This is a genomic window from Enterobacter sp. 200527-13, from assembly GCF_027924865.1.
In the GTDB taxonomy this organism is placed as follows: domain Bacteria; phylum Pseudomonadota; class Gammaproteobacteria; order Enterobacterales; family Enterobacteriaceae; genus Enterobacter; species Enterobacter ludwigii.
In genome coordinates this window covers 1,204,487-1,319,829 of the sequence record NZ_BSCM01000001.1, presented here as the reverse complement: position 1 = coordinate 1,319,829, position 115,343 = coordinate 1,204,487, and the positions used below count along the sequence as shown (strand labels likewise).

General features: G+C 55.3%; 110 protein-coding genes and 1 riboswitch (2 of these 111 running past the window's edge). Of the genes, 68 read left to right on the top strand and 42 right to left on the bottom strand.

Annotated elements, in window-relative coordinates; all coding sequences use genetic code 11:
• The 6 genes from catA to dmsD form a co-directional block, all read left to right on the top strand.
• Positions 1-516: the 3' portion of a type A chloramphenicol O-acetyltransferase gene (gene catA / locus QMG44_RS06280; protein ID WP_044857833.1), read on the top strand. The gene continues 183 nt to the left of window position 1, outside the view; only the last 516 of its 699 coding nucleotides appear in the window; its start codon lies beyond the left edge, outside the window; it ends in the stop codon at positions 514-516.
• Positions 517-689: 173 nt separating this feature from the next.
• Entirely contained in the window at positions 690-983 is a 294-nt protein-coding gene (locus tag QMG44_RS06275) for a DUF1161 domain-containing protein (RefSeq protein WP_014169881.1), read from the top strand.
• A gap of 145 nt (positions 984-1,128) precedes the next feature.
• Positions 1,129-3,567, top strand: coding sequence for a selenate/tellurate reductase subunit YnfE (ynfE, locus tag QMG44_RS06270; RefSeq protein ID WP_232937343.1), 2,439 nt, complete (start codon positions 1,129-1,131; stop codon positions 3,565-3,567).
• Between the two features lie 10 nt (positions 3,568-3,577).
• A complete protein-coding gene (locus QMG44_RS06265) occupies positions 3,578-4,195 on the top strand; it encodes a DMSO/selenate family reductase complex B subunit (protein ID WP_014169373.1) in 618 nt (205 codons plus the stop codon).
• Position 4,196: 1 nt separating this feature from the next.
• On the top strand, positions 4,197-5,051 hold the full coding sequence (locus QMG44_RS06260; protein ID WP_063214499.1) for a dimethyl sulfoxide reductase anchor subunit family protein: 855 nt from the start codon (positions 4,197-4,199) through the stop codon (positions 5,049-5,051).
• Between the two features lie 42 nt (positions 5,052-5,093).
• The gene (gene dmsD, locus QMG44_RS06255; protein ID WP_086532600.1) at positions 5,094-5,708 is read left to right on the top strand and encodes a Tat proofreading chaperone DmsD; all 615 of its coding nucleotides are present in this window, start codon (positions 5,094-5,096) and stop codon (positions 5,706-5,708) included.
• Positions 5,709-5,726: 18 nt separating this feature from the next.
• On the opposite strand, the gene atzF is transcribed toward dmsD, so the two are convergent.
• From atzF to QMG44_RS06215, 8 genes are all read right to left on the bottom strand, one after another.
• Positions 5,727-7,526: an allophanate hydrolase gene (atzF, locus tag QMG44_RS06250; protein WP_086532601.1), complete on the bottom strand. Its 1,800-nt coding sequence runs from the start codon at positions 7,524-7,526 to the stop codon at positions 5,727-5,729.
• A complete protein-coding gene (gene uca / locus QMG44_RS06245; protein ID WP_086532602.1) occupies positions 7,523-11,125 on the bottom strand; it encodes an urea carboxylase in 3,603 nt (1,200 codons plus the stop codon). The genes atzF and uca overlap by 4 nt, the downstream gene beginning before the upstream one ends.
• Positions 11,126-11,277: 152 nt before the next feature.
• Positions 11,278-11,910: an urea amidolyase associated protein UAAP2 gene (locus QMG44_RS06240; RefSeq protein WP_025204312.1), complete on the bottom strand. Its 633-nt coding sequence runs from the start codon at positions 11,908-11,910 to the stop codon at positions 11,278-11,280.
• A gap of 11 nt (positions 11,911-11,921) precedes the next feature.
• The gene (locus tag QMG44_RS06235; RefSeq protein WP_044858486.1) at positions 11,922-12,629 is read right to left on the bottom strand and encodes an urea amidolyase associated protein UAAP1; all 708 of its coding nucleotides are present in this window, start codon (positions 12,627-12,629) and stop codon (positions 11,922-11,924) included.
• Positions 12,630-12,642: 13 nt separating this feature from the next.
• Positions 12,643-13,419, bottom strand: a complete 777-nt coding sequence (locus QMG44_RS06230) for an ABC transporter ATP-binding protein (RefSeq protein ID WP_086532603.1) — start codon at positions 13,417-13,419, stop codon at positions 12,643-12,645.
• A complete protein-coding gene (locus tag QMG44_RS06225) occupies positions 13,416-14,231 on the bottom strand; it encodes an ABC transporter permease (protein ID WP_086532604.1) in 816 nt (271 codons plus the stop codon). The genes QMG44_RS06230 and QMG44_RS06225 overlap by 4 nt, the downstream gene beginning before the upstream one ends.
• 17 nt (positions 14,232-14,248) lie before the next feature.
• Positions 14,249-15,307 carry a putative urea ABC transporter substrate-binding protein gene (locus tag QMG44_RS06220; protein ID WP_032681129.1) on the bottom strand — a complete coding sequence of 353 codons (1,059 nt, stop codon included), beginning with the start codon at positions 15,305-15,307 and terminating at the stop codon, positions 14,249-14,251.
• Between the two features lie 57 nt (positions 15,308-15,364).
• Positions 15,365-15,463, bottom strand: a riboswitch (guanidine-I (ykkC/yxkD leader).
• Between the two features lie 216 nt (positions 15,464-15,679).
• Entirely contained in the window at positions 15,680-16,132 is a 453-nt protein-coding gene (locus tag QMG44_RS06215) for a MarR family winged helix-turn-helix transcriptional regulator (protein WP_086532605.1), read from the bottom strand.
• A gap of 71 nt (positions 16,133-16,203) precedes the next feature.
• On the opposite strand from QMG44_RS06215, the gene QMG44_RS06210 reads away from it, so the two are divergent.
• The 8 genes from QMG44_RS06210 (at position 16,204) to clcB (ending at position 23,309) form a co-directional block, all read left to right on the top strand.
• Positions 16,204-16,494, top strand: a complete 291-nt coding sequence (locus tag QMG44_RS06210) for a DUF1330 domain-containing protein (protein WP_086532606.1) — start codon at positions 16,204-16,206, stop codon at positions 16,492-16,494.
• A 106-nt stretch (positions 16,495-16,600) separates the two neighbouring features.
• On the top strand, positions 16,601-17,224 hold the full coding sequence (locus tag QMG44_RS06205; RefSeq protein ID WP_086532607.1) for a glutathione S-transferase family protein: 624 nt from the start codon (positions 16,601-16,603) through the stop codon (positions 17,222-17,224).
• Between the two features lie 156 nt (positions 17,225-17,380).
• Positions 17,381-18,124, top strand: a complete 744-nt coding sequence (locus tag QMG44_RS06200; protein WP_049022289.1) for a YoaK family protein — start codon at positions 17,381-17,383, stop codon at positions 18,122-18,124.
• A 273-nt stretch (positions 18,125-18,397) separates the two neighbouring features.
• Complete coding sequence (gene osmY / locus QMG44_RS06195) at positions 18,398-19,108, top strand: osmoprotectant ABC transporter permease OsmY (RefSeq protein ID WP_068794563.1); 711 nt, start codon at positions 18,398-18,400, stop codon at positions 19,106-19,108.
• An 18-nt stretch (positions 19,109-19,126) separates the two neighbouring features.
• Positions 19,127-20,026, top strand: coding sequence for an osmoprotectant ABC transporter substrate-binding protein OsmX (gene osmX / locus QMG44_RS06190; RefSeq protein WP_014169861.1), 900 nt, complete (start codon positions 19,127-19,129; stop codon positions 20,024-20,026).
• Positions 20,027-20,034: 8 nt separating this feature from the next.
• Positions 20,035-20,682 carry an osmoprotectant ABC transporter permease OsmW gene (osmW, locus tag QMG44_RS06185; protein ID WP_014169860.1) on the top strand — a complete coding sequence of 216 codons (648 nt, stop codon included), beginning with the start codon at positions 20,035-20,037 and terminating at the stop codon, positions 20,680-20,682.
• Positions 20,682-21,830 carry an osmoprotectant ABC transporter ATP-binding protein OsmV gene (gene osmV, locus QMG44_RS06180; RefSeq protein ID WP_086532608.1) on the top strand — a complete coding sequence of 383 codons (1,149 nt, stop codon included), beginning with the start codon at positions 20,682-20,684 and terminating at the stop codon, positions 21,828-21,830. The genes osmW and osmV overlap by 1 nt, the downstream gene beginning before the upstream one ends.
• Before the next feature lie 168 nt (positions 21,831-21,998).
• Positions 21,999-23,309 (top strand): voltage-gated ClC-type chloride channel ClcB, encoded by a 1,311-nt coding sequence (clcB, locus tag QMG44_RS06175; protein ID WP_086532609.1) that lies wholly within the window; start codon positions 21,999-22,001, stop codon positions 23,307-23,309.
• Here the strand turns inward: clcB and bioD are convergent.
• From bioD to QMG44_RS06160, 3 genes are all read right to left on the bottom strand, one after another.
• Positions 23,244-23,939: a dethiobiotin synthase gene (bioD, locus tag QMG44_RS06170; protein WP_014169857.1), complete on the bottom strand. Its 696-nt coding sequence runs from the start codon at positions 23,937-23,939 to the stop codon at positions 23,244-23,246. The two genes, clcB and bioD, sit on opposite strands and share 66 nt — an antisense overlap.
• A 130-nt stretch (positions 23,940-24,069) precedes the next feature.
• On the bottom strand, positions 24,070-25,290 hold the full coding sequence (mlc, locus tag QMG44_RS06165; RefSeq protein ID WP_020884286.1) for a sugar metabolism global transcriptional regulator Mlc: 1,221 nt from the start codon (positions 25,288-25,290) through the stop codon (positions 24,070-24,072).
• Positions 25,291-25,384: 94 nt separating this feature from the next.
• Positions 25,385-26,317, bottom strand: coding sequence for a LysR family transcriptional regulator (locus QMG44_RS06160; protein WP_086532610.1), 933 nt, complete (start codon positions 26,315-26,317; stop codon positions 25,385-25,387).
• 121 nt (positions 26,318-26,438) lie between these two features.
• On the opposite strand from QMG44_RS06160, the gene QMG44_RS06155 reads away from it, so the two are divergent.
• The gene (locus QMG44_RS06155; RefSeq protein ID WP_086532611.1) at positions 26,439-27,692 is read left to right on the top strand and encodes an MFS transporter; all 1,254 of its coding nucleotides are present in this window, start codon (positions 26,439-26,441) and stop codon (positions 27,690-27,692) included.
• Position 27,693: 1 nt separating this feature from the next.
• On the opposite strand, the gene QMG44_RS06150 is transcribed toward QMG44_RS06155, so the two are convergent.
• Positions 27,694-28,056 (bottom strand): cell envelope integrity protein TolA, encoded by a 363-nt coding sequence (locus QMG44_RS06150; RefSeq protein ID WP_025204320.1) that lies wholly within the window; start codon positions 28,054-28,056, stop codon positions 27,694-27,696.
• Positions 28,057-28,210: 154 nt separating this feature from the next.
• Here QMG44_RS06150 and QMG44_RS06145 point away from each other — a divergent pair, with 154 nt between their 5' ends.
• From QMG44_RS06145 to QMG44_RS06135, 3 genes are all read left to right on the top strand, one after another.
• The gene (locus QMG44_RS06145) at positions 28,211-29,698 is read left to right on the top strand and encodes a carboxypeptidase M32 (protein ID WP_086532612.1); all 1,488 of its coding nucleotides are present in this window, start codon (positions 28,211-28,213) and stop codon (positions 29,696-29,698) included.
• Positions 29,699-29,875: 177 nt separating this feature from the next.
• Positions 29,876-30,262, top strand: coding sequence for an acid resistance repetitive basic protein Asr (asr, locus tag QMG44_RS06140; protein WP_025204322.1), 387 nt, complete (start codon positions 29,876-29,878; stop codon positions 30,260-30,262).
• Positions 30,263-30,540: 278 nt separating this feature from the next.
• Positions 30,541-31,362 (top strand): serine protease, encoded by an 822-nt coding sequence (locus QMG44_RS06135; RefSeq protein WP_020884292.1) that lies wholly within the window; start codon positions 30,541-30,543, stop codon positions 31,360-31,362.
• Between the two features lies 1 nt (position 31,363).
• On the opposite strand, the gene QMG44_RS06130 is transcribed toward QMG44_RS06135, so the two are convergent.
• Both QMG44_RS06130 and mdtJ read right to left on the bottom strand, forming a co-directional pair.
• Positions 31,364-33,526 carry a bifunctional diguanylate cyclase/phosphodiesterase gene (locus QMG44_RS06130; protein WP_020884293.1) on the bottom strand — a complete coding sequence of 721 codons (2,163 nt, stop codon included), beginning with the start codon at positions 33,524-33,526 and terminating at the stop codon, positions 31,364-31,366.
• Between the two features lie 85 nt (positions 33,527-33,611).
• Positions 33,612-33,926: a multidrug/spermidine efflux SMR transporter subunit MdtJ gene (gene mdtJ, locus QMG44_RS06125; RefSeq protein WP_281853006.1), complete on the bottom strand. Its 315-nt coding sequence runs from the start codon at positions 33,924-33,926 to the stop codon at positions 33,612-33,614.
• A 421-nt stretch (positions 33,927-34,347) separates the two neighbouring features.
• On the opposite strand from mdtJ, the gene QMG44_RS06120 reads away from it, so the two are divergent.
• Positions 34,348-35,391 carry an AI-2E family transporter gene (locus QMG44_RS06120; RefSeq protein ID WP_014169847.1) on the top strand — a complete coding sequence of 348 codons (1,044 nt, stop codon included), beginning with the start codon at positions 34,348-34,350 and terminating at the stop codon, positions 35,389-35,391.
• 96 nt (positions 35,392-35,487) lie between these two features.
• On the opposite strand, the gene QMG44_RS06115 is transcribed toward QMG44_RS06120, so the two are convergent.
• The gene (locus QMG44_RS06115) at positions 35,488-36,513 is read right to left on the bottom strand and encodes an LLM class flavin-dependent oxidoreductase (protein ID WP_047744568.1); all 1,026 of its coding nucleotides are present in this window, start codon (positions 36,511-36,513) and stop codon (positions 35,488-35,490) included.
• Positions 36,514-36,691: 178 nt separating this feature from the next.
• Between QMG44_RS06115 and yajD the strand changes: the two genes are divergently transcribed.
• Positions 36,692-37,039, top strand: coding sequence for an HNH nuclease YajD (yajD, locus tag QMG44_RS06110; RefSeq protein ID WP_014169845.1), 348 nt, complete (start codon positions 36,692-36,694; stop codon positions 37,037-37,039).
• Positions 37,040-37,095: 56 nt separating this feature from the next.
• The gene (locus tag QMG44_RS06105; protein ID WP_014169844.1) at positions 37,096-37,365 is read left to right on the top strand and encodes a hypothetical protein; all 270 of its coding nucleotides are present in this window, start codon (positions 37,096-37,098) and stop codon (positions 37,363-37,365) included.
• 120 nt (positions 37,366-37,485) lie between these two features.
• Here QMG44_RS06105 and QMG44_RS06100 read toward each other — a convergent pair whose 3' ends face one another.
• A complete protein-coding gene (locus tag QMG44_RS06100; protein WP_020884297.1) occupies positions 37,486-38,253 on the bottom strand; it encodes an arylamine N-acetyltransferase in 768 nt (255 codons plus the stop codon).
• 36 nt (positions 38,254-38,289) lie between these two features.
• Between QMG44_RS06100 and QMG44_RS06095 the strand changes: the two genes are divergently transcribed.
• A complete protein-coding gene (locus tag QMG44_RS06095; protein WP_086532613.1) occupies positions 38,290-39,798 on the top strand; it encodes a PLP-dependent aminotransferase family protein in 1,509 nt (502 codons plus the stop codon).
• Between the two features lie 66 nt (positions 39,799-39,864).
• Here the strand turns inward: QMG44_RS06095 and QMG44_RS06090 are convergent, their stop codons facing one another.
• A complete protein-coding gene (locus QMG44_RS06090) occupies positions 39,865-40,920 on the bottom strand; it encodes an SDR family oxidoreductase (RefSeq protein WP_047744566.1) in 1,056 nt (351 codons plus the stop codon).
• A 97-nt stretch (positions 40,921-41,017) separates the two neighbouring features.
• Here QMG44_RS06090 and QMG44_RS06085 point away from each other — a divergent pair, with 97 nt between their 5' ends.
• On the top strand, positions 41,018-41,899 hold the full coding sequence (locus QMG44_RS06085) for a LysR family transcriptional regulator (RefSeq protein WP_044858837.1): 882 nt from the start codon (positions 41,018-41,020) through the stop codon (positions 41,897-41,899).
• A 7-nt stretch (positions 41,900-41,906) separates the two neighbouring features.
• Here the strand turns inward: QMG44_RS06085 and umuC are convergent, their stop codons facing one another.
• From umuC to QMG44_RS06070, 3 genes are all read right to left on the bottom strand, one after another.
• Positions 41,907-43,169, bottom strand: a complete 1,263-nt coding sequence (gene umuC / locus QMG44_RS06080; RefSeq protein ID WP_014169839.1) for a translesion error-prone DNA polymerase V subunit UmuC — start codon at positions 43,167-43,169, stop codon at positions 41,907-41,909.
• Positions 43,153-43,587: a translesion error-prone DNA polymerase V autoproteolytic subunit gene (gene umuD / locus QMG44_RS06075; protein ID WP_014169838.1), complete on the bottom strand. Its 435-nt coding sequence runs from the start codon at positions 43,585-43,587 to the stop codon at positions 43,153-43,155. Before umuD ends, umuC begins: the two co-directional genes overlap by 17 nt.
• A 233-nt stretch (positions 43,588-43,820) precedes the next feature.
• A complete protein-coding gene (locus QMG44_RS06070; RefSeq protein WP_068794557.1) occupies positions 43,821-44,687 on the bottom strand; it encodes an aldo/keto reductase family oxidoreductase in 867 nt (288 codons plus the stop codon).
• A gap of 144 nt (positions 44,688-44,831) precedes the next feature.
• On the opposite strand from QMG44_RS06070, the gene QMG44_RS06065 reads away from it, so the two are divergent.
• Complete coding sequence (locus QMG44_RS06065) at positions 44,832-46,493, top strand: methyl-accepting chemotaxis citrate transducer (protein ID WP_014169836.1); 1,662 nt, start codon at positions 44,832-44,834, stop codon at positions 46,491-46,493.
• 37 nt (positions 46,494-46,530) lie between these two features.
• Here QMG44_RS06065 and smrA read toward each other — a convergent pair whose 3' ends face one another.
• Positions 46,531-47,094 carry a DNA endonuclease SmrA gene (gene smrA, locus QMG44_RS06060; RefSeq protein WP_020884302.1) on the bottom strand — a complete coding sequence of 188 codons (564 nt, stop codon included), beginning with the start codon at positions 47,092-47,094 and terminating at the stop codon, positions 46,531-46,533.
• A gap of 356 nt (positions 47,095-47,450) precedes the next feature.
• Entirely contained in the window at positions 47,451-48,362 is a 912-nt protein-coding gene (locus tag QMG44_RS06055; RefSeq protein ID WP_014169834.1) for a LysR family transcriptional regulator, read from the bottom strand.
• A 175-nt stretch (positions 48,363-48,537) separates the two neighbouring features.
• Between QMG44_RS06055 and QMG44_RS06050 the strand changes: the two genes are divergently transcribed.
• The 6 genes from QMG44_RS06050 (at position 48,538) to uspE (ending at position 55,716) form a co-directional block, all read left to right on the top strand.
• Positions 48,538-49,848 carry a M20 family metallo-hydrolase gene (locus tag QMG44_RS06050; protein ID WP_047955516.1) on the top strand — a complete coding sequence of 437 codons (1,311 nt, stop codon included), beginning with the start codon at positions 48,538-48,540 and terminating at the stop codon, positions 49,846-49,848.
• Complete coding sequence (locus QMG44_RS06045; protein WP_044857276.1) at positions 49,848-51,293, top strand: M20 family metallopeptidase; 1,446 nt, start codon at positions 49,848-49,850, stop codon at positions 51,291-51,293. Before QMG44_RS06050 ends, QMG44_RS06045 begins: the two co-directional genes overlap by 1 nt.
• A gap of 44 nt (positions 51,294-51,337) precedes the next feature.
• Positions 51,338-52,864, top strand: a complete 1,527-nt coding sequence (gene abgT / locus QMG44_RS06040) for a p-aminobenzoyl-glutamate transporter (RefSeq protein ID WP_086532614.1) — start codon at positions 51,338-51,340, stop codon at positions 52,862-52,864.
• A gap of 10 nt (positions 52,865-52,874) precedes the next feature.
• A complete protein-coding gene (gene ogt / locus QMG44_RS06035) occupies positions 52,875-53,390 on the top strand; it encodes a methylated-DNA--[protein]-cysteine S-methyltransferase (RefSeq protein ID WP_020884306.1) in 516 nt (171 codons plus the stop codon).
• Between the two features lie 183 nt (positions 53,391-53,573).
• A complete protein-coding gene (fnr, locus tag QMG44_RS06030; RefSeq protein WP_014070017.1) occupies positions 53,574-54,326 on the top strand; it encodes a fumarate/nitrate reduction transcriptional regulator Fnr in 753 nt (250 codons plus the stop codon).
• Positions 54,327-54,765: 439 nt separating this feature from the next.
• Entirely contained in the window at positions 54,766-55,716 is a 951-nt protein-coding gene (gene uspE / locus QMG44_RS06025; protein WP_014169827.1) for a universal stress protein UspE, read from the top strand.
• Positions 55,717-55,766: 50 nt separating this feature from the next.
• On the opposite strand, the gene pntB is transcribed toward uspE, so the two are convergent.
• Positions 55,767-57,155 carry a Re/Si-specific NAD(P)(+) transhydrogenase subunit beta gene (gene pntB / locus QMG44_RS06020; protein ID WP_025204333.1) on the bottom strand — a complete coding sequence of 463 codons (1,389 nt, stop codon included), beginning with the start codon at positions 57,153-57,155 and terminating at the stop codon, positions 55,767-55,769.
• 10 nt (positions 57,156-57,165) lie between these two features.
• The gene (gene pntA, locus QMG44_RS06015) at positions 57,166-58,695 is read right to left on the bottom strand and encodes a Re/Si-specific NAD(P)(+) transhydrogenase subunit alpha (protein WP_281853005.1); all 1,530 of its coding nucleotides are present in this window, start codon (positions 58,693-58,695) and stop codon (positions 57,166-57,168) included.
• A 535-nt stretch (positions 58,696-59,230) separates the two neighbouring features.
• On the opposite strand from pntA, the gene ydgH reads away from it, so the two are divergent.
• From ydgH to folM, 3 genes are all read left to right on the top strand, one after another.
• A complete protein-coding gene (gene ydgH / locus QMG44_RS06010; RefSeq protein WP_020884309.1) occupies positions 59,231-60,175 on the top strand; it encodes a DUF1471 family protein YdgH in 945 nt (314 codons plus the stop codon).
• Between the two features lie 185 nt (positions 60,176-60,360).
• The gene (locus tag QMG44_RS06005; RefSeq protein ID WP_086532616.1) at positions 60,361-61,743 is read left to right on the top strand and encodes an amino acid permease; all 1,383 of its coding nucleotides are present in this window, start codon (positions 60,361-60,363) and stop codon (positions 61,741-61,743) included.
• Positions 61,744-61,782: 39 nt separating this feature from the next.
• Positions 61,783-62,505: a dihydromonapterin reductase gene (gene folM / locus QMG44_RS06000; protein ID WP_020884311.1), complete on the top strand. Its 723-nt coding sequence runs from the start codon at positions 61,783-61,785 to the stop codon at positions 62,503-62,505.
• On the opposite strand, the gene QMG44_RS05995 is transcribed toward folM, so the two are convergent.
• A complete protein-coding gene (locus QMG44_RS05995) occupies positions 62,502-62,837 on the bottom strand; it encodes a GlpM family protein (RefSeq protein WP_025204336.1) in 336 nt (111 codons plus the stop codon). The genes folM and QMG44_RS05995 overlap by 4 nt on opposite strands.
• Before the next feature lie 128 nt (positions 62,838-62,965).
• Between QMG44_RS05995 and rstA the strand changes: the two genes are divergently transcribed.
• From rstA to tus, 3 genes are all read left to right on the top strand, one after another.
• Entirely contained in the window at positions 62,966-63,682 is a 717-nt protein-coding gene (gene rstA / locus QMG44_RS05990) for a two-component system response regulator RstA (protein ID WP_025204337.1), read from the top strand.
• Positions 63,683-64,165: 483 nt separating this feature from the next.
• Positions 64,166-65,464 (top strand): two-component system sensor histidine kinase RstB, encoded by a 1,299-nt coding sequence (rstB, locus tag QMG44_RS05985; RefSeq protein ID WP_086532617.1) that lies wholly within the window; start codon positions 64,166-64,168, stop codon positions 65,462-65,464.
• Positions 65,465-65,538: 74 nt separating this feature from the next.
• On the top strand, positions 65,539-66,468 hold the full coding sequence (tus, locus tag QMG44_RS05980) for a DNA replication terminus site-binding protein (RefSeq protein WP_014169815.1): 930 nt from the start codon (positions 65,539-65,541) through the stop codon (positions 66,466-66,468).
• On the opposite strand, the gene fumC is transcribed toward tus, so the two are convergent.
• The gene (gene fumC / locus QMG44_RS05975; RefSeq protein ID WP_078773958.1) at positions 66,469-67,863 is read right to left on the bottom strand and encodes a class II fumarate hydratase; all 1,395 of its coding nucleotides are present in this window, start codon (positions 67,861-67,863) and stop codon (positions 66,469-66,471) included.
• A 137-nt stretch (positions 67,864-68,000) separates the two neighbouring features.
• A complete protein-coding gene (gene fumA / locus QMG44_RS05970; RefSeq protein WP_025204339.1) occupies positions 68,001-69,647 on the bottom strand; it encodes a class I fumarate hydratase FumA in 1,647 nt (548 codons plus the stop codon).
• Positions 69,648-69,844: 197 nt separating this feature from the next.
• Between fumA and manA the strand changes: the two genes are divergently transcribed.
• Positions 69,845-71,020: a mannose-6-phosphate isomerase gene (gene manA, locus QMG44_RS05965; protein WP_086532618.1), complete on the top strand. Its 1,176-nt coding sequence runs from the start codon at positions 69,845-69,847 to the stop codon at positions 71,018-71,020.
• 99 nt (positions 71,021-71,119) lie between these two features.
• Entirely contained in the window at positions 71,120-72,679 is a 1,560-nt protein-coding gene (locus QMG44_RS05960; RefSeq protein WP_086532619.1) for a YdgA family protein, read from the top strand.
• A gap of 71 nt (positions 72,680-72,750) precedes the next feature.
• Here the strand turns inward: QMG44_RS05960 and QMG44_RS05955 are convergent, their stop codons facing one another.
• Positions 72,751-73,779 carry a Mal regulon transcriptional regulator MalI gene (locus QMG44_RS05955; protein WP_086532620.1) on the bottom strand — a complete coding sequence of 343 codons (1,029 nt, stop codon included), beginning with the start codon at positions 73,777-73,779 and terminating at the stop codon, positions 72,751-72,753.
• A gap of 177 nt (positions 73,780-73,956) precedes the next feature.
• Between QMG44_RS05955 and malX the strand changes: the two genes are divergently transcribed.
• From malX to add, 3 genes are all read left to right on the top strand, one after another.
• Positions 73,957-75,549: a maltose/glucose-specific PTS transporter subunit IIBC gene (malX, locus tag QMG44_RS05950; RefSeq protein ID WP_086532621.1), complete on the top strand. Its 1,593-nt coding sequence runs from the start codon at positions 73,957-73,959 to the stop codon at positions 75,547-75,549.
• A 48-nt stretch (positions 75,550-75,597) separates the two neighbouring features.
• Positions 75,598-76,770 (top strand): MalY/PatB family protein, encoded by a 1,173-nt coding sequence (locus QMG44_RS05945; RefSeq protein ID WP_086532622.1) that lies wholly within the window; start codon positions 75,598-75,600, stop codon positions 76,768-76,770.
• 96 nt (positions 76,771-76,866) lie between these two features.
• The gene (gene add, locus QMG44_RS05940) at positions 76,867-77,868 is read left to right on the top strand and encodes an adenosine deaminase (protein ID WP_014169807.1); all 1,002 of its coding nucleotides are present in this window, start codon (positions 76,867-76,869) and stop codon (positions 77,866-77,868) included.
• A gap of 45 nt (positions 77,869-77,913) precedes the next feature.
• Here the strand turns inward: add and QMG44_RS05935 are convergent, their stop codons facing one another.
• Positions 77,914-78,954: an oxidoreductase gene (locus QMG44_RS05935; RefSeq protein WP_014169806.1), complete on the bottom strand. Its 1,041-nt coding sequence runs from the start codon at positions 78,952-78,954 to the stop codon at positions 77,914-77,916.
• 243 nt (positions 78,955-79,197) lie between these two features.
• Between QMG44_RS05935 and blr the strand changes: the two genes are divergently transcribed.
• The 12 genes from blr to gstA all read left to right on the top strand — a co-directional run bounded on the left by blr (position 79,198) and on the right by gstA (position 89,591).
• Complete coding sequence (blr, locus tag QMG44_RS05930; protein WP_168112406.1) at positions 79,198-79,323, top strand: division septum protein Blr; 126 nt, start codon at positions 79,198-79,200, stop codon at positions 79,321-79,323.
• Between the two features lie 232 nt (positions 79,324-79,555).
• On the top strand, positions 79,556-79,771 hold the full coding sequence (ydgT, locus tag QMG44_RS05925) for a transcription modulator YdgT (RefSeq protein WP_006174966.1): 216 nt from the start codon (positions 79,556-79,558) through the stop codon (positions 79,769-79,771).
• Between the two features lie 86 nt (positions 79,772-79,857).
• Entirely contained in the window at positions 79,858-80,298 is a 441-nt protein-coding gene (locus QMG44_RS05920) for a DUF2569 domain-containing protein (RefSeq protein ID WP_020884321.1), read from the top strand.
• A gap of 76 nt (positions 80,299-80,374) precedes the next feature.
• Positions 80,375-80,956, top strand: a complete 582-nt coding sequence (rsxA, locus tag QMG44_RS05915) for an electron transport complex subunit RsxA (RefSeq protein WP_014169803.1) — start codon at positions 80,375-80,377, stop codon at positions 80,954-80,956.
• Entirely contained in the window at positions 80,956-81,534 is a 579-nt protein-coding gene (gene rsxB, locus QMG44_RS05910) for an electron transport complex subunit RsxB (RefSeq protein WP_049022026.1), read from the top strand. The genes rsxA and rsxB overlap by 1 nt, the downstream gene beginning before the upstream one ends.
• Positions 81,527-83,749 carry an electron transport complex subunit RsxC gene (gene rsxC, locus QMG44_RS05905; protein ID WP_086532624.1) on the top strand — a complete coding sequence of 741 codons (2,223 nt, stop codon included), beginning with the start codon at positions 81,527-81,529 and terminating at the stop codon, positions 83,747-83,749. The genes rsxB and rsxC overlap by 8 nt, the downstream gene beginning before the upstream one ends.
• Entirely contained in the window at positions 83,750-84,802 is a 1,053-nt protein-coding gene (gene rsxD / locus QMG44_RS05900; RefSeq protein ID WP_014169800.1) for an electron transport complex subunit RsxD, read from the top strand.
• Between the two features lie 10 nt (positions 84,803-84,812).
• On the top strand, positions 84,813-85,433 hold the full coding sequence (gene rsxG, locus QMG44_RS05895) for an electron transport complex subunit RsxG (protein ID WP_020884325.1): 621 nt from the start codon (positions 84,813-84,815) through the stop codon (positions 85,431-85,433).
• Between the two features lie 2 nt (positions 85,434-85,435).
• Positions 85,436-86,122: an electron transport complex subunit E gene (locus tag QMG44_RS05890; RefSeq protein ID WP_020884326.1), complete on the top strand. Its 687-nt coding sequence runs from the start codon at positions 85,436-85,438 to the stop codon at positions 86,120-86,122.
• Positions 86,119-86,754 (top strand): endonuclease III, encoded by a 636-nt coding sequence (nth, locus tag QMG44_RS05885; RefSeq protein ID WP_014169797.1) that lies wholly within the window; start codon positions 86,119-86,121, stop codon positions 86,752-86,754. Before QMG44_RS05890 ends, nth begins: the two co-directional genes overlap by 4 nt.
• Before the next feature lie 617 nt (positions 86,755-87,371).
• Positions 87,372-88,880 carry a dipeptide/tripeptide permease DtpA gene (gene dtpA, locus QMG44_RS05880; protein WP_014169796.1) on the top strand — a complete coding sequence of 503 codons (1,509 nt, stop codon included), beginning with the start codon at positions 87,372-87,374 and terminating at the stop codon, positions 88,878-88,880.
• 105 nt (positions 88,881-88,985) lie between these two features.
• Positions 88,986-89,591: a glutathione transferase GstA gene (gene gstA, locus QMG44_RS05875; protein WP_014169795.1), complete on the top strand. Its 606-nt coding sequence runs from the start codon at positions 88,986-88,988 to the stop codon at positions 89,589-89,591.
• A 59-nt stretch (positions 89,592-89,650) separates the two neighbouring features.
• On the opposite strand, the gene pdxY is transcribed toward gstA, so the two are convergent.
• The 5 genes from pdxY to anmK all read right to left on the bottom strand — a co-directional run bounded on the left by pdxY (position 89,651) and on the right by anmK (position 94,232).
• Entirely contained in the window at positions 89,651-90,511 is an 861-nt protein-coding gene (pdxY, locus tag QMG44_RS05870) for a pyridoxal kinase PdxY (RefSeq protein ID WP_086532625.1), read from the bottom strand.
• A 65-nt stretch (positions 90,512-90,576) separates the two neighbouring features.
• The gene (gene tyrS, locus QMG44_RS05865) at positions 90,577-91,851 is read right to left on the bottom strand and encodes a tyrosine--tRNA ligase (RefSeq protein ID WP_025204348.1); all 1,275 of its coding nucleotides are present in this window, start codon (positions 91,849-91,851) and stop codon (positions 90,577-90,579) included.
• Positions 91,852-91,976: 125 nt separating this feature from the next.
• Positions 91,977-92,633 (bottom strand): pyridoxamine 5'-phosphate oxidase, encoded by a 657-nt coding sequence (gene pdxH / locus QMG44_RS05860; RefSeq protein WP_025204349.1) that lies wholly within the window; start codon positions 92,631-92,633, stop codon positions 91,977-91,979.
• A gap of 57 nt (positions 92,634-92,690) precedes the next feature.
• Positions 92,691-93,014, bottom strand: a complete 324-nt coding sequence (mliC, locus tag QMG44_RS05855) for a C-type lysozyme inhibitor (protein WP_020884329.1) — start codon at positions 93,012-93,014, stop codon at positions 92,691-92,693.
• Between the two features lie 93 nt (positions 93,015-93,107).
• Positions 93,108-94,232 (bottom strand): anhydro-N-acetylmuramic acid kinase, encoded by a 1,125-nt coding sequence (gene anmK / locus QMG44_RS05850; protein ID WP_020884330.1) that lies wholly within the window; start codon positions 94,230-94,232, stop codon positions 93,108-93,110.
• Positions 94,233-94,487: 255 nt separating this feature from the next.
• On the opposite strand from anmK, the gene slyB reads away from it, so the two are divergent.
• Positions 94,488-94,955 (top strand): outer membrane lipoprotein SlyB, encoded by a 468-nt coding sequence (slyB, locus tag QMG44_RS05845; protein WP_014169789.1) that lies wholly within the window; start codon positions 94,488-94,490, stop codon positions 94,953-94,955.
• Between the two features lie 235 nt (positions 94,956-95,190).
• A complete protein-coding gene (locus QMG44_RS05840; protein WP_020884331.1) occupies positions 95,191-96,552 on the top strand; it encodes a GGDEF domain-containing protein in 1,362 nt (453 codons plus the stop codon).
• A 35-nt stretch (positions 96,553-96,587) separates the two neighbouring features.
• On the opposite strand, the gene slyA is transcribed toward QMG44_RS05840, so the two are convergent.
• Positions 96,588-97,028 (bottom strand): transcriptional regulator SlyA, encoded by a 441-nt coding sequence (slyA, locus tag QMG44_RS05835; protein WP_014169785.1) that lies wholly within the window; start codon positions 97,026-97,028, stop codon positions 96,588-96,590.
• Between the two features lie 186 nt (positions 97,029-97,214).
• Between slyA and QMG44_RS05830 the strand changes: the two genes are divergently transcribed.
• From QMG44_RS05830 to QMG44_RS05820, 3 genes are read left to right on the top strand one after another with little or no spacing between them, the layout of a single operon-like run.
• Positions 97,215-97,451 (top strand): DUF1656 domain-containing protein, encoded by a 237-nt coding sequence (locus QMG44_RS05830; RefSeq protein WP_020884333.1) that lies wholly within the window; start codon positions 97,215-97,217, stop codon positions 97,449-97,451.
• A gap of 2 nt (positions 97,452-97,453) precedes the next feature.
• Positions 97,454-98,314 (top strand): HlyD family secretion protein, encoded by an 861-nt coding sequence (locus QMG44_RS05825; RefSeq protein WP_040017309.1) that lies wholly within the window; start codon positions 97,454-97,456, stop codon positions 98,312-98,314.
• A complete protein-coding gene (locus tag QMG44_RS05820; protein ID WP_086532626.1) occupies positions 98,314-100,347 on the top strand; it encodes an FUSC family protein in 2,034 nt (677 codons plus the stop codon). The genes QMG44_RS05825 and QMG44_RS05820 overlap by 1 nt, the downstream gene beginning before the upstream one ends.
• On the opposite strand, the gene sodC is transcribed toward QMG44_RS05820, so the two are convergent.
• The 3 genes from sodC to QMG44_RS05805 all read right to left on the bottom strand — a co-directional run bounded on the left by sodC (position 100,326) and on the right by QMG44_RS05805 (position 102,108).
• Entirely contained in the window at positions 100,326-100,844 is a 519-nt protein-coding gene (gene sodC, locus QMG44_RS05815; protein ID WP_020884336.1) for a superoxide dismutase [Cu-Zn] SodC, read from the bottom strand. The two genes, QMG44_RS05820 and sodC, sit on opposite strands and share 22 nt — an antisense overlap.
• A gap of 79 nt (positions 100,845-100,923) precedes the next feature.
• A complete protein-coding gene (locus tag QMG44_RS05810; protein WP_014169781.1) occupies positions 100,924-101,820 on the bottom strand; it encodes an aldo/keto reductase family oxidoreductase in 897 nt (298 codons plus the stop codon).
• Between the two features lie 48 nt (positions 101,821-101,868).
• Entirely contained in the window at positions 101,869-102,108 is a 240-nt protein-coding gene (locus QMG44_RS05805; RefSeq protein ID WP_020884337.1) for a DUF1289 domain-containing protein, read from the bottom strand.
• 149 nt (positions 102,109-102,257) lie between these two features.
• Here QMG44_RS05805 and eptA point away from each other — a divergent pair, with 149 nt between their 5' ends.
• The 5 genes from eptA to rnt all read left to right on the top strand — a co-directional run bounded on the left by eptA (position 102,258) and on the right by rnt (position 106,930).
• On the top strand, positions 102,258-103,883 hold the full coding sequence (eptA, locus tag QMG44_RS05800) for a phosphoethanolamine transferase EptA (RefSeq protein WP_049022035.1): 1,626 nt from the start codon (positions 102,258-102,260) through the stop codon (positions 103,881-103,883).
• 41 nt (positions 103,884-103,924) lie between these two features.
• On the top strand, positions 103,925-104,524 hold the full coding sequence (locus QMG44_RS05795; protein WP_014169778.1) for a TetR/AcrR family transcriptional regulator: 600 nt from the start codon (positions 103,925-103,927) through the stop codon (positions 104,522-104,524).
• 53 nt (positions 104,525-104,577) lie between these two features.
• Positions 104,578-105,675, top strand: a complete 1,098-nt coding sequence (locus QMG44_RS05790) for an alkene reductase (protein ID WP_086532627.1) — start codon at positions 104,578-104,580, stop codon at positions 105,673-105,675.
• A 100-nt stretch (positions 105,676-105,775) separates the two neighbouring features.
• Complete coding sequence (gene gloA, locus QMG44_RS05785; RefSeq protein ID WP_020884340.1) at positions 105,776-106,183, top strand: lactoylglutathione lyase; 408 nt, start codon at positions 105,776-105,778, stop codon at positions 106,181-106,183.
• A 96-nt stretch (positions 106,184-106,279) separates the two neighbouring features.
• Positions 106,280-106,930 (top strand): ribonuclease T, encoded by a 651-nt coding sequence (rnt, locus tag QMG44_RS05780; protein WP_014169774.1) that lies wholly within the window; start codon positions 106,280-106,282, stop codon positions 106,928-106,930.
• A 45-nt stretch (positions 106,931-106,975) separates the two neighbouring features.
• Here the strand turns inward: rnt and grxD are convergent, their stop codons facing one another.
• Positions 106,976-107,323 carry a monothiol glutaredoxin 4 gene (grxD, locus tag QMG44_RS05775; protein WP_003832760.1) on the bottom strand — a complete coding sequence of 116 codons (348 nt, stop codon included), beginning with the start codon at positions 107,321-107,323 and terminating at the stop codon, positions 106,976-106,978.
• A 339-nt stretch (positions 107,324-107,662) separates the two neighbouring features.
• On the opposite strand from grxD, the gene QMG44_RS05770 reads away from it, so the two are divergent.
• Together QMG44_RS05770 and sodB are read left to right on the top strand one after the other, a co-directional pair.
• Entirely contained in the window at positions 107,663-108,436 is a 774-nt protein-coding gene (locus tag QMG44_RS05770) for a C40 family peptidase (protein WP_086532628.1), read from the top strand.
• Positions 108,437-108,558: 122 nt separating this feature from the next.
• On the top strand, positions 108,559-109,140 hold the full coding sequence (gene sodB, locus QMG44_RS05765; protein WP_020884341.1) for a superoxide dismutase [Fe]: 582 nt from the start codon (positions 108,559-108,561) through the stop codon (positions 109,138-109,140).
• A gap of 38 nt (positions 109,141-109,178) precedes the next feature.
• Here the strand turns inward: sodB and QMG44_RS05760 are convergent, their stop codons facing one another.
• On the bottom strand, positions 109,179-110,345 hold the full coding sequence (locus tag QMG44_RS05760; RefSeq protein WP_014169771.1) for an MFS transporter: 1,167 nt from the start codon (positions 110,343-110,345) through the stop codon (positions 109,179-109,181).
• A 163-nt stretch (positions 110,346-110,508) separates the two neighbouring features.
• Positions 110,509-110,598, bottom strand: a complete 90-nt coding sequence (locus QMG44_RS05755) for a YnhF family membrane protein (RefSeq protein ID WP_032670423.1) — start codon at positions 110,596-110,598, stop codon at positions 110,509-110,511.
• A gap of 297 nt (positions 110,599-110,895) precedes the next feature.
• On the opposite strand from QMG44_RS05755, the gene purR reads away from it, so the two are divergent.
• The gene (purR, locus tag QMG44_RS05750; protein WP_014169769.1) at positions 110,896-111,921 is read left to right on the top strand and encodes an HTH-type transcriptional repressor PurR; all 1,026 of its coding nucleotides are present in this window, start codon (positions 110,896-110,898) and stop codon (positions 111,919-111,921) included.
• 16 nt (positions 111,922-111,937) lie between these two features.
• On the opposite strand, the gene punR is transcribed toward purR, so the two are convergent.
• Positions 111,938-112,849 (bottom strand): DNA-binding transcriptional activator PunR, encoded by a 912-nt coding sequence (gene punR, locus QMG44_RS05745; RefSeq protein ID WP_086532629.1) that lies wholly within the window; start codon positions 112,847-112,849, stop codon positions 111,938-111,940.
• Between the two features lie 115 nt (positions 112,850-112,964).
• Here punR and punC point away from each other — a divergent pair, with 115 nt between their 5' ends.
• Together punC and cfa are read left to right on the top strand one after the other, a co-directional pair.
• Positions 112,965-114,164: a purine nucleoside transporter PunC gene (gene punC, locus QMG44_RS05740; protein WP_086532630.1), complete on the top strand. Its 1,200-nt coding sequence runs from the start codon at positions 112,965-112,967 to the stop codon at positions 114,162-114,164.
• 299 nt (positions 114,165-114,463) lie between these two features.
• Positions 114,464-115,343, top strand: partial view of a cyclopropane fatty acyl phospholipid synthase gene (cfa, locus tag QMG44_RS05735; protein WP_281853004.1) — the 5' portion only. 269 nt of this gene lie beyond the right edge of the window; only the first 880 of its 1,149 coding nucleotides appear in the window; the start codon lies at positions 114,464-114,466; its stop codon lies off the right edge, out of view.

The window sequence follows — 115,343 nt, the reverse complement described above, 5'->3', positions numbered from 1 at the left end:
CTCCTTTCTAAAATCGTCAACAACCATTCGGAATTCCGTATGGCCATGAAGAACAATGAACTTGTCATATGGAATGAAATTCATCCAAGCTATACCATTTTCCATAATGAAACGGAGACCTTTTCTTCTTTATGGAGTCACTTCGATGGCAATATTGATCATTTCCAGAACGTTTATTCGGAAGATGTTGCTCGCTATGGTAATAGCCTTTCTTATTGGCCGAAGGAAGAGTCACGGGAAAATGTATTTTTCGTGTCGGCGATCCCCTGGTCAAGTTTTACCAGTTTTAATATCAACGTAGCCAATATGCAGAACTTTTTTGCCCCCATGTTCACGATGGGGAAATACGTCAACCAGGGTGGAAAAGTATTGTTGCCCCTCGCCGTGCAGGTCCATCATTCCGTGTGCGATGGTTTCCATGTGGCAAGATTGTTCAATGAGCTACAGGCGATGTGTGATGACTTACGGCATCACTCCGGCGAACGACAGGTGCAGAGCAAAACGCAACGCGCTTAGCGTCGCGATGCCGGGCGGGTATAACCGCCCGCAGGACGTGTTGATGGAAATTGAAATTGGGGAAAATGAGCGCAGGAAACCTGTATAAGATTGTTCAGAAAGTTATCCCCAATAACAAAAGCTTACACGAACCCTGCTAAGCTTAACCGACACACAGAGAAAAGGAGCTACAGATGAAACGGTTACCCTGGATTACCGCCCTGCTGTTAATGAGCGCTTCTACAGCGGCTCTGGCTGCCCCGGATTCCTGCGAGCGCGTAAAAAGCGATATTCAGCAGAAAATCATCAATAACGGCGTGCCCGAGTCCGGCTTTACGTTGAATATTGTGCCAAACGATCAGGCTGACCAGCCGGATGCACAGGTAGTCGGTCATTGTGCGAACGATACCTTTAAAATTCTCTATACCCGCACCGGTAGCGGTGCCGCATCAGGGATGCAGGATAATGGTCAGGGCGAACCTCAGTGATTTTAATCACTTTCTCGCGGCCAATTCCCTTTGACTTGATGAGGATTAATATTTAATACCTCCAAATAAGTAACATTCACCCCATCATTAGCCCGGTTGTAATCACGGGCGAAAATAATACGCAATTAAAATGATGGGGTGAGTTATGTCCGATGTCGAAAATCACGGCGGGATCAGCCGTCGAACGTTGGTTAAATCCACTGCAATAGGCTCTCTGGCACTTGCCGCCGGGGGGATTTCACTGCCTTTTGGCCTCAAACGCGCCGCTGCCGCGGTACAAAACGCCGTAAAGCCCGCTGAAGACAAAGTGGTCTGGGGTGCCTGCTCGGTCAACTGCGGGAGCCGTTGTGCGCTGCGTCTTCACGTCCGTGATGAAGAGGTTTACTGGGTCGAAACGGATAACACCGGTGAGGATATTTATGGCAATCATCAGGTTCGCGCCTGCCTGCGCGGGCGTTCTATTCGCCGTCGGATCAACCACCCCGATCGTCTGAACTACCCCATGAAGCGCGTAGGGAAACGCGGTGAAGGAAAATTTGAGCGTATCTCATGGGATGAAGCCCTGGACACCCTTACCCGCAGCCTGAAAGATGTCGTCGAAAAATACGGCAACGAAGCGGTCTACATTAACTACTCCTCCGGCATTGTGGGCGGCAATATCACCCGCTCCTCCCCTTATGCTTCGCTGGTCGCGCGTCTGATGAACTGCTACGGCGGCTTTTTAAGCCACTATGGCACCTACAGCACCGCGCAAATAGCCTGTGCAATGCCCTACACCTACGGCAGCAACGATGGCAACAGCACCTCGGATATTGAAAACACGAAGCTGGTGGTGATGTTCGGCAATAACCCGGCAGAGACGCGAATGAGCGGCGGCGGGATAACCTATTATCTCGAGCAGGCCCGCGAGCGCTCTCACGCGCGCATGATCGTCATCGATCCGCGGTATACCGACACCGCCGCCGGGCGCGAAGACGAGTGGATCCCGATTCGCCCGGGGACGGACGCCGCGCTGGTCGCAGGTATCGCCTGGGTACTGATCGACGAAAACCTTGTCGATCAGCCGTTCCTCGACACGTACTGCGTCGGCTATGACGAAAAAACGCTGCCGGAAGGTGCGCCTGCTAACGGGCATTACAAAGCGTATATTCTCGGTCAGGGGGACGATGGCATCGCCAAAACGCCGGAATGGGCCTCGCGCATCACAGGCATACCGGCCGATCGCATCATCAAGCTTGCACGGGAAATTGGCAGTACCAAACCGGCTTACATCTGTCAGGGCTGGGGCCCCCAGCGCCAGGCCAACGGCGAGCTGACCTCCCGCGCCATTGCCATGTTGCCGATTTTGACCGGAAACGTCGGTATTAACGGCGGTAACAGCGGCGCGCGTGAATCGACCTACACGATCACCATTGAGCGTATGCCACTGCCGGATAACCCGGTGAAAACGCAAATCTCATGCTTTAGCTGGACCGACGCCATCGCGCGCGGACCCGAAATGACCGCCCTGCGCGACGGCGTGCGGGGAAAAGAGAAGCTGGATGTGCCGATCAAATTCATCTGGAACTACGCCGGCAACACCATCATCAACCAGCATTCCGACATCAACAAAACCCACGATATTCTGCAGGACGAGAGTAAATGCGAAACCATCGTGGTGATCGACAACTTTATGACCTCGTCGGCGAAATATGCTGACATCCTGCTACCCGATTTAATGACCGTTGAGCAGGAAGACATTATTCCTAACGATTATGCAGGCAACATGGGCTATCTGATTTTCCTTCAGCCCGTGACCGCACCGAAGTTTGAGCGCAAACCGATCTACTGGATCATGAGTGAAGTGGCGAAACGCCTCGGCCCGGATATTCATCAGCGATTTACCGAAGGACGTACCCAGGCGCAGTGGCTGCAGTATCTGTATGCCAAAATGCTCGAAAAAGATCCGCAGTTGCCGTCCTATAACGAACTGAAAGAGAGGGGTATTTATAAGCGTAAAGATCCGGCCGGGCACTTCGTGGCCTATAAAAAATTCCGCGATGATCCGCAGGCTCATCCGCTCAACACCCCCTCGGGCAAGATTGAAATTTACTCCAGCAAGCTGGCAGAGATTGCGGCTACCTGGGAGCTCGCCGACGACGAAACCATCAGCCCGCTGCCGGTCTACGCCTCGACCTTCGACGGCTGGGACGCCCCGGAACGTCATAAATTCCCGCTGCAGCTCTTCGGCTTCCACTTCAAAGCCCGCACCCACTCCAGCTACGGCAATGTCGACGTGCTGAAAGCCGCCTGCCGTCAGGAGGTCTGGCTTAACCCCGTGGACGCGGCGCAACGCGGCATCAAAAATGGCGATACGGTGCGCGTGTTTAACGATCGCGGCGAGGTGCGCATCGAAGCGAAAGTCACACCACGCATCATGCCCGGCGTGAGCGCGATGGGCCAGGGAGCCTGGCATGACGCCAATATGAACGGCGATCGTGTCGACCACGGTTCATGCATCAACACCCTGACCACGCACCGCCCGTCACCGCTGGCCAAAGGTAACCCGCAGCACACCAATCTGGTGCAGATCGAGAAGGCGTAAGGAGTAAGTGATGACCACTCAGTATGGATTTTTTATTGATTCCAGCCGCTGCACCGGGTGCAAAACCTGCGAGCTCGCCTGCAAGGATTACAAAGATTTAACCCCGGACGTCAGCTTCCGTCGTATTTACGAATACGCGGGCGGTGACTGGCAGGAAGACAACGGTGTCTGGCACCAGAACGTGTTTGCCTACTACCTGTCGATTGCCTGCAACCACTGCGAAGACCCGGCCTGCACCAAGGTCTGCCCGAGCGGGGCGATGCACAAGCGTGACGACGGGTTCGTGGTAGTGGATGAAGATGTCTGCATCGGCTGTCGCTACTGCCACATGGCCTGTCCGTACGGTGCCCCGCAGTACAATGCCGCCAAAGGGCATATGACCAAGTGCGACGGCTGCCACACCCGCGTGGCAGACGGCAAAAAGCCGATCTGCGTGGAGTCCTGCCCGCTGCGTGCGCTGGACTTCGGTCCTATCGACGAACTGCGTAAAAAACATGGTCAGCTGGCGGCCGTCGCGCCGCTGCCGTCCGCGCACTTCACGAAGCCAAGCATCGTGATTAAACCTAACGCCAACAGCCGCCCGACAGGGGATACCACCGGCTACCTGGCAAACCCGAAAGAGGTGTGAGATGGGAAGTGGATGGCATGAATGGCCGCTGGTGATCTTCACCGTCTTCGGACAGTGCGTCGCCGGGGCATTGATCGTTATGGGGCTCGTCTGGCTTACTGAAAAAGACGACGCGGTGAAAACACGCCTTGTCCGCAGTATGTTCTTTCTGTGGCTGGTGATGGGCATCGGATTTTTGGCGTCCGTGCTGCACCTTGGCTCCCCGCTCCGGGCCTTTAACTCGCTCAACCGCGTGGGTGCTTCGGCGCTCAGTAACGAAATTGCCGCGGGATCCGTTTTCTTTGCCGTGGGCGGTTTCTGGTGGCTGGTATCCGTTATCGGTAAAATGCCCCCGGCACTGGGTAAAATCTGGCTGGTCGTTAGCCAGATCCTGGGCGTTGTCTTTGTCTGGGCGATGACCCGGGTTTATCAAATTGATACCGTACCGACCTGGTACACGGGTTACACCACGCTGGGCTTTTTCCTGACGCTGGTATTGGGGGGGCCGCTGTTTGCAGCCCTGTTGCTGCGCGTGGCAAACACGACATATAAAAGCACATTCGCGGCCTCTGTCAGCGTGCTGGCACTCCTGGCCTGCGTGGCGGTCATCGTGCTGCAGAGTAATGACCTGGCGACAATCCACAGTTCCGTTCAACAGGCGAGTGCCCTGCTGCCTGACTATGGCGCACTGCAAATCTGGCGTATCGTACTGCTTGCCGCCGGACTCGGCTGCTGGTTGTGCCCGCTGATGCGTCGGCAGGAGCCTAAAGCCCTCGCTCTTTTTGCCGGCGTGATACTGGTCGTCGTGGGTGAACTGATTGGCCGTGGTCTTTTCTATGGTCTGCACATGACCGCAGGTATGGCGATTGCGGGTTAACACAGTCGCGCGGGCTACTCCGCGCGAGCAAGGAAGGTAGTCATGAAAGAAGTCTCACAGCGTGATTCGTTCGCGTTCAGCGCCCGGGTACTGGGCGCGCTGTTTTATTTTGCTCCGGATAGCGAGCAGACTGCGCCACTGGTGCAGGCACTCACCGCAGGCGACTGGATTCAGGACTGGCCGCTGGCGCCGGAAACGCTGCAGCCTGTTGCAGATGCGTTCAAAACGCCATCCGATGAAGCGTTGAAAGATGCCTGGCAACGTCTGTTTATTGGCCCTTACGCCCTGCCGTCACCGCCATGGGGTTCCGTCTGGCTGGATCGGGAATCCGTGCTCTTCGGCGACTCCACCCTCGTGCTGCGCCAGTGGATGCGTGAAAACAACATTGCCTTCGAGATGAAGCAAAACGAACCGGAAGATCACATCGGTACCCTGCTGTTACTGGCCGCGTGGCTGGCAGAAAATGGCCGCGACGCTGAACGCGACCAGCTTCTGGCGTTGCACCTGCTGCCGTGGAGTACCCGCTTCCTGTCCGTGTTTGTTGAAAACGCCGGGCATCCGTTCTACACCGCACTGGGCAAACTCGCACAGCTGACGCTCGCGGACTGGCAGGACACGTTAATTATTCCGGTCGCGGAAAAAACGCTCTACCGCTAACGCCAGCACCTGGCTTGCTCACCGTTTCCGGGCAAGCCAGGCTCTCCAGCCACCAAATTCGGTGATATCCCGTGCCCCCTCCAGGCCATACGCCTCGCAGATAAACCCGGTCAACCACCGTCCGTCCTGCAGCTCGATTTTTCCCAGCCCCAGAGGTGCGGGGATCCCGGCGAGAAACGACCCCACTTCGCTGTGCGGTAGCTCCCAGACTTCGACCGCAATCCCGGCCCCCTGGTCTGCCACCCGAACCATTCCGGGACGTTTACCGTCCGCCAGCGCATACAGACGGTAATAAGGTGCGCTGGTGGTCGCGTCTACCAGGCGTGCTCCGCGCTCACGTACCTGAACATTGAGCGCCAGACCGTCCATATGCGCACCGCAGACCACTATCCGCAGGCGGTCATGGGTTGCGGTGCAGGTCGGCGCGTCGTCCAGCATGGCGCGGTTGCCCGGTAACGTTAATTTTGTGTGACGTTGTAACGCATCGGCCAAACTGAGCAGATACTGATCGGTAAACGCGCGGCCAAACAGCGTGACGCCGGATGGCAGCCCATTGTTCATTTCACCGACCGGGACCGCTACGGCAGCATAGTCGAGCAGGTTCATAAAGTTGGTATAGATGCCCAGCGCCGAGTTGCTTTTAACCGGTTCATCGGCCAGCTCAGCCAGACTCACCGGGCGGGGATACGTCGGAATTAATACGCAATCCAGGTCGGCCATCATGGCATCGCACTCGGCTTTATACCGCTGGAGTTTGTACTGCGCGTCAAACGCCGCCACCGCAGTGGCTGCAGGCGCGTTTTGCAGGACATCACGGATAACCGGTAACACCGCGTCGGGCTGGCGTTCAATCAGCGCACCCGCGAGGTGATAACGCTCGGCGACCCACGGGCCGTCATAGAGCAGTTTCGCGGCCGCCAGAAACGGTGCAAAGTCGAGAGTCACGGGCACGCCACCCAGCGCGATAAGCCCCGTCTTTGCGCGGTGATACAGCGCCTCGCTTTCTGCACAACCGAGAAACTCCAGCGTCTCCGGCACGCCAAAGCGAAAGCCCGCAGCAGGAACACCAAAAGCCTGCGGGCCGTTCCACGTCGGGTTGGACCGGCTGTATTCGTCATGCGGATCCTGTCGCGCCGTGAGTGCCAGCAGCTGGCTGGCCTCTGCAGCCGTCGCGGTGAAAAACGTGACGCAGTCCAGCGTGCGGCAGGCAGGCACAACCCCTGCCGTGGAGATGAGTCCTTTGGTTGCTTTGAGGCCGACCAGATTATTCAGCGAGGCCGGTACGCGCCCGCTGCCGGCCGTGTCCGTTCCCAGCGCGAAGCTCGCCAGACCCAGGGCGACCGCCAGCGACGACCCCGCGCTGGAGCCACCGGACGGGTAATCCGGATGAACGCTGTTACGACATGGGCCATACGGCGAGCGCGTACCGTTTAAGCCGGTTGCGAACTGATCGAGGTTAGTTTTCCCCAGAGGAATCGCCCCCAGCGCAATCAGCTGCGAAACTATCGTTGCATCCTGCTCTGCCCGATACGCAAATGCCGGACAGGCGGCGGTGGTGTCGATACCTGCCAGATCGATATTGTCTTTGATGGCAAAGGGCACGCCGAACAGCGGCAGCGCGTCCGGCGCTACGCCATCCAGCGCGGCAAGGTACGGTTCCAGCTCTTCAGGGGTGAGCAGATAAATAAAAGCGTTAAATGACGGGTTCAGCGCCAGCGCGCGCTCGCGTAATGCCGTTATCACCTCACGCGGGGCGATCTGGCCTTCACGGTATGCCTCTGCCAGCACAGAGAGACGTAAATCATAAAGAGGCTTCATGCTGTTTTCTCCAGAACGACCACACACTGGCCCGCCCGCACCGACGACCCCGGCTGGACACGGACCTGACTGACCACACCGTCCTGAGTGGCAACTAACGGGATTTCCATTTTCATCGACTCCAGCACCACCAGCACATCGCCTTCGCGCACGGTGTTGCCGACCTCAACGTTCACCTGCCACAGGTTGCCGGCAACCGGGCTTTCAACACCGGATTCTCCCGACCGTAACGGCACGTCGTCACCGTCATCCGTCGTTTCGTCGCTGCTGTCAAAATGCGCCTGTCCGCCCGCTATCCAGCGCTCACGCTCGGCGTTAAACGCCGCCTGCTGATGCGTACGGAATGCCTCAATCTCAGGTGCTTCGTCAGCCAGAAACTGCTGATACTCCGCCAGTTTCAGCGTGGTGTGTTCAATACGCAGCGGATAACGCCCCAGCGGGAAATCCCGGCGGATGGTTTGCAACTCCCCGGCTGAGACCGGATAAAAACGAATTTGATCGAAGAAACGCAGCAGCCAGGGCTTGCCGCCGAAATCCTCTACCGTGCGATAGCGATTCCACATCTGCAGGGTTCGCCCCACAAACTGATACCCGCCCGGCCCTTCCATACCGTAGATGCAGAGGTATGCCCCGCCAATGCCCACCGAGTTCTCCGCCGTCCAGGTGCGCGCCGGATTGTATTTGGTGGTCACCAGACGGTGTCGCGGGTCGAGCGGCGTGGCCACCGGCGCGCCGAGGTAGACATCCCCCAGCCCCATCACCAGATATCGGGCGTCGAACACCGTTTTATACACTTCATCAATGTTAGCCAGATCGTTTATGCGACGGATAAACTCCAGGTTACTCGGGCACCACGGTGCATCGCGGCGCACGGTGGTCATGTATTTGTCGATGGCTTTCTGACACGCCGGATCGTCCCAGGAGAGCGGCAGCCAGACGATGCGCGACGGCACGTCCAGCGAGTCCTGGTCACAAACGCCCTGCCACAGCCCGGCGATCACCTCCAGCAGGCTATCCAGGCGCAACGTTTCCGGCTGATAATGAATTTGCAAGGAGCGGATCCCCGGCGTGAGATCGATAACGCCTTTCAGCGCCCGGTCCTCCAGCGCCTGCATCAGCGCGTGGCCGCGAAAACGCAGCACCAGATCCAGCTCAGGCTCGCCAATCTCCAGCAGCAGATGGGTATCACCCGACACTCTCGCCACCAGACGTTTATCGTCCGTCCCCTGCGTCAGCACAATCGGTGAGTCCAGAACGGCAGGTTGCCACATGACAGGTTGCGGGGTCAGACTGGCGATTTGGCGCTCCTGCGCCTGCGCCAGCCGTCGCGCGGTGGCAATATCCACCGGCACAAAGCGAACGTAATCTCCCGCCTTCAGTTGCCCTACCGCGTGCAGATCGGCCTCGATGATGGTGACCGGACAGACAAACCCGCCCAGGCTTGGACCATCCGGGCCGAGGATCACCGGCATATCGCCGGTAAAATCCACCGCGCCGATGGCATACGGATTGTCATGAATGTTCGACGGATGCAGGCCCGCCTCGCCGCCGCTGTCGCGAACCCATTCCGGTTTCGGGCCAATCAGGCGTACCCCCGTCCGGCTGGAGTTGAAATGCACTTCCCATTCGGTGGCGAAAAACGTCGCAATGTAATCCGGCGTGAAATACTCCGGCGCACCGTGCGGGCCGTAAATCACCCGCAGTTCGCGCACCGCGTCCAGCCTCGTGTGCAGCGCCTGCGGCAGCGGCGCATCCGCAACCGGCTCGGTTAACGGAGCCAGGTGCAAAATGTCACCTGTGCGGAGCGCCCGTCCGGCGTGCCCCCCGAACTGCCCCAGCGTGAAGGTGCTTTTACTGCCCAGATATTCCGGCACGTTAAACCCGCCGCGCAGGCAAAGATAGCTTCGCACGCCCTCACCGCGGATCTCTCCCATACGCAGCGTCATGCCCGCACGGACGCGAAAAACGTGATTATTGGCCAGCGGTTCACCGTCCAGCGTGAGCGCAATTTCAGCGCCCGTCACCACCAGCTGCGCATCGCAGTTGAATTTCAGCGTCGGGCCGCTGAGGGTGATCTCAAGCGCGGCGGCATCGTCTTTATTGCCCAGCAGACGGTTACCCAGACGCAGCGCCAGGCTGTCCATTGGCCCGGATGGCGGAACGCCAACCGCCCAGTAGCCTGTGCGTCCCGGGTAATCCTGTACCGTGGTCTGCGTACCGGCGCTGAGCACCTCCAGCGTGGACGCCTGGTACATCAGATGCTCAAGACAGCGGGTCCAGGGCTCACCTGCGGCAAACGGCGCGAAGGTCAGGATCTGCTGCAGATAACTGCGGTTGGTTTCAACGCCATAAAGACGGGTCTCCCCCAGCGCGGAATGCAGCACGCCGATGGCGGCTTCGCGTGTCGGTTGCCAGGCGATCATTTTGGCTAACATGGGGTCAAAAAACGGCGGGACTTCGCATCCGGCCTCAACCCAGCTGTCGATGCGTAGCGTAACGCGGTCATCGGGCGGGAAAGCCACGTCGGTGAGCAGTCCCGGTGAAGGCTGGAACTGGCGGCCCGGGTTCTCGGCATAGATCCTGGCCTGAATGGCATGCCCCTTCGGTTTCAGGGTGTCACGCAGTGTCGCCAGTGGCGGCAACGTTCCGGCGGCAAGTTCGATCATCCAGCGCACCAGATCCACACCCCACACCTGTTCGGTCACGCCGTGCTCCACCTGCAAACGGGTATTCACCTCAAGGAAGTAAAAGCGGGTGGCGTCGCTGTCATAGACGAATTCAACGGTGCCCGCGCTGCGGTAGTTGACCGCTTTACCCAGCGTTATCGCCGCCTCGCACAGTGCCTGCGCCATGCCCGCCGGCAGGTTTGGCGCGGGCGTCTCCTCCAGCACTTTCTGGTTACGCCGCTGCACAGAGCAGTCGCGCACGCCGAGGGCAATCACCTCGCCCTTGCCGTCGCCAAACAGCTGTACTTCCAGATGACGCGCCCGCTCAATGTACTTTTCGATAAATACACCCGCGTCGTTGAAGTTATTTTTCCCCAGACGCACTACCGCATCGAACGCGTCACGCAGCTCTTCTGCGTCATAGCAGACGCGCATACCGATACCGCCGCCTCCCGCCGTGCTTTTCAGCATCACCGGATATCCCACTTCGGCGGCAGCGTTGACGGCCTGGTTAACATCGGCCAGCAGGTCGGTGCCCTCCAGCATCGGAACCCCGTGCGTTTTCGCCAGCGCGCGAGCGGTATGCTTTAGCCCAAACAGACGCAGCTGTTCCGGCGTGGGGCCCACAAAGGCAATCCCCGCGGCGTCACACGCTTCGGCGAACGCGGCGTTTTCCGAGAGAAAACCGTAGCCCGGATGAATGGCCTGTGCACCGCTGGCTTTCGCGGCGGCGATGATCTTCGAGCTATCCAGATAGGTATTCGCCGCCGGGCCATCGCCCAGACTCAGCGCTTCATCGGCCTCGCGAATATGCAGGCTGCTGATATCCGCCTCGGAATAGACTGCCACACCACGGATTTTCATGGTGCGCAGGGTGCGTAAAATGCGGCAGGCTATCGCCCCGCGGTTCGCAATCAGGAGTGTCGTCAACATAGGTCAGACTCAATCGTGGCGGGTCGTCCCGCCGAAAATCGGCTCACCCATGGTCGTCCATGGGGGAAAAAGCGGTTACGGCAGAATGCGTCCGGCACGGACTTCAAACAGGCGGTACAGCGCCTGGCGCAGTCGCTGCCAGCGGGTGGGCGTCAGTTCCATACCAGCACCTCAGCAGGCGTTGGGTTCCAGCCGTTGCAGGGGTTATTCAGCTGTGGACAGTTGGAGATCAAGACAATGACGTTACACTCGGCGCGCAGGTCGACGTATTTCCCCGGCGCGGAGATACCATCTTCAAACGTCAGCCCGCCCTCTGGCGTCACCGGCACGTTCATAAAGAAATTGATGTTGGCCGTGATGTCGCGTTTTTGCAGACGGCCATCGTGCAGACAGGCGCAGAGGAAGTTATCGCGACAGCTGTGCATATGGCGTTTATCGAGGGCGTATCGCACGGTGTTGCTCTCCTGGGCGCAGGCCCCGCCGAGGGTATCGTGACGCCCGCAGGTATCGTCGATAATGGTCAGCAGGGGGTTACCGAGGCTGGAGTACAGGACGCTGCCACGCGTGAGATAGGCGTTGTTCTGACGGCGCAATGTGCGCTGTGCATCGTAACGTTCACGCGGGTTATCGGCATTGTAGAACAGCGTGTCGACCGCCTGGTTACCTTCCAGGTCGAGCAGGCGCAACGTCTGCCCTTGTTTCACCTCGAACAGGTACGGTTCACCTGCCGGGATCACGTGGCGAAATACCGCGTCTTGCACATGCTTTTCAGAGATCATGGTCATTTTACTGCTCCTTACAGGGCGAAAAACCGGGTATTGGTCATGGCGCGTTCGTTTTCCGGGCGCGTCAGAAGCGCGTTAACGGCCCCCTCTTCATCCTCAGCCTGTCGCCAGCTCAGCGCGACCGGTCGTGGGGCATATTCCCGGGACGGATCCATCGGATGCTGCAGCGCGGTCATCACCACAAGCGTGTCCATGGGGGCGTACAGCTCCACGTAACTGCCCGGCTGCGAATAGCCGCCGTGGAAGGTGAACTGACCACGGTCATCGACGGTGACTTTGCTGAAGAAGTTGACCACCATCAGCAGATCTTCGAGATTGAGATCCCACTTACCCATCTCCACCAGCAGGTTGTCCGTTCCGTTTCGGTAAAACCCGTTGCGCAGTTCCTGATAGCGTCCCTGGCCATACTTTTCAGTCACCTCGGCAGCGTTCAGTACGCCGCCAAACGGGTCATGCCAGCCGCAGGTATCTGCGGTTATGCCTGCCAGCACGCGTCCCATGTCGGAGTAAAAGCAGTGCCCGGCGGTCAGACGCGCGGTGTGCTGGCCTTTCAGGGTGTCGGGCAGGTTAAGACGTTCACTTTTCTCGTGCGGATTCAGCATCAGCAGGCTGACGTTTGCTCCACCTTCAATGTCGGTCATACGCAGGATCTGCCCGCGCTTAAGCACAAACGAGAGGTGACCGCCGCCGGGCAGGATCTCTTCACGTAACATGGTCATGGTATTCACGGTGTTAACCCCTTAATGCATAAACGTTATCGGGAGCCGTTCCACTCAGCGCGGAGAGCCGCGTCTCGTTGAGCGGAATGTCGTAGGTAATACGGGCGCCAAAGGCGTTGGGCGCCTGCGGGTCGAGGCGTACTTTGTCGAACACCAGTAAGCGGGTGCCGAGGTTAAAGCCTTCCGAAAGATCGTGGGTAACCATAAAGACAGTCATGCGGGTCTCCCCCCACAGCTGAAGCAACAAGGCGTGCATATCTTTACGGATACCCGGGTCCAGGGCGCCAAACGGCTCATCCAGCAGCAACACGCGCGGCTGCATGATGAAGGCCTGCGCAATGGCTAAACGTTGCTGCATACCGCCGGAAAGCTGGGCCGGGTATTTGTGCATCGCATGCCCGAGACCGACTTTTTCCAGCATCCCGGTGGCCCGCTCACGCGCCGCGCGTTTCTTTGCCCCAAACAGTCGCCCGAACAGCGGCGCTTGCGGCAGTTCGAGCCCTAGTGTGACGTTATCCAGCACGCTGAGATGCGGGAAAACGGAGTAGCGCTGAAACACCACGCCCCGGCTGCTGTCCGGCTCGGCGCGCAGCGGTTTACCATCCAGCGTAATGGACCCTCGGCTGGGCGCTTCCTGACCGAGCAGCAGGCGCAAAAACGTGGATTTTCCGCAGCCAGAGGCCCCCACCATTGAGCAGAACTCGCCCTCTTTCACCTGCAGATTGAGGCGCTCCAGCACCACGTGGTCGCCGTACTCCTGCCAGATATTGTTGATGGTGATAAAGCTCATGCCTTCCCTCCTTCCGCCCAGGGAAACCAGGTTTTATGTAACTGGCGCAGGGCCAGATCCATCAGCCAGGCCAGCAGCGTGATCCACAGGACGTACGGAATGATCACATCCATCGCCATATAGCGGCGCACGAGGAAAATGCGATAGCCCAGCCCGGCGGTTGAGGAGATGGCCTCCGCCGAAATGAGAAACAACCATGCCGACCCCAGCAGCAGACGCAGCGAGGTCAGAAGCCGCGATAGCAGCTGCGGAAGTACCACGCGCAACACCAGCGTCCAGCTGTTGGCACCCAGCGTCTGGGCTTTGATCAGAATCTCCGGTGGGATTTCGCACGCGCGATGCTCCAGATCGCGCGCCAGCATCGGAGTGATGCCGATGACAATTAGCATTACTTTCGACAGTTCATCCAGCCCGAAAACGATAAATAGCACCGGCAGGATCGCCAGCGGCGGGATCATCGACAGTACCGTCATCAGCGGCGAGAGCGACGCGCGCCACAGTGGGAAAACACCGGCGGTGACGCCAACACAGAGGCCGATGATCGAGGCGATGACCAGCCCCGTCAGCAGACGGGCAAGGCTCACCAGCGTGTCCACCCAGAACAGATAGTCACCGCTGCGTTTATCCGGGGTAAACGCCATGCGTGATAGCGCGTCCAGCATCTGCTGCAGGTCAGGCAGCAGCTTGTCCTGAGGGTTAGCCTCCAGCCTGACCGCGGAACCGAAAAAGTATGCGGCCAGCAGCAGGACGAAAGGCAGCATCACGAGCATCAGCCGCATGCCGGGCGTGGGATGGCGATTAATTTGTCGCATGGATGTTCCGTCCGTTATTACAGCGTGCCGGCAGCGGCCATTTTCACGAAGCTGTCGTCAAAGCGCAGCTTCACGTTGCTGGCATCGCCCTGGGTGACATTGCCCGGGAAGCGCATGCCGATGAAATCCGCGCTTTGCGCCCCATCGCCCAGCAGCCCTTTATCGAACGAAAACGTGGCCACGCGCTGCATGGTTTTCGCCAGCTCCGGCGAGGTTAAAAAGGCAATATTGTCCTGCGGGGTATAGAACAGGTGGGTTGTTTTCAGCTGCGCCTGATAACCGGCCAGATCGGTACCGGAGGCGGCGGCCATTGCGTTGAGCACGGTGGCATCCTGCGCTTTCATCAGCCCCATCATCTCGTACCATGCGCCGGTCAATGCTTTACCAAGCGCCGGGTTGTCTTTCAGGGTTTCGCTGTTGACCACCATCATGTCGATAAGCTCACCCGGTACCTGAGAGGAACTGAACACTTCTGTTGTTTTTGGCGTGCCTTTGATGACCGACAGCTGCGGGTTCCAGGCTACCGCCGCCTGCACATTTGCCGTGCCAAAGGCGGAGACGATATCCGCGTCAGACGTGTTTACCACGGTGACGTCTTTTTCGGCCAGGCCGGCTTTTTCCAGGCCGCGCACCAGCAGATAGTGGGAAACAGAGAGCTCCGGCAGGTAGACTTTCATCCCTTTCAGGTCGTTGAGCGTTTTGCCCTCGCCCTTCATCACCACGCCGTCGTTGCCTTCTGAATAGCTGCCGAGGATCAGCGCCGTGGTATCAACGCCGCCCGCGGCCGGTATGGTCAGCGCATCCATATTGGTCATGGTGCAGCCGTCAAACTGGCCCGCAGTGTACTGGTTGATGGATTCGATATAGTCGTTGAGCTGAACAACGTTGATTTTGATGCCGTATTTATCGGCCCATTTATCGATGATTTTGCTACTGCTGAGGGTGCCCCAGGGCATCCAGCCGGCGTAGATGGTCCAGCAGACGTTGAACTCTTTCTTCACCGCAGCAAAGGTGGGGAGACTGACCAGCATCGCCAGGGAGAGTACCAGGGTGCGGAATAATGGCGTTTTCTTCATGCTTGACCTCTGAGTGGCACAAAATTAGGGGGCAGCGCGACACCTTCAGGTGCTGCTGTCTCCCGGGCTTTTGTCCCGCCGTGTAACCTCTCAGAGGTCGCCAGCTCTTGGACCAGCCATTCACCGCAGTGAACCGGAACCCTAGCCAGCTATTTTTCAAATTGTGGTGTGCTGCCCTTCAGTGTTAAGCGTTGCAAGGGATATGCCAGAATTTTTTATGTTAATTATTAAACTGTTAAGTCTGCCTGTGCAGGCTGTTTCACCGTTTTGGTGAGACAAGGCGAGTTGAGTGCACCGTGCTGGTGCTCTTTGGGATGACGCGTGGTGCTGACGGCGTTGCCCACAGAACGTGTCTGCGACAGCAGGAAAGGCTCAAAATGATGTGCTCGTTTTTGCCAGGTCTTTCATCATCGTCGTCGTCAGGCTGAGCTGCTCACTTCCCATTTTACGTGACAATTCCTTTCTCGCGGACTGCCATACGGGGATCACGGATGTCAGAAGCGCCCACCCCTGCGCGGTCAGGCTAAGTTGTTTTCCACGGCGTCCGCGCCCCCCCGTTGATTCAATAACCCCACGGGACTCCATAATCCGTATGTTTCGGCTCAGTGTGGTTGCATCCACCCCGGCCTTTGATGCAAGCCCTGCCACCGTTTCATTTACGCCACCGCCGATCCCCACCAGCAGGCTGAACTGTTCTGCCGTCAATTCATAAGGTCTGAAGCAGGCGTTGTAATAACGCGTAATAGCCCGTGCGGTTGCACGTGCCTGATACGCCGGACAGGTTTCGGGGATGGTTTTTAGTAACGCCAGATCAACAGTGTTCATACTTTACGCTCGACAGATACGGTGAGATAAAATAGTGTATATACACTATTAACGCTATTCAAGGTATCATGATGCCCGCATTTATCCATATCAATTTACGTGTTATCGACCCTGCACGGCAGGCCAATCTTGTCCCTCGCTTCAGACTGGCACTTGAAGAGGCCGGCGGCAAAATTCTGCATTTTGGTCCTGTTGTTGAAGTCCTTGAAGGCGATGAAGAACCGCTACCCTTTGCTGGCATTTTTGAGTTCCCTTCACTGCAGCAGGCGCTGGCGTTTTACCATTCGGAAAAATATGCCCCGATCAAAGCTGAACGCCAGCTGGCACAGCAGGCAAAAATGTTCGTTGTCACCACTGACTAAGCGTTTCGTTTCCTTGCCTGCGGTATCGTTTCCAGATTTCTCCACCCGTTCGCCAGAACCGGTGTAGAGTTTTTAAACACTGCATCTCTAAAAGGACACCGGCATCATGTTAAGCATCCTGGGCAAGACAACCTCGATCAACGTACGTAAAGTGCTCTGGACCTGCGAAGAAGCGGGTATCGAGTATCACCAGGAAGACTACGGCAGCGGTTTTGCCTCCACGCAAACCGCTGCGTTCCGCGCCCTGAATCCCAACGCCATGGTTCCCGTGCTGCTCGATGACGAGTTCGTCCTCTGGGAATCTAACGCAATCTGCCGTTATCTGGCCCGTAAAGCCGGCCGTGAGGATCTCCTGCCAACGGAACCGCAGGCCTGCGCCAACGTCGAACGCTGGATGGACTGGCAGGCAAGCGAATTTAACAATACCTGGCGGTATGTCTTTCCGGCACTGGGACGCAATAACCCGGACTATAACGACCCGGAGCGTATTGCCGCCGGAATTAAAGCGTGGAACCACTGCATCGCTATTCTGGAGGAGCAGTTGCAACGCACTGTAGCCTATACGGCGGGCGAGGTGTTTACCCTTGCAGACGTGGTACTTGGTCTTTCGGTGAACCGCTGGAAAATGACGCCATTTGATAAGCCTGATGTGCCGTCAATTAACGCCTGGTTCGAACGGCTTAATCAGCGACCGGCATTTTTACGTCACGGGAATAACGGTATGGTGTAAGTTTTTCAGCCCACACACATTCAGCAAGGATATTTTATTTAATTACAAAACCCTGAATGCCGTTATCAGGAATAATAATTAAGCAATATCCTGGACAGCCCCTTGCACCGCTTTGCTAGCCTGAATAGTCAGGCAAAGCTCAACCCGGAGGTATTCTTGCTGATTAAACTCAAAAAAGAACGAACGCATCAGGAGGATCGCCTGCTCGCACTCTGGCTGGCGACCTCTGCAGGCTTGCTCAACGCCATCGCCCTCGGGGCATTTGGCTTTTTTCCCTCCCATATGACCGGCAATACCTCCCAATTATCCAGCGAAGTTTCCTCTACCGATCTGAATGATATTTTGTTCTTTGGCGCCATTATTCTGTCTTTTGTTGCCGGCGCAATCATGGCCCGTATCATCGTGTTATGGGGGATTATCCATAATATCAGGCTGGTTTTTTGCCAGATACTGTTGGTCGAGGGATTATTACTGACCGGCGTTTCCTGTTACGAGATGTATTTCCATGCCCTCACGACTAACCGTGAAATTATTATCTTTCTTTGTGGTCTGATGGGGATTCATAATTCAACATCGACCCAGCTTTCCGGCGGCCGGGTAAGATCAACCCATATTACCGGCACGCTGACGGACGCGGGAATATCTCTGGCCTCGGTCCTGGTGGCGATGCTCCGTCGGGATTATTCCAAAGATACGGCAGCGCAAAAAAGTCAGCTTAAAACCCACTTAACCACCATTTTCTCGTTTATTACCGGCGGTATCGCCGGGCTGCTCCTGTTCAGGTGGATTGGGTTTAACGCCATGCTGGCGCTTGGGGTGATGCTCGTCGTTGTCGCCGCCTTTTCCATCATCAGCACCTCAGTGCGCGTTCGCCGGGTGCGCGCCGCCTTCAGCCGATAATGAGGGTCGCAGGCGTGAGGAGACGCTCACGCCATGTGACACTGTCACATTTTAAATTACGCTTTAGGACAATTCTGTCTGCCCCACAGCCAGCCCTTGCTCCATAAGGCTTAACCTAAGGTTGTCACTAATTTCATAGGGTTACTGATTTTCCCCCTTCGCTGGAACCCATCCCAAACGCTTGCTATAGGTCAACTACCCCTGCCGAAACATGGCATAACAACAGGCAACCCGTGGTTGCTATAACGCATGCGCACAGGGAGACACATCGCAATGCACCCATTACTCAAACGTTCGCTGCTTTTTGTCGGCGCCATTATTGTGGTCGTTGCCCTCCTCACCTGGGGAATTGGGCTGGATACAATTAAGGCGCGTCAGGTTGACCTGATTTACCTCGGGCAACAGCATTTAATCCTGGTATTCTCATCCATGTTCTTTGCCCTGCTGATAGGTATTCCCAGCGGCATTTTGTTGAGCCGCCCGTCAGCACGCGGTATCGCTGAATACGTGATGCAGATCTTTAACGTCGGTAATACCCTGCCGCCGCTGGCCGTTCTGGCGCTGGCAATGGTGGTGATTGGTATCGGTGATACGCCTGCGATTATCGCCCTGTTCCTCGCCTCGCTGCTGCCGATAGTGCGAAACACCTATGCCGGACTGTGCTCGGTTCCGGCGTCGTTACTGGAAGCGGCTAATGGCATTGGGATGACGAAATGGCAGCGTCTGCGCCAGGTCGAACTTCCCAACGCCTGGCCGGTAATGCTCTCCGGGATCCGCATTGCCACCGCCATCAACGTGGGTACCGCCCCGCTGGCCTTCCTGATTGGTGCCAGCAGCTACGGCGAACTGATTTTTCCCGGTATCTACCTCAACGACTTCCCGACGCTGATCCTCGGCGCGGCGGCCACCGCCCTGTTTGCTCTGATCCTTGACACCCTGCTGGCTGCGCTGGGTCGCGTGATGAGTCCGCATCTCGCTCGATAACAATAACAAGGAGCTTTTATGAGACTGATATCCAGCCTGACGGCGCTGTGTGCCGCGGCACTGTTCACCAGCCAGGCGATAGCGGCCCCGCTGATCCTGGCGACAAAGAGCTTTACCGAGCAGCACATTCTCTCGGCCATGACCGTCCAGTATCTGCAAAAGAAGGGGTTTCAGGTCCAGCCACAGACCAATATTGCCACGGTCATTTCCCGCAACGCGATGATCAACAAACAGATTGATATGACCTGGGAGTACACCGGCACGTCGTTAATCATTTTTAACCACATCAACAAGCGCATGTCGCCACAGGAGTCTTACGAGACGGTGAAACGCCTGGACGCGAAGCACGGTCTGGTATGGCTCAACCCCGCCGATATGAACAATACCTACGCCTTCGCCATGCAGCGTAAACGCGCCGAAGCGGAACACATCAACACCATGTCTGAAATGGTCGCAAAGATTGAGCAGATCCGTAAAACCGATCCTGATAAAAACTGGCTGCTGGGTCTGGACCTCGAATTTGCCGGACGCAGCGACGGGATGAAACCGCTGCAGGCGGCATACAACATGGAACTGGATCGCCCGCAGATCCGCCAGATGGACCCGGGCCTGGTCTATAACGCGGTGCGGGACGGTTTCGTCGATGCCGGGCTTATCTATACCACCGACGGGCGGGTAAAAGGCTTCGACCTGAAGGTGCTGGAAGATGATAAAGGCTTCTTCCCGAGCTATGCGGTCACTCCCGTGGTGCGTAAAGACACCCTTGACGCCAATCCGGGTCTGAAAGAGGCGCTGAATACTCTCTCCGCCCAGCTCAATAACGACGTTATCACCGAACTGAATAAGAAGGTGGATATCGACCATCAGTCACCGCAGCAGGTCGCCCGTGATTTCCTGCGTAGCAAACAGTTGCTGTAGGAGGCGCTATGGAGACGATTCACTACATTCTGGATAACTGGGACTATCTGTTAACCCTGACGCTGCAACACCTGTGGCTGGTGGCGCTGGCGGTTGGGCTAGCCATACTCATCGGCGTCCCTCTGGGGATTTTGATTGTCCGCCACAAATGGCTGGCGACGCCGGTGCTGGGGATTGCCACCATCGTGCTGACGATACCGTCCATTGCGCTGTTTGGCCTGATGATCCCGCTCTTTTCGCTGATCGGTCAGGGCATTGGTGCCCTGCCCGCTATCACGGCGGTGTTTCTCTACTCGTTGCTGCCAATTGTGCGTAACACCCATACCGCGCTGGACAGCCTGCCGCCGGGCCTGCGTGAAGCCGGACGTGGTATCGGGATGACCTTCTGGCAGCGTTTGCGCTGGGTTGAAATCCCGATGGCACTGCCGGTGATTTTTGGCGGTATCCGCACCGCCGTCGTGATGAACATCGGCGTGATGGCCATTGCCGCAGTGATTGGCGCTGGCGGCCTTGGCCTGCTGCTGCTTAACGGCATCGGCGGTAGCGATATTCGTATGTTAATTGCGGGTGCGCTGATGATCTGTCTTTTAGCGATTGTGCTCGACTGGCTGCTGCATCGTCTGCAGGTCGTTCTGACTCCAAAGGGGATACGATAATGATAAAACTGAAAAACCTCACCAAACAATTTTCACAGAAACACGGCCAGAGCGTTAAGGCCGTCGACAACGTCAACCTCAACGTGCCTGAAGGGGAAATGTGCGTCCTCCTCGGCCCGTCAGGCTGTGGGAAAACCACCACCCTGAAGATGATTAACCGTCTGATCGCACCAAGCAGCGGCACGATCCTGATTAACGGCGAAGACACCAGCGGGATGGATACCGTGACCCTGCGCCGCAATATTGGCTACGTTATCCAGCAGATTGGTCTGTTCCCGAACATGACCATTGAGGAAAACATCACCGTGGTGCCGCGCATGCTGGGCTGGGATAAAGCCCGGTGTAAAACCCGCGCCGAAGAGCTGATGGATATGGTGGCCATGGACCCGCATAAATTTCTCAACCGCTATCCGCGTGAAATGTCCGGCGGTCAGCAGCAGCGTATCGGCGTGATCCGCGCCCTGGCGGCGGATCCTCCGGTACTGCTGATGGATGAACCGTTCGGTGCGGTGGACCCGATAAACCGCGAGGTGATCCAGAACCAGTTCCTGGAGATGCAGCGTAAACTGAAAAAGACCGTGATGCTGGTCAGCCATGACATCGACGAGGCCCTGAAGCTTGGGGATCGTATCGCCGTCTTCCGCCAGGGGCGTATTGTCCAGTGCGCCAGCCCGGACGAACTGCTGGCAAAACCGGCGAATGAGTTCGTCGGCTCGTTTGTCGGCCAGGACCGTACGCTCAAGCGTCTGCTGCTGGTATCGGCAGGCGATGTCACCGACCAGCAACCGACCCTCACCGTGCGCGGCTCTACCCTGCTTTCTGAGGCCTTTGCAACCATGGATGACAACGATATTCGCGCCATTACCGTCGTGGACGATCGGGGTAAACCGCTGGGCTTTGTGAAGCGTCGGGAAGCGCGTAATGCCAGCGGCACCTGTGCCGATATCCTGCATCCGTTCCGTATGACCGGCAAAGCGGAGGATAACCTGCGCGTGGTGCTTTCACGGTTGTATGAGAGCAACACCAGCTGGATGCCGATTGTCGACGAAGAGGGCCGCTATAACGGCGAGATCTCACAGGATTATATTGCCGAGTATCTCAGCTCCGGCCGTACGCGCCGGGCGCTGAATATTCACAGCGAGAGTTAAGCGAAAACACTCCGCCGGGCGGGCCAGACGTATGGCGCTGACCTGCCCGGCGGCACGCTCCCCTACAGCGCGTTTGCTCAGGCCGACACGGTTCATCGCACGCATACCTTTTGCTAACCCCGCGATTTCCCCTCACAATATTGTATCTCCCACGTTTAATTGCGGCCCATGCAACGTCTTCACGCTTATCCCGACATCCGCGCGATGTTTCGCAGACTTCTGATTGCCACCCTCACCGGCATACTGGCCGCGCTGGCCGTCGCGGTGTTCCGCCACAGCATGTATCTGCTGGAGTGGCTGTTTCTCAGTAACAACAGCGGCAGTCTGGTGAATGCCGCGGCGGCGTTATCCCCGTGGCGTCGCGCGCTGACGCCCGCGCTGGGAGGGCTGGCGGCGGGGTTATTGTTGTGGGAATGGCAGCGGCTTACGGCGCAACGTCCTCATGCGCCGACAGATTATATGGAAGCACTGGAGACGGGCGACGGCCAGTTTGATTATGGCTCGAGCCTCGTAAAATCCCTTGCGTCACTGCTGGTTGTCTCCAGCGGGAGCGCCATCGGCCGCGAAGGTGCCATGATCCTGCTTGCGGCGCTGGCCGCCTCCTTTTTCGCCCAACGCTTTACGCCGAAATCCGAATGGAAATTATGGATTGCCTGCGGAGCCGCGGCCGGGATGGCCAGCGCCTATCACGCGCCCCTGGCCGGCAGCCTGTTTATTGCCGAAATTCTGTTTGGCACGCTGATGCTGGCCTCGCTCGGGCCGGTGGTGATTGCGGCGGTGGTAGCCCTGCTTACCACGCGACTCTTAGCGCCCGGTGCCGGTACGCTCTATGACGTCCATCTGAGTGGCCTACTCAGTGCGGCAGATTATGGCCTGCTTGTCGCGACAGGCCTGCTGGCGGGCCTGTGCGGACCGCTGCTGATGTGGTTAATGGCGTTCTGCCATTCGTTATTTCTGCGTCTCAGGCTTTCGCCGCCCTGGCAACTGGCGCTCGGCGGAGCGATCGTCGGGCTGCTGTCGCTCCTGACGCCTGACGTGTGGGGGAATGGCTACAGCGTGGTTCAGGCTTTTCTGCTCGCCCCACCGCTGCTGTCCGTGATAGCAGGTGTATTTATCTGTAAATTGCTGGCGGTACTGGCAAGCAGCGGTTCTGGCGCGCCGGGCGGGGTTTTCACACCGACGTTGTTTGTCGGCATGGCCACAGGAATGCTGTTTGCACAACTCTTCGGGCTGTGGTTTCCGGGATCTGAAACGGTGATTTTGCTGGGGCTGGCAGGCATGGCGACGTTACTCGCCGCGACGACCCATGCGCCCATTATGTCTGCGTTGATGGTCTGTGAAATGACCGGGCAGTATTTTTTGCTGCCCGGTTTGCTGATTGCCTGCGTGATCGCGTCCGTCTTGTCGCGGACGTTACGCCACGACTCGATCTACGGACAACATGCGACCGAGGGAAGAGAGATCGATGTACTGCGCTAATTCACGCTGTTCGGCACGTGGCAGATAAGGCAGCTCGCCCACCAACGGTCCCGGCAGTTTTTTGCTGAGCACGTCGATGATTTCCGCGTAGTGCGCCAGGCCCGGGTTGATACGGTTTGCGACCCAGCCAATCAACGGCAATCCGTCATTGGCAATCGCCTGCGCCGTCAGAAGCGCATGGTTGATGCACCCTTCCTGAATACCGACCACCATGATCACCGGCAGTTGCTCCTGCACCACCCACTCAGAAAGCGGGCGCAGATCGTTCATCAGGCTGCGCCATCCGCCGGTACCTTCCACCACGACATGGTCGGCCATCTCGCTCAGGTTCGCCAGACCGTCGGACAACAGGGTGTAATTAATCAGACCGCTGTGCGCCACGCTGCTTTCATCTTCGCTTAAGGCAATGGGATTGATCGCGTGATATGGCAGTTCCAGTGACGAGACGCTTTGTAATACCAGGGCGTCTTTATTCCGCAATCCTTCGGGCGTCTCTTTACTGCCTTTTGCGACCGGTTTGTACCCTGCAACGCGTTTACCGCTTGCTGCCAGAGCCTGTAGCAACGCGCGGGATACAACTGTCTTGCCGACAGAGGTATCTGTACCCGTAACAAAGAAACGCTTAAGCATGACTCATTCCACCTCTTGGGTATGCTTCGAAAATATAAACCAGAGAAATAATTCAGTGGGGGAAGTCTACGGGATGCGTGCGCTACCCAGCTTGAGATAGCGCAATTTTTCGTACATCTGCGGAAAAGAGTTAACCCTGTAACAGGCGGATCAACAGCGAGCCGTTATACATGGCGTCCTTGACCAGGGCTGCACCAGCCATGGTGCCCTGATTGGAAAACTGGGTGCTTTCCACGGCAATATTTTTGCTGTAGGCCGGGAGCGCCTGTTGATGAATACAGGCCGAGATAGCCGGGAAGAGAATTTCCGCCGCCTGACTCAGCGGTGAGCCAATCAGGATTTTTTGCGGGTTGAAGAGATTCACCATAATGGCCAGAATGCGGCCAACGTTATTCCCCACTCCGGTAATAATATCCTTTGCCAGCAGATCCCCCTGACGCGCTGCGGCGCAGAGTGAATCGACGGTCAACGGTTGTCCGTGCAGCGAAGAGCTCATGGACTGGCTGAGCCTGACCTGCGCCAGCTCCAGCACGCTTTCCACGCTGGCGATGGTTTCCAGACAGCCATGGTTGCCGCAGTAACAGCGCTTGCCGTAGGGATCGACCTGCGTGTGGCCGATTTCGACCAGGCTACTGCTTCCGGCATGCAGAAGGCGTCCGTCGGTGATGACGCCCGCCCCGACGTTATGGTCAATCACCACCTGAATCACGTCCCTTGCGCCGCGGGATGCGCCAAACAGCGCCTCCGCCATCGTCCAGGCGCTGATGTCATGCTGAATATAGACCGGCACGCCGGTGTGATTTTTCAGCACCTCGCCCAGCGGCATCTCTTTGACATCGTCGTAGAACGGCATGCGGTGCACGATTCCATTTTCGGTATCAATAATACCCGGCATGGTGATCGCAATGGCCGTTAAGCGTTCAAGGCGTTGCTGATGGCGAATAAAGAAGTGATCGATATGGGTGACAATGGCATCGAGGAGCGATTGTTCAGCCTTGAGCGGCAGTTCCAGCCGGTCTTCTACCACCAGCTTGCTGCTTAGATCGCGCAGGGCAAGGAAGATCTCTCCCCGGCTAATGCGCAGTGACAGGTAGTGCCACGCTTCGGTCTCCACCACCAGGCCGACCGCCGGACGGCCGCGGCTGCCCGGCTCCTGAATTTCCGTCTCCTGGACCAGGTGGGCTTCCAGCATTTCACGAACAATCTTGGTAATACTGGCAGGTGCCAGTTGTGCCAGGCGCGAAAGATCGATACGCGAAACCGGGCCAAGCTGATCAATCAGGCGATAAACCGCGCCAGCGTTGGTCTGCTTAATCTGATCAATGTGCCCTGGCTGACTATCAGCAACCACCTCGTACTCCCTTATTTTCGAGCATCGAAATAAACTGTGGGCTATGGTGAAGCACTTCAATGGCCGTCGTCAAATATTTACTTAGCCATGTGATTTACTGCACATTTTTACCCACTTTTCCCTCTAAATATTGTCCTGCAGAGGCGCTTAACAGCTGTGCTTTAAACCGCTGCGCTGCATGGCTCTGCTCATGATGTTTCGACCATACCAGCCACATTTCCGAAACAGCATCGTCTTCGGCGATAGCAACCCAGCGCATTTCACGCAATTGTACCCGTTTAAACGAGGCCGGAAGAATAGAGACGCCCAGCCCCGCCGCGACCAGACCAATGATGGTCATCGCTTCCCCGACTTCCTGCGTAATGATCGGGGCAAGATCGTAGCGTCGTAACAGGCCCAGAATATCGTCGTACAGACCGGTACCTACCTGCGGGTCGAAAAAAACAAACGGCTCTTTTGCCAGCTCTGCCAGCGTGACCGCCGAACGCGAGGCGAGCGGATGATCGTGCGGGATCATTGCCATCAACGGTTCGCGCAGAATAACCTGCCACGCCAGCGTATCCGGGAGTTGGGTGTTACGCATCAGACCTAAATCAAGAGAACCTTCATTCAGCGGAGCGATTTGCTCGCGGGTATTAATTTCGCGCGTCTGAATATGCACATCCGGAAAATGCCGGCGAAACGACGACAGGGTCTGTGAAACAGCGCTGATAAACGGTGCAGACGAGGTAAACCCAATCCGCAACTCTCCGGTTTCTCCGTGATAAAGCCGCTCTGCCCGGGCTGCCGCCTCATCCACCATACTGAGAATTTGTCGGCTGTCGGCCAGAAATTGCTTCCCGGCCGCCGTCAGGCTCACGCTGCGGTTGGTCCGTGCCAGAAGGCGCGCCCCGACCTGTTGCTCAAGGATCTGAATCTGCTGGCTTAGCGGGGGTTGTGAGATATTCAGTCTTGCCGCCGCGCGGCCAAAATGAAGCTCTTCAGCGACGGCGACAAAGTAGCGCAGATGACGCAGTTCGATATTCATATTTTTAAAGTATCATTTGAGATTATTAATATATTAGACAGAATATTTACATTTTCCTACTCTGATCGTGTGGTCATACCCGTCACCCGAAACCACGGGGATGTTTAAGCAAGGACATTGTGTGAGTCGTACATCTACCATTGATATCGATCCGGCCAGAGATATTGATGATTTACCCGCAGCATCGCAGCCGGTTCAGTTCATTAAACGTGGTACCCCCCAGTTTATGCGCGTCACGCTGGCGCTTTTCTCAGCGGGTCTGGCAACCTTCGCCCTGCTCTATTGCGTTCAGCCGATCCTGCCCGTTCTTTCCCATGAATTTGGCGTATCGCCTGCCAGCAGCAGTATTTCGCTCTCCATCTCTACCGGCATGCTGGCGATTGGTCTGCTTTTCACCGGGCCACTTTCCGACGCCATTGGCCGTAAACAGGTGATGGTTACCGCCCTGATGCTGGCTTCGATTTGTACGTTACTCTCCACGATGATGACCAGCTGGCACGGTATCCTGGTGATGCGCGCGCTGATTGGGTTATCCCTGAGCGGCGTGGCGGCGGTCGGGATGACCTATCTCAGCGAAGAGATCCACCCGAGCTTTGTCGCCTTCTCTATGGGGCTGTACATCAGCGGGAACTCGATTGGCGGAATGAGTGGACGTCTGCTGAGCGGGGTGTTTACGGACTTCTTTAACTGGCGTATTGCGCTGGCGGTGATCGGCTGCTTTGCCCTTGCGTCTGCGCTGATGTTCTGGAAAATCCTTCCGGAATCACGTCATTTTCGTTCCACCTCCCTACGCCCGAAAATGCTGTTTATCAACTTCCGTCTGCACTGGCGTGACAAAGGGTTGCCACTGCTGTTCCTGACCGGCTTTCTGCTGATGGGCTCATTCGTTACGTTGTTTAACTATATCGGTTATCGCCTGATGCTCTCCCCGTGGCATCTGAGTCAGGCGGTGGTGGGTCTGCTCTCTGTGGCGTATCTCACCGGTACGTGGAGTTCACCTAAAGCCGGAGCGATGACGGCCCGCTTTGGACGCGGTCCGGTTATGCTGGTCTCTACCGCCGTCATGCTGCTCGGCCTGTTGATGACCCTTTTCGCCTCCCTGTGGCTTATCTTCGCCGGGATGCTGCTTTTCTCTGCCGGTTTCTTCGCCGCTCACTCGGTGGCCAGCAGCTGGATTGGGCCACGCGCTCGCCGGGCCAAAGGCCAGGCGTCGTCTTTGTATCTGTTCAGCTATTACCTCGGTTCCAGCTTTGCGGGGACGCTGGGTGGGGTGTTCTGGCATAACTATGGCTGGAACGGCGTGGGCGGTTTTATTGCGCTGATGCTCTGCGGGGCGCTGTTGGTAGGGACCCGTTTACACCAGCGTCTGCACTGATTCAGGGTTTGAAATCGAGCGTGTAGTTTTCCCCGATACGCTCATCAGGTACCACTGGGAGCACATGATCGTCACTGGCAGACTGTAAGGCCGCAATGGCGGCCTTACACAGCTCAGGATCGCTGCCTTTTACCACCTGAATGTGGGTCACATAGGCCGCGCCTTTGGGCTGGTGAATCTTTAACGAACAGAGCTTCCCTTCATACTGCTCTGTGGTTGTCATCCTTTGTTTCACTGTTTCCACATACGCAAACGCCCATGCGTGCGCGGAGTCTTCTTCGGTGTTGAACGGGATTACGTCATGATGATGTGTCTGGCATCCCGTCAGCAACACTGCAATCCCTACACTCACAACCTTGTTCATTTTCCATCCGGCAGTCGTTTTTTTAGGGTTATAACACAGCGTTACTGAACGAAATAGCACCAAACTCTAAGGGGTAATGGCTTGGATTCAGGCGAGAATTTTGATACTACTCACTCTTCATGTCTGAAACATCGCCTTGCAAAGAGAAAACGAAATGAGCGAAAACAGCCACTACCAACAACTCACCCGCACCTTCCAGCGCCTCTCCCGTTTCTCCCACCTCTCCTCCATCGCCAGCTGGGATATGTTTACCATGATGCCGCCGGGTGGCAGTGCTGCGCGCGGTGAAGCGCTGGCCGAAATGAGCGTTCTGCAACACCAGATCCTGACCGATAAAAAGGTGGGTGAATGGCTCACCGCCGCGGCCGGTGAGGACCTGAATGATATTGAACAAGCCAACCTGCGTGAAATGACGCGTCATTACCAGCAGGCGTCGCTGTTGCCGGAAGCGCTGGTGGAAGCCAAATCGCTGGCAGGCAGCAAATGTGAGCACGCCTGGCGTACTCAGCGCCCGGCCAATGACTGGCAGGGGTTTGCCGCCAACCTAAAAGAGGTCGTCAAACTGAGCCGCGAGGAGGCTCGCCTGCGTGCTGAAGCCAAAGGCTGCAGCCCTTACGACGCGCTGCTGGATATTTTCGAACCGGACATGACCAGCGCGCGCCTGGACGTACTGTTCGCGGATATGAAATCCTGGCTGCCGGACCTGCTGGAAAACGTTGTGGAAAAACAGGCTCAGCAGTCGTTCGTTCCGCCGCAGGGCCCCTTCCCGACGGCAACGCAGCGTGAACTTGGGCTTGAAGCCATGAAGATGCTCGGCTTTGATTTTAACGGTGGTCGCCTGGACGTCAGTGCACACCCGTTCTGCGGTGGCGTGCCGGAAGATGTGCGCATCACCACGCGTTATGATGAGGACGAACTGCTCAGCGCGCTGTTTGGCGTGATCCACGAAACCGGACACGCGCGCTACGAGCAAAACCTGCCGCGAACGTGGGCCGGTCAACCTGTCTCTCTCGCCCGTTCAACGGCGATCCACGAATCCCAGAGCCTGTTCTTTGAAATGCAGCTGGGGCGCAGCGACGCTTTTCTTAAACATTTCCTCCCTGCGGTTCACGCCCGTTTTGGCAGTCAGGCGGCGTTCAGTGAAGAGAACTTTATTGCCTGGAACCAGCGCGTGAAACCGGGCTATATCCGCGTCGATGCCGACGAAGTCAGCTACCCGGCACATGTGGTGCTGCGCTATGAAATTGAACGTGCGCTGATCAATGGCGATATCGAGGTGGATGACATTCCGGCGCTGTGGGATGAGAAAATGCAGGCCTGGCTCGGGTTATCAACCAAAGATAACTACCGCAACGGCTGTATGCAGGACATTCACTGGACCGACGGCGGTTTTGGCTACTTCCCGTCCTACACGCTCGGCGCGATGTACGCCGCGCAATTGTTCCATGCGGCCAAAACGGCGCTGCCGGGTCTGCAGTCCTCCATCGCTGAGGGCGATTTCTCCGCCCTGTTTGACTGGCTGCGTCAGAACATCTGGCAGCACGGTAGCCGCTTCACCACTTCGCAACTGATTACCCAGGCGACGGGTGAAGACCTGAATATCCGTTACTTCCGCGAGCATTTGACGTCCCGTTATCTGTAATCCAGCGGCCGGAGTACGCTCCGGCCGTTTTCCTTTTGCGCACCCTGTACCGCCCTTTGTACATTCCGTTACACGCCGATACCAATCACTCACGGAAACCCCGAATTTACAGGGATATAGTTCTTTCAACGGCCCCGCAGTGGGGTTAAATGAAAAACCAAATTCGAGGGTATGAACATGAAAAAAGTATTAGCTCTGGTTGTTGCCGCTGCTATGGGTCTGTCTTCTGCTGCGTTTGCTGCTGAAACCACTGCTGCACCGGCTGCTGCTCCAGCTGCAACAACGACTGCTGCTCCGGCAAAAACCGTACACCACAAGAAACACCATAAAGCCGCTAAACCTGCTGCAGAGCAAAAAGCCCAGGCTGCTAAAAAACACCACAAAAAAGCCGTTAAACAAGATGCCGCTAAACCGGCTGTAGAGCAGAAAGCGCAGGCCGCTAAAAAGCACCACAAAAAAGCGACCAAACCTGCTGTAGAACAGAAAGCCCAGGCCGCTAAAAAGCATCACAAAAAAGCAGTAAAACACGAAGCTGCTAAACCAGCTGCACAGCCAGCTGCGTAAGAGTACAAGCTTAACCGTGCCTTTCGGGGCACGTTGGTAAACCGGCGCTGAACCGGAAAGGTCCAGCGCCGTTTTTTTTATCCGGAGGGCGTATGCTGCGGCGCTATCGGTTTGAGCTGATTCTTATCCTGCTTATTTTATGCGCGCTCATCGCAAGCCATTTTTATCTTTCCTGATCGTAGCACGCTGATTTTACTCCCACTTTAGCGCTGTCCCGTCTATAGTATTTTTATAGGGTTCACTTTTAATAATCATAATTGCCCCCACCAGAGTGTGATATGCGTAAATCTGTTGTGTTGTTACTGGGAACGTTTGGTCTTTTTTCTGGATTCTCACATGCGGATGATGGCGGTGATGAAACCATTAGCGCGAAAGAGCTTAAAACGCTGTTTTTCGGTCATGACGATCGTACGCGCGTCGCCGATCCTACCCAGGCACCCTGGGATGCTATCGGGCAACTGGAAACCGCCAGCGGTAATTTATGTACCGCTACGCTGATTACCCCGCAACTTGCCCTGACGGCTGGCCACTGCCTGCTGACACCGCCAGACGGCAAGCCAGACAAAGCCGTTGCCCTGCGATTTGTGTCGCAAAAAGGGATGTGGCGTTATGAAATTCACGGTATTGAGGGACGGGTTGATGCTTCTCTCGGCAAACGTCTGAAGCCTGACGGTGACGGCTGGATAGTGCCTCCGTCAGCGGCATCCTGGGATTTTGGCCTGATCATTTTGCGCTACCCGCCTTCTGGCATTACCCCGCTTCCGTTATTTGACGGAGACAAAGCCGCGCTCACTGCCGCACTGAAAGCCGCCGACCGTAAGGTGACGCAATCAGGCTACCCTGTCGATCATCTGGACGCGCTTTACACCCACACGGACTGTATTGTCACAGGATGGGCGCAAAACAGCGTGCTCTCACATCAGTGCGATACGTTACCCGGTGACAGCGGCTCGCCGCTGATGTTAAAAACGGATAACGGCTGGCAGCTGATTGGTGTTCAAAGCTCTGCGCCAGCGGCAAAAGACAGATGGCGAGCAGATAACCGGGCCTTAGCCGTGACCGGTTTTCGTGACAAGCTGGAAGCACTGGCACAGCAGTAACTCAGCACTGTCTGACCTGACGTAACGCCCTGATTGATTCAATCGGCATCGGCTGGCTGAACCAGAATCCCTGCAGCTGATCGCAGCCAGCCAGCCGTAACAATTTCATCTGCTTTTCGTTTTCCACCCCTTCAGCGACCACCGCCATGCCCAGGGCATTGGCGATCCTCACCGTGCCGCTCACCAGCGCCGCCGCCTGCTCATCGTTGTCCACCAGCCCGGCCAGTGATTTATCGATCTTAATGGTGTCGAAATTAAAACGCCGCAAATAGCCAATACTCGAATAGCCCGTGCCAAAATCATCCAGCGCCACCGCGGTGCCCAGTGCTTTAAGGTTGGCAATCGCCGTGCGGGCACGCTCGGGGTTTTCCAGCACATAGGTCTCCGTGACTTCGAGCTGGAGTCGCCTGGCCGGGAAACGGGTGCTTTCCAGAACCCAGGCCACTTTTTCTTCGAATTCAGGGTCGCGAAACTGCGCCGGGGAGATATTAACGGAGAGCTTTAATTCGCTGTACGGCTCCAGATCCTGGCAGGCACGCTGCAAAACAAACTGGCCCAGTTTGTAAATCAGCCCGCTCGTTTCCGCAATGGAAATGAAGGTATCCGGACCGAGTTCACCTTCCGGACGACGCGGCCAGCGAACCAGCGCTTCCACACTGCTCATTTTCTGACTGCGGGCGTCAATAATCGGCTGGTACCAGACCTCAAACTCGTCTCGCTCCAGTCCGTTACGGATCTGGTTTTCAATCGCAAGCTTGCGTTCCCGGGCGTTATTCAGCGCCGCGTCATAGTGGGTGACACGCCCTTTCCCGCTAATTTTGGAATGGTACATGGCGATATCGGCGCGGCGAAACAGCTCGGAACTGGTGCATTCAATCAGGGTTCCGCTGGCAATCCCGATGCTGGCGCCGATATGAATAGTGCGCTCCCCCAGACGAATGGGGGTATTGAGAAAATCCAGTACCGATTCGGCAAAGGTGGTCGCCAGCGCTTCTGCCCCTTCACCGCCGATGGTCATGGCAAACTCATCGCCTCCCATGCGCGCCAGCATCCCGCCCGGTGGAACGCATTCATTCAGCGTTTTGGCGATGGTCACAATGAGATCGTCACCGACGCTGTGGCCGTAGATATCGTTGACGTCCTTGAAGCCATCCAGATCGATAAACACCACGCTTTTGACGTCAATATCGCCACGCAAACTCACGCGGTCCAGCGCTTCAATGAGTGCGCGGCGGTTCGGCAGATGGCTTAGCCAGTCCGTTCTGGCGACCAGACGCGCCTGGCTTTCTCCGCGGGCCAGTTTGTACAGGCCCACGCAGCTCACCATAATGAACAGCAGGATCAGCACCGATGCCAGCACCACTATCTGCGTGATATCAGATGATGCGGCCCGGGCCGCCTGCGCGCCAGGAAGGCGTGCCTGCCAGTTGAGGTAACCCAGTAACTCCCCAGCAGAACTGCGCAGCGGCATACTCAGACTGTTGATTTTATCCGGGGTAAAGTTGAGGTTATCAATCTGAAAGGTCTGCCCCAGATCGGATAATATGCCGCTATTCAAATGGCGGGTAATCACCAGATAGCGGCGTGTACCGTCGTTAACCTGTAATCGCCCGATCATCGGTCGGATCAGCCCTATTCCGACAAACGCGACGCCGTGACGCGTTCGGGTGATCCCGGCATAAATATTCTTCTGGCTGGGTAATTCACGTCCGTGCTGCTGAATAAGCGCTTGCAGGCCTTTGCCAAAAAAATCGAGATTCGTCTCCGCAAAAGGCTGGCTTTGAAACGATCCCCAGATGACGTTGAAATGCTCATCCAGCACGAAAGTGCCGTCATAGAGGTTATTGACTTTAAAGCCCGCTCCCCAGGTGTTGTATAACCATTCGGTATCGAGCTTTGGGCGGTAGACCTCGCGTACCGCATCGTCCCAGACGGCATTATCAATCACCAGGGTCGAGACACGGTTAACCGACGTTTGTATCGCACCCTGCACGGAAAGCGTGGTGCGGTGCTCGTCAATTTCATTGGTTTTGGTGCTGATCAGGTGCAGAGATAAATAGAGCAGCGCGACAATGGAGATGATTAAGCCGATCCCCGCCATGAAGATCATGGCGAACAATGTTCTCGCGGTGGGAATATTGCGCCAGCTTAATGTGCGATACATTAGCCATCCTCTTCAATGTTTTGCTTTTTTTAAGAGTAATACAGGCAGCGAATTTCGCTGCCTGTAAATAATGGCTTAACGTGTATCAGGCGAGTTTTATCATGATCATGCCGGCAAGCAGCAATATCAGTCCAATCCAACCTTTGTTATTTAAACGCTGACCGAACAGCACCCAGCCGGCTGCCAGGGTGGCGGCAATACCAAACCCGCCCCACAGCGCATAGGCCACACCCAGCGCAATTTTCTTCACTGCAAACGACAGGAAAATATAGGAAAGTGAAATCATCACCAGCATTAAAATAAAGCCGGTATTGCCATCGCTGACGCTTGCCCATTTCATAGACAGCGTGCCGGTAATTTCAGCGACAATAGCAAGGGCTAATAAAATCCAGTAAAACATGTTTTTCTCCTGCTTGAGAATATAATCCATCGTGGCCTGCTGCGTGCAGCAAACCAAAAAATATGAAATTAAATCAGACAGCTAAGCGCGTAGCGCCAGCTCAGGCAGAAGATGTGACTATAGCGCGTTGCGCCAGTGTTGCTCACCAGAAAGAAGGCAGAAGGAAGTGAAAAATACAGCGGTGTTGTTTGAAGAATACGTCCTGAACAAATTGTCCATAAAATTACAATTATCCGCGTTGTTGCTTCTCGTCTTTGCGGATGAAAATTGTCCTCGGTAGTTGAACACGCCAAATTTGTACCATAAGTAAGGCTTTTACTCAAAGTCTTTTCAATTCTTTACCCATCCCGTTTGATTTTGGTTAGTTTATTGAAACGGCTTTCGCCTTTATTATAAATAAAAATATTATTCAGGAACCCCCATGGCTAAACCCATCATTACCCTGAACGGGCTAAAAATTGTCATCATGCTGGGCATGCTGGTGATCATACTGACGGGCGTTCGTTTTGCCGCCGACATCATCGTGCCGTTTATTCTGGCCCTGTTTATTGCGGTGATCCTTAACCCGCTCATACAGCGCATGACGCGGTTCCGCATCCCGCGCGTGCTGGCAATCACGATGCTTATCAGCATCATTATTATTGCCATGGTGCTGCTGGTCGCTTATCTCGGCACCTCCCTGAATGAACTGACGCGAACGTTACCGAAATACCGCTCGTCGCTGGCGATACCGCTGTTGCAGCTTGAACCCTGGCTGCAGCGTGCGGGAATCGAAGTGTCCGTTGAGGAGTTGCTGAAGTACATTGATCCGAATGCCGCCATGACCCTCGTCACCGGCCTGCTGGCGCAGCTCTCTAACGCCATGACCTCGATTTTCCTGCTCTTTTTAACGGTGGTGTTCATGCTGCTGGAAGTGCCGCAACTGCCCGCAAAACTGCAGCAAATAATGGTCCGTCCGGTTGAAGGCATGGGGGCGATTCAACGCGCGCTGGATAGCGTCTCCCGCTATCTGGTCCTGAAAACCGCCATTAGCCTGGTCACCGGGGCCGTGGTCTGGGGAATGCTGATGGCGCTGGATGTCCGGTTTGCGTTCGTCTGGGGATTACTGGCCTTTGCGCTCAACTATATCCCCAACATCGGTTCGGTGCTGGCCGCTATTCCCCCTATTCTGCAGGTGCTGGTGTTCAGTGGGTTCTATGATGCGCTGATTCTGCTGGCCGGGTATCTGGTGATTAACCTGGTGTTCGGGAATATTCTTGAGCCACGCATGATGGGGCGCGGTCTGGGATTGTCCACGCTGGTGGTATTTCTGTCTCTTATCTTTTGGGGATGGCTGCTCGGCCCGGTCGGCATGTTGCTCTCCGTTCCGCTGACCATCATTGTGAAGATTGGCCTCGAACAGACGGCGGGCGGGCAAAGTATTGCCGTGCTGCTGAGCGATATGAGCCATAAGCCAGTCGAATAACCTCCGCAGATACCTGTCTCGTCCCCCTTACCGGCGGTGACGAGACAGGCAGGTGTTACGGCTTTCGCGCGCGGTGCCCGACGCACAACAAAATGGCTACTCGCGCCATCCCATTGCCGGTGCAACATGCTTCAGAATGGATTCGATAACATGCGCGTTGTAATCCACTCCGAGCTGGTTCGGCACGGTGAGCAATAAGGTGTCCGCTTCGGCAATCGCTTCGTCCTGTTTCAACTGCTCAATCAGCTTTTCAGGCTCAGCGGCATAGCTGCGTCCGAAAATTGCGCGCGTTTTCTCATCAAGGTAACCCACGCTATCGCTGTCATTCCGGCTTGCGCCGAAGTACATGCGGTCACGATCGTCCATCAGCGCGAAAATACTGCGGCTGACCGAGACGCGCGGATGACGAGTATGCCCGGCTTCCGCCCAGGCCTGTCGGTAAGCGCGGATCTGTTTTGCCTGCTGAATATGGAATGGCTCACCGGTTTCATCATCTTTCAGGGTTGAGCTTTGCAGGTTCATCCCCAGTTTTGCAGCCCATACCGCTGTCGCGTTCGACCCTGCGCCCCACCAGATGCGCTCACGTAAACCTTCGGAATGTGGCTCCAGGCGCAGCAGTCCCGGTGGATTTGGGAACATGGGTTGTGGGTTCGGTTTTGCAAACCCTTCTCCGCGCAGCACCTCAAGCAGTACCTCGGTGTGTCGGCGTGCCATATCTGATTCATTTTCCCCTTCCTGCGGGACATAACCAAAATGACGCCAGCCATCAATGACCTGCTCCGGAGAGCCCCGGCTGATCCCCAGCTGCAAACGTCCGCCGGAGATTAAATCCGCCGCGCCCGCATCTTCCGCCATGTACATCGGATTCTCATAGCGCATATCGATCACGCCAGTACCGATTTCGATGCTTTTCGTTTTCGCACCGATCGCCGCCAGTAAGGGGAACGGAGAGCTGAGTTGACGGGCAAAATGATGCACACGGAAATAGGCACCGTCTGCGCCCAGCTCTTCAGCGGCGACGGCCAGGTCGATGGATTGCAACAGGGTGTCCGCCGCGGAACGCGTGCCGGACTGGGGTGACGGTGTCCAGTGACCAAATGACAAAAAGCCGATCTTTTTCATAACGAGATATCCTGATGATGCTTTGCGTTATCTCTACTTTACGCATTACCCGGGGAGAATAAATGCCCTTTATTTAACGGAATAATTCAAATAAATTGACAGAATTGAGCGGATCGCAATGACGCCCCATAATGAGATATAGTGCGTCTTTCTTTTTCCCTGGCAGGTAAAACCGGCAATGGCTCTGATCCCTAAAAACTACGCGCGACTGGAAAGTGGCTACCGTGAAAAGGCATTAAAAATCTATCCCTGGGTCTGTGGACGCTGCTCACGCGAGTTCGTCTATTCAAACCTGCGCGAGCTCACGGTTCACCATATCGATCACGATCATACTAATAACCCGGAAGATGGCAGCAACTGGGAGCTGTTGTGCCTGTTTTGCCACGACCATGAACACTCGAAATACACCGAAGCAGATCAGTACGGTACTACCGTTGTGGCGGGTGAAGACGCGCAAAAAGACATGGGCGTGGCCACTTTCAACCCGTTTGCCGATCTAAAAGCGATGATGAATAAGAAAAAATAATTCCCTAATATTGCCCCTCTTCGTCATATGGGCCTCACAGTTACAGGTAAAAGGATATGGATACACTCCGTTGCTACTGGGACGTTTTTTTCAATGCTTATGGCTCACTGCTCACGAAAACCGTGCTGGTATTACTGCTGGTGTGGTGGTGTCATCAAACCCTGCAGCGCTTCAGAAAAGAAGCCCCTGACGCTACCGGCCCCATTGCCGAGGCCAATGCCAGAGAACGCTACCAGTGGCGCTACTTGCGGTGGGCTTTAAGTAGCATCCAGGGCATCCTTTCCCTGTATATTATAGGGTTGATTATTACGACGCTTTTTACGTAGCGGATACGGTTTCTGCCCTGAAGACGTCTCAGGTAGCCTCTGTATTTAACAGTCCGCATTGTCGATGATAAGCCGGGGACGCATGCGCAGACTCGATACAGTCCAGCGTCCCCCTGCGGATCACTCAACCGTCAGCGCAAAACAATTTTTCAGTACAGAGGCAATATCATCTTCTGCCAGCTGTTGCGTTTCCACGCCCTGCGCGGTGATCGTTTTCAGCACGTTACCCAACAAAATCTGGCGTCCTTCAGGGCGATGCTGTACGACGAGCAGCTTCTGCACAAAAATGGCGTCCGGGTGCGTGGAGTTAAGGTAGTTGGCAGGCACGAAATCAATCCACTCCTGAGGAGAGAGGTCAAAGCCGTACTGACTGGCCCATTTGCCCTCCACCCATGCCTGAAGCAGATACTCACCCTCAGCGTTACGGGTCAGCCGGAACGTGTCGAAATCCTGCCGGATATCCGTATCAAGCATGTCTAACGCCATCGGCGCACGGATGCCGTAGCTACCGAACCCGAGGTCACAAAGCCACTGACGACCGTCAATCTCAGCAATGAGTGCCATATGGGTTTTAGGCCGACGCACCGGGTAGAACATCGGGCGCGCCGCGACAAAACGCCAGCGAATGCCCAATGCCTCCAGCGCCATCGCAAATAGCCCATTCACCTCATAGCAGTAACCGCCGCGCTTCTGCCTCAACAGCTTATCGGCAATGTCTTCGGGGACCAGCGAAACGACTTTACCCGCCTGTACATCCCCATTTTCAAAGGGTATCGAAAAGAGCTGATGGCGCATCAGCGCATGCAGGGTTGCAGTATCGGCAGCCGCCGGGCCGGTATAGTTTATGCGCCTGAAATAGGCAGAAATATCGAAATTGTCGCTGTGCATAGTGCCTCCTTGTCTGGAACATGCCGGACACTATAGATGGGGCACTTCATTGGCTGTATAGTCAGTTTTATCGAAAATTTGACTGCACAGATCCCCATGGCCGCCCCGTCCCCCCATTACCGTCGGATTGCTGAGATGCTGCGTCTTACGCTGGCTTCAGGCGCGTTGCAAATCGGCGACCGGATGATCTCTGCACGTAAACTGGCCGAGCGCGAACAGGTCAGTCTCCCGACAGCACTGGAAGCACTCCGCTGTCTTGAGGCCGAAGGCCTGATCGTTGCGCGTCCGCGTTCGGGCTACTACGTCCGTCAGACCCGCCTGTCCCGATGCGTGCAGCCCACCCGTTCCCTGCCCGGCCCCGTGCCTGTGACAATGTCAGCCGTCGCGCGATCGTTATTCAGTAGTGCAGAAGCCCGGCTGGTACCGCTGGGGGCTGCCTTGCCCGACCCCGCGTGGCTGCCAGGCGATACCCTGCAACGTGCGCTGCAGTCTGCAGGTCGACGTCTGGAAGCGCGTGGGCAAAGCTATAGCCTGCCTCCGGGACGGGTTGATTTGCGCAGTAAGATTGCCGCCCGGGCAGCGCAGTGGGGCGGCCGTTTTGGTGCAGAGGATCTCATCATTACCGCTGGCGCGACACAGGCGCTGCGTCTGGCGTTGCGGGCTGTGTGCCAGCCTGGCGACGTGGTAGCGATAGAACAACCCGCCTATTTCGGTACGCTGTTGTTGCTGGAAGATTTGGGCCTGAAGGCGCTGGAGATCCCAACCGATCCTCAAGAAGGGTTGCTGCTGGCGCCGCTCGCCGATGCTATTCGGTGCCATCATCCAGCGGCCGTTCTGGCCTCGCCCACCGTGCAAAATCCGCTGGGTGCCAGTATGTCCGTCCCCCGCAAGCAGGAACTGGTTGCCCTGCTGGAAGATGCAGGCATCCCGTTAATTGAGGACGATGTTTATGGCGATCTGGTCGGCGAAGGGCAACGTCCTCCGGCCTGTAAAGCGTTCGACCAGAGCGGGAATGTCATTTACTGCAGTTCATTGTCTAAAACGCTTGCGCCCGGATGGCGCATCGGCTGGATTGCGGCCGGACGTTACCACGCCCAGGTCCTGCAGGCGCGTATGGCCGGAGACTGGGCTGGCGCGCCGCTGTTTGAGGCCGCAACGAGCGAAATCCTGGCCAGTGGCGACTACGATCGTCATCTGCGGCGGCTAAAGCGGCGCATCGCGGAGGGGATTGGTGCCGTCATTGCGCGCGTCAAGGCAAGCTTCCCTCCCGGCACGCGCGTTAACGTGCCGGCTGCCGGTTTCCTGTTGTGGGTTGAACTTCCACACCAGGTGAATGCACTGGAGGTGCACCGCCGCGCGCTGGCACTGAACATTGGCGTTAGCCCCGGGCCGCTGTTCTCCCCCCGCGCACACTTAACGAATTACCTGCGATTAAATTGTGCCAACGAACCCACGCCTCTCCTGCTGAATGCGGTGGATCGGATTGGCGCGCTTTGTCATGAACTGGCCGGCTCCTCTGGCCCTATTCCAGAAAGTGAACATTGAGCGTTCTTTACTCCCTGCATCCGGGTTCGCGTTTTTTACTGCCGTCAGAAACGCACTCCCCTTTTTTTACGGAATAATACGTGCCGCTCTTAGCTGCGAGAACAGGCTGAAAAACATCTCATCGGTTGCCTGCATTCGCGTGAACCCTGACCGGCGGAGCTTACTGCCGTCGCCAAACATGTCGTAATTCCAGCTAAAGACAAAATCGGCAAAATGCCCGTCGTTCAGCTGCAAAATATCCGCCTCCACCAACCGATCCCCGGCAATGTCGCGCCATAACGCACGATAGTCCTTAAACAGCTGATGGAATGACAATCTGACCGGCGGCGCAGAGTCCAGTTCAAACCAGCGAGCGATGCGCGGCCACAGCTCGCTCCAGCGCCAGATGTCCCCATTATTCACGTTGAAAGCCTGGTTGTTAGCCCTACGTGATGTGGCTGCCCACAGCGTTGCCTCCGCCAGCAATCCGGCGTCAGTATGATCAACAATGCTGTGCCAGGTCTGTTCCGAACCGGGAAAACGCAGAGGTAAACCCAGAGCCTTACACAGGGACGCATACAGTGCGATGCTCAGCGCAAGGTTCATGGTATTGCCTGGCACCGAACTGCCCACCACGCCTGGCCTGATGGCATTCCAGTGCCAGCGTTTTTCCCGCTGAAAATCACGGAGCCACGCGAGCTGAGCGGCGTTAAATTCTGCCCCGGGTACGCCCGGATCGCTTTCGCGTGCCGGGGTTTTGAACGGTCCCAGGTGCGCGCCATACACTTTGTATCCCTGCATCAGGCTTACCGTCTGCAAAGGTGCCGTTTTTTCAATATTGCTGACCAGGTTGCGCAACATCGTGACGTTCGGTTCAACCATTTCCGTCCAGCTCCCGGCATTCATCCAGGCGCTGTAAAAAATATGGGTGATCTCGCCAGCGGCTTGCAAAGCCCTGGCGCTATCCTCCGCATCCAGTAAATCAACGTTGATCAGCGAAATAGCATCAGGATGGGATAAGGCATGGCGGCTCAGGCCAATCACCTGCCATTTGTTGTCCAGGAGCGTTTTGACGAGCTGTCTGCCTACGATCCCGCTGGCGCCAGCGACCAGCGCGACGTTTTGTGGCTGCATCTTATTCACGGTGTTTCTCCAGTTAGGGTGACAGACACAGTGTGATATATTATTTTTCCCCTACATATCCCCTGAATTCGATGGCACTTATAAGAAAAAACATTAAATGAACAATAAGCTCAACGCCATTTCCACCTTTCTGCGCGTCGCAGAAGCGGGTTCCTTTTCGGCAGCCGCTCGCCAGAGCGGAATGAAGCAGTCTGCCGTCAGCCAGCAGATTGCCGCCCTGGAACAGGAGCTCGGGGTGGTATTACTGCATCGGACAACGCGAATGATGAAGCTCACCGAGCAGGGTGAACGTTATCGCCGTGATATGCAGCTTTTGCTGGATGCCATGCAGGAAGCGGAGAGACGGTTGAATCCTGCCGATCATCAGTTTCAGGGCAGCGTCCATGTTCAGTTGCCAAGCGGTCTGGGGCAGATCGTTTTGCCCCCTCTGCTGGCGCTTCAGCGCCTGCATCCGGCGTTGCACCTGACGCTGTCCCTCGATGACCGCATCGCCGACCTGGTGAGCGAAGGGGTGGATGTCGCGCTACGCCTTAGCGCTGAGCCTCCGCAATCGCATGCGGCACGTCTGCTGATGCGGATTGAAACCGCGCTGTTCGCTGCTCCCGGCTTTCAGGCGGTACACTCCGTCAGCGAACTGGCGGCACATCCCCATGTGCGATTTAGCGGCATCCCGCGGGATGCGCCTCTACGGTTGATCGCCGGTGAGGAAACAATTGACGTGAAAGTGCATACCGTTTTTCGTGCCAACACCAGTGACGCCCTGTTACAGGCGCTGGAGTCAGGCCTCGGGATTGGCGGCATGCAGCTGCCGCTTGCGGCAAAGGCGTTGCAAGCCGGCACGCTGGTGCCGGTATTACCGGCCTGGCGGTTACCTGACCGGTATCTCTATGCCGTCTACCCCGACGCCCGCTTTATCCCACAACGCGTCAGAAGCGTGATACAGGTGATCGAACAAATCCTGCCGACGCTTGCCAAATAACCGGCGCCTACTTCGCTACCGGCAAATCCGCGTACCGCGTCGTATAAGCCGGTGACAACATCTCGCGCTTCATCGCCCAGGATTTCTCAATCCCCTGCCCGGCAAACCATATCTTCCCTTTCCCGGAATGATTCACGCTGTCGATCAGCGCCATCAGCGCCGCGCTGTTGGCGCGCAAACGGTTATCGTCAAATAAATTCAGCTGGGCGACGCCGCTACTGAAAAAGTCCGCCAGCATCACCCCCGCTTTCATGTAGCGATAGCCGTCAAGCCATATGCGCCCCAGCGCATCGGTGGCGGCACGGATGATATCGCGCGAGTCATTGGTGGGCGTCATCAGGGTGACAGACGCCTGATTGCCGTAATAAACCTCGTTGTCCGCATGCGGGCTGGTACGCAAAAACACGCTGATAAAGCGACAATATTGATGCTCGCTGCGCAGCTTTTCCGCAGCCCGTTCAGCGTAGGCACAAATGGCCTGGTGCATCTCCTCGTATTGCGTAATACGGTGTCCAAACGAGCGGCTACAGATAATCTGCTGCTTCGTGGGCGTAAACTCTTCCAGATCAAGACAGGGCTCGCCGCGCAGCTCGCGCGCCGTGCGCTCCAGGACAACGTTAAAATGTTTGCGGATGACCCACGAGGAAGCTTGTGCCAGATCCAGCGCCGTGGTGACGCCCATCGCATTAAGTTTTTTGGTAATGCGCCGCCCGACGCCCCACACCTCCTCTACCGGTACGCGCGCCAGCAGTTTACGCTGCCGCTCGCGATCCGATAAATCCACTACGCCTCCCGTGCTGCTCCACCGCTTTGCCGCATAGTTGGCCAGCTTCGCCAGCGTTTTCGTGGGGGCAATGCCTACGCCAACGGTTAATCCCGTATTTTTAAACACCTGCGTGCGCATATGATGACCAAACGCCTCCAGCGCCATGCAGTTGCTGACGCCAGCAACGTTCACAAACGCCTCATCAATGGAGTAAATCTCTATGGCCGGGGCGAAGTCGGTCAGCGTCTGCATCACCCGGCTGCTGAGATCGGCGTAAAGCGCATAGTTCGAGCTAAAGACGTAAACCCGCGCGGGAAAGCGCTTCTCTTTGAATTTGAAATACGGCTCGCCCATTTTTATATCGAACTGCTTTGCCTCCCGCGACAGCGAAATAATGCAGCCGTCGTTATTGGAGACCACCACCACGGGTTTGCCCCGCAGATCGGGCCGAAACACCGTCTCGCAGGAGGCATAAAAGCTGTTCACATCAACCAGCGCGAACATGTTTATGCGTTTTGAGTGTGTGGGTGACAACACCGAAGATCTGCAGTTCCTCTTCGGACTGAAACGTGATCGGCTGATAGCGAACGTTATGCGGCACTAACCTCAGGATCGGGCGGGTCTGCAGCTCTTTGACCGTAAACTCACCCGCGACGGATGCCACCACAATATCCCCGTGCACGGCGTTTAACGAACGATCGACGACCAGCAGATCGCCATCGCCGATCCCAACGCCGATCATCGAGTCTCCGCTCACCTTCACAAAGTAGGTCGCGCTGGGATGCCTGACGGCCAGGCGGTTAAGATCGAGACGATCTTCCACATAATCCTGCGCCGGGCTTGGAAAACCACACGCTACGCGTTCTACAAATAAAGGTAACTCAAGGGGTTGCTTTGGATAATAAGAAAAGAGAGTGTCCATAAATGCCTTTCTCGCCAGATACTGTATATAAATACAGTATTACGGATTATGGACAAGGATCAAGGTCCTTTACGGGGGTTACCCCAAACGCATTGAAGTGTGAGCGGATTTAATTCAGCCGTATCCTGCGCATCGGCGAAAGAATAGCCAGATAACGCCTGCGGCAGCGACATTCAGGTTTCAAGAGGGACAAAAAAGCCCAAAGCACTGCTTTGGGCTTATGCCTGTCTGGCTTAATCCGCCAGCGAATCGAGCGTTTCCAGCGCGTCAGCCGGGAGCACCAGCTCCGCCGCCGCAAGATTTTGTCGCAGATGCGCCACGGAGGAGGTGCCGGGGATCAGCAGGATGTTCGGCGAACGTTGCAGCAACCACGCCAGCGCGACCTGCATTGCCGTTACGCCCAGCGAATCAGCGACCGCCTGCAGCCCGGATGATTGCAGGGGTGTAAAACCGCCCAGCGGGAAGAACGGCACATACGCAATCCCCTGCTGCGCCAGCGAATCCACCAGCACATCATCGCCACGGTTCACGATGTTGTACATGTTCTGCACACACACCACCTGCACCATCTTCTGCGCTTCCGCAACCTGGGTGGCCGTGACGTTGCTCAGGCCAATATGGCGCACCAAACCTTGCTGTTGTAACTCGGCCAGCGTGGCGAGAGGTTCAGCAATTGAGCCTTCTGCTGGCCCGTGTGCGCTGAACATGATGCGCAGATTAACCACATCCAGCACATCCAGCTGCAGATTACGCAGATTGTCATGTACCGCCTGCGTCAGTTCCTGCGCGGAGAAGGCCGGCAGCCAGGAGGCATCACTGCCGCGACGGGCACCGATCTTGGTGACGAGCGTCAGATCGTCGCGGTACGGATGAAGCGCCTCGCGGATCAGCTGGTTGGTGATATGAGGCCCGTAAAAATCGCTGGTATCAATGTGATTCACCCCAGCAGCCACCGCTTCGCGGAGCACATCCAGCGCGGCATTTTTGTCCTTTGGAGGACCAAACACGCCTGGCCCGGCAAGCTGCATCGCGCCATAGCCAAGCCGTTTAACCGTCCGCGACCCAAGTGCGTACGTCCCGCTTTTATCAATGCTGCTCATGTCGACCTTCCTCATAAAAATGATCCGGATTTACAACGAGTTCCTTAACAGACCCCGTAGTTAAGCGCGAGTTAAATTAAAGTTTAATTTCTCTACGACGATAGTATTTGTGTAACCCTGCATCTTCTCTAACGGACGACCGCTATGCTGAAAAATCTGCACGTGATTACCGGTATTATCTTTGCTCTCACCATATTCTGTCTGTTGCAAGTTGTCACGGGAGGGTTGTTCTACTCTGCCGTCAGCAACGACCGCCATAACTTCCAGAACTCCGGGGTGCTCAATGCCCAGCAGGAGAGCCTGAGCGACAGCGTGAACACGCTGATCAAAACGCGCGTCACCGTCACCCGCGTGGCGATCCGCTACCTGAAAAACCAGCGCGACCCGGCGTCCCTTGCGGCGATCAACAAACTGCTTGGCACCGCGGCAGATTCTCTGGCTAAAGCTGAAGCCTATAACAAAGAGTGGCAGAAAATGCCGCAGGTTAACGGCCAGAACGCGGCATTAACCGACGAAATGCAGAAATCATGGAGCCAGATGCATGAAGTGATGCGTCTCTCCATTGCGTATCTGCGTGCCGACAACTACCAGGCCTATGGCGATCTGGATGCCCAACAGGCCCAGGACGATATGGAAGGGGTTTATAACCGCTGGCGCGCCGAAAACAACACTCTGCTGAAAGCCGCAACCGAAGAGAACCAGAGCAGCTTTACCCAGATGCAATGGACGCTGGCAGCGATCTTCCTGGCCGTTATCGCGGTGCTGGTGGTGATCTGGCAGGGTTTACAACACCTGCTGTTAAAACCGCTCCACATGATTATGAACCATATTCGCGCCATTGCGGGCGGCGATCTGACGCAGGATATCGCCCTGTCTGGCCGCAATGAGATGGGCCAGCTGGCGGCGGGTCTGCATGAGATGCAGCAGTCGCTGGTGACCACCGTCAGCGCCGTGCGTGGTAGCACCGACTCCATTTACACAGGCGCAGGTGAAATTGCCGCCGGAAGCAACGATCTGTCTGCCCGCACCGAGCAACAGGCGGCTTCGCTGGAGGAGACGGCTGCCAGCATGGAAGAGCTGACCGCTACGGTTAAACAGAACTCCGACAACGCCCGTCAGGCTACGCTACTGGCGAAGAACGCTTCAGAAACGGCGGCCCGTGGCGGTCACGTGGTCGATAACGTTGTCCGTACCATGACCGAAATCGCCGACAGCTCGCAGCAAATTGCGCACATTACCGGCGTGATTGACAGCATTGCCTTCCAGACAAACATTCTGGCGCTTAACGCGGCGGTGGAAGCCGCGCGTGCCGGGGAGCAAGGTCGTGGCTTTGCGGTCGTCGCAGGTGAAGTCCGCACGCTGGCCAGCCGCAGTGCGCAGGCGGCGAAAGAGATCAAAGGGCTGATTGAGAACTCCGTCAGCCGGGTGAATACCGGTTCAGAGCAGGTCAGCGAAGCGGGCGCAACCATGAAGGAGATTGTCGCTGCCGTGACCCGCGTGACCGATATCATGGGCGAGATTTCGTCGGCGTCCGATGAACAGAGCCGCGGCATCGAACAGGTGAGCCTGGCCGTTTCGCAGATGGACAGCGTCACACAGCAAAACGCCGCGCTAGTACAGCAATCCGCCACGGCGGCGGCGGCCCTGGAAGATCAGTCGGAACAACTGCGCCAGGCTGTGGCAGCGTTTCGCCTGAACGGAAAGGAAAAAGCCACCGCACCCCGCCCGGCCACGGTGAAAACCCCACAGCTGTTACGCCCGGCAACGGCCAACACCGCCACCGACAGCAACTGGGAAACCTTCTGAGTGACAGGCGGGCGAACGTCTCGCCCGCCAGAAGCGCTTAACGGCTGCGCTTAGCGTGCCGTTCCCAGTTCTCCTGTTTCGCTTCGTCAGACTTTCGTAACGAAACATAGCATGCTCCGCTGCCGCCGTGATGCGGCAGCGCCACGCAAAAGGCCTGCACTTCCTCGAACTCGGTTAACCAGCGCGCCAGATAGCTGCGTACCACGTTGGGGTGGGCGTTCTGCTCCCGCCCTTTTCCATGAATGATCACCAGGTTACGTAATCCATCGCGCCCAGCCTGGCGGATAAAGGAAAACAGCATCTGCCGGCAACGCTCGGCGGGCTGGCGTAACAGATTTAAGCTGGCCTGGCGGGAATATTTACCCGAGCGGAGCTTATCAATAACGCCCTGTTGCACCCCTTCCCGCCTGAACGCCAGCGGCTCCTCCAGGGGCAGAAGTTCCAGGAAGCCCAGGGTCAGGAAGTTATCCAGTTGCTCGGTATCAATCTCCTGACGCGTTCGCGTGTTGCGGCTCGGCTGCCAGTGAATATCCGTGCAGCGCTTCAGGGGCTGGATACCCTCCATGGCGTCAAGAAAAAGTGATTTGTCGTCAGGGTTCATGGACATCCTCCCGCTACATCTGAGCCTGTACTATACCTGCGCCAGGCATGGGCCTCAATAACCGCTACCCCAGGATGAGGGCATAAATATTAACCTGATGAATATAAAAATTATTTCTTCGCAAAAGTTAAACGCGACTTAACTTAAATTTCAGCACACATAAAACAGAAAGTTTAGGTTAAAAAAAATGTGGAATCAATGATGCTAAAACATATCTTTTTGAGGGTGGGGTGTTATAATTAAATAAACCTGCTTCACGGATATAACATTCAGGATCTGCGAAGGGAAGCACTGCTGTGTGTTGTAGGGTCTGTCTGATGTCGGACAGGCTCTGTTTTTTTATTTTACTCCCCGCTTCACTCCGATACTATTTTCCGCGCCTCTCTTCTGAATTGCGTAATTAACGATTCGGTCAGGGGTGTCTGACGAGAATCACGGCGCTGAATTAAATAATAGGCCGCTTTAGGTAGCGATTCGACAACGGGCAGCATAACCAGACGGTGCGCCAGCAGCGGGTCACAGCCCAGTTCCTTTGGCAGGATACTTAAAAAATCACTTTGTGCAACAAGGCTAATGCAGGAAGAAAACGTTTCGCAGACAACGTCAATGCGCGGTATTTGCGAGCGATGAGTAAAAACATCTTCCAATTGCTTATAATAACTCCCGCGTGGCGTCGGCATTGTCCAGTTATAATTCAGCAATTCGGTAATGGATGTCGCGCCCGTCGCCGGATGCCCTTCCCGACAAAATACGGCGAAAGGCTTTTCAAACAATTTTTCAAACGTAAACTCATGATCGTACGGCCCCTGATAATAGGTGTTGATGGTGAAATCCAGCTCGCCCTGGCGTAATTCATTGATCATCGACACCAGTTGCCCTTCCATAATCCGGACTTTTACCTGCGGATGTTGTGCATGAAAGCGGGTGATCACCGCGGGCATAAGGCTTCGCGAAATACTGGCTCCCATTCCAATATTAATCTGCCCGGCCAGTTCCCCCTGGCGCTGGCGGATATCATCCTGCGCCGCGCGTAACTCTTCCAGAATCAGCCTGGCGCGCGAGTAAAACCCTTCCCCACATTCGGTCAATGCGACGCCTTTACTCCTGCGCACAAAAAGCTGCGCCGCCATCCCCTCTTCCAGCTCTTTGATCGATTTGGTCAGCGCCGGTTGCGAAAGATTAAGCGTCCTGCTGGCACCGCGGATACTGCCCTGACGCGCGACTTCAACAAACGCCCGGATTTGATGAAATTTAATCTGAAATGACATAGCCCGACCGATAACCGTTGTTTATCAGAGTAAAGAAACTGTCATCTACTTTAATGGAAATGGATGTGCGAGGGTAATTCCTGAACGGTTAAAACTGTGAAAAAACGGTTAGTGATAAGTAAAAACTATCACAGCGTGAAGCAGTTCACATATTTTAATGATGACAGGAACAGATATGGAATCACTGGCGCAGTACATCCAGACATTAGCCCCACAACTGAGCGCATGGCGTCGCGATTTTCACCATTTCGCGGAGTCCGGATGGCTCGAATTTCGCACGGCGGCGAAAGTCGCGGAAATCTTAGACCAGCTGGGTTATTCGCTGGCGGTGGGCCGCGACGTGGTGGACGCCGAAAGCCGTATGGGATTACCCGATGACGCCACGCTGGCGCGAGAGTTTGCCCGCGCCCGGGCGCAAGGCGCACCAGAGAAATGGTTGACCCCGTTTGAAGGGGGATTTACCGGCATTGTGGCGACCCTGAATACCGGCCGCGCAGGCCCGACGCTGGCGTTTCGCGTGGATATGGACGCGCTGGATTTAAGCGAAGCACTCGATGACAGCCATCGCCCGTTCCGCGACGGGTTTGCCTCCTGCAACCCGGGGATGATGCACGCCTGCGCCCACGATGGTCACACCACCATTGGTCTGGGGCTGGCGCACGTGCTTAAGCAGAATGAATCGCAACTCAATGGCACCATCAAACTGATCTTCCAGCCTGCCGAGGAAGGCACCCGAGGCGCTCGCGCCATGGTGGCTGCCGGGGCGCTCGACGATGTGGACTACTTCACCGCGATTCACATTGGCACCGGTGTGCCCGCCGGTGTGGTGATCTGCGGCAGCGATAATTTTATGGCCACCACCAAGTTCGATGTGCATTTTACCGGGGTTGCCGCACACGCCGGCGGTAAACCGGAGGACGGCCGGAATGCCCTGCTCGCCGCAGCTCAGGCCGCTATCGCGCTTCACAGCATTGCCCCACACAGCGAAGGTGCATCGCGGGTGAATGTCGGCGTGATGCAGGCCGGCAGCGGACGCAACGTCGTGCCGGCTAACGCCCTGCTCAAGGTTGAAACCCGCGGCGTAAGCGAAGCCATTAACCAGTACGTCTTTGAACGCGCGCAGGCCGTGATTACCGGTGCGGCGGCACTCTACGGCGTGAGCGTCGAGATGCGTCTGATGGGCGCCGCCACCGCCAGTGCCCCTACACCGGCCTGGGTAGATTATCTGCGCCAGCAGGCAAGCCAGGTTACCGGCGTGGTGCAGGCCATTGACAGAGTCAACGCCCCCGCAGGTTCCGAAGACGCGACGCTGATGATGGCCCGCGTGCAACAGAACGGCGGAATGGCGTCGTATATGGTGTTCGGTACCGAGTTAAGCGCAGGTCATCACAATGAAAAATTTGATTTTGATGAGCAGGTCATGAACCTCGCTATCGAAACGCTGGCGCGCACTGCGCTTAATTTCCCGTGGACGCGAGGTGTGTAATGCAGGAGAACTACGCTTTTATTGCCGATGCCATCGACACGCGATGTCAGCTGTTAACCGGCATTGCCGACGACATCTGGGATCACCCTGAAACGCGTTTTGAAGAGTTCTGGTCCGCGGAACGGATTGCCGGCGCGCTGGAAGCGGAAGGTTTCACCCTGACCCGTGAAGCAGGTGGGATTCCGAATGCCTTTATCGCCAGCTTCGGCAGCGGTAAGCCCGTTATCGCCCTGCTGGGGGAATATGATGCTCTGGCCGGATTGAGCCAGCAGGCACATTGCGCGACGGCACAGTCCGCCACGCCGGGTGCCAACGGCCACGGCTGTGGCCACAATTTGCTGGGAACGGCAGCGCTGGCGGGTGCCATTGCGGTGAAAAGCTGGCTGGAGCAGCACGGGGGGAGCGGCACCGTGCGTTTCTACGGCTGTCCTGGTGAAGAAGGCGGTTCAGGGAAAACCTTTATGGTGCGCGAAGGTTTGTTTGATGACGTTGATGCCGCCGTCACCTGGCACCCTGAAGCATTTGCCGGCATGTTTAACGTCAGCACGCTGGCCAATATTCAGGCCGCCTGGCGGTTTCACGGCGTGGCGGCACATGCTGCTAACTCGCCACATCTGGGGCGTAGCGCGCTGGATGCCGTAACGCTGATGACCACCGGCACCAATTTCCTCAACGAACACATCATTGAGAAAGCGCGCGTTCATTACGCTATCACCGATACCGGTGGAATCTCACCCAACGTGGTGCAGGCGCAGGCTGAAGTGCTGTACCTGATCCGCGCGCCGGAAATGGCCGATGCGCAGCAGATCTACGAACGTATCGAGAAAATTGCTCAGGGCGCGGCAATGATGACCGAAACCACCGTTGCGTGTCGCTTTGATAAAGCCTGCTCCAGCTACCTGCCCAATCGCACGCTCGAAGCGGCGATGTATCGCGCCCTGCAGCATTACGGCACGCCAGAGTGGACGGAAGAGGAGCGCCAGTTTGCGCAGGATATTCGTGCCACGCTAACGCCAAATGACCTGCAAAACAGCCTGAAGAACATTGCCGCGACGGGGGGAGAAGCCGGTAACGCTTTTGCGCGCCGTCAGCAGGAGATGTTACTGACAGATGAGGTCGCACCTTACGCCATTACCGATAACGTACTGGCCGGGTCAACCGATGTGGGCGATGTCAGCTGGAAAATGCCGGTGGCACAGTGTTTCAGCCCCTGCTTTACCATCGGAACGCCTTTGCATACCTGGCAACTCGTGGCTCAGGGGCGAACCTCAATTGCTCATAAAGGCATGCTGCTGGCCGGAAAAGTGATGGGCGCAACCGCGCTAAATCTGCTCCAGGATGCAACGCTGCTGCAACAATGCCGGGAAGAGTTCGAACAACAAATCACCGAAAAACCGTACGTGTGTCCGATTCCGTCAGGCGTGACACCGTCACCTTTAAAATAATAAAACACAACACAACAACACAACAACAGTCCCGAGGAACGCCCATGAGTATGTCTTCCATACCTTCGCATTCCCCATCCGGTAAGCTCTATGGCTGGGTTGAAAGGATCGGTAATAAAGTGCCGCACCCTTTCCTGCTTTTTATCTGGTTGATCGTGGTTTTGATGGTGGCGACAGCGGTGCTGTCCGCCTTTGATGTCAGCGTGCGCAGTCCGGCCGATGGCAGTCTGGTGGCGGTCAAGAACCTGTTGAGTGTCGAAGGGTTGCACTGGTTCTTACCGAATGTGGTTAAAAACTTCAGCGGCTTCGCCCCGCTGGGGGCCATTCTGGCGCTGGTACTGGGCGCCGGGCTTGCCGAGCGTGTCGGTCTGTTACCGGCGCTGATGGTGAAAATGGCCTCCCACGTCAGCGCACGTTACGCCAGCTACATGGTGCTGTTTATCGCCTTCTTTAGCCACATCTCCTCTGATGCCGCGCTGGTGATCATGCCGCCCATGGGCGCTCTGATTTTCCTCGCCGTCGGACGCCATCCCGTGGCGGGTCTGCTGTCGGCGATTGCGGGCGTAGGCTGCGGCTTTACCGCCAACCTGCTGATCGTGACCACCGATGTCCTGCTCTCAGGCATCAGCACGGAGGCGGCCAAAACCATCGACACCGCGATGCACGTCAGCGTCATCGACAACTGGTACTTTATGGCCAGCTCGGTGGTCCTGCTGACCCTGGTGGGCGGACTGATTACCGATAAGCTCATTGAGCCGCGTTTAGGGAAATGGGAAGGCCGAAGCGATGAGAAGCTGGAGACGCTGAGTAAAGAGCAACGCGTTGGCCTGCGCGTGGCAGGCGTGGTCTCGCTGGCGTTTATTGCCGCGGTCGCGCTGATGGTGGTACCGGAAAACGGCATCCTGCGCGATCCGGTAAAACATTCCGTTCTCCCCTCGCCGTTTATTCAGGGCATTGTGCCGCTGATTATTCTGTTTTTCTTTGTCGTTTCGCTCGCCTATGGGATCGCCACCGGCAAAATTCGCCGTCAGGGCGATCTGCCGCAGCTGATGATCGAACCCATGAAAGAGATGGCGGGCTTTATTGTGATGGTGTTCCCGCTGGCGCAGTTCGTGGCGATGTTTAACTGGAGCAACATGGGCAAATTTATGGCCGTGGGGCTGACCGATGCGCTGGAAGCGGCGGGGTTAAGCGGCGTCCCGGCATTTGTCGGCCTTGCGCTGCTGTCGTCACTGCTGTGCATGTTTATCGCCAGCGGCTCGGCAATCTGGTCGATTCTGGCTCCCATCTTTGTGCCGATGTTTATGATGCTGGGGTTCCACCCGGCGTTTGCCCAGATCCTGTTCCGTATCGCAGACTCCTCCGTCATCCCGCTGGCACCGGTCTCACCGTTTGTTCCGCTGTTTTTAGGCTTCCTGCAGCGCTATAAACCAGAGGCAAAACTGGGTACCTACTATTCGCTGGTTTTACCCTATCCGCTTATCTTTTTAGGGGTATGGCTGGTGATGCTGGTGGCATGGTATCTTGTCGGTCTGCCGATTGGGCCGGGGATTTACCCAAGGCTGCACTAAAGGATTAACGATGCTGAGATTACTCGAAGATAAAATTGCCACGCCGCTTGGTCCACTGTGGGTGATTGCAGACGAGCAGTTCTGTCTGCGCGCCGTTGAGTGGGAAGAACACAGCGACAGGATGGACACGTTGCTCAACGTGCACTATCGCGCGCAGGGTTATGAACGTATCAGCGCCACCAACCCAGGCGGCCTGAGCGACAAACTGACGGCGTACTTCGAGGGCGATCTCAGCATCATTGACACCCTGCCGACCGCCACGGCAGGCACACCTTTCCAGCGCGAAGTCTGGCAGGCACTGCGCAGTATTCCGTGCGGACAGGTCATGCATTACGGCCAGCTCGCCGGGCAACTCGGCCGTGCCGGCGCGGCCCGCGCGGTCGGCGCGGCAAATGGCGCTAACCCCGTCAGTATTGTGGTCCCCTGCCACCGCGTGATTGGCCGCAACGGCACCCTGACCGGCTATGCCGGTGGCGTGCAGCGCAAGGAGTGGTTACTGCGTCACGAGGGGTATCTCCTGCTCTAGTTTCCAGGCTTTTAGTGCTTAATTTTCTTCCGGTTAGGCTAAAAATCCATAATCAAGCTGTGGAATTTCAAGAAGATGGCAACAGGTTGCCGTCTCTTGTCCTTATTGATGGTTTGGCAGGCTTACGTACTTACCAAAAAGATGTTAAAATTGACCAATATCAATTAAGGCTTGAGCAAACCTATGATCCCGGAAAAGCGAATTATACGACGCATTCAGTCTGGCGGTTGTGCTATCCATTGCCAGGATTGCAGCATCAGCCAGCTCTGTATCCCGTTTACCCTGAATGAGCATGAACTCGATCAGCTTGATAATATCATCGAGCGCAAAAAGCCTATTCAGAAAGGGCAGACGCTGTTTAAAGCGGGAGACGAACTGAAATCGCTCTATGCTATCCGTTCTGGCACCATCAAAAGCTACACCATCACGGAACAGGGTGATGAGCAGATCACCGGCTTCCATCTGGCGGGTGACCTGGTTGGCTTTGATGCCATCGGTACTGGCCATCACCCGAGCTTTGCTCAGGCGCTGGAAACCTCAATGGTTTGCGAAATCCCGTTTGAAACGCTGGACGATCTCTCAGGCAAAATGCCCAATCTGCGTCAGCAGATGATGCGTCTGATGAGCGGTGAGATCAAAGGCGATCAGGACATGATTCTGCTACTTTCCAAAAAGAATGCAGAAGAACGCCTGGCCGCGTTTATCTATAACCTCTCACGCCGCTTCGCGGAGCGCGGTTTCTCCCCGCGTGAATTCCGTCTGACCATGACGCGTGGCGATATCGGTAACTACCTGGGCCTGACCGTGGAAACCATTAGCCGCCTGCTGGGTCGTTTCCAGAAAAGCGGAATGCTGGCCGTTAAGGGTAAATACATTACCATCGAAAACGGTGAAGCTCTGGCCGTTCTTGCCGGTCACTCCCGCAACGTGGCATAACGCCTCCGCATGATTGATGCCAGGCCGATAAATTTTTATGATCTATTGGTCTGGTACGTCACCACTTCCGTTTCACCACGTTTCCCTGGCACCGCCCCACTCAGTCCCTGAAAGGTTCTTGTTGAGGTTATGAATTGAGAGAAAGTTTATTTTTCGTTTCAGTCGTTATCGCCTCAGTGACCTTCATATTCATCTGGATCATGCTTGTCGGGCCAATGAAGGGTGAAGAAAAAACCTACGTACAGGATTCAACGACGTTTGCGATTGCGGTGATGATACTGCTGTTGATTGCCTTTATCGCGGTAACAACAACGGTTCTTTTTCTGTGACAGATTTTCATGATTTATTGATCTGACAAAAACTTCCCCCCTGTTTCATTCAAGATATATAGGTTACTCTTTTAATTACAGACTGTGGTGACAGTAGTAAGGAGACCTGTATGGCAAAGTATCAAAACATGCTGGTGGCTATCGATCCTAACCAGGACGATCAGCCGGCATTACGACGTGCTGTGTATCTACATCAACGGATTGGTGGCAAAATCAAAGCGTTTTTGCCGATCTATGACTTCTCATATGAGATGACCACCCTTCTGTCGCCTGACGAACGCACCGCAATGCGTCAGGGAGTGATCAGCCAGCGTACCGCGTGGATCCGTGAACAGGCCAAATATTACCTGGAAGCGGGTGTTCCTATCGATATTAAAGTGGTCTGGCATAACCGACCTTTCGAAGCCATTATCCAGGAAGTGGTCGCCGGTGGGCACGACCTGTTGCTGAAAATGGCGCACCAGCACGACAAGCTTGAATCCGTGATCTTTACCCCTACCGACTGGCACCTGCTGCGTAAATGCCCTTGCCCGGTGTGGATGGTAAAAGACCAGCCGTGGCCAGAAGGCGGCAAGGCCGTCGTGGCGGTCAACCTGGCGAGCGAGGAGGATTACCACAATTCGCTCAATGAAAAGCTGGTCAAGGAGACGATCCAGCTTGCCGAGCAGGTTAACCACACTGAAGTCCATCTGGTGGGCGCTTACCCGGTAACACCGATTAATATTGCCATCGAGCTGCCTGAATTTGACCCGAGCGTGTATAACGATGCGATCCGGGGGCAGCACCTGCTGGCCATGAAGGCGTTACGCCAGAAATTCAGCATCGATGAGAAAATGACACATGTGGAAAAAGGGTTGCCTGAAGAGGTGATCCCGGATTTAGCAGAACATCTGCAGGCGGGGATTGTGGTACTGGGTACCATTGGCCGGACCGGTATTTCTGCCGCATTCCTGGGCAATACCGCCGAACAGGTGATCGACCATCTGCGCTGTGACCTGCTGGTCATCAAGCCGGATGAGTATCAGACACCGGTTGAACTGGACGACCCGGAAGACGACTAAGTTCAGACATAAAAAAACCGCCGTTTCCGGCGGTTTTTTTTGTCGCTGCTTTACAGCGATTTCAGAATCGCATCGACACTGGCTTTTGCATCGCCAAACAGCATGTGCGTGTTCTCTTTAAAGAACAGCGGGTTCTGAACCCCTGCATAACCGGTGTTCATGGAACGTTTGAAGACAATCACGTTCTGCGCCTTCCACACTTCCAGAACCGGCATACCGGCGATTGGGCTACGCGGATCGTCCTGCGCCGCCGGGTTAACGGTGTCGTTGGCACCAATAACCAGGACGGTGTCGGTATCGGTGAAATCATCGTTGATCTCATCCATCTCCAGCACGATGTCGTAAGGCACTTTCGCTTCCGCCAGCAGCACGTTCATGTGGCCTGGCAGACGCCCCGCTACCGGGTGAATGCCAAAGCGAACCTTGATACCACGCGCACGCAGCTTCTCGGTGATCTCCGCAACCGGATACTGAGCCTGTGCCACCGCCATGCCGTAGCCTGGGGTAATGATGACCGAGTGTGAGTTTTTCAGCATCTCTGCGGTATCTTCCGCGGTGATCTCACGGTGCTCACCCACTTCTTCGTCAGAACCGGTTGAGGAGCCGTCCGAACCAAAGCCACCCGCGATAACGCTGATAAACGAACGGTTCATCGCCTTACACATGATGTAAGACAGGATCGCACCAGAAGAACCGACCAGCGCACCGGTGACGATCAACAGATCGTTGCTCAGCATGAAGCCTGCTGCCGCCGCGGCCCAACCGGAGTAGGAGTTCAGCATGGAGACAACCACTGGCATATCGGCACCACCAATGGAGGCCACCAGGTGCCAGCCAAAGGCCAGAGCAATCAGGGTCATCACCAGTAACGCCAGCACCTGCAGGCCCACGCTTTCAGTGCGCACGAAGACCACCAGCAGCACAAAGGACACGACCAGCGCCGCCAGGTTCAGCTTGTGACGGTTTGGCAGCATCAGCGGTTTAGAAGAGATCTTACCGCGCAGTTTGCCGAACGCGACAATTGAGCCGGTGAAGGTCACCGCACCAATGAAGATGCCGAGGAACACTTCCGTTAGATGGATATTGACCAGAATCGGTTCCAGACCGGGTGTGTGGTACAGGTAGCTGTTGAAGCCCACCAGCACCGCCGCCAGCCCCACGAAGCTGTGCAGAATGGCCACCAGCTCCGGCATCTCGGTCATTTCAACGCGTTTCGCCAGGCGAATACCAATCGCGCCACCGATGATCATCGCCACCAGGATCCATGCAACGTTGCCGGTGTCCGGCCCGAAGATGGTGGCAATCAGCGCAATCGCCATCCCGGCGATACCAAAGTTATTTCCCTGCTGAGACGTTTCGTGTTTGGAAAGCCCCGCCAGACTGAAAATAAACAGGATTGCAGCAACAATGTATGCGGCTGTGACTAATCCTCCAGACATATGCTACCCCTTAGCCTTTACGAAACATTTTCAGCATGCGCTGAGTCACGGTGAACCCACCGAAAATATTGATACTGGCGATCAGCACCGCGATAAAGCTCAGGAAGCTTACCCAGCCGCCGTGGCCAATCTGCAGCAGCGCCCCGACCACGATAATCCCGGAGATGGCGTTAGTGACCGACATCAGTGGCGTATGCAGCGCATGGGAGACATTCCACACGACGTAGTACCCCACCACACACGAGAGCGCGAAGACGGTAAAGTGGCCGAGGAATTCTTTCGGCGCGACATCTGCCAGCCAGCCAAACAGAATAATGACCAGCGCCATGATCGCGTACTTACGCCACGGAGAAGCCGGTTTAGCAGGCTCTTTAGGCTCAGGTGCCGCTTTCGGTGCCGCCTGAGGCTGCGCGGACACCTGAATCGGTGGCGCAGGCCAGGTGATTTCGCCTTCACGCACCACCGTTACGCCACGCACAACAACATCGTCAAAATCAACGGTGATGTTGCCGTCTTTCTCTTTGCAGAGCAGTTTCAGCAGGTTAACAAGGTTGGTACCGTACAGCTGAGAAGACTGGGTTGGCAGACGGCCCGGCAAATCGGTATACCCGATCACCTTCACGCCGTTAGCGGTTGTGGTCACCTGATTTGGCACGGTGTATTCACAGTTGCCACCGTTCTGCGACGCCAGGTCGACGATCACGCTGCCCGACTTCATTGAGTCAACCATCTCACGGGTAATCAGCTTCGGCGCGGGTTTACCGGGGATAAGCGCGGTAGTGACAATGATGTCGACATCTTTGGCCTGCGCGGCGAAGAGTTCCATTTCCGCTTTGATAAAGGCTTCGGACATGACCTTCGCGTAACCGTCACCGCTGCCCGCTTCTTCCTTGAAGTCCAGCTCAAGGAATTCGGCACCCATACTTTGGACTTGTTCTTTTACTTCAGGGCGGGTGTCAAAAGCGCGTACGATAGCGCCCAGGCTGTTTGCCGCGCCGATAGCCGCAAGACCCGCCACGCCCGCGCCAATCACCATCACTTTCGCCGGAGGCACTTTCCCTGCCGCAGTGATCTGACCGGTAAAGAAGCGACCAAACTCATGCGCCGCCTCAACAATCGCGCGGTAACCGGCGATATTCGCCATGGAACTTAAGGCATCCAGCGACTGCGCGCGCGAAATACGCGGCACGGAGTCCATGGCCATCACGGTCACGCCACGTGCTGCCAGCTTCTCCATCAACTCAGGATTCTGTGCAGGCCAGATGAAGCTCACCAGCGTCGTGCCAGGATTCAGCAGTTCAATCTCGCTCTCTTCCGGCGCATTAACCTTGAGAATAACGGGCGACTGCCAGACTTCAGCACCGTCCACCACTTCCGCGGCAGCCTGAATAAAGGCCTCGTCATCGAAACTCGCCAGTTTGCCCGCGCCGCGTTCAACTGCGACGGTAAAACCCAGTTTAAGCAGTTGCTCCACCGTTTTCGGTGTTGCCGCTACGCGGGTTTCATTGGCTAACCGTTCTTTTGGTACCCCAATACGCATAGTTTTCCCTTCCATCGGTTTTTGATGATGGTTTGTCGATAAATGCCCGCGGTTTGTATCAACTTTCGCCAGCAGGACAGCGACGACATATGATTAACCCCAGAAAATAAAACAGTAACAAACTTTCTATAACCTACTGAAAATAACGCCCGTGATCTACCGCCAGAAAACACTATTTCTTACTTTATCTGTGAAAAATAAGTGATCTGCGTCGCTGACAGTGATATTTACCTTAAATTCATCGCTGAGACCGATAAATAGCGCAAGCGAAGCGGTAAAAACATGATATAGCGCCATTAGAGAACAACTTATTAACATTAAATTAACTTGTAAAAGTCATAAGCTTTATCAGTTTTGCTTGTCAGACGCCTGTTTTTTCAACATATCACTAAATGTTATCAAATCAGATGATTCAGTGAGCACAGGCTGTGAAAAATGGCGCAGACAGCGACGGGTTTTAAATGCCATAATCGGGACCGTCTCAAATTAACAACAATACCAGTACATGGTTTGCGCAAGGCGAAGGATTATTTTTATGAAGCTTAAGAACACACTCCTGGCGTCCGCACTTCTCTCCGCGACCGCCCTGTCTGCGAATGCCGCGACAGAGTTAACGCCGGAGCAAGCGGCAGCGTTAAAACCTTTTGACCATACGGTCATTGTGGGTCGTTATAATTCTATTGGCGATGCCGTCGCCGCCGCATCAAAAGCCGCCGATAAAAACGGTGCGGCCTCGTTTTACGTTGTTGATCAGTCTGACTCCGGCAACAGCGGTAACCAGCGCGTGACCATTGCGCTGTATAAAGACAATGCGCCGAAAGCTGACGCGCCGAAAAACCGCGTGATTAACGGCGTCGTTGAATTACCGAAAGATCAGGCGATTGAGCTGGAACCTTATGACACCGTCACCGTGCAGGGCTTCTATCGCAGCCAGCCTGAAGTGAACGATGCCATCACCAAAGCCGCAAAAGAAAAAGGCGCGTACTCTTTCTTTATCGTGCGTCAGGTCGATGCTAACCAGGGTGGCAACCAGCGCATTACCGCGTTCATCTATAAAGAAGATGCGAAAAAACGCGTTCTGCAAAGCCCGGACGCTATTCCTGCTGATTCCGAAGCGGGTCGTGCGGCGATAGCGAAAGGCGGCGAAGAAGCGAAGAAAGTGGAAATTCCAGGCGTAGCCACCTCTGCCGCACCAAGCGCTGAAGTGGGCCGTTTCTTCGAAACGCAATCCACCAAAGGTGGCCGTTACTCCGTTACCCTGCCAGACGGAACCAAAATTGAAGAGCTGAACAAAGCCACTGCAGCGCAGATGGTGCCGTTCGACAGCATTAAATTTACCGGCAACTACGGCAACATGACGGAAGTCTCTTATCAGGTCGCGAAACGTGCGGCGAAGAAAGGGGCGAAGTATTACCACATCACCCGCCAGTGGCAGGAACGTGGTAACAACGTGACCATCAGCGCCGACCTGTACAAGTAACAGAACGGTTGACCCGAGGCGGCGCAATGCCGCCTTTTTTGTTACTTTTTTTTGAAATTCGGCCCCACGTCATTGCATGCTTTCGTGACACTCCGTAAAATCCCGCGCCTTAGTGTGATCCACCATTTTTATGCGCCTGTGCGAAATAATTATTCTGGATTTGGACCTTTCATAACAGGAAGCCAATGGAAAAGAAACTAGGCCTGAGTGCTTTGACTGCACTCGTTTTGAGCTCAATGCTGGGTGCGGGCGTATTCAGCTTACCGCAGAATATGGCGGCGGTCGCAAGCCCTGCCGCACTGCTTATAGGGTGGGGCATCACGGGTGCCGGGATTTTGTTGCTGGCGTTCGCAATGCTGCTTCTGACCCGCATCCGCCCGGATCTGGATGGGGGGATTTTCACTTACGCCCGTGAAGGTTTCGGCGAACTGATTGGCTTCTGTTCCGCATGGGGCTACTGGCTGTGTGCGGTCATCGCAAACGTCTCCTACCTGGTGATCATCTTTTCGGCGCTCAGTTTCTTTACCGATACCCCTGAACTGCGGTTCTTTGGCGACGGCAATACCTGGCAGTCCATTGTGGGCGCCTCGGTACTGCTTTGGGTTGTTCACTGGTTGATTCTACGTGGCGTACAGACGGCGGCCAGCATTAACCTGGTGGCAACTCTGGCCAAACTGGTTCCGCTCGGCCTGTTTATCGTGCTGGCCTTTATGGCGTTCCGTCTCGATGTGTTCAGTCTCGATTTCAGCGGTGTCGCGCTGGGCGTACCGGTCTGGGAGCAGGTCAAAAACACCATGCTGATCACCCTGTGGGTCTTCATCGGTGTTGAAGGGGCCGTCGTGGTCTCTGCCCGGGCGCGGAATAAGCGCGATGTGGGTCGCGCCACGCTGCTGGCGGTACTGGCGGCGCTGGGCGTGTATCTGATGGTGACGCTGCTGTCGCTGGGGGTGGTCGCGCGTCCTGAACTGGCCGAAATGCGTAACCCGTCGATGGCGGGCCTGATGGTGAAAATGTTCGGACCGTGGGGTGACGTGGTGATTGCCGCGGGGCTGATTATCTCCGTGTGCGGCGCGTACCTGAGCTGGACCATTATGGCGGCAGAAGTGCCGTTCCTGGCCGCAACGCACAAAGCATTTCCACGCCTGTTTGCTCGTCAAAACAAAAACAGCGCGCCGTCGGCCTCACTCTGGCTGACCAACATCAGCGTTCAGGTCTGTCTGGTGCTGATCTGGCTCACAGGTTCAGACTATAACACTCTGCTGACCATCGCCTCGGAGATGATTCTGGTACCCTATTTCTTAGTGGGTGCATATCTGTTAAAAATCGCCACACGTCCGGCGCACTATGTGGTGGGTGTCGGAGCCTGTATTTACGGCCTGTGGTTGTTGTATGCTTCCGGGCCTATGCATCTGCTGCTGTCGGTGGTGTTGTATGCACCGGGCCTGCTGGTGTTTATCTACGCCCGCCGCACGCATCAGTTAGAGAACGCGCTTAGACGCCGTGAGATGGCCTTAATCGGGCTGTTACTGGTTGCTGCCGTACCGGCAACCTGGATGTTAATGGGATAGAATCGCCTTTCCCATTGTTGAACTGAAAAGGAGAACACGATGGGAAACGCGCAGCAACGCCCAATACTGATTACTGGTGGAGGCCGTCGTATCGGCCTCGCCCTTGCCCATCACTTTCTCAATCTTCGCCATCCGGTCATCATCAGTTACCGCAGCGAATATCCCTCGATTGAGGGGCTACGCAAAGCCGGTGCGATCTGCATTCAGGCCGATTTCTCAACCGATGACGGTATTCTGGCCTTCGCTGATAAAGTGAAATCTACCACCCCCGGGCTGCGCGCCATTATCCATAATGCCAGCGCCTGGCTTCCCGAAAAATCCGGTACGCCACTCAGCGAAACGCTCTCCTGCATGCTGCAGATCCACGTCAATGCGCCCTATCTGCTGAACCATGCCCTGCTCGACCTGTTGCGCGGTCACGGACATGCGGCGGGTGATATTATTCATTTCACCGATTACGTCGTGGAGCGCGGCAGCGACAAGCACATCGCCTATGCGGCCAGTAAAGCCGCACTCGATAACATGACGCGTTCGTTCGCCCGTAAACTTGCCCCTGAAGTTAAGGTCAACGCCATCGCCCCGGCGATGATTTTGTTCAACGAAGACGATGATGCGGAGTATCGCCAGCAGGCGCTGAATAAATCGCTGATGAAAATTGCGCCAGGTGAAAAAGAGGTTATCGATCTTATCGATTATCTGCTCACCAGTTGCTACGTCACTGGCAGAACCTTTGCCGTGGACGGCGGTCGACCGCTGCGCTAGTGAAAGCGGCTCCAGAAGAAGATAAGCACCCAGGCGCTGAGTCCCCAGCAGACAACGGCCCCGCTCAGCGCCAGGGGAAGTCGCATAAAACCGGTGAAGTACCACAGCGAAAGCAGATAGAGAAAATAAGGGATGATCGACCACATCCCGAACACGATGGTCGTACGCAATGCTTCCGTGCCTCGTTCTGAGGCGACAATATAGTGCGCTATTAACGCAAAGGTCGGGAAGAGTGGGATCAGCCCGGCAATATAATAATTCCTGGTTTTAGCCAGAACACCAATCAGTAACACCACCAGCGCACCCAACGCGGCTTTTATCACCAGCCCCATCTTTTTCCCTATAACAATCAAATAACACTATGAGCCAGAATAACGGAACTGGCGTTAATTATGAAAGATTAATGGAACGTTAAGGTTGTGCGGTGTATGTTGGCTTTTTTCACGATAACAGACGTTGTATGAATAAGATTGTTTATGTTGAAGACGAGCCCGAAGTGGGGCAATTGATCGCCGCCTATCTGGGTAAACATGATATGGACGTCATTGTTGAGCCTCGTGGCGATCGTGCCGAAGAGGTGGTCTTACGTGAAAACCCGGACCTGGTGCTGCTGGACATCATGCTGCCCGGCAAAGATGGCATGACGGTCTGCCGCGATCTGCGCGCCCGGTGGGAGGGCCCTATCGTGCTGCTGACCTCGCTGGACAGCGACATGAACCATATTTTGTCACTCGAAATGGGTGCCAATGACTACATTCTGAAAACCACGCCCCCTGCCGTCCTCCTTGCTCGTCTGCGCCTTCATTTACGCCAGCGTGCCAGCGTTGAACGAGAAGCGCCTGCTCAGTCGCTGACCCCGCACAAAGCGATGCGTTTTGGTACCTTGTCTATTGATCCGATTAACCGTCAGGTTCTGCTTTCTGGCGAGCTTATCGCCCTTTCCACCGCAGATTTTGACCTGCTCTGGGAACTGGCAACCCACGCCGGGCAGATCATGGATCGCGATGCATTACTGAAAAACCTGCGCGGCGTCAGCTACGACGGAATGGATCGCAGCGTTGACGTGGCTATTTCGCGCCTGCGTAAAAAACTGCAGGATAATGCCACTGAGCCGTACCGCATTAAAACCGTGCGTAACAAGGGCTATCTGTTCGCGCCTCACGCCTGGGAAACCTGATGCCGGTTCCCCACGACACTGTTTAAAACATTACGCAGACGAGGTCTGACAGTTGCATAAAATAAGAACACTCAGCCTGATCTGCTGTTTTGGGTTAACCGGATGCGTTGTCGCAGATATGGATTCAAGTAATTATGACTATGTTCCGTATATTCAGACTATCCAGAATCCCTGGACCCCGGGCCATACCAATGTGCAACAACGCCGTGAGGATTTGTACGCCTGCGGCGTTGATCGAAAGTATTCGCTCAATTCATGGGACGAAAACTTCAGTCGTAACCGCCTGCTGCCGGGCGAAACGATAGAACAGCAAGATTCCAGGATCAAAAAAATAGAAGACTGTATGAAATCAAAAGGGTACGTTCTGTGGGATTACTCACAATGCGGGCCCCGTAAAAAACCGAGCGGTATGTGTAACTAGTTTGGGTTTGCGTGTTTGTCTTCGACGCAGGTTATTAACGTATTGATTTTCGGTGATATTGAATGAAAAAGCTGTTTGTACAGTTTTATCTCCTGCTGTTTGTCTGCTTCCTGGTGATGACCATGCTGGTTGGGCTGGTCTATAAATTCACCGCCGAACGTGCGGGCAGGCAGTCACTGGATGATTTAATGAAAAGCTCGCTCTACCTGATGCGCAGCGAGCTGCGAGAGATCCCGCCACACGACTGGGCCAAGACCTTAAAAGAGCTGGATCTGAACCTGTCGTTTGATCTGCGCATCGAGCCGATGAAGGATTTCGATTTAGAGCCACCCGCCATGCAGCGACTGCGTGACGGGGACATTGTGGCGCTGGATGAGAAATATACCTTTATCCAGCGCATTCCACGGAGCCATTACGTTCTGGCCGTGGGGCCGGTACCTTATCTCTATTATCTGCACCAGATGCGCCTGCTGGACCTTGCCCTGCTGGCTTTCATTGCCATTTCGCTCGCGTTCCCGGTCTTTATCTGGATGAGGCCACACTGGCAAGACATGCTGAAACTGGAATCAGCTGCGCAACGTTTTGGTGACGGGCATTTTACCGAGCGCATTCACTTCGACAGCGGTTCCAGCTTCGAACGTCTTGGCGTGGCGTTTAACCAGATGGCCGATAACATCAATGCGCTGATTATCAGTAAAAAACAACTCATTGACGGAATTGCTCACGAGCTGCGTACGCCGCTGGTACGCCTGCGCTATCGGCTGGAGATGAGCGAAAACCTGACGGAGGCCGAGTCTCAGGCGCTGAACCGCGACATTGGTCAGCTTGAGGGCCTCATTGAGGAGCTCCTGACCTACGCGCGCCTCGATCGCCCGCAAAACGAACTGAACCTCAGTACGCCGGACCTGCCCGGCTGGTTACAAACCCATATCGATGATGTCCAGAGCGTAAACCCGCAACGTACGCTGCTGACACACGTCACGCCCGGCGATTATGGCGCACTGGATATGCGTCTGATGGAACGCGTGCTGGATAATCTGATGAACAACGCCATGCGCTATAGCGAGAGCACGCTGCAGATTGGCTTAGATTTACAGGGTAGTCAGGCCTGTCTGACGGTTGAGGATGACGGACCGGGCATCGCCCCGGAAGCGCGTGAAACGGTGTTTGAGCCGTTTGTACGCCTCGACCCCAGCCGCGATCGTGCCACGGGGGGATGTGGCCTCGGGCTGGCAATTGTTTACTCCATTGCGCAGGCGATGGGCGGCACGGTGCATTGTGAAGAGAGCGCGCTCGGCGGCGCGCGCTTCTGCTTTAGCTGGCCGGTATATCACAACATCACCCTTCCCGTCCCTACCTGACCTTTATCGCACGCTGGCCTGACCCGGCGTGCTGTGCTATATGATAAGTATGTTGTAACTAATGAAGAGTTATCATGGCGACGTACGATCTCATCGAAAGGCTGAACAGCACGTTCCGCGACATTGAACACGAGTTACTGACTCTGACCGAACGTTTGCAGACCTGCCGCCTGTTAGCCGCGCGGGTCTTTACCCTGCCGGATGTGGTGAAAGGCGCTGAACACGACCCGCTGGAAACCATAGAGGTGCAGCAGCATATCGGCAAAGCGGCGCTGGAACTGACGCTGCGGCACTACCGTCGCCTGTTTATCCAGCAGCAGTCAGAAAACCGCAGCAGTAAGGCGGCCGTTCGTCTGCCGGGCGTAATCTGCCTGCAAACTGATGCAACAACGCGAGAAGCGCTGGAAAACCAGATTGCGCATATCAACACGCTTAAGGCGACGTTTGAAAAGATCATCACTGAAGAGTCGGGTCTGGCCCCTGCCGCCCGCTTTGAATGGGTACACCGACAGCTACCGGGATTAATCACCCTGAATGCCTACCGTACGCTGACGGTACTGCGTCATCCCGCTACGCTTCGCTTCGGCTGGGCCAACAAGCACATCATTAAAAACTTCACCCGGGATGACATTCTGGCGCAGCTGGAAAAGAGTCTGAAGGCACCGCGGACTGTCGCACCGTGGTCACGCGAGCAGTGGATTGAACGGCTTGAGCAGGAGTACCACAGCATCGCCTCACTGCCGGCAGATACCCGGCTTAAGATTAAGCGTCCGGTGAAGGTGCAGCCTATCGCGCGCGTCTGGTATTCCGGCCAGCAAAAGCAGGTACAGTATGCCTGCCCGACGCCGCTGATCGCACTTTATGATGCCGATCAAGGGGCCATTGTGCCGGATATTGGCGAACTGCTGAATTACGATGCTGAAAATGTCCAGCATCGTTACAGACCTCAGGCGCAACCGCTGCAGCTGATCATTCCGCGGCTGCACCTGTATGTGGCGCAGTGATTATTTCAGGCTGCCGACCATCGATTCCGGGCGTACCCATGCATCAAACTCAGCCTCCGTCAGGTAACCCAATGCCAGAGCGGAGGCTTTCAGCGTCAGCCCCTCTTTATGCGCTTTTTTCGCAATCTCAGCGGCTTTGTCGTAGCCGATATGGGTATTCAGCGCGGTCACCAGCATCAACGACTCATTGAGCAACTGGCTGATGCGCTCGCGGTTTGGCTCAATGCCTGACGCACAGTGCTCGTTGAAACTCTCCATACCGTCCGCCAGCAGGCGTATGGACTGAAGCACGTTGTGAATCACCATCGGGCGATAGACGTTCAGCTCAAAGTTACCGGACGCGCCGCCCATGTTAACGGCAACGTCGTTACCCATTACCTGACAGCAGAGCATGGTCATGGCTTCACATTGGGTCGGGTTTACTTTGCCCGGCATGATTGAGCTACCCGGCTCGTTCTCCGGAATGCTAATTTCACCGATACCGCAACGGGGACCCGAGGCCAGCCAGCGCACATCATTGGCGATTTTCATCAACGACGCTGCCAGCCCCTTGAGGGCACCGTGGGTATGAACCAGCGCATCACAGGTGGCCAGCGCTTCAAACTTATTCGGCGCCGTGATAAACGGCTGCCCGGTGATGGCCGCCAGCTCGTCGGCAACGCGCACCGCATATTCCGGATGGGTATTTAACCCCGTACCGACCGCCGTTCCGCCCAGCGCCAGCTCTGCAAGATGCGGCAGGCTGTACTCGATATGCTTGAGGTTATGTTCTAGCATTGCCACCCAGCCGGAAATCTCCTGGCCGAGCGTCAGCGGCGTGGCATCCTGCAGGTGAGTACGTCCTATTTTGACGATATCGCTGAAAGCCTGCGCCTTCTCGCTAAGGGTGATTTTAAGCACGTTGAGCTGCGGGATCAGCTGTTCACGAAGCGCAATCACCGCCGCCACGTGCATCGCCGTCGGGAAGACGTCGTTCGAACTTTGGCTTTTGTTTACGTCATCGTTCGGGTGAACCTTACGCTCCATACCGCGCACGCCGCCCAGCAGTTCGCTTGCCCGGTTCGCCAGCACTTCGTTCATATTCATGTTGCTCTGGGTGCCAGAACCGGTCTGCCAGATGGCGAGGGGGAATTCATCGGGATGCTTGCCGGCCAGCACTTCATCGGCAGCAGTGATAATCGCGGTGGCCTTATCTGCCGCCAGCAGGCCTAAATCCTGATTCACTTTGGCGGCCGCACGTTTAGTGAGCGCCAGCGCCTGAATCAGCGAGACGGGCATTTTCTCGGTCGAAATACGGAAATGTTCCAGCGAACGCTGGGTTTGCGCGCCCCATAGCTTGTCAGCCGGGACATCGATCGCGCCCATAGAGTCTTTCTCACGGCGTACCGTAGTCATTACTTTCTCCTTGATAACACTGTCGGGATTGCTCACATGCTTCAGAGATAAGTATTGATTGCTTTACAGAAAAGAAATGGCGCTTTGTGCGCTCTTTGATGTGCCGGGTGACGTGAACGCCACCCGGCTATAGTAGATTACTTCACACACGCCGAACATTGAGAGGACTGGATCTGCCTGAAGAAGTCGTTACCTTTGTCATCCACAAGGATAAACGCCGGGAAATCTTCCACTTCAATTTTCCAGATAGCTTCCATACCCAGTTCCGGGTATTCAATGCACTCCAGGCTCTTGATGCTGCCCTGCGCGAGTACGGCAGCCGGACCGCCGATGCTGCCCAGGTAGAAGCCACCGTGTTTATGGCAGGCATCCGTCACCTGCTGGCTACGGTTTCCTTTTGCCAGCATGATCATGCTGCCGCCGTTGGCCTGCAGCTGGTCAACATACGAGTCCATACGGCCTGCGGTGGTCGGGCCTAACGAGCCAGAGGCGTAGCCTTCTGGCGTTTTGGCCGGGCCTGCATAGTAAATCGGGTGATCTTTGATGTACTGCGGCAGCCCTTCACCGTTGTCCAGACGCTCTTTCAGTTTCGCGTGAGCGATGTCACGACCAACGATGATGGTTCCGTTAAGAGAGAGACGGGTCGACACCGGATACTGAGACAGCTGCGCCAGAATCTCTTTCATCGGACGGTTCAGGTCAACGTGAACGGCTTCACCCTCTCCCGCTTTGCGCAACGCTTCAGGAATGTACTTCCCTGGGTTGTTTTCCAGTTTTTCGATCCAGACGCCTTCGCGGTTGATCTTCGCCTTGATGTTACGATCCGCAGAACAGGAGACCCCCATCCCGACCGGACAGGAGGCGCCGTGGCGCGGCAGACGGATCACACGCACATCATGGGCAAAATATTTGCCGCCGAACTGCGCACCCAGGCCAAGGTTACGCGCTTCTTCCAGCAGTTCCTGTTCAAGCTGAACATCGCGGAACGCCTGGCCGTGCTCGTTCCCTTCGGTAGGCAGGCCGTCGTAGTATTTGGTCGACGCCAGCTTCACCGTTTTCAGGGTGCTCTCTGCTGACGTACCGCCAATCACAAAGGCAATATGGTACGGCGGGCAGGCAGCGGTGCCGAGCGTGCGCATTTTCTCAACCAGGTAATTCTTCAGCTTGCCCGGCGTGAGCAGCGCTTTGGTTTCCTGGTAGAGATAGGTTTTGTTCGCTGAACCGCCACCTTTGGCGATGCAGAGGAATTTGTATTCATCACCGTCCACGCTATACAGGTCAATCTGCGCAGGCAGGTTTGTGCCCGTGTTGACCTCTTTGTACATATCCAGCGCCGCGTTTTGCGAGTAGCGCAGGTTGTCTTCGGTGTAGGTGTTGTACACGCCGTGCGCCAGCGCCGCTTCGTCGCCGCCGCCGGTCCAGACGCGCTGGCCTTTTTTACCCACAATGATGGCCGTGCCGGTGTCCTGGCAGGTAGGTAAAATACCTTTCGCCGCGATATCCGAGTTACGCAGGAACTGCAGGGCGACGTATTTGTCGTTTTCGCTGGCCTGCGGGTCGCTCAGGATATCGGCAACCTGCTGCTGGTGCGCAGGGCGGAGCATAAACGAGGCGTCGTGGAAAGCCTGCTGCGCCAGTAACGTCAGCGCCTGCGGATCGACCTTGAGGATCTCCTGCCCTTCGAATTCAGAGACGGAGACGTGATCGCGGGTTAACAGGTAATATTCGGTTTGATCCTTACTGAGGGGGAAAGGATCCTGATAATGAAAGGGTTTGTTCGACATTGTTCTCTCACTTACTGCTTCAGTCTGATTATTTGGGCAGATGTTCCGCTGCCCGCTTAAAAGCGAGTCAGCTTATCCTACACAATTTTTTAACAAAAACTGAGACTAGTACGACTTTTTACATCCACAGGTTACTTCCATGTGGTTTATTGCTTTAATACTCGGAGTTAATTCCACCATTGAATCAGGGCTTGATAATGCAAAAACTCATTAACTCAGTGCAAAACTACGCCTGGGGAAGTAAAACTGCGTTAACGGATCTCTACGGTATCGCGAACCCAAACAACCTGCCAATGGCAGAACTGTGGATGGGTGCGCACCCGAAGAGCAGCTCAAAAATTGAAGACGCAAGCGGCCAGGTTCGCTCTCTGCGCGACGTGATTGATGCCGACAAAGCCACCCTGCTGGGTGACAAGGTTGCCAGCCTTTTTGGTGAGCTGCCGTTCCTGTTTAAAGTGCTGTGCGCCGACCAGCCGCTCTCCATCCAGGTTCACCCGAATAAAAAAGCCTCTGAGATGGGCTTTGCGAAAGAGAACGCGGCCGGTATTCCGTTAGATGCGGCCGAGCGTAACTACAAAGATCCTAACCACAAGCCGGAACTGGTCTTTGCGCTGACCCCCTTCCTGGCGATGAACGCGTTTCGCGAGTTCTCAGAAATTATCTCCCTGCTGCAGCCGGTGGCGGGTGCTAACAACGCGATCGCTCACTTCCTGGAAAACCCGAATGCAGAAGGCCTGAGCCAGCTTTTCGCCAGCCTGCTGAACATGCAGGGAGAAGAGAAATCTCACGCCCTGGCGGTGCTGAAAGCAGCGCTGGACAGCCAGCACGGTGAGCCGTGGGATACCATCCGCCTGATTTCTGAATTCTACCCGGACGACAGCGGCCTGTTCTCCCCTCTGCTGCTGAACGTGGTGAAGCTGAACCCGGGCGAGGCGATGTTCCTGTTTGCTGAAACCCCGCACGCCTACCTGCAGGGCGTGGCGCTGGAGGTGATGGCCAACTCAGACAACGTACTGCGTGCAGGCCTGACGCCGAAATACATTGATATCCCTGAGCTGGTTGCCAACGTGAAGTTTGAGGCGAAGCCTGCGGATCACCTGTTGACTCAGCCTGTTAAACAGGGTGCGGAGCTGGACTTCCCGATCCCGGTGGATGATTTTGCCTTCTCACTACATGACCTGAGCCCGGCAGAAACCGCCATCGCGCAGGAGAGCGCGGCAATCCTGTTCTGCGTTGAGGGTGAAGCAACGCTGCATAAAGGTGGCGAGCGTCTGGTGCTCAAGCCAGGCGAATCGGCATTTGTAGCGGCAAACGAGTCGCCGGTGAGCGTGAGCGGTACCGGTCGTCTGGCGCGTGTTTTTAATAAGCTATAAGCACTTACTGAATTTTTTAACAACTCTTGCTAAGCTAGTTGAAGACTTTACATCACCGGGCGGTTTCTACCGCCTGGTTTCATTTTAGGGATAGTCGCAATGAAAAAATCGGTCGTAGCGGTAGGAGTGATTGTAGCGTTAGGCGTGGTCTGGACAGGTGCCTCCTGGTTTACCGGGAAACAGCTGGAAAGCCGTCTGGCTGAGATGGTGGCACAGGCTAACGGAGAGCTTAAGCGTGGCGCGCCGGAAGCAGGCGTGGAGCTTGCCTACCAGAATTATCAGCGTGGTGTCTTTACCAGCCATATGCAGGTGGTTGTCAAGCCTGTCGCCGGTAATGAAAATGGCTGGCTGAAACCGGGCCAAAGCGTGGTGCTGGATGAAGTGGTCAGCCACGGTCCGTTCCCGCTGGCACAGTTAACGTCTTTTAACCTGATCCCGTCGATGGCGTCCGTTCACACTGTACTGGTGAATAACAACTTAACCAAACCTCTGTTTGATCTGGCAAAAAATGAGTCACCTTTCGAGGTTAACACCCGCATCAGCTACGCCGGTGACACACGTTCCAGTATTGATCTGAAAGCACTGAACTACGAGAAAGATAACGAGAAAGTGACCTTTAGCGGGGGGAATTTCAAGGTTGATGCTGACCGCGATGGAAATGTCTTCTCCCTGACCGGTGAAGCAGAGAGCGGCCTGATCAATGCCGTCAATGAATACGGTCAAAAGGTTCAGCTGACGTTCAATAACCTGAAAGCCGATGGCGACAGCAAGATGACCGATTTTAAAGAGCGTATCGGTAATCAGAAACTCTCTTTCGACAAGATTGCTATCGCGGTTGAAGGGAAAGAGATGGCCGTGCTGGAAGGCATGGAGGTGGACGGCAAATCCGACGTGTCTAAAGACGGTAAGAGCATCAATACCCAACTGGATTACGCCCTGAAGAGCCTGAAAGTGCAGAACCAGGATCTCGGGACCGGCAAACTGTCGCTGAAGATTGGCAATATCGACGGTCAGGCGTGGCATGAATTTAGCCAGAAATACAGCAAAGAGAGCCAGGCACTGCTGAGCAATGCCGCGCTGCAGCAGAATCCGGAAGTTTACCAGCAGCAGGCCATGGCGGTGCTGATGAATAACCTGCCAATCCTGCTGAAAGGCGAGCCGGTTATCACCGTGGCCCCGCTGAGCTGGAAAAACAGCAAAGGCGAAACCAACTTTAACCTGTCCCTGTTCCTGAAAGACCCGGCAACCGCAACGGGTGAACCTCAGACGCTGGCGCAGGAAGTGGATCGCAGCGTGAAGTCACTCGACAGCAAGCTGACCATCCCTGTGGATATGGCGACCGAGTTTATGACCCAGATTGCGAAGCTTGAAGGGTATGGCGATGAAGATGCCGGCAAGCTGGCGAGCCAGCAGGTGAAAGGCCTGGCGGCAATGGGCCAGATGTTCCGCATCACGAAGATGGAAGACAACACCATTTCCACCAGCCTGCAGTATGCCAACGGTCAGGTCACGCTAAACGGCGATAAAATGCCGCTGGAAGATTTTGTCGGGATGTTTGGTATGCCTGCTCTGGGGATGCCGGAACCGGCTGAACCTGCAGCGCCGGCCGTGCCTGAAGCACCTGCTGCACCCGCTGCACCCGCTGCACCACAGCAGTAATCATCAAAACCCCTCTCTGATGAGGGGTTTTTTATTACCGGTTGCAGGTACTCAGCCTGGTGCCACGAATACTATTTCACCGTCACTAACCGTGCCGACACAATCTGGTGCCCGGCCTGCACGTCTGCTTTTTCGATGCGCTGCATAATCCTGTCCGCCAGCGTGTAACCCATCTCCCGGGCAGGTGTGGTGGCCCAGACAATGGGCAGATCGTCCAGCGCGTTTTCACCAACATCTGCAAATGCCCCTAACGCCACCTGGTGGCCGAAGAAGGTTTCAACCCCACCCTCGCCGCTCTGACGCCCGGCGCGGATCAGGCCAAACCAGGCCCCCATCGCAATCACCTCGTTATAGCAAATCACGGCGCTTATCGTCGGGCTACTCCGTAATAACGCGTTTATCGCTTCCGCGGCTTTCTTCTGGCTGGATTCGCATTCCACCACCCATTCGCTGTGGAACGGGAGGCCGTATTTAATCAGCGTCGCGCAGTAACCGCCTACCCGCTCGGCTCGCGTCAGGGACGAGCTTTTTCCGCCAAGCCAGGCAATGCGCTGATGCCCCCGATGAATAAGATGCTCCGTCAACATTTGTGCGGCCTGCATGTTGTCTGGTCGCAGGGTATCGGCTTCGTCCAGATAACTGGCGCGCGAGGCAAACACCAGCGGCACGCCTTTTTCGGCGGCGCGCTCGCACAAGTCATTACTCACACCCGACGCGCCGGCGACGATCACCCCGTCGACGCCCTGCGTAAGCAGCATATCCAGACGGGAAAGGAGCTGATCGGCCTCGCGACCGCCGTGAAGCAAAAAGACCATCCGTCCCTGCGCTTCAAGCGCTTCGGTCAGGCCAGCGGTCAGTTCGGCATAAAAGGGAGAGGTCAGGTCACGCACAATCAAACCGATCACACCGCTTTGGCCGCCGCGCAGCGCTGATGCCTGGCGGTTACGTACAAAGCCCAGTTGCTCAACCACCTCGTTAACCCGTTGCCCGGTCGCGGGAGAAATGCGTCCTTTCCCGCTGAGCACCAGTGAAACGGTGCTGACGGAAACCCCCGCCGCCAGCGCGACATCGTTGATGGTGATTTTTTTCGCTACAGCCATGTGTCGGCGTGACTCCCTGAAATGAGATCGGTAAAACGTTTTACCAATATGTAATCTTTATACTACCAGTCAAAGCCTGAGAATGTGATTCAGAGCGCACTAAACTTTGATAAAACGTTTTATCTTCTCGCAGCATTGAAGCAGATAAACTGATTTTAACAATAAAGGAGTCGTTTTATGACGGCGAAAGCAGCACAAAAAATATCGCTGTGGGAATTTTTCCAGCAACTGGGTAAAACCTTTATGCTGCCCGTGGCACTCCTCTCGTTCTGCGGGATCATGCTCGGGATCGGCAGTTCATTGAGCAGTAAGGACGTCATCACGCTGATCCCGTTCCTCGGGACACCTGTGCTGCAGGCGATCTTTATCTGGATGAGTAAAGTCGGCTCCTTCGCCTTCAGCTTCCTGCCGGTGATGTTCTGTATTGCTATCCCGCTGGGTCTGGCACGCGAGAACAAAGGCGTGGCCGCCTTTGCCGGGTTTGTCGGTTATGCAGTAATGAACCTTGCGGTGAACTTCTGGCTGACGGCTAAAGGCATTCTGCCCACCACCGATGCCGCCGTGCTTAAAGCGAACAACATTCAGAGCGTTATCGGGATTCAGTCCATTGATACCGGGATCCTCGGCGCGGTGATCGCCGGGGTGATTATCTGGATGCTGCATGAGCGCTTCCACAATATTCGCCTGCCTGATGCGCTGGCGTTCTTCGGGGGCACCCGCTTTGTACCCATTGTAACCCTTGTGGTCATGGGTCTGTTTGGCCTTATTATTCCGCTGATCTGGCCGGTCTTTGCGCTGGGGATTAACGGGATTGGCCGCATCATCAACGGTGCGGGCGATTTTGGTCCGATGATCTTCGGAACCGGCGAACGTCTGCTGCTGCCGTTTGGTCTGCAACATATTCTGGTGGCGCTGATCCGCTTTACCGAAGCGGGCGGCACAATGGAGGTGTGCGGACGCGATGTGAGCGGTGCGCTGACCATCTTCCAGGCACAGCTGAGCTGCCCGACCACGCACGGCTTCTCTGAAAGTGCAACCCGCTTCCTGTCACAGGGTAAAATGCCGGCCTTCCTCGGCGGCTTGCCGGGTGCGGCGCTGGCCATGTATCACTGTGCTCGTCCGGAAAACCGCCATAAAATTAAAGGGCTGCTGATTTCCGGTGTTATCGCCTGTGTCGTGGGCGGTACAACGGAGCCAATCGAATTCCTGTTCCTGTTTGTCGCGCCAGTGCTGTATCTCATCCACGCGGTACTGACCGGTCTGGGCTTCACCGTGATGGCGGTGCTGGGCGTCACCATCGGGAATACCGACGGCAACGTCATCGACTTTGTGGTGTTCGGGATCCTGCACGGGTTGTCGACTAAGTGGTACCTGGTACCGGTGGTCGCCGCTATCTGGTTCGCGGTGTACTACGGCATTTTCCGCTTCGCCATCACCCGCTTTAACCTCAAAACGCCTGGGCGGGATACCGATACCGCCAGCAGCGTTGAGCAGGCTGTTGCAGGTACCGTGGGTAAGTCCGGCTATAACACCCCTGCTATTCTGGCAGCGCTGGGCGGTGCGGATAACATTACCTCTCTGGATAACTGCATCACCCGACTGCGCCTGTCGGTGGCGGATATGTCGAAAGTTGACACCAACGCCCTGAAAGCCAACCGGGCCATCGGCGTGGTACAGTTAAATCAACATAATTTGCAGGTGGTTATCGGCCCGCAGGTTCAGTCAGTGAAAGATGAGCTGGCAACCCTGATGCGTACAGTGGAAGCCTGATGCCTCACCCCCTCGCGCTGAGGGGGTTTTTCTTTAAGGACTTGAGTCATGTTCGATTTTTCAACCGTCGTGGATCGACACGGCACCTGGTGCACGCAGTGGGACTATGTCGCCGACCGCTTTGGCGCGGCCGATCTGCTGCCCTTCACCATCTCCGATATGGATTTCGCGACCGCGCCCTGCATCACCGAAGCGCTGCACCAACGTATTCATCACGGGGTGTTTGGCTACAGCCGATGGAAAAATGAAGAGTTTCTCGCCGCTGTGGCACACTGGTTCCGGCAACGCTTTAACAGCCACATTGATACCGACTCGCTCGTGTACGGGCCTTCCGTTATTTATATGGTATCCGAACTGATTCGCCTCTGGTCAACTCCCGGCGACGGCGTGGTGGTCCATATCCCCGCTTACGATGCGTTCTATAAGGCCATCGAGGGGAATGCCCGCCAGGTGGTCGGCGTGGCGATGGAAAAACATGCCACGGGCTGGCAGGGAGATATGGCCGCGCTTGAGGCGGCGCTGGCAAAACCGGAAAACAAAATTTTGCTGCTGTGCAGCCCGCAAAACCCCACGGGTAAAGTCTGGACGCGTGAAGAGCTGAGTCACATGGCTGAACTGTGCGCCCGTTATGACGTGGCGGTGATCAGCGATGAAATTCATATGGACATGGTGTGGGGAGGCCGTCGCCATACGCCGTGGAATGAAGTGGCACGCGGTAAATGGGCACTTCTGAGCTCTGGTTCAAAAAGTTTTAACATACCGGCGCTCACCGGTGCCTGGGGGCTGATTGGCGATGAAGAGAGCCTTAACGGTTACCTCAGCGCATTAAAAGGTCGTGACGGGCTCTCTTCCCCTTCCGTACTGGCGCTGACGGCCCACATTGCTGCCTATCAGCAGGGAGAGCCATGGCTGGATGCACTGCGGGCGTATCTGGAGGAAAATCTGGCGTACATTGCCCACGAATTACACCGTGCGTTTCCGACGCTCAACTGGCAGCCACCGGAAGCCACGTATCTGGCCTGGATCGATTTACGTCCACTCAACCTTGACGACAAAATGCTACAAAAGGTCCTGATTGAGCAGCAAAAGGTCGCCATCATGCCGGGATACACCTACGGCGAAGAGGGGAACGGTTTTGTCCGTCTGAACGCGGGATGCCCGCGTAGCAAGCTTGAGCAAGGGGTTCAGCGGCTGATCGCTGGTATAACGACGCTCCTGTAATCAGATTGCGCAACGGAATATTCCCTTGCGCAAATAGCTTTTTACCTCGTTTTGTTTTTATAATATGACGCACTTTAACCAGAAAAGAGTGCGACCATGATTGATACACGCCTGCCACTAACTGATATTCACCGCCATCTTGACGGTAACATTCGTGCCCAAACCATCCTCGATCTTGGCCGCCAGTACAATCTCACGCTCCCTGCACAAACGATTGAGACCCTAATCCCCCACGTTCAGGTTACCTCAAATGAACCGGATCTGGTCAGTTTCCTGAGCAAACTCGACTGGGGCGTGAAGATGCTGGCCTCGCTGGATGCCTGCCGCCGTGTTGCTTTCGAAAATATTGAAGATGCCGCCCGTAATGGCCTGCACTACGTTGAACTGCGCTTTTCGCCAGGCTATATGGCGATGACCCACAACCTGCCCGTTGCAGGCGTGGTTGAAGCGGTAATTGACGGCGTGCGCGAAGGGTGTAAAACCTTCGACGTTCAGGCTCGCCTGATTGGCATTATGAGCCGCACCTTCGGTGAAGCGGCCTGTCTGCAGGAGCTGGAAGGGTTACTGGCGCATCGTGATGCGATCGCTGCCGTTGACCTGGCGGGTGATGAACTCGGCTTCCCGGGCAGTTTGTTCCTTTCTCATTTCAACCGCGCGCGTGACGCCGGCTGGCACATTACCGTGCATGCCGGTGAAGCGGCAGGCCCTGAAAGCATCTGGCAGGCCATCCGTGAGCTGGGTGCAGAGCGTATAGGTCATGGTGTCAAAGCCGTTGAAGATCGCGCCCTGATGGATTTCCTTGCCGAGCAGCGTATTGGTATTGAATCGTGTCTGACGTCCAATATTCAGACCAGCACAGTGGCATCACTGGCGCATCACCCGCTGAAAACCTTCCTGGAGCACGGTGTTCTGGCCTCACTGAACACGGACGATCCGGCAGTACAGGGCGTGGATATTATTCATGAGTACACCGTCGCCGCACCGCAGGCTGGCCTGAGTCAGGATCAGATCCGCCAGGCGCAGATTAACGGCCTGGACATCGCTTTCCTGACGCCAGCAGAGAAACAGGCGCTGCGGGATAAGGTCGCCCGCGGCTAAGCCCGTTGCCGGGTGGGCGCTTCGCCTTACCCGGCTTTGCCAGAATCACGCCAGACAGAGCGTTGCGCGGTGTTTGGCTGATTCAATCCCCAGTTCAATCAATTCCATAATCTGAATCGCCTGGCTGGCCGGAACCGGGTTATCCCCCGTCCCGTTTAGCGCATCACGGATAGCGGCATAATACGCCGGATAGTTACCCGGGATCGTCAGTAACGTTTCTTCAACCCTCTCTTCGCCTTCCACCCGCGTCACAACCCCGTCCCGCATGTCATAGCCCCAGTCTTCCTGCGGCAAACGCTCGCCGTTTTTCAGGCGTTCTTCCTGAGGATCGAGACCAAACTTCACATAGCTCCCGCGCGTACCGTGAAGGATATAACGCGCTGATTCGGCGGCTGCCACCATTGTCCCGTGCAGTACAATACGCCGCTGCGGGTAACTCAAGACGGCATGAAAGTAGTCGGTGGTTTGCGCTCCGGGTCTGAGCTGGGCCAGATCGACCGTCATACTGACCGGCAGGCCAAACAAATTTACGGCCTGATCGAGAAGATGCGGCGCTAAATCGTACCAGATGCCGCTGCCCGGCCCGGCTTGCTCACGCCAGCGGTTTCGGACCTGAGGGCGGAACCGGTCAAAGTGCGATTCAAAAAAGAGGATTTCGCCCAGCGTACCTTCATTAAGGAGCGCTTTTACCGTCAGGAAATCACTGTCCCAGCGGCGGTTATGAAATACCGAAAGCACTCTTCCAAAACTTTTTGCCAGCGCATCCAGTTCGCGCGCCTGTGACAACGTCACCGTGAAAGGTTTATCGACAATAACGTGCTTACCGGCTTCCAGTGCGGCCTTTGCCAGCGGAAAATGCGTGTCATTGGGGGTGGGAATGACGATCAGATCAATATTAGGGTCGTTAAAAAGATGCTTAGGTTCAGAAACAACCGGCACGGAGGGCCAGTCGGCATGCACTTTCGTGGCATCGCTACTGGAAACTGCCGCCAGCGCCATGCCCGGCGTCCCGGCAATCAGAGGCGCATGAAAAGTCTTGCTCGCGTACCCGTAACCAATAAGCCCGACGCGGATGCTATCACTCATAATGTTGCCCTCTTTTATGACTATCTTATTTCACACTGGCTACTCTGACGTTCTTACAGATTAATCATGTGCCATATGACGTAAAATAGCAGGCTATGCCGGTTGTTTTTGTTACATAGATTTAACGTTCTGATTTTGTTTAGGGGAACCGTTCCCAAAGCACTTGCCGCGGGGGAAACGGCGCTGTAACATTTGCAACCTGTATTTATGGATAAATTACACGTACCAGTCATGACGTCAATTATTAATCGAATCATTGAATTAGCGGGATGGATTGTCCTTGGGGTATCGGTCATTTTGCTTGGTGTTGCCAGCCATATCGATAACTACCAGCCGCCGGAGCCTGTCACCGTCGCCCAACCTAAGTAACCGGTTACCGCAATAAAGAGTGACATAATATGTCAGTTACTTATTGCCAGCCCTGGTGAACACGGTTAACCTTCTCTTCCAGGCATCGTCTGATGCCTGTACTTTCAGCAAAGAAAACTCCTAATTTAGTCGCGTTATCTGAGTGGGCTGTTTACGTCTTTATTAATCCGTTTATTATTCGGACGAATTACCTTAACTGGTATTACTCACTTTTATATGGAAACTTATTAATATGACAGTTCAGGACTATTTATTAAAATTTCGCAAGATCAATTCGCTTGAGAGCCTGGAAAAACTGTTTGACCATCTGAACTACACGCTGTCGGATAATCAGGAAATCATCAATATGTATCGCGCCGCTGACCACCGCCGTGCGGAGCTGGTCTCCGGTGGCCGTTTGTTCAACGTCGGTGAAGTGCCTAAGTCTGTATGGCGCTACGTTTTATAAGAAAGTAGCCATCCGCGCGAAATGTTATATACTCTCCGCCCTGCAAACTGGCTGTACAACATTTCGCGCAGATTATGGGAGAGTTCATGACCGCAACGCCTGGAGAACGAATTGGAGGCTGGTTAATCGCCCCACTGGCATGGCTGCTGGTTGCCTTATTAAGCGCATCACTTGCGCTGCTGCTTTATACCACCGCACTGATTACACCTCATGCAATCCAGACCCTGATGTCGCAAAGTGTGCTTAATATTACGATGTGGTTTGTGTCGTTCGTTTTTGCGATCGGGATGTGGTACTACACGCTATGGCTGACCATTGCCTTCTTTAAGCGCCGTAAGGGTGTCCCTAAACACTACATTATCTGGCTGCTGATTTCGGTCCTGCTGGCGGTGAAAGCCTTTGCTTTTTCGCCAGTTTCTGATGCCCTGGCCGTTCGCCAGCTGCTTTTTCCGTTACTGGCTGCGGCGCTGCTGGCGCCCTATTTCAAGCGTTCGACGCGGGTGAAGAACACCTTTGTGAACCCGTAATAACCTTACAGATAACCTGTTGTCGCCTGCGGTGGTTTGTCCGATAATAGGCGGCTTTTTTATTTCAGGCTAAATAATGACCGATTACTTACTGCTCTTTGTCGGCACTGTGCTGGTTAACAACTTCGTCCTGGTGAAGTTCCTTGGCCTGTGTCCATTTATGGGGGTTTCCAAAAAGCTGGAAACTGCAATGGGCATGGGGCTGGCCACCACCTTCGTGATGACGATGGCGTCTATCTGCGCGTGGTTGATTGATAACTGGATCCTCATCCCGCTGGATTTAATCTATCTGCGTACGCTGTCCTTTATTCTGGTCATCGCGGTGGTAGTGCAATTCACAGAAATGGTGGTGCGTAAAACCAGCCCGGCTCTCTATCGCCTGCTGGGTATCTTCCTGCCGCTGATTACCACCAACTGTGCAGTACTTGGCGTGGCGCTGCTGAACATCAACCTTGGGCATAATTTCATGCAATCGGCGCTGTACGGTTTTTCTGCCGCCGTCGGTTTCTCTCTGGTGATGGTGCTGTTCGCCTCGATTCGCGAGCGTCTGGCAGCAGCGGATATCCCTGCGCCATTCCGCGGTAACGCGATCGCCCTGGTGACAGCAGGTTTAATGTCTCTGGCCTTTATGGGCTTTAGTGGTCTGGTGAAGTTGTAATGAGTACTATCTGGATAGCCATCGCCTCTATCAGCGTGCTGGGGTTGGTGTTTGGCCTTATTCTGGGTTACGCCTCCCGCCGTTTCGCGGTAGAGGACGATCCTGTTGTAGAAAAAATCGATGAGCTTCTGCCGCAAAGCCAGTGCGGGCAGTGTGGCTATCCTGGCTGCCGCCCCTATGCCGAAGCGGTAGGCGTGCAGGGTGAAAAAATTAACCGCTGCGCACCCGGCGGTGAAGCGGTAATGCTGAAAATAGCCGCCCTGCTTAACGTTGACCCGCAACCTGTTGACGGCGATGAAGATGTGCAGGAGCCGGTTCGCGCCCTCGCCGTGATTGACGAAGCGAACTGCATCGGCTGCACAAAATGCATTCAGGCATGCCCTGTCGACGCCATCGTTGGCGCAACGCGCGCCATGCACACCGTCGTGGCGGATCTGTGCACCGGCTGTAACCTCTGCGTGGCACCCTGCCCGACGCAATGTATCGCGTTGCGCCCGGTTGAACCGACTACCGAAAGCTGGAAGTGGGATCTTCAAACCATTCCGGTTCGCATCATTCCTGTGGAACAACATGCTTAAGTTATTTTCTGCTTTCAGAAAAGAGAATATTTGGGACTTTGACGGTGGTATCCATCCACCTGAAATGAAAACCCAGTCCAACGGCACGCCGCTGCGCCAAATTCCGCTGGCGTCCCGTTACGTCATGCCGCTGAAACAGCATATCGGTGCTGAGGGTGAACTGTGCGTGAAAGAAGGCGATACCGTCCTTCGCGGCCAGCCGTTAACATTCGGTCGCGGACGTATGCTGCCGGTCCACGCTCCGACGTCCGGTACAGTGGTGGCGATCGCCCCCCATACCGTTGCACACCCCTCTGCGCTCTCCGAGCTGAGCGTCATTATTGAAGCCGACGGAGAAGACCGCTGGATAGAACGTGACGGCTGGAGCGACTACCGCAACCGGAGCCGCGAAGCGCTTATCGAGCGTATTCATCAATTCGGCGTTGCCGGCCTGGGCGGCGCAGGGTTCCCTACCGGCGTCAAACTGCACGGCGGCGGCGATAAAATTCAGACCCTGATCATCAATGCAGCAGAATGTGAACCCTACATCACCGCCGACGATCGTCTGATGCAAGACTGCGCCGCGCAGGTCGTGGAAGGGATCCGCATTCTTGCCCATATTCTGCAGCCGCGCGAAGTGCTGATTGGCATTGAAGATAACAAGCCACAGGCTATTTCGATGCTGCGTGCCGTCCTCAACGGCAGCCACGATATCGGCCTGCGCGTTATCCCAACCAAGTACCCCTCTGGCGGTGCCAAACAGCTGACGCAAATTCTGACCGGCAAGCAGGTTCCGCATGGCGGACGCTCTTCGGACATCGGGGTGCTGATGCAAAACGTCGGGACAGCCTACGCCGTGAAACGTGCGGTGGTGGACGGTGAACCGCTGACCGAGCGCGTGGTTACGCTGACCGGTGAATCTGTCGCACGTCCGGGCAACGTCTGGGCGCGTCTGGGTACGCCGGTTCGTCATCTGCTGGAACAGGCTGATTTTTGCCCGGGCAGCGACCAGATGGTGATCATGGGTGGCCCGCTGATGGGCTTTACCCTGCCGTGGCTCGATGTTCCGGTAGTAAAAATCACAAACTGCCTGCTTGCCCCCTCCCCGACCGAAATGGGTGAAGAGCAGGAGGAGAAAGGCTGTATCCGCTGCAGCGCCTGTGCCGATGCCTGTCCGGCGGATTTACTTCCGCAACAATTGTACTGGTACAGCAAAGGTCAGCTGCACGATAAAGCGCAGGCCCATAACCTGGCCGACTGCATCGAATGCGGTGCCTGCGCCTGGGTCTGCCCAAGTAACATTCCTCTGGTGCAGTACTTCCGCCAGGAGAAGGCCGAGATTTATGCCATCTCCATGGAAGAGAAACGCGCAGCCGAAGCGAAAGCGCGTTTTGAAGCGCGTCAGGCGCGTCTGGAGCGTGAAAAACTGGACCGTCAGGCGCGTCACAAACAGGCAGCAGTTCAGCCCGGCGAAAAAGACCAGGATGCGATTAATGCCGCACTGGCACGCTTGCGGGAGAAAAAAGCGACGGCAGCCCAGACCGTGGTGATCCCGGCCGGTGAAAAACCGGATAACAGCGAAGCGATTGCCGCCCGCGAAGCGCGTAAAGCGGCTGCGCGCGCCCGTCAGGCAGAAAAAGCACAGTCAGCCTCCTCTGACGCTGAGATCGATCCGCGTAAAGCCGCCGTTGAAGCCGCCATTGCCCGCGCCAAAGCCCGTAAGGCCGGCGAGCAAAACGTGGTAGTTGAACAAGAAGTGGAGGCCGTAGATCCCCGTAAGGCGGCTGTTGAAGCGGCGATCGCGCGCGCCAAAGCGCGCAAAGTCGGCGAGCAAAACGTGGTGGTTGAGCAAGAAGTGGAGGCCGTAGATCCCCGTAAAGCGGCTGTTGAAGCGGCGATCGCGCGCGCTAAAGCGCGCAAAGCAGCGGCGCAGACTGAAACCGCTACGCCTGAAGCCCCCGTCGACCCGCGTAAAGCGGCTGTCGAAGCCGCCATTGCCCGTGCCAAAGCGCGTAAAGCGGCGGCGCAGCCTGAAGCCGCTGCACCTGAAGCACCTGTCGTCCCGCGTAAGGCGGCTGTCGAAGCCGCCATTGCCCGCGCCAAGGCCCGCAAAGCAGCGCAGCAGGAAGAACAGCAACCGGCCGCAAACGACGACCCACGTAAAGCCGCAGTCGCCGCCGCCATTGCGCGCGTTCAGGCGAAGAAAGCCGCACAGCAAGCAGTTAACGAGGATTAAATGGTTTTCAGAATCGCAAGTTCCCCTTACACCCATAATCAGCGCCAGACATCACGCATCATGATGCTGGTGTGCCTGGCGGCGCTGCCGGGCATTGCCGTTCAGTGCTGGTTTTTCGGCTGGGGAACGCTGTTCCAGATAGTACTGGGTTGTGCCAGCGCCTTAGGGGCAGAAGCCCTGGTGCTTAAACTGCGTAAGCTGGCGGTTTCCCGCATCCTTGCCGATAACTCAGCGCTGCTGACTGGCCTGTTGCTGGCAATCAGTATTCCACCGTTTGCTCCGTGGTGGATGGTGGTGCTCGGTACGGTGTTTGCAGTCATTATTGCCAAACAACTTTATGGTGGGCTGGGCCATAACCCGTTCAACCCGGCGATGATTGGCTACGTCGTACTGCTCATCTCCTTCCCGGTTCAGATGACCAGCTGGTTGCCGCCGCATGACATTGCCGCGACAGTACCCGGCTTTATGGATGCCCTGCACGTTATCTTTACCGGCCATACCGCGCTCGGTGCGGATATGAACGCGCTGCGTATGGGCGTGGATGGCATCAGCCAGGCCACACCACTCGATACGTTTAAAACCTCCCTGCATGCCGGACACTCCGTCGATCAGATTATGAAATCTGCCATCTTCAGCGGCATGCTGGCGGGCGCGGGCTGGCAGTGGGTGAACCTTGCTTATTTGCTGGGCGGGCTCTTCCTGCTGCAGCAGAAAGCGATCCGCTGGCATATTCCGGTCAGCTTCCTCGTGACGCTGGCGGTCTGCGCCACACTGGGATGGGTGTTCTCGCCAGAATCGCTCGCCAGCCCACAGATGCATCTGCTCTCGGGGGCAACCATGCTGGGTGCGTTCTTTATCCTGACCGATCCGGTAACGGCATCTACCACGAACCGTGGCCGCCTGATCTTCGGTGCACTGGCCGGCTTGCTGGTGTGGCTCATCCGCAGCTTTGGCGGTTACCCGGACGGTGTGGCATTCGCGGTTCTGCTTGCAAACATCACCGTTCCGCTCATCGACTACTACACGCGTCCGCGCGTGTACGGCCACCGTTAAGGGTTTCGCGATGCTGAAAACAATGCAAAAACACGGCGTCACGCTGGCCATTTTCGCCGCGGTCCTCACCGGACTGACGGCCCTGGTGAACAACCTGACCAAATCGACCATCGACGAACAGGCGGTGAAGCAGCAAAAAGCCCTGTTCGATCAGGTGATCCCCCCTGATTTCTACGATAATGACCTGCAGAAAAGTTGCTTCGTGGTCCAGGCACCTCAGTTAGGCAAAGGCCCGCACCGCGTCTTTATTGCCCGTAAGGGGGATAACGCGGTAGGCGCGGTAATGGAAGCGACGGCGCCCGATGGCTACTCCGGGGCGATTCAACTGCTGGTCGGCAGCGATTTCTCCGGTACCGTGTTGGGTACGCGCGTGACGGAACATCATGAGACGCCAGGCCTGGGGGATAAAATTGAAACCCGTCTGAGCGACTGGATTTTGCATTTTGCCGGAAAAGTGATCCACGGCGAAGCGGATCCTGCGTTTGCTGTGAAAAAGGATGGCGGCGAGTTTGACCAGTTCACGGGGGCAACCATTACCCCACGGGCCGTGGTCAATGCCGTAAAACGAGCCGGGCTGTATGCGGAAACGCTGCCCGCGCAGATGAACAATCTTCCGGCCTGTGAGGAGTAATCATGAGCCAGGTTAAAGAGGTTATCGTCCAGGGATTGTGGAAGAACAACTCCGCGCTGGTACAGCTGTTGGGGATGTGTCCGCTGCTGGCAGTGACATCCACCGCCACCAACGCGCTGGGTCTGGGGCTGGCAACCACGCTGGTTCTCACCCTGACCAACCTGTCCATCTCTGCCCTGCGCCGCTGGACGCCATCGGAAATCCGTATTCCGATTTACGTCATGATCATCGCGTCGGTGGTGAGTATCGTCCAGATGCTGATTAACGCTTATGCGTTCGGTCTGTATCAGTCGCTCGGGATCTTTATTCCCCTCATCGTAACCAACTGTATTGTGGTCGGGCGCGCGGAAGCTTTTGCCGTGAAAAACAGCCCGGCGATGTCGGCTCTGGATGGTTTCTCTATTGGTATGGGGGCAACCGGTGCCATGTTCGTACTCGGCTCAATGCGTGAGATCCTGGGTAACGGAACGCTGTTTGATGGCGCAGATGCGCTGCTCGGCGGCTGGGCTAAAGCGCTGCGCATCGAAGTCTTCCACACCGATACGCCGTTCCTGCTGGCCATGCTGCCGCCAGGCGCGTTTATTGGCCTCGGCATGATGCTGGCGATAAAATACCTGATTGATGAAAAACGTAAGCGTCGCGCGGCTGAGCGCAGCGTACAGGAAGGGATACCCGAGAAGGCCTCATGAATAAAGAAAAGCGCATTGCGATCCTGACCCGTCTGCGGGATGAGAACCCACATCCGACGACGGAGCTGAATTTTAACTCCCCGTTCGAGCTGTTGATCGCCGTGCTGCTCTCTGCGCAGGCTACCGACGTGAGCGTTAATAAGGCGACCGCCCTGCTTTATCCGGTCGCCAACACGCCAAAGGCGATGCTGGAACTGGGCGTGGACGGGGTGAAGTCCTATATCAAAACCATCGGTCTGTTTAACAGCAAGGCTGAGAACGTGATCAAAACCTGCCGGATCCTGCTGGAACAGCACGGGGGTGAAGTGCCGGAAGATCGCGCCGCGCTGGAAGCATTACCCGGCGTGGGACGTAAGACTGCGAATGTGGTACTTAACACCGCGTTTGGCTGGCCGACTATCGCCGTTGATACCCATATTTTCCGCGTCTCTAACCGCACGAACTTCGCACCGGGCAAGAATGTCGAGCAGGTTGAAGAGAAACTGCTAAAAGTGGTTCCCGCCGAATTTAAGGTGGATTGCCATCACTGGCTCATTCTCCATGGCCGTTATACCTGTATTGCCCGTAAGCCTCGCTGTGGCTCCTGTATCATCGAAGATCTCTGCGAGTACAAAGAGAAAGTGTATCCCTGATATCTTCCGCTTTTCGTTTTATGACGCAACGGCAATTCCTTACCAAAAGAGGGTCTACCAGAAGACCTTCTTTTGACCATAATTTATCCGCCTTCATTACCGCTTCCCTTATCACTTGTTCGAGCCTTTAACGCTCAAACAGGTTAATACTTTTTTCATAGCCGAAAATTTCTATACATATGTGATCAAGATCACCCTGATAACTTCGTGTTGAATTTTTGTTGTTAAAAGCGGCGTAAACCCTTTGCCAGACAAGATCAAACTCATCACGAGCAACACATAAGACCAGCTATTTTTCAGAATATGGGCTATATCACTGCAATAAACCTCAAATAGCAGAACATATCGCCATTGAGGGCAAAATACGGGTGAATACCAGTCAAAAAAACTCCCTTTACAGATCGTATGAAATTTAACGCTGAATAACATTTGTATGAACCGCCGATTATAGCGGCCCAGTTATATGTAACAGATTATTACAAACGTATTGCCAGACGGTGCAGGATAGTGAACATTACCCGCCGTTTCTCCTCCCAATATAACTATAAGGCGGATGGACTACGGCCATCACGCGATGAACACCCCCGTTAATATGGGATGTAAAAAAAGAGGTATATGTGTCGACTGCAAACAATAAACCAACAGATGAAAGCGTAAGTCTTAACGCTTTTAAACAACCTAAAGCGTTCTATCTCATCTTCTCTATCGAGTTATGGGAGCGTTTTGGTTATTACGGCCTGCAAGGGATCATGGCGGTTTACCTGGTAAAACAGCTGGGTATGTCCGAAGCAGATTCCATTACGCTGTTCTCCTCTTTCAGTGCCCTGGTGTACGGTCTGGTCGCTATCGGCGGCTGGCTGGGTGATAAAGTCCTCGGGACTAAACGTGTCATTATGCTGGGTGCGATTGTCCTGGCCGTTGGCTATGCGCTGGTTGCATGGTCTGGTCACGATGCCGCTGTGGTGTATATGGGTATGGCGACTATCGCCGTCGGTAACGGTCTGTTCAAAGCGAACCCGTCTTCCCTGCTCTCTACCTGTTACAACAAAGATGACCCGCGTCTGGACGGTGCATTCACCATGTACTACATGTCCGTGAACATCGGTTCCTTCTTCTCCATGCTGGCAACTCCGTGGCTGGCCGCTAAATTCGGCTGGAGCGTTGCGTTCTCCCTGTCCGTTGTCGGTATGCTGATCACCGTGGTTAACTTTGCCTTCTGCAAACGCTGGGTGAAAGACTACGGCTCCAAACCAGACTTCGAACCGGTTCACATTGGCAAACTGCTGGCGACCATTGTCGGCGTGGTGATCCTCGCGGCAATCGCAACCTGGCTGCTGCATAACCAGGGCATCGCGCGTGCGGTTCTGGGTGTGGTTGCGCTGGGTATCGTGATCATCTTCGCGAAAGAAGCCTTCGCCATGCAGGGTGCCGCTCGTCGTAAGATGATTGTGGCCTTCATCCTGATGCTGGAAGCGATTATCTTCTTCGTTCTGTACAGCCAGATGCCAACGTCTCTGAACTTCTTCGCTATCCGTAACGTTGAACACTCAATCCTGGGTATCGCGTTCGAGCCGGAGCAGTATCAGGCCCTGAACCCGTTCTGGATCATGATTGGTAGCCCGATTCTGGCTGCTATCTATAACAAGATGGGCGACCGTCTGCCGATGCCGCACAAATTTGCTATCGGTATGCTGCTGTGTTCTGGCGCATTCCTGGTACTGCCGCTGGGTACAAAATTTGCGACTGACGCCGGTATCGTCTCCGTTAACTGGCTGATCCTGAGCTACGCGCTGCAGTCTATCGGCGAACTGATGATCTCCGGTCTGGGCCTGGCGATGGTTGCACAACTGGTTCCTCAGCGTCTGATGGGCTTCATCATGGGTAGCTGGTTCCTGACCACTGCGGGTGCCGCCATCATCGCAGGTAAAATTGCAAACCTGATGGCCGTGCCGGATAACGTGACTGACCCACTGGTCTCTCTGAACGTCTACGGTACCGTGTTCATGCAGATTGGTATTGCTACTGCGGTTATCGCGGTTCTGATGATGCTGACTGCGCCGAAGCTGAATCGCATGACTCAGGACGACGACAAGACGGCGAAAGCGACCGAAACCGCTACCGCATAATGTCACTGAGAAACGACTGAACAGAAGCCGCTAATGTATTAGCGGCTTTTTTTTTACCCGTTTGCGCACTAACATAGCTGAAACCTCAGCAAAAAGGAGTTACCGATGAAACTGTTCTACAAACCGGGCGCGTGCTCTCTTGCTTCCCACATTACCCTGCGCGAGAGCGGCAAAGATTTCACGCTGGATGGCGTTGACCTGATGAAAAAACGCCTGGAAAACGGCGATGATTTTTTTGCTATTAACCCGAAGGGACAAGTTCCGGCTCTGCTGCTGGATGACGGTACCCTGCTGACCGAAGGCGTGGCGATTATGCAATTCCTCGCCGATAGCGTGCCCGACAGGCAATTGCTGGCACCGGTAAGTACGGTTTCTCGCTACAAAACGCTGGAGTGGATGAACTACATTGCGACCGAGCTGCACAAAGGCTTTACGCCGCTGTTCCGTCCGGAGACGCCGGAAGAGTACAAACCGACCGTACGTGCTCAGCTGGAGAAAAAACTGCAGTACGTTAACGCATCGCTGAAAGACGATCAGTGGATTGGGGGCGCGCGTTTTACGATTGCCGATGCCTATCTGTTCACCGTGCTGCGCTGGGCGCGGGCCATTAAGCTCAACATGGACGGGCTGGACCACATTGCATCGTACATGGATCGCGTAGCCGCGCGTCCTGCGGTGGCTGCAGCGCTTAAAGCAGAAGGGTTGAACTGACCGGCGCACTGTATTGCCGGGTGGCGCTGTCGCTACCCGGCTGACAGGAACGTGAACCGTTATAACCGGGTCGCGCTGAAGTAATGCTCCGGTTTCGCGATACGATCCTGTGCCGCGACCACCTGCAGTTCATACTCCTGCATCTCTTTTGTCGCCTTCATGATTTCGTACACCGCAGCAGTCACATGCTCAAGCGCATCCCGCAGCGTGGCTCCCTGAAGTAATTTCACCAGCAGCAAACCGCTTGTCACATCACCGACACCCACCGGCTGATGCATGCCGAAGTCCACCAGCGGACGGCTGATATGCCAGGCTTCGTCTTTCGTCACCAGCAGCATCTCAAAACGGTCCCTGCTCAGCCCTGCGCGCGCGAGATGTTTCACCAGGACAATCTCCGGCCCCTGGGCTATTAACTCGCGAGAAGCGCTTACCGCCTCTTCTACGCTATTCACCGGATGCTCGCAGAGAATTTCCAGCTCAATCAGGTTCGGCGCAATAATATCGCTGGCCGGCAGCGCATGACGCACATGGAATTCAGCCACGCCGGGGGCCACGATACAGCCTTTCTCCGGATGCCCCATAACAGGATCACAAAAGTATTTCGCCGCCGGGTTTGCCGCTTTCACCTGGCGGACAATGCCCAGGATATGCTCTCCCTGCTCTGCCGAACCGAGATATCCGCTCAGTATCGCATCACAGCGTTTTAGCTGATCGATATTGGCAATGCCCTGTACAATGTCGGTGAGGTGCGAAGGCGGCATCACGCAGCCGGTCCATTGACCGTATTGTGTATGGTTTGAGAACTGCACGGTATTGAGGGGCCAGACGTTGGCACCGAGACGGCGCATCGGAAATTCCGCGGCGCTGTTGCCAGCATGCCCAAAGACAACGTGGGACTGAATGGCGAGGATGTTCTTCATTTTTACTTACCAAACCCTGAAAAAACAAAAGGGGCGTGGTTTCCCACGCCCCTGGATACTTTTAATTATTTCCAGCAGACCAGACAGTAGTTTTTCTTACCACGACGCAGAAGCGTGTAGCGGCCATACAGACGATCGCTGTCAGCGAAGGTGTATTCCGGGTCGGCCTGTTTTTCACCGTTAATGGTGATAGCGTTCGAGGCGATGGTTTTACGCGCCTGACCGCGGGATGGCTGCAGCTCGGAGTCCACCAGCGCCTGCATCAGGTCGGCACCTTTTTCCATCTCAACCATCGGCACGCCATCCTGCGCCAGCTGTTCGAAGTCCGCTTCGCTCAGATCGCTCAGCGTCCCGTTGAACAGGCTTGCAGTAATGCGTTTTGCCGCGGCCAGACCTTCTTCACCGTGAACCAGTTTGGTCACTTCATCAGCCAGTACGTACTGAGCGCGTGGTGCTTTACCGCTGGTTTTGTCTTCTTCTTCCAGAGCATTGATCGCCTCAATGTCCATAAAGGTGAAGAACTTCAGGAAGCGATAAACATCGGCATCCGCCGTGTTAATCCAGAACTGGTAGAATTTGTACGGGCTGGTTTTCTTCGGATCAAGCCATACCGCGCCGCCTTCGGTTTTACCAAATTTGGTGCCGTCGGCTTTGGTGATCAGTGGAACGGTCAGACCGAAGACCTGGTTCTGGTGCAGACGACGCGTCAGATCGATACCCGACGTGATGTTGCCCCACTGGTCAGAGCCGCCAATCTGCAGGCAGACGCCGTGCAGTTTATTCAGGCAGGCAAAGTCATAACCCTGCAGCAGGTTGTAGGAGAACTCGGTAAAGGAGATGCCCTGGTCGTCACGGTTCAGACGCTGCTTCACCGCTTCTTTGTTAATCATCTGGTTAACAGAGAAGTGTTTGCCAATGTCGCGCAGGAAGGTCAGCACGTTCATGCCGCCAAACCAGTCATAGTTGTTGGCCGCAATCGCAGAGTTGTCACCGCAGTTAAAGTCGAGGAAAGGCGCAACCTGTTTGCGGATCTTATCCACCCACTCCTGCACGGTGTCTTCGGTGTTCAGTTTACGCTCAGCAGCTTTAAAGCTTGGGTCACCAATCAGACCGGTCGCGCCGCCTACCAGTGCGACAGGCTTGTGGCCCGCCATCTGGAAGCGTTTCAGGCATAACAATGGAACAAGATGCCCCAAATGCAAGCTGTCAGCGGTAGGATCGAAGCCGCAATAGAGCGCGATCGGGCCTTGCGCCAGTCGCTCTGCTAACGCTTCCTCGTCCGTCACCTGAGCCACAAGGCCCCGCTCTTGCAATTGTTTAATCAAGTTACTGCTTGCCATCAAATTCTCCATGTATAAACGACTGCACCTTTGCCGGTACACGACTTTTCGCCTGATGCGAAAGGTACATAGAATAAAGCGCAAGCGCGGCCTGCGCTAGCGCTTAAATCAACAAATTTCGGCGATTACGGTGCCAGCCTGTCGATTTTCCAGCCGCCATTTTCACGCTGGTATAAAAAGCGGTCATGCAGACGGTGTTCACCGCCCTGCCAGAATTCCATCTGCTCGATCGGAATGCGGAAGCCCCCCCAGAAACTGGGCAACGGGACTTCGCCCTGCTGGAATTTCTGCTTCAGTTCGAGGAATTTGCTTTCAAGCACGCCACGCGCCGAAATACGGCTGGACTGTTTTGAGACCCAGGCGCCAATCTGGCTGTCACGCGGACGGCTGTGGAAATACTTCACCACTTCCAGCGTGGAGAGACGCTCTGCTTTGCCGGTGACCATCACCTGACGCTCCAGCATATGCCACGGGAACAGCAGGCTGATACGAGGATTGTTTTCTAAATGGTGTGCCTTACGACTGCCCAGGTTGGTGTAAAACACCAGGCCTTTCTCGTCATAATGTTTGAGCAGGACGATACGCTGATACGGTTGACCGTTTTCATCTACCGTTGCAACAACCATTGCCGTTGGGTCGGCGAGTTTCGCTTCGCAGGCCTGTTTCAGCCAGCGTTCAAAAAGCACGAGGGGTTCGGCGGGAAGATCCTGGCGACGCAGGCCGCCTTTGGTGTATTCACGGCGCAGATGCGCAATTTGCTGCAGTTCGTCGTTATCTGACATGGCGTTAGCTGACATTGACATTGGGTGGCGCTATTGTGCGCCGCCCCTGTAAAAATCTCAACGCTTCGGATTTTCGAGCTGGCAATTGTTCAGCACAATACGGTCGCGTTTGTAGACGGTGGCGCTGTCGCCTTTCGACCAGAAGACATAAATTCCGTCCGTGTAGCGTGCGCCGGAGGCAGAAATGCCCTGCTTGAGGGTGAGCAATTTGTTGTCGTAGACAAAACTGGCTTCCTGACGCGGATTGTTCAACTTAACGGTCAGCGGTTTTTCATCACAGCGATACTCCAGGGTATCGGTCTGCATGCGATCAAGGAACTGGTTGTAGACGCTGCATCCTGACAGCAATAAAGGCGCGGCAATAAGAAGAAGTTTTTTCATGGGCGTATTCCGAAGACTTTCCTGGTCCTGGAGGGCATGGCTGCCCTCCTGTTTCATTCCATTCTAACGACCACACGCAGCGCTGAATTTCAGTTAACTCTGATTATGACGTGGATTCGCCGGGAAAATGGCCCCGAGGACGCTGGCCTCACGTGCGCCAGTCACCGACGGCAAATTGCCCGGAAGCCCGGCAATGGTGCGCCAGGCAAGCCAGGCAAAGGCCAGCGCTTCCATATCATCGCCGCTGATGCCGGCTTCATCGGTGGTCGTCACCTCGGTACCCGGCAATAACCCGGCAAGACGTGCCATCACCAACGGGTTACGGCTGCCACCGCCGCACACCAGCAGGCGTTCGCATCCACCGCTGAGAAGAACCTGTTCCGATATCGAAACCGCCGTTAACTCGGCGAGCGTCGCCTGGACATCCTGCGGTGCAAGCGCCGGGAACTGCGCCAGCTGACGTTCGAGCCAGCCATAGTTGAAATATTCGCGCCCCGTGCTTTTGGGCGCCGGTAAAGCGAAGTACGGATCGCTTAGCATGGACTGCAACAGCGGGATGATCACTTTGCCTTCGCTGGCCCATTGCGCGTCTTTATCATACGCCTGACCACGCTGACGCCAGATCCAGGCATCCATCAGCATGTTACCCGGGCCGGTGTCATAGCCGCGTACGGGTTGATCCGGGATAAGCAGAGACAGGTTGGCGATACCGCCAATGTTCAGCACCATTCGGCGCTCTGTCGGATGGGTCAACAATGCCTGATGAAAAGCGGGCACCAGCGGCGCGCCTTGCCCGCCAAGCGCAATATCGCGACGCCGAAAATCACCGACTACGGTCACGCCCGTCTTCGCCACAATCTGGTTGTTGTCGCCGATTTGCAGGGTATGCGGTGCATCGCCGACCGGCTCATGCCAGACCGTTTGTCCGTGACAGCCGATAGCGACGACATCCTGCGGGCGAAGCTTTTCTTTATGCATCAGGGCCAGTACCGCATCGGCAAACAGCGCCCCCAGCCGCACATCAAGCTGACCAAGCTGAGAAAGCGTCAGTTGCTGCCCCTGACAGACACTGAGAATGTCCTCTTTCAGCGCCAGGGGGATAGGCCAGGTCAGGCTCGCCTGCTGTGCCACCATGTTTTCATCAATAGCGGCCAGAACGACGTCTACGCCATCCAGACTGGTACCCGACATCACACCAATGTAGCGACCCGATTTCATGCGCTTTCCTTACGTTGCGTGGGCTAATGCTCTCCACTCAACCATAAACAGCGCCGCTTTGCTATCCGGCGATAATATTTTTTAACAATCTCAGACAGGTAACCTGCCGGGTGCCCGTTTATGTCTCGTTAAGTTAAATTCAAGTACAATTTTCTTATTGTTAGTGCAAAGATATGAACTATGGCCCCTTATGCCATATAATTTAGCCATAACGGATGCCCGCCATCGGGCGTTTTTGGTGAACAGGAGATTCAAATGATTTTACGTGTACTGGGCGTTTCGCTGATCGGTTTAACCCTTGCAGGCTGTGTGAATGACAGTTCACTTTCTGGCGACGTGTACAGCGCTTCTGAAGCCAAACAGGTTCAGAGCGTCACTTACGGTACCGTTGTTAACGCACGTCCTGTACAAATTCAGGGTGGCGATGACAGCAACGTGATGGGTGCCATCGGCGGTGCTGTGCTGGGTGGCTTCCTCGGTAATACCGTAGGCGGTGGCACGGGCCGTTCGCTGGCCACGGCAGCAGGTGCCGTTGCGGGTGGTGTTGCAGGCCAGGGCGTTCAGGGTGCAATGAACAAAAGCCAGGGCGTAGAACTGGAAATCCGTAAAGATGACGGCAGCACCATCATGGTAGTACAGAAACAGGGTAATACCCGTTTCTCTGCCGGCCAGCGCGTTGTTCTGGCGAGCAACGGAAGCCAGGTCACCGTTTCTCCACGCTAATTCAAACTGGATGTGGTCATCAGACCACATCCATTTAACAAATCCGTTTAGCGAAGTCCGTAAACAAATCTATTTACATATAATATAATTATCAGCAATATATTTACAAAAAACATTCCCGCCATGAATCATTAAGCGCGGTATATCTTGTTCCTGCGCAAAGTATTTACTCTCCACGCCTGTTACTCTCTTTCTTACTTTACATTATTTAATTTTATTATTCCGTCAAATCCCTATGCTTGCACTACAACGATATTTTAAGAACCCTTATATTACATTCTGTTTTGGATGCATCGTCGTCGTTGGAATATTACAAGGTCTCTTTGTAAAACTGGTTGAATTAGTCCCTTCATTCTCACCGCTGCTATTCCCGACACTTACCATATTTTTGCTGGTATTCCACCTGTTTATTGCCTGCTTCATGGTCATGAAATACTGGTGTGACAGACGGCGGTTGTACCTTATCGCCCTCGCCTCGGCCTTCGCCGGTTCGACGATGCTGATGGCCGGTACTCTGTCCAGCTTCCCATCATGGCTGGATCTCTATCAGTTCAATGTTGTCGACTATAACGACGCCATGATCTTCTTTATGTTCCGTCATATTCTTATGGCGGTGCTGATAATAGTCTCAGCCTTGCTCTATTCTATTCGGGATTATCCCCTTTCACGCCCCGCGCATATTGCCGTGGTTATCGGTACACTGCTGTTTACGGTTTCTATGGTCGCCCTGGCCTGGTTCTGCTCCAGCCACTCGGCACTGATAACGCTGGATCTGGTGGATAATGAAACCCGGCAATTTATGGTTCTCTGGAGCCAGGTCATAAATATCTTTTTGATTCTTCTCTGGGTTGTGGCGTTAGCAACGTTAATGACGATTACCCGGGTGCGGAATCTTTTTTGGGTTGGCGGTAATTTCTTATGTGTTTGTTATGTCCTGACGCTCTCATTACTGTTAGCCGGCGGGCATGCTGAGGACACGTCCTGGTATCACGCTCGCTTATTCGAAACCGTGGCGACGCTGATGATTATTTTTGTCCTGCTGTACGACGTCTTTAACCTGTATCGCGACTCGCACATAAAGTATCAGCAGTCTTATCAGAACTCGATCCGCGACCCGCTGACGCGCCTTTACAACCGCAGTTATTTTTACGACGCCTTAAATCAGGCACTCAGCATCAGCAAAGCCAACCACCCTGTGTCGGTTATTGTCAGCGATCTCGACCGTTTTAAGCGCATCAACGACTGCTACGGCCATCTGCAGGGAGACAAAGTATTGCAGTTTGTCGCCAACCTGCTGATGGATTCCGTCCGCCCACAGGACATCGCGGCACGTATTGGTGGGGAAGAATTTGTCCTGATGCTGACCAATACTTCGTCGGAAGCAGCGTACCAGGTGGCTGAACGCATACGGCTAAAGCTGAGCAGTTTTGATAAGGTCAGCAGCGGCGGTCAGTTACCTGAATCCATCACGATTAGCATGGGGGTATTTACCGCCACCTCTCCGACGACGACCGCTGAAGCGTGCGTGGAGAATGCTGACAAGGCGATGTATGAAGCGAAAGAGACCGGGCGTAACCGTGTCGTTGTGTCGAGGTAAAAAAGGCCTTGCTGCTGCAAGGCCTTGTGATGGTGTCAGTCGCGTGACTGCAGCTCATGGATGTTCTGCTCAAGGCGCCCAATGAGGCTGATGAGCAGTTCAAGCTCTGCGGGTGAAACCCCGGAAAGGATTTCGCCGCGCGTTTTGGTGATAACGGCTTCCATTTCAGTAATGATAGGGGCCGCTTTCTCAGTGAGCTTAATCCGCTTAGCGCGACGATCGCTGGCGCAGGTTTGCCGGGAGATGAGTCCTTTCTCTTCCAGTTGGTCAAGCGTACGTACCAGTGACGGTTGCTCAATGCCGATCGCTTTTGCCAGTTGAATTTGTGACTGGTCGGGTGGCAGCTGATGAATGTTATGCAGCGTGACCCAGTGCGTCTGTGTCAATTCCAGAGGTTTCAGGCGATGGTCAATCAGAGCACGCCAGACGCGTACCAACCTTGCCAGATCAGAACCTAATGGCGATTCCAATTTCATCTCCTTATAATTAGCTTGCTAAGTTATTATACTGATTTTAGAATAGTGTGCAGCATTTGTCTTGGCAAAACAAATGCAATACTGCATTCATCGAACTTAAAAGGATGACTTACACTGAATTGTGATGTTCCATCAGATTAAGACTCGCCCTCGCGGCATTTTGTTCACTGCAAAGGATCTCTGCCCGTGACGTTTTTTCAAAGCTCCGTGGGACTCCCCCTTCAGGACCTGATTTTCGGTGCGTCAGTCTACTTTCCGCCCTTGTTTAAGGCCGTCCTGGTCGGCTTTATGATTTGGCTCATAGCCCATCGCCTGCTTCGCGACTGGATGTACTCCGGCGAGATTTGGCACCCCATGTTAATGGACCTCTCCCTGTTTGCCCTTTCCGTATGCCTGGGCCTAGCTGTCTTGATTGTGTGGTGAATATGCCCCTGAAAACGCTGAAGTACTTTTCCACGCTGATTGTTCTTGCTCTGGCCCTGGTTGCCGGGTGGTGGCTCTGGAATTTTTATATGCAGTCACCCTGGACACGTGACGGCAAAGTGCGGGCTGAGCAGGTCAGCATTACCCCACAGGTTTCGGGCAGCATTACGACGCTTGTTGTGAAAGATAACCAGTACGTTAAAAAGGGTGACGTGTTATTCCGTATCGACGACACCCCCTATCATATTGCGATCCTTAACGCCCAGGCACAGCTGGCGAAGGCCCAGTCTGATTTAGCAAAAGCCAATAACGAAGCCAATCGCCGCCGGCACTTGTCGCGCAACTACATTTCCGCAGAAGATTTAGATACTGCCAATATCAACGTTAAGGCCATGCAGGCGAGCGTGAACGTCGCGGAGGCTACGCTCAAACAGGCGCAGTGGGAGCTGACACAAACCGTTATTACCGCGCCAGTCGATGGGTGGATCACCAACCTGTCAGCCCGCGTGGGGAATTATGCCACCGCCGGGCAACCCGTTTTCGCCCTTGTCGACAGCCACTCGTTCTATGTGGTGGGTTATTTTGAAGAGACCAAGCTTCGCCATATTCGCGAAGGGTCTCCCGCTACCATTACGCTTTACAGCGGCTCGCAGCGGTTACAGGGTCACGTCTCCAGCATTGGCCGCGCCATTTACGATCAGAGTGTTGAAATGGATTCAGGCCTGGTACCGGACATCAAACCGAACGTGCCGTGGGTGCGTCTGGCCCAGCGCGTACCGGTTCGTGTGGAGTTTGACCATTTACCGCAGGGCATAACGCTGGTCTCCGGCACAACCTGCACCGTCGCCATCGGGACCCGTTGATGAAACTGCAGGCCTTCTCCTGGCGAAATACGCCGTGGATGAAAGCGACACGTCCGCAGTGGCGCTATGCGCTGCGTAATGGCATTGCGATGTGTCTGGCGCTGACTGTTGCCTATTACCTCAACCTTGATCAGCCCTACTGGGCAATGACCTCTGCCGCGGTGGTGAGTTTCCCCACCGTCGGCGGGGTGATCAGCAAGAGTCTTGGACGTATTGCCGGCAGCCTGTTGGGTGCCACCGCAGCGTTAATCATTGCAGGTCATACGCTGAACGATCCGTGGCTTTTTTTGTTGAGCATGGCGATATGGCTGGGCTTTTGTACCTGGGCCTGCGCACATTTTACGAATAACGTTGCCTATGCCTTCCAGCTGGCCGGCTATACCGCCGCCATTATCGCCTTTCCGGTGGTGAATGTGCTCGATACCACCGAGCTGTGGGACATCGCTCAGGCGCGCGTCTGCGAAGTGATTGTCGGTATTCTGAGCGGCGGTTTCATGATGATGATCCTGCCGAGCACTTCCGATGGCACCGCGCTTATTACCGCCCTGAAGACCATGCATACCCGTTTACTGGAGCACGCAAGCCTGCTCTGGCAACCGGATACCAACGACGACATCCGTCTCGCGCACGAAAAGGTGATCGGCCAGATCCTGACCATGAATCTGTTACGCATTCAGGCCTTCTGGAGCCACTATCGCTTTCGTCGTCAGAACACCCTGCTGAACTATCTGTTGCATCAGCAGTTGCGTATGACCAGTTCAATCTCCAGCCTGCGCCGGATGCTGCTCAACTGGCCCACGCCCCCTGCACATACGCGCGCCGTGATTGAAACGCTGCTTGCGGCGCTTGCACGCCCGGATGCCGACATCTACACCGTCGCGAAGATTATCGCCCCGCTCGCGCCAGTTGATGAGTACGATTACCGTCACCGCGCCTTCTGGCAGCGTCTCAACTATTTTTGCCGGTTGTATCTGCGCAGCAGCCGCTGGATTAACGCCGTGGAAAATGCCACCCCGGTCACCGAGTTCGCTGTCCCCGGTAGCCCGGCGCTGGCACGACACACAGACTTGATGGAGGCACTGTGGAGTGGTTTTCGTACCTTTTGCGCGCTCACGCTGGTTGGCGCGTGGAGTATCACCACCCAGTGGGAGTCAGGCCCTGCGGCCCTGACGCTTGCTGCTATCAGCTGCGTGCTGTACTCCGTCGCCGCGTCACCGTTCAACTCCCTCACGCTGCTGCTGCGCACCCTGGTGCTGCTCTCGCTGTTTAGTTTTGCCGTGAAGTTTGGGTTGATGGTGCAGATAAGCGACCTGTGGCAGTTCCTTCTGTTCCTGTTCCCGCTGTTAACCACCATGCAGCTGCTGAAGCTGCAAATGCCCAAACTCGCGGGGCTGTGGGGACAGCTGATTGTGTTTATGGGCTCGTTTATCTCCGTCACTAACCCGCCGGTTTATGACTACGCCGATTTTCTCAATGACAATCTGGCGAAGATCCTTGGCGTTGGGCTGGCGTGGCTGGCATTTGCGGTGTTACGTCCGGGTTCAGATGCGCGCAAGAGTCGCCGGCATATCCGCGAGTTACGCAGAGGTTTTGTCGACCAGTTGAGTCGAAAACCGCATTTACGTGAAAGTGAGTATGAATCGCTGGTCTATCACTATGTCAGCCAGCTCAATAACAGCCAGGACTCCCTTTCGCGCCGCTGGCTGTTGCGCTGGGGCGTGGTGCTGTTGAACTGCTCTCACGTGGTCTGGCAACTTAGGGCATGGGAAACACGGTCCGACCCGCTGTCGCAGGTTCGTGATGTCTGCATCACCCTGCTACGCGATGTCATGAGCGAACGCGGTGTCCAGCAACGGCCACTGGAAACCACGCTTGCTGAACTTCAGCGAATTTGCGATACCCTTGCGCACCACCACTCGCCTGCAGCACGAGATTTAGCCTCGATAATCTGGCGCCTGCACTGCTCACTGTCGCAGCTGGAACAGGCACCGGCTCCGGGTACAATTGGGGATCACATCACCCCGCAGGCATAGCGAGCCCCGCCACCGCCAAGCGGTTTTGGCTGATCGGACATATTGTCGCCGCCGACGTGGATCATCAGCGCCTTGCCTTTCACTTCATCCAGCTTTTTCAGCCGCGGCGCGACGACGGGATCCGTGGCTTTGCCGTCGTTATTCACCACCAGCACCGGCAAATCGCCCAGATGTCCCATACCGTCAGGACCTTCATGCTTACCGGTATGTTGTGGGTCGAGGTGGCCGCCTGCCGCCTCCGCAGCCGAGGCTTTACCCTCTTTTAATGCGGGCTGACAGCTACCGTTGGCATGGACATGGAAACCATGTTCACCAGGAGGAAGGGCTTTGAGATTGGGCGCGAATTCCAGTCCCTTGTCGGTTTCAGTGATTTTCACCGTGCCGATGGACTGACCTACACCCTGAGAGGTGACGAGATTCATTTCCACTTCATCACTGGCCGCCTGCGCACCTGCACAGACCACCAGCGTGACGAGAGCCAGAGTAAAACGCTTCATATGACCTCCACGGGTTGTTTTTTGCCCCTTAAGTTTATACCAGGGGCAAAGATTTCACCGGAAAGTCACGTTTTACCGGTTACGGGACGTCGTAACCCAGCGCCGCTTTGCGGATGCGGAACCACTGCTGACGGGTCATCTGCAACTCTTCCGCGGCAATGGCGGCGCGTACGCGTTCAATTTTGCCCGAGCCAATGATCGGCAGTGGTTTTGACGGCAGACGCAGGATCCACGCGTACACCACCTGTTCGATGCTCCCGGCATTCAGTTCGCGGGCAATGGTCTCAAGCTCAGTGCGCAGCGGCTGGAATTCATCATCATTAAACAGACGTCCGCCGCCCAGACACGACCACGCCATCGGACGGATACGCAACTGCTGAAGCTGATCGAGCGTGCCATCCAGCAACAGCGGCTGATGAACCGGAGAAATTTCAACCTGGTTGGTGGCCAGGGTAAACGGCAGACGAGACTGCAGCAGCGCAAACTGTGCAGGGGTAAAGTTTGATACGCCGAAATGACGCACTTTGCCGCTTTGATGCAGATTCAGAAACGCTTCGGCCACCTCATCGGCATCCATCAACGGATCGGGGCGGTGGATCAGCAACAGATCGATATGATCGGTCGCCAGGTTAACCAGCGACTGTTCGGCGCTCTTAATGATGTGCGCGCTGTCGGTAATGTAATGGCCGAGAGCATGTTCCGGTTTTGCCGTCGTGGCAATCCCGCATTTGGTGACGATCTCCATGCGTTCGCGTAACGCAGGAACCAGTTTGAGTGCCTCGCCGAACGCGGCTTCACACTGATAGCCACCGTAAATATCAGCGTGATCGACCGTGGTGATCCCTAAGTCGAGATGCTCTTCAATAAAGCTTGCCAGCTGGAGGGGGGACATATTCCAGTCCATAAGGCGCCAGTAGCCCATCACAAAGCGGGAGAATTCTGGCCCCTGGGGGGCAAGGGTAATTCGCTGAACCATAACATTTTCCTCAAGGACGTGATGTCATGAGTATACGCAATTACCGTGTTAAAACAGTGAAGGTTGCTGGGGTTCTTCGGTGTCACCGGCTTTGTTTGCGCGTATTTTGCGCAGAAGTCGCTGTCGACAGAGACGGAGCACCTCCTGTTTCTGCGTGTCGCTGAAGTGTTGCCAGTTAAAACGCTCATCGCGCGTGCGCATGCAGCCACGGCAATATCCGCGTTCATCCACCTGACAAATACCCCGGCACGGGCTCTGGATGGGGAAAAACTCCAGTTGCTCTGCCACACTCACCTCCCGATAACGACTATCACCTACAGTGAAGACGCTAAACGTCCCGCGTGCAAGGGCTTTACCACAGTTTTGTGGCATTAAGGTTTCACTAATCTTCGTTCTCTATACTCGCCCCATCATTAAAATTGCAGGTTTTCTGATCGATGTGGCTAATCAAAAAGTTACAATGTAACGACATAAAATTTACTCTGGGCTGTGCACTTTTCTTTACCGTATTAAACGCGCTGTTTATTCAGCGTAGCTGGGCTATTATCGCGCCCGCGCATATCCATGACGTCCTCTTTGCCGCGTCCGTTCCACTGGTGCTGTTTTGCGGCTGGGTCATTGTTTTTAGTCTGCTTAATATCCCGTTTATTCGTAAACCGCTGCTGATTGTCTTGACCGTCGGATGCGCCGCCGCGACCTACTTTATGTATACCTACGGCGCGGTTATCGATCAGAACATGATTGTTAACGTGTTCGAAACCAACTCTCAGGAAGCCACCGCCCTGGTGACGCCGCAGATGATCCTGTGGATTGTCGTTGCCGGTCTTGTTCCGTCCGTGGTGCTGGCCATGATCCGCATTCGCACCGGGAAATGGTGGTACGCCCTGCTGACCCGTTTTGCCGCAATGCTCGGCGCCCTGCTGGTTATCATCCTCATCGCCGCCCTGTTTTATAAAGACTACGCGTCGCTGTTTCGCAATAACAAAAGCATCGTCAAAATGGTGACCCCCGCTAACTATGTCAGCGCGATGGTCAAATACAGCAAAATGCGCTGGTTTGCAGGCGATCAAACGCTGGTCCGGATCGGTGAAGATGCCCATAAAGGGCCGCTGATTGCAGGCCAACAAAAGAAAACCGTTCTGGTGCTGGTCATCGGTGAAGCGTCACGCGCCGCGAACTACTCGTTGAATGGCTACGGGCGTGAAACAAACCCCGAGCTGAAAAAGCAGGATGTGATTAACTTCCCGCAGGCCTCCTCCTGCGGCACCGAAACAGCCGTCTCCGTGCCCTGCATGTTCTCCGGTATGACGCGCAGTAAATACGATGCCGATCTGGCCCATCACCAGGAAGGGTTGCTGGACGTGCTCGCCCATGCGGGGATCAATATGCTGTGGCGTGACAATGATGGCGGTTGTAAAGGTGCCTGCGATCGTGTTCCCCATACCGACATGACCCAGTGGAAACTCGATCAGTTCTGCAAAGACAACTCCTGCATTGACGATGTGAACTTCACCCGTCTGGACAATGTTCTGGATGGCCTGAAGCAAGACTCCGTACTGGTCATCCACCTGATGGGCAGCCACGGCCCGGCATACTATCGCCGTTATCCGGATAATTTCCGCAAATTTACGCCAACCTGCGATACCAATGAAATTCAGGATTGCGATCACCAGGCGCTGATGAATACCTATGACAACACCATCCTGTATACCGACAGCATGGTCAGCAAAACCATCGATGCCCTGAAAGCGCGTCAGGCGAGCATGAATACCGCCCTGATTTATCTTTCGGATCACGGGGAGTCGCTGGGCGAAAGCGGGATTTATCTGCACGGCACGCCGTATCTGCTGGCACCAGAGCAACAAACGCACATTCCGTTTATGTTCTGGTTATCACCAGACTATGCGAAAAATTTCGGCGTCAACGCGCAGTGTTTACGTGACTATGCAGCAAAAAATGCGGTTTCGCAGGACAATTTGTTCTCTACCGTATTGGGTATGATGGACATTAAATCAAAGGTTTATCAACAGCAGCTGGATATTCTGAACGCATGTCGCCACTGAACACGCTTGCAATAGACCGAACGGTCTATTAGAGTGCGGCCATGAGCAGAAATACAGAACACGATACCCGAGAACATTTACTGGCGACCGGCGAGCGACTTTGCATGCATCGCGGGTTCACCGGTATGGGGTTGAGCGAGTTATTAAAAACCGCTGAGGTACCGAAGGGGTCGTTTTATCACTACTTCCGGTCCAAAGAGGCGTTTGGCGTGGCAATGCTGGAGCGGCACTATGCCAGCTACCATCAGCGCCTGGCAGCGCACTTTGCCACGGGCGAAGGTAATTATCGCGATCGTGTTCTGCACTTCTATCAGGAAACGCTGAACCAGTTCTGTCAGCAGGGCATCATCAGCGGTTGCCTGACGGTAAAACTTTCTGCCGAAGTGTGCGATCTTTCAGAAGATATGCGCACAGCAATGGATAAAGGGGCCCGCGGGGTTATCGCCCTCATGGCACAGGCGCTGGAGAAAGGCCGCGATGAAAAAACGCTGACTTTTCCCGGCGAACCTTTAACCCAGGCGCAGGTTTTATACGCCCTCTGGTTAGGCGCGAACCTGCAGGCCAAGATTTCACGCAGTGCGGTGCCGCTTGAAAGCGCACTGGCACATGTAAAAAGCAGCATTACTACGCCTCGCGTATAGCAGGCGTTTTTATTTACGTAATTACTAGACGACTGGTCTACTCAGGAGCCTTTATGTCCGCTGAAAAATTATTTACCCCCTTGAAAGTGGGTGCCGTTACCGCGCCAAACCGTGTGTTCATGGCCCCGCTTACCCGTCTGCGCAGCATTGAGCCGGGTGATATCCCTACCCCGTTGATGGGTGAATATTACCGTCAGCGCGCAAGCTCTGGCCTGATCATCACCGAGGCCACCCAGATTTCTGCTCAGGCTAAGGGTTACGCTGGCGCACCAGGTCTGCACAGCCCGGAACAGATTGCCGCGTGGAAAAAAATCACGGCTGGCGTTCACGCTGAAGAGGGTCGTATTGCCGTCCAGCTGTGGCATACCGGTCGTATCTCTCACAGCAGCATCCAGCCTGGCGGTCAGGCACCGGTTTCCGCCTCTGCCCTGAGCGCGAACACCCGCACCTCGCTGCGTGATGAAAACGGCAATGCGATCCGCGTTGATACGTCTATGCCGCGCGCTCTTGAACTGGACGAGATCCCGGGGATTGTTAACGATTTCCGCCAGGCCGTGGCGAATGCGCGTGAAGCCGGTTTCGACCTGGTTGAACTGCACTCCGCGCATGGCTATCTGCTGCACCAGTTCCTGTCACCGTCCTCTAACCATCGTACCGACCAGTACGGCGGCAGCGTTGAAAACCGTGCGCGCCTGGTGCTGGAAGTGGTGGATGCCGTATGTCAGGAGTGGAGCCCGGACCGCATTGGTATCCGCGTTTCCCCGATTGGTTCTTTCCAGAACGTTGATAACGGCCCGAACGAAGAAGCGGATGCCCTTTATCTGATTGAAGAGCTGGCAAAACGGGGTATCGCGTATCTGCATATGTCCGAGCCAGACTGGGCCGGTGGTCAGCCTTACACTGAAGCCTTCCGTCAGAAAGTACGCGAACGCTTCCACGGTGTGATCATCGGTGCAGGTGCATATACCCCTGAGAAAGCTGAAGATCTGATTAGCAAAGGTTTGATCGACGCCGTTGCATTTGGTCGCGATTTTATCGCTAACCCTGATCTGGTCGCCCGTCTGCAGCAGAAAGCCGCGCTGAACCCTCAGCGTCCGGAAAGCTTCTACGGCGGCGGCGCTGAAGGTTATACCGACTACCCTACCCTGTAATCTCTTCATTGCTCATTGATAGCGGCGACCTTTCGCCGCTATACTAAAACATCGTTTCTGTTCAAATAGATATTCTATTCCATTGGTTAATGAGGAAATTATGCGCCTACTTCACACCATGCTGCGCGTTGGCGATCTGCAACGTTCTGTCGATTTCTACACTAACGTACTGGGTATGAAACTGCTGCGCACCAGCGAAAACCCGGAATATAAATACTCGCTGGCGTTTGTGGGTTACGGCCCGGAAACGGACGAAGCGGTCATCGAACTGACCTACAACTGGGGCGTGGACAGCTATGAGCTGGGCACCGCTTATGGTCATATCGCGCTGGAAGTGGACAACGCAGCCGAAGCCTGTGAACGTATTCGCAGCAACGGCGGTAACGTGACGCGCGAAGCTGGCCCGGTCAAAGGCGGCACCACCGTGATCGCGTTTGTTGAAGATCCGGACGGCTACAAAATCGAGCTGATTGAAGCCAAAGACGCTGGTCGCGGTCTGGGCAACTGATCCCGCAGGGCGCAACATGCGCCCGTACTTTTACTGCATCCCCATCCAAAATTTGCCATAATGCGCACTGCTTTTTTCCCCATGTAAGAGACCCTGATGTCCGATAACGCTCAATTTAGCGGTCTGTGCGACCGTTTTCGTGGTTTTTATCCTGTTGTGATCGATGTTGAAACAGCCGGATTTAACGCTAAAACCGATGCGCTGCTTGAAATTGCCGCCATCACGCTGAAGATGGATGAACAGGGATGGCTTACACCGGACACCACGCTGCATTTCCACGTTGAACCGTTTGAAGGGGCCAACTTACAGCCCGAGGCGCTGGCCTTTAACGGCATCGATCCGCATAACCCGCTGCGTGGTGCGGTAAGTGAATATGACGCGCTGCACGCCATTTTTAAAATGGTGCGTAAAGGCATGAAAGAGAGCAACTGCAGCCGCGCCATTATGGTGGCGCATAACGCCACGTTCGATCACACCTTTACCATGGCCGCCGCTGAGCGCGCGTCGCTCAAGCGTAACCCTTTCCACCCGTTTGTGACCTTCGATACCGCGGCACTGAGCGGTCTGGCGTTGGGACAAACGGTATTATCAAAGGCATGTATTACGGCAGGCATTGAGTTTGACGGTACGCAGGCGCATTCCGCGCTTTATGACACCGAGCGGACGGCGGAACTGTTTTGCGAAATTGTGAACCGCTGGAAGCGTCTGGGCGGCTGGCCGCTGCCTATGGGTGACAGTGAAGAATAAAAAAAAGCGACCTCATGAGGTCGCTTTTTTGTCTTCGCAGATAACTTACTCCGCGTCTGGCTCTTCCGTTTTGTACTTCGCAGCCGTTTCTTTGATCAGCTGCTGCAGTTCACCGCGCTGATACATTTCGATCAGGATATCGCAACCGCCGACCAGCTCACCGTCTACCCACAGCTGTGGGAACGTCGGCCAGTTAGCGTATTTAGGCAGCTCAGCGCGGATGTCCGGGTTCTGCAGGATATCAACGTAAGCAAAACGCTCACCACAGGCAGACAGCGCCTGAACCGCTTGCGCGGAGAAGCCACAGCTTGGCAGCTTCGGAGAACCTTTCATATACAGCAGAATCGGGTTTTCAGCGATCTGGCGCTGGATTTTTTCAATAGTGGTGCTCATGTCTTGCTTCCTTTAACTTCTGTTACGGCATTCGTCTGTCATTGTAGCGGTTCAGACTGCCATCGGAAAATAACATTTTTGTCACGTCTTTCTTATTTTACCGCGAGTGATGAAAAGTTGCATTGCAAATGGTGTTTAACCCTGCGGCACTCAGGGTTTTGTTTAGGGAGTGAACAATAGTGCGACAGATTGATGAATTTTTTTGCACTTGCTAACGAAACAGGATTGTAGATTGAAAAATGCTATTAACTTATCGGGTTTTTATAGATTAGAATCGACGGGCTTTGTAAATCATTCGCGGGTATTATTGATGACCTGCATTTATCAGGGGACTGCCCAGTGGCGCGGATAAATAAAATCTCGATCACGCTCTGTGCTTTACTGTTTACAACACTCACTTTCACGCCAGTGGCGAACGCCTCTCAACAGGCGCGGCACTCTGCTGTACAAAAAACGCATCTGGCCAAAACCACAGACCGTAAGAAAAAAACCACCAGCAAGAACGACAAGAAAAAGACCACCACCCAGACTAAAAAGACCGCCTCCAGCAAGACGAAAACAAAACCTTCCCGCACTGCCCGCGCAACCAAAAGTAAAGCCTCGCAAACTGCAGCTAATCTCGTGACGGAAAAATGCATCCCCCGCAAAGGTCATAAAGCGAAATGCACGAAGGTCACGAAAATAGCGGAAGTGCATAAGGTTCGCGTGCAGAAAGCGCAAAAAACGGCGTTGAATAAACTGATGGGGCAGATCGGCAAACCCTATCGCTGGGGCGGCAGCTCACCGCGTACCGGTTTCGACTGCAGCGGCCTCGTCTATTACGCTTACAAAGATCTGGTGAAGTTCCGAATTCCACGTACCGCCAATGAGATGTATCACCTGCGCGACGCGTCACCGGTCAACCGCGGTGAACTGGAGAATGGCGATCTCGTCTTCTTCCGCACTCAGGGGCGCGGCACGGCTGACCACGTTGGCGTATATGTAGGCAACGGGAAATTTATCCAGTCCCCACGTAGCGGCCAGGACATCCAGATAACCTCTCTCAGTGAAGACTACTGGGTACGTCACTATGTCGGCGCACGCCGCGTGATGACGCCAAAAACCATTCGCTAACCCCTGCCTTGCCACAGCCGTGGCAGGGTAAGTTCCTCTTTTGCATACCCTTTCAATTTGCTATTCTGTCCCTGTTGTCTGTGTGGTTATTGGCAACATAAAAAACAATAAGGAGAGAAGCAATGTCGTTCGAATTACCTGCACTACCATATGCAAAAGACGCCCTGGCCCCGCACATTTCTGCGGAAACCCTGGAGTATCACTACGGCAAACATCACCAGACGTACGTCACCAATCTGAACAACCTGATCAAGGGCACCGATTTTGAAGGCAAAACGCTGGAAGAGATCGTCCGCAGTTCAGAGGGCGGTGTCTTTAACAATGCCGCTCAGGTGTGGAACCACACCTTCTACTGGCACTGCCTGGCACCGAATGCAGGCGGCGAACCTACGGGTGAACTGGCTGGCGCGATTAACGCAGCATTTGGCAGCTTTGCTGATTTTAAAGCGAAGTTTACGGATGCTGCAGTCAAGAACTTCGGTTCTGGCTGGACGTGGCTGGTGAAAGACGCGGATGGCAAACTGGCTATCGTTTCCACCTCGAACGCGGGTACGCCACTGACCACCAGCGCAACGCCGCTGATGACCGTGGACGTCTGGGAACACGCTTATTACATTGATTACCGTAACGCGCGTCCGAACTACCTGGAGCACTTCTGGGCACTGGTTAACTGGGCGTTTGTGGCGAAGAACTTCGCCGCGTAAGAGACACGCAGAAGGGGTTGCCCTTCTGCGTTTTTTCATTATTCAGCAGCGCACGCTGCTTCCGGCTGTTTACGGCCAGACATCATCACTAACAGCAGGCCGAGCGCGGCAATTATCGCCCCCATCACCGGCACAAAGCTGTATCCCAGGCCACCCGAAATGACGGCACCACCGGCAGCGGCTCCAAGCGCATTGCCAAGGTTAAACGCGCCAATATTGACCGACGACGAGAGACCCGGCGCCTCATGAGCAACGCGCATCACGCGCATCTGCAGCGGCGGAACCACGGCAAAGGTCGCAGCCCCCCAGACAACCATCGCCATCGCCGCCCCGACTTCATTACGCGCCAGCCACGGAATGGCGATCATGATGACAATCAGCAGCGTTAAAAAGCCTTTCAGCGTCCCGCTCACGGAACGATCGGCGAATTTCCCGCCGAGATAGTTCCCTATAGAGAACCCGACACCAATCAGCACCAGCATCGCGGTCACAAAGAGAGGCGTCGCGTGGGTGATATCGTGCAACACCGGTGAAATATAGGTGTACAGGGTAAACATGGCGCCTGCCCCCAGTACGGTGGTCAACAGTGCGGAGAGCACCTGCGGACGCATCAGTACCGACAGCTCTTTGCGGACGTCAGGACGTTCACCAGCGCTGCCTTTCGGCAAGGAGAAGTACAACGCCACCATGGCGATAACACCCAGCACGGCCGTCGCCAGGAACGACATGCGCCAGCCGATCGCCTCCCCCAGCCAGGTTGCGGCAGGTACACCGCCAATGTTGGCAATCGTCAGACCCATAAACATGGTTGCCACGGCACTCGCCTGCTTATGTTTTGGCACCACGCTCGCGGCCACAACCGATCCCAGCCCAAAGAACGCGCCGTGGTTAAGACTGGTCAGAATGCGGGACAACATCAGGGTGGTGTAATCCGGAGCAATGGCGGAGAGCACGTTGCCCAGCGTAAATATCGCCATCAGGAAAATCAGCGCATTGCGGCGCGCGCGGTGTGAAAGCAGAAGCGTCATGAGCGGTGCCCCCACCATCACGCCAATGGCGTAGGCGCTGATGAGCATCCCGGCCGCCGGGATAGAAACATCCACGCCCCGGGCGATAACAGGCAGTAACCCCATCGGGGAGAATTCAGTGGTGCCAATCCCAAAAGCGCCAATCGCCAGGGCAAGCAGGGGAAAATTGATTTTCATGCGTCAACTCCGGATGCCGTGTCATGTCGTGACACAGAACAAAGAAGCCGAAAGCATGACATCAATCACAAAAAATGAGAAGTTAACAAATTGGCAAAAGATTTTTGCCGCAGGCGTAACAATCAGGAAAACTGAGAGGGAGAGAGCTCTCCCTCCGTGTAAATCAGTGCAATGCAGCCGTCAGACCCGCCGCAACAATCAGAGCCAGTACAATAACGGTGGTCACCAGCGAAAACTTCAGATCGTAGCTCATCAATTTTTCTCCTTTTAATCTCCCCACGAAAAGTGAGCCTGCTCATTTTTACACAGTTTAGTTCAAAAATCTTCCTGGATTTAAACTGATAACCACTTTAGCTCTTCCCCTTTTCATCAAGATAGGACAAAATTCCACGCTAAATTTATTAGCGTACCGGCCATTGACCCCCTCCTGACGTCCTGTGTCGTTTTCCCGGCGTGCCGCAATTCAAGATTGCGTGATAAGGGTGAGAGAAGGCAAACGTTTACCTTCAAGTTTTTCAGGAGTTTAGGATATGGTCTGGAGTGACATTTAATGGCAACAATTAAAGACGTAGCAAAACGCGCAAACGTTTCCACTACAACCGTATCACATGTAATTAACAAAACCCGCTTTGTGGCGGAAGAGACGCGCAACGCCGTCTGGGCGGCAATCAAAGAATTACACTATTCACCGAGTGCGGTGGCGCGCAGCCTCAAAGTTAATCACACCAAATCCATTGGTTTGCTGGCAACCAGCAGTGAAGCGGCCTATTTTGCCGAGATCATTGAAGCGGTCGAGAAAAACTGCTTCCAGAAAGGCTATACCCTGATTCTGGGCAACGCGTGGAACAGCATTGAAAAACAGCGCGCTTATCTCTCCATGATGGCGCAAAAGCGTGTGGATGGCCTGCTGGTGATGTGTTCAGAGTATCCAGAGTCCGTGCTTTCGATGCTGGAAGAGTACCGCCATATTCCTATGGTGGTCATGGACTGGGGCGAAGCACGTGCAGACTTCACCGACTCCGTCATCGATAACGCGTTTGAAGGCGGCTATATGGCAGGCCGTTATCTGATTGAACGCGGTCACCGTGAGATTGGTGTGATCCCGGGTCCACTGGAGCGCAACACCGGTGCCGGACGTCTGGCCGGGTTTATGAAAGCAATGGAAGAGGCGCTGATTACCGTGCCGGAAAACTGGATCGTGCAGGGTGACTTTGAACCTGAATCCGGTTACCGCGCAATGCAGCAGATTGTCTCCCAGTCGCATCGCCCGACAGCCGTTTTCTGTGGCGGTGACATTATGGCGATGGGTGCTCTCTGTGCCGCCGATGAACTGGGTTTGCGCGTGCCGCAGGACATTTCCGTGATCGGGTATGACAACGTGCGCAACGCGCGCTTCTTTACCCCGGCGCTGACCACCATCCACCAGCCAAAAGACTCGCTGGGTGAAACGGCCTTCAATATGCTGATGGACAGGATCGTCAACAAGCGTGAAGAGTCTCAGTCCATTGAAGTTCACCCGCGTCTTATCGAACGCCGTTCCGTTGCGGATGGTCCGTTCCGCGACTATCGTCGTTAATCTTTTACGGGGCCAGTTATACTGGCTCCCGTAGCCATTCCCGGTTAAGCGTCTCACTGTCCCCCAGGTAATCCAGAAGCCAGGCCATTGCGGGCGACACATCATTTTGTTGCCAGGTGAGGCAACAGGCCGCATCCGGAAAAGGATTTTCCAGCATCAGTTCAACCCATTCACCGGTGTCGATTCGGGGCCGTGCAAAATGGCCAGGAACCATGGCAACGCACAGCCCTGCGCTGAGGCATGTTGCTGAGGATTCCCAGTCCGGCGCAACCACCCGTCGCTGGTTATCCAGCAGCCAGGTAATGCGTTTGGGCAACGAACGCGAGGTATCTTCCAGCACCAGCGAGGGCCAGTTACGGAGCGTTTCGTCGCTGAGCGGACCGTCCAGGTCAGCCAGCGGATGATCGCTTGCCACCACACATTTCCAGCTGAGCATGCCCATGTCGCGAAAGGCAAAGCGTCCCCCAACCGGGATCGCCTGCGTAGCACCGATCGCCATCTCTGCCCTGCCATCCGCCAGCGCATCCCAGACGCCGTTAAACACTTCCTGGGATACCCGCAATTCGACATCCGAGAAATGGCGATAGAAATCGACAATCATTTGCCGGGTACGTTCCGGTTTTACGATGTTATCGACGGCAATCGAAAGATGTCCTCGCCAGCCGTTAGCGATCTGCTGACACTGTTCGCGGGTGATCTGCATTTTTTTGATAACAGAACGCCCTTCTTTCAAAAACCATGCCCCGGCGGGCGTTAATTCCACATCACGGTGACGCCGTTCAAACAGCGGAACGGCCAGCCATTCCTCAAGCTGACGCACCGTATAGCTGATTGCCGAGGGGACGCGGTGCAACTCCTGCGCTGCACCGCTAAAGCTGCCGTTGCGCGCAACAGCATCGACCACTTCAAGAGAATAATCTGACCACATTTTCTGCCTGCAAAAATTTTGAATGCACTCGCCAAATATTAGCGTTTCACAAGCTGCTTTGCACTCCCTACACTCTGCGCAAACATAGACCTGCCTCCCTCAGGAGAAAAAAACAATGCAACCCAGGAAAGGATTTTTAGTCTGGCTCGGTGGTTTAAGCGTGCTGGGCTTTTTAGCCACTGATATGTACCTGCCCGCCTTCGCCGCAATGCAGGAAGATTTACAGACCCCGGCGGCAGCTATCAGCGCCAGCCTGAGCTTATTCCTCGCGGGCTTTGCCTTCGCGCAGCTGCTCTGGGGGCCGCTCTCTGACCGCTTTGGCCGTAAACCGGTGCTGTTGCTGGGGCTGGCTATCTTTGCCGTCGGCTGTCTGGGAATGTTATGGGTACGCGATGCAACCTGGCTGCTGGTACTGCGCTTCGTGCAGGCCGTTGGCGTCTGTGCTGCTGCGGTGACCTGGCAGGCGCTGGTCACCGACTACTATCCGGCCAACCGGACAAACCGCATTTTCGCCACCATTATGCCGCTGGTAGGACTTTCGCCTGCCCTCGCCCCGCTGCTCGGGAGCTGGATCCTGGCGCATTTCGACTGGCAGGCCATTTTCGCTACGCTGTTTGCCATCACGCTGGTTCTGATGATCCCGGCATTCACACTTAAGGCGGCACATAAGAAAGAGACGCCTGCTAACACGACACCGGTGACCTTCACCTCTCTGCTGAGCACCAAAGCGTACCGCGGTAATGTCCTGATTTATGCCGCCTGCTCGGCGAGTTTCTTCGCGTGGCTGACCGGTTCGCCGTTCATTCTTCACGATATGGGTTACAGCCCGGCCGCCATCGGTCTGAGCTATGTCCCGCAGACCATCGCGTTTCTGGTCGGGGGCTATGGCTGTCGCGCGGCGCTGCAAAAATGGGAAGGTCAGCAGATGCTGCCCTGGCTGCTGGTGCTCTACGCGCTGAGCGTGATCGCCACCTGGGCTGTGGGCTTTATCCCGGGCGCAGGTCTGGCAGAAATTCTGATTCCATTCTGCGTGATGGCCGTGGCGAACGGTGCGATTTACCCTATTGTCGTAGCCCAGGCATTACGTCCGTTCCCACAGGCAACAGGTCGTGCGGCCGCGCTTCAGAATACCCTGCAGCTGGGTCTGTGCTTCCTGGCAAGCCTGGTGGTCTCTGCGCTGATTGCCACGCCGCTCCTGACCACCACCAGCGTCATGCTGGTTACGGTTGCGCTGGCTCTTCTGGGATACCGCATGCAGTCAGCGGCACAACGTGAGCAGGATGACCGCGCAGAGGTGAAAACCTCGCATGCATAATCGCGCCAGAAATTATGTTAAATATCAGTGATTAGTTTGCTAAGAATTTTCTATTGAATCACCAAATTTTGAGGCCTATACTAAATTTGGTTCGATTAAATACGATAAATATTAAGTGTTAACGGGAGCCGGAGCGCTCCCGTTTTACCATGGAAGGCATTTCGGCAAGGGTTATCTCCCTTCCTCTGTTCTACGTCGGATACTAGCCTCACGGGGAAATACCGTGAGATTTCTCACAAACCATAAAAAGCGTCTACGCTGTTTGAAGGTTCTGATCACAGTAAGGTGATGGAGAAGCTATGAGTTCATCGTGTATAGAAGAAGTCAGCGTTCCGGACGATAACTGGTCCCGGATCGTCAGTGAACTGTTAGGTCGTGCAGGCATCACTATTAATGGATCTTCGCCATCCGATCCACAGGTTAAGCATCCCGACTTTTTTAAACGCGTATTGCGGGAGGGATCGTTAGGCCTGGGGGAAAGTTATATGGACGGCTGGTGGGAGTGTGAACGGCTGGATATGTTTTTCTCCAGCGTTTTACGCGCCGGTCTGGAAAACCAGCTCCCCCGCAATCTGAAAGATACATTACGTGTCGCCTCCGCCCGGCTGTTTAATCTGCAAAGCAAAAAACGGGCGTGGATCGTCGGCAAGGAGCATTACGACCTCGGTAATGACCTGTTCAGCCGCATGCTCGATCCTTTCATGCAATATTCCTGCGCCTACTGGAAAGAGGCCTCAACCCTTGAAGAAGCCCAGCAGGCTAAGCTGCGTCTGATTTGTGAAAAACTGCAGCTACAGCCGGGCATGCGTGTGCTGGATATCGGCTGTGGATGGGGTGGTCTGGCCTATTTTATGGCGAAGCATTATGGTGCCAGCGTGGTCGGTGTGACCATTTCAGCTGAACAGCAAAAAATGGCACGGGAGCGCTGCCAGGGCCTTGATGTGGATATTCGCCTTCAGGATTATCGCGACCTGAACGAGCAGTTTGATCGCATAGTCTCCGTAGGCATGTTCGAACACGTGGGGCCGAAAAACTATGACACCTACTTCAGCGTGGTGGACCGTAACTTGGAACCTGACGGCATCTTCCTGCTGCACACCATTGGTTCTAAGCGCACCGACAATAACGTCGATCCGTGGATCAACAAATACATCTTTCCGAATGGCTGTTTGCCGTCCG

Bases quoted from the DNA above. Each gene is read 5' to 3' on its own strand.
- QMG44_RS06100 (WP_020884297.1), bottom strand. From the start codon at position 38,253: ATGCACAGCGACAATTTCGATATTTCTGCCTATTTCAGGCGCATAAAC.
- QMG44_RS06265 (WP_014169373.1), top strand. From the start codon at position 3,578: ATGACCACTCAGTATGGATTTTTTATTGATTCCAGCCGCTGCACCGGG.
- gloA (WP_020884340.1), top strand. From the start codon at position 105,776: ATGCGCCTACTTCACACCATGCTGCGCGTTGGCGATCTGCAACGTTCT.
- pdxH (WP_025204349.1), bottom strand. From the start codon at position 92,633: ATGTCAGATAACGACGAACTGCAGCAAATTGCGCATCTGCGCCGTGAA.
- mdtJ (WP_281853006.1), bottom strand. From the start codon at position 33,926: ATGTTTTACTGGATTTTATTAGCCCTTGCTATTGTCGCTGAAATTACC.
- QMG44_RS06160 (WP_086532610.1), bottom strand. From the start codon at position 26,317: ATGAATATCGAACTGCGTCATCTGCGCTACTTTGTCGCCGTCGCTGAA.
- folM (WP_020884311.1), top strand. From the start codon at position 61,783: ATGGGAAACGCGCAGCAACGCCCAATACTGATTACTGGTGGAGGCCGT.
- purR (WP_014169769.1), top strand. From the start codon at position 110,896: ATGGCAACAATTAAAGACGTAGCAAAACGCGCAAACGTTTCCACTACA.
- pdxY (WP_086532625.1), bottom strand. From the start codon at position 90,511: ATGAAGAACATCCTCGCCATTCAGTCCCACGTTGTCTTTGGGCATGCT.
- umuC (WP_014169839.1), bottom strand. From the start codon at position 43,169: ATGTTCGCGCTGGTTGATGTGAACAGCTTTTATGCCTCCTGCGAGACG.
- QMG44_RS06065 (WP_014169836.1), top strand. From the start codon at position 44,832: ATGCTGAAAAATCTGCACGTGATTACCGGTATTATCTTTGCTCTCACC.
- QMG44_RS05755 (WP_032670423.1), bottom strand. From the start codon at position 110,598: ATGAGCTACGATCTGAAGTTTTCGCTGGTGACCACCGTTATTGTACTG.
- rsxB (WP_049022026.1), top strand. From the start codon at position 80,956: ATGAGTACTATCTGGATAGCCATCGCCTCTATCAGCGTGCTGGGGTTG.
- fnr (WP_014070017.1), top strand. From the start codon at position 53,574: ATGATCCCGGAAAAGCGAATTATACGACGCATTCAGTCTGGCGGTTGT.
- QMG44_RS06150 (WP_025204320.1), bottom strand. From the start codon at position 28,056: ATGAACAAGGTTGTGAGTGTAGGGATTGCAGTGTTGCTGACGGGATGC.
- slyA (WP_014169785.1), bottom strand. From the start codon at position 97,028: ATGAAATTGGAATCGCCATTAGGTTCTGATCTGGCAAGGTTGGTACGC.
- QMG44_RS06095 (WP_086532613.1), top strand. From the start codon at position 38,290: ATGGGGCACTTCATTGGCTGTATAGTCAGTTTTATCGAAAATTTGACT.
- uca (WP_086532602.1), bottom strand. From the start codon at position 11,125: ATGTTGACGACACTCCTGATTGCGAACCGCGGGGCGATAGCCTGCCGC.
- QMG44_RS06055 (WP_014169834.1), bottom strand. From the start codon at position 48,362: ATGTCATTTCAGATTAAATTTCATCAAATCCGGGCGTTTGTTGAAGTC.
- dmsD (WP_086532600.1), top strand. From the start codon at position 5,094: ATGAAAGAAGTCTCACAGCGTGATTCGTTCGCGTTCAGCGCCCGGGTA.
- uspE (WP_014169827.1), top strand. From the start codon at position 54,766: ATGGCAAAGTATCAAAACATGCTGGTGGCTATCGATCCTAACCAGGAC.
- QMG44_RS05810 (WP_014169781.1), bottom strand. From the start codon at position 101,820: ATGGTTCAGCGAATTACCCTTGCCCCCCAGGGGCCAGAATTCTCCCGC.
- eptA (WP_049022035.1), top strand. From the start codon at position 102,258: ATGTGGCTAATCAAAAAGTTACAATGTAACGACATAAAATTTACTCTG.
- QMG44_RS05825 (WP_040017309.1), top strand. From the start codon at position 97,454: ATGCCCCTGAAAACGCTGAAGTACTTTTCCACGCTGATTGTTCTTGCT.
- QMG44_RS05890 (WP_020884326.1), top strand. From the start codon at position 85,436: ATGAGCCAGGTTAAAGAGGTTATCGTCCAGGGATTGTGGAAGAACAAC.
- QMG44_RS06210 (WP_086532606.1), top strand. From the start codon at position 16,204: ATGCCCGCATTTATCCATATCAATTTACGTGTTATCGACCCTGCACGG.
- clcB (WP_086532609.1), top strand. From the start codon at position 21,999: ATGCAACGTCTTCACGCTTATCCCGACATCCGCGCGATGTTTCGCAGA.
- QMG44_RS05945 (WP_086532622.1), top strand. From the start codon at position 75,598: ATGTTCGATTTTTCAACCGTCGTGGATCGACACGGCACCTGGTGCACG.
- QMG44_RS06145 (WP_086532612.1), top strand. From the start codon at position 28,211: ATGAGCGAAAACAGCCACTACCAACAACTCACCCGCACCTTCCAGCGC.
- ynfE (WP_232937343.1), top strand. From the start codon at position 1,129: ATGTCCGATGTCGAAAATCACGGCGGGATCAGCCGTCGAACGTTGGTT.
- osmV (WP_086532608.1), top strand. From the start codon at position 20,682: ATGATAAAACTGAAAAACCTCACCAAACAATTTTCACAGAAACACGGC.
- QMG44_RS06225 (WP_086532604.1), bottom strand. From the start codon at position 14,231: ATGCGACAAATTAATCGCCATCCCACGCCCGGCATGCGGCTGATGCTC.
- QMG44_RS06215 (WP_086532605.1), bottom strand. From the start codon at position 16,132: ATGAACACTGTTGATCTGGCGTTACTAAAAACCATCCCCGAAACCTGT.
- abgT (WP_086532614.1), top strand. From the start codon at position 51,338: ATGAGTATGTCTTCCATACCTTCGCATTCCCCATCCGGTAAGCTCTAT.
- QMG44_RS05920 (WP_020884321.1), top strand. From the start codon at position 79,858: ATGACCGCAACGCCTGGAGAACGAATTGGAGGCTGGTTAATCGCCCCA.
- pntA (WP_281853005.1), bottom strand. From the start codon at position 58,695: ATGCGTATTGGGGTACCAAAAGAACGGTTAGCCAATGAAACCCGCGTA.
- osmX (WP_014169861.1), top strand. From the start codon at position 19,127: ATGAGACTGATATCCAGCCTGACGGCGCTGTGTGCCGCGGCACTGTTC.
- QMG44_RS06045 (WP_044857276.1), top strand. From the start codon at position 49,848: ATGCAGGAGAACTACGCTTTTATTGCCGATGCCATCGACACGCGATGT.
- atzF (WP_086532601.1), bottom strand. From the start codon at position 7,526: ATGAAGCCTCTTTATGATTTACGTCTCTCTGTGCTGGCAGAGGCATAC.
- rstB (WP_086532617.1), top strand. From the start codon at position 64,166: ATGAAAAAGCTGTTTGTACAGTTTTATCTCCTGCTGTTTGTCTGCTTC.
- fumC (WP_078773958.1), bottom strand. From the start codon at position 67,863: ATGACTACGGTACGCCGTGAGAAAGACTCTATGGGCGCGATCGATGTC.
- fumA (WP_025204339.1), bottom strand. From the start codon at position 69,647: ATGTCGAACAAACCCTTTCATTATCAGGATCCTTTCCCCCTCAGTAAG.
- QMG44_RS05760 (WP_014169771.1), bottom strand. From the start codon at position 110,345: ATGAAAATCAATTTTCCCCTGCTTGCCCTGGCGATTGGCGCTTTTGGG.
- QMG44_RS06260 (WP_063214499.1), top strand. From the start codon at position 4,197: ATGGGAAGTGGATGGCATGAATGGCCGCTGGTGATCTTCACCGTCTTC.
- QMG44_RS06240 (WP_025204312.1), bottom strand. From the start codon at position 11,910: ATGACCATGATCTCTGAAAAGCATGTGCAAGACGCGGTATTTCGCCAC.
- QMG44_RS06105 (WP_014169844.1), top strand. From the start codon at position 37,096: ATGGATACACTCCGTTGCTACTGGGACGTTTTTTTCAATGCTTATGGC.
- QMG44_RS06115 (WP_047744568.1), bottom strand. From the start codon at position 36,513: ATGAAAAAGATCGGCTTTTTGTCATTTGGTCACTGGACACCGTCACCC.
- tus (WP_014169815.1), top strand. From the start codon at position 65,539: ATGGCGACGTACGATCTCATCGAAAGGCTGAACAGCACGTTCCGCGAC.
- QMG44_RS06275 (WP_014169881.1), top strand. From the start codon at position 690: ATGAAACGGTTACCCTGGATTACCGCCCTGCTGTTAATGAGCGCTTCT.
- rsxA (WP_014169803.1), top strand. From the start codon at position 80,375: ATGACCGATTACTTACTGCTCTTTGTCGGCACTGTGCTGGTTAACAAC.
- QMG44_RS06130 (WP_020884293.1), bottom strand. From the start codon at position 33,526: ATGTATCGCACATTAAGCTGGCGCAATATTCCCACCGCGAGAACATTG.
- anmK (WP_020884330.1), bottom strand. From the start codon at position 94,232: ATGAAATCGGGTCGCTACATTGGTGTGATGTCGGGTACCAGTCTGGAT.
- punR (WP_086532629.1), bottom strand. From the start codon at position 112,849: ATGTGGTCAGATTATTCTCTTGAAGTGGTCGATGCTGTTGCGCGCAAC.
- QMG44_RS06005 (WP_086532616.1), top strand. From the start codon at position 60,361: ATGGAAAAGAAACTAGGCCTGAGTGCTTTGACTGCACTCGTTTTGAGC.
- QMG44_RS06085 (WP_044858837.1), top strand. From the start codon at position 41,018: ATGAACAATAAGCTCAACGCCATTTCCACCTTTCTGCGCGTCGCAGAA.
- ogt (WP_020884306.1), top strand. From the start codon at position 52,875: ATGCTGAGATTACTCGAAGATAAAATTGCCACGCCGCTTGGTCCACTG.
- QMG44_RS06205 (WP_086532607.1), top strand. From the start codon at position 16,601: ATGTTAAGCATCCTGGGCAAGACAACCTCGATCAACGTACGTAAAGTG.
- QMG44_RS05960 (WP_086532619.1), top strand. From the start codon at position 71,120: ATGAAAAAATCGGTCGTAGCGGTAGGAGTGATTGTAGCGTTAGGCGTG.
- mliC (WP_020884329.1), bottom strand. From the start codon at position 93,014: ATGAAAAAACTTCTTCTTATTGCCGCGCCTTTATTGCTGTCAGGATGC.
- bioD (WP_014169857.1), bottom strand. From the start codon at position 23,939: ATGCTTAAGCGTTTCTTTGTTACGGGTACAGATACCTCTGTCGGCAAG.
- QMG44_RS06050 (WP_047955516.1), top strand. From the start codon at position 48,538: ATGGAATCACTGGCGCAGTACATCCAGACATTAGCCCCACAACTGAGC.
- pntB (WP_025204333.1), bottom strand. From the start codon at position 57,155: ATGTCTGGAGGATTAGTCACAGCCGCATACATTGTTGCTGCAATCCTG.
- tyrS (WP_025204348.1), bottom strand. From the start codon at position 91,851: ATGGCAAGCAGTAACTTGATTAAACAATTGCAAGAGCGGGGCCTTGTG.
- add (WP_014169807.1), top strand. From the start codon at position 76,867: ATGATTGATACACGCCTGCCACTAACTGATATTCACCGCCATCTTGAC.
- QMG44_RS06070 (WP_068794557.1), bottom strand. From the start codon at position 44,687: ATGAGCAGCATTGATAAAAGCGGGACGTACGCACTTGGGTCGCGGACG.
- sodC (WP_020884336.1), bottom strand. From the start codon at position 100,844: ATGAAGCGTTTTACTCTGGCTCTCGTCACGCTGGTGGTCTGTGCAGGT.
- rstA (WP_025204337.1), top strand. From the start codon at position 62,966: ATGAATAAGATTGTTTATGTTGAAGACGAGCCCGAAGTGGGGCAATTG.
- yajD (WP_014169845.1), top strand. From the start codon at position 36,692: ATGGCTCTGATCCCTAAAAACTACGCGCGACTGGAAAGTGGCTACCGT.
- QMG44_RS05935 (WP_014169806.1), bottom strand. From the start codon at position 78,954: ATGAGTGATAGCATCCGCGTCGGGCTTATTGGTTACGGGTACGCGAGC.
- rsxC (WP_086532624.1), top strand. From the start codon at position 81,527: ATGCTTAAGTTATTTTCTGCTTTCAGAAAAGAGAATATTTGGGACTTT.
- QMG44_RS05840 (WP_020884331.1), top strand. From the start codon at position 95,191: ATGCTTGCACTACAACGATATTTTAAGAACCCTTATATTACATTCTGT.
- gstA (WP_014169795.1), top strand. From the start codon at position 88,986: ATGAAACTGTTCTACAAACCGGGCGCGTGCTCTCTTGCTTCCCACATT.
- QMG44_RS05955 (WP_086532620.1), bottom strand. From the start codon at position 73,779: ATGGCTGTAGCGAAAAAAATCACCATCAACGATGTCGCGCTGGCGGCG.
- QMG44_RS06220 (WP_032681129.1), bottom strand. From the start codon at position 15,307: ATGAAGAAAACGCCATTATTCCGCACCCTGGTACTCTCCCTGGCGATG.
- sodB (WP_020884341.1), top strand. From the start codon at position 108,559: ATGTCGTTCGAATTACCTGCACTACCATATGCAAAAGACGCCCTGGCC.
- rsxG (WP_020884325.1), top strand. From the start codon at position 84,813: ATGCTGAAAACAATGCAAAAACACGGCGTCACGCTGGCCATTTTCGCC.
- ydgT (WP_006174966.1), top strand. From the start codon at position 79,556: ATGACAGTTCAGGACTATTTATTAAAATTTCGCAAGATCAATTCGCTT.
- osmY (WP_068794563.1), top strand. From the start codon at position 18,398: ATGCACCCATTACTCAAACGTTCGCTGCTTTTTGTCGGCGCCATTATT.
- slyB (WP_014169789.1), top strand. From the start codon at position 94,488: ATGATTTTACGTGTACTGGGCGTTTCGCTGATCGGTTTAACCCTTGCA.
- QMG44_RS06120 (WP_014169847.1), top strand. From the start codon at position 34,348: ATGGCTAAACCCATCATTACCCTGAACGGGCTAAAAATTGTCATCATG.
- grxD (WP_003832760.1), bottom strand. From the start codon at position 107,323: ATGAGCACCACTATTGAAAAAATCCAGCGCCAGATCGCTGAAAACCCG.
- QMG44_RS06135 (WP_020884292.1), top strand. From the start codon at position 30,541: ATGCGTAAATCTGTTGTGTTGTTACTGGGAACGTTTGGTCTTTTTTCT.
- rsxD (WP_014169800.1), top strand. From the start codon at position 83,750: ATGGTTTTCAGAATCGCAAGTTCCCCTTACACCCATAATCAGCGCCAG.
- asr (WP_025204322.1), top strand. From the start codon at position 29,876: ATGAAAAAAGTATTAGCTCTGGTTGTTGCCGCTGCTATGGGTCTGTCT.
- smrA (WP_020884302.1), bottom strand. From the start codon at position 47,094: ATGAACCCTGACGACAAATCACTTTTTCTTGACGCCATGGAGGGTATC.
- nth (WP_014169797.1), top strand. From the start codon at position 86,119: ATGAATAAAGAAAAGCGCATTGCGATCCTGACCCGTCTGCGGGATGAG.
- QMG44_RS06230 (WP_086532603.1), bottom strand. From the start codon at position 13,419: ATGAGCTTTATCACCATCAACAATATCTGGCAGGAGTACGGCGACCAC.
- umuD (WP_014169838.1), bottom strand. From the start codon at position 43,587: ATGGACACTCTCTTTTCTTATTATCCAAAGCAACCCCTTGAGTTACCT.
- osmW (WP_014169860.1), top strand. From the start codon at position 20,035: ATGGAGACGATTCACTACATTCTGGATAACTGGGACTATCTGTTAACC.
- manA (WP_086532618.1), top strand. From the start codon at position 69,845: ATGCAAAAACTCATTAACTCAGTGCAAAACTACGCCTGGGGAAGTAAA.
- ydgH (WP_020884309.1), top strand. From the start codon at position 59,231: ATGAAGCTTAAGAACACACTCCTGGCGTCCGCACTTCTCTCCGCGACC.
- QMG44_RS05995 (WP_025204336.1), bottom strand. From the start codon at position 62,837: ATGGGGCTGGTGATAAAAGCCGCGTTGGGTGCGCTGGTGGTGTTACTG.
- QMG44_RS06235 (WP_044858486.1), bottom strand. From the start codon at position 12,629: ATGACCATGTTACGTGAAGAGATCCTGCCCGGCGGCGGTCACCTCTCG.
- QMG44_RS05795 (WP_014169778.1), top strand. From the start codon at position 103,925: ATGAGCAGAAATACAGAACACGATACCCGAGAACATTTACTGGCGACC.
- QMG44_RS05790 (WP_086532627.1), top strand. From the start codon at position 104,578: ATGTCCGCTGAAAAATTATTTACCCCCTTGAAAGTGGGTGCCGTTACC.
- QMG44_RS05820 (WP_086532626.1), top strand. From the start codon at position 98,314: ATGAAACTGCAGGCCTTCTCCTGGCGAAATACGCCGTGGATGAAAGCG.
- malX (WP_086532621.1), top strand. From the start codon at position 73,957: ATGACGGCGAAAGCAGCACAAAAAATATCGCTGTGGGAATTTTTCCAG.
- rnt (WP_014169774.1), top strand. From the start codon at position 106,280: ATGTCCGATAACGCTCAATTTAGCGGTCTGTGCGACCGTTTTCGTGGT.
- punC (WP_086532630.1), top strand. From the start codon at position 112,965: ATGCAACCCAGGAAAGGATTTTTAGTCTGGCTCGGTGGTTTAAGCGTG.